Source organism: Ruegeria sp. AD5 (assembly GCF_056542345.1).
Genome location: NZ_JBQFZR010000004.1, coordinates 57,672 through 147,164, shown reverse-complemented (window position 1 = coordinate 147,164; position 89,493 = coordinate 57,672). Strand labels below are relative to the sequence as shown.

At 56.9% G+C, this 89,493-nt stretch carries 75 protein-coding genes and 2 tRNA genes (1 of these 77 cut by a window edge); 33 read left to right on the top strand and 44 right to left on the bottom strand.

All coding sequences use genetic code 11. The features are described from left to right. Positions 1–395: 395 nt before the first annotated feature. The 3 genes from katG to ACR0JG_RS18480 form a co-directional block, all read right to left on the bottom strand. Positions 396–2,597: a catalase/peroxidase HPI gene (gene katG / locus ACR0JG_RS18490; RefSeq protein ID WP_480571757.1), complete on the bottom strand. Its 2,202-nt coding sequence runs from the start codon at positions 2,595–2,597 to the stop codon at positions 396–398. Between the two features lie 423 nt (positions 2,598–3,020). Next, the gene (locus tag ACR0JG_RS18485) at positions 3,021–4,004 is read right to left on the bottom strand and encodes a glycosyltransferase (RefSeq protein WP_170567193.1); all 984 of its coding nucleotides are present in this window, start codon (positions 4,002–4,004) and stop codon (positions 3,021–3,023) included. Between the two features lie 46 nt (positions 4,005–4,050). Beyond that, entirely contained in the window at positions 4,051–4,908 is an 858-nt protein-coding gene (locus ACR0JG_RS18480; protein WP_170515316.1) for an SDR family oxidoreductase, read from the bottom strand. Between the two features lie 88 nt (positions 4,909–4,996). Here ACR0JG_RS18480 and ACR0JG_RS18475 point away from each other — a divergent pair, with 88 nt between their 5' ends. Continuing rightward, on the top strand, positions 4,997–5,629 hold the full coding sequence (locus ACR0JG_RS18475) for a class I SAM-dependent DNA methyltransferase (RefSeq protein ID WP_170408735.1): 633 nt from the start codon (positions 4,997–4,999) through the stop codon (positions 5,627–5,629). A 65-nt stretch (positions 5,630–5,694) separates the two neighbouring features. Here the strand turns inward: ACR0JG_RS18475 and ACR0JG_RS18470 are convergent, their stop codons facing one another. Together ACR0JG_RS18470 and ACR0JG_RS18465 are read right to left on the bottom strand one after the other, a co-directional pair. Beyond that, positions 5,695–6,681, bottom strand: coding sequence for a sterol desaturase family protein (locus ACR0JG_RS18470; RefSeq protein ID WP_170515319.1), 987 nt, complete (start codon positions 6,679–6,681; stop codon positions 5,695–5,697). Positions 6,682–6,705: 24 nt separating this feature from the next. Further along, entirely contained in the window at positions 6,706–7,461 is a 756-nt protein-coding gene (locus ACR0JG_RS18465; protein ID WP_170515321.1) for a class II aldolase and adducin N-terminal domain-containing protein, read from the bottom strand. A gap of 117 nt (positions 7,462–7,578) precedes the next feature. On the opposite strand from ACR0JG_RS18465, the gene ACR0JG_RS18460 reads away from it, so the two are divergent. The 6 genes from ACR0JG_RS18460 (at position 7,579) to ACR0JG_RS18435 (ending at position 15,083) form a co-directional block, all read left to right on the top strand. Continuing rightward, on the top strand, positions 7,579–8,454 hold the full coding sequence (locus tag ACR0JG_RS18460) for a LysR family transcriptional regulator (protein ID WP_480571754.1): 876 nt from the start codon (positions 7,579–7,581) through the stop codon (positions 8,452–8,454). A 157-nt stretch (positions 8,455–8,611) separates the two neighbouring features. Beyond that, positions 8,612–10,414 carry an adenine deaminase gene (gene ade, locus ACR0JG_RS18455; protein ID WP_480571751.1) on the top strand — a complete coding sequence of 601 codons (1,803 nt, stop codon included), beginning with the start codon at positions 8,612–8,614 and terminating at the stop codon, positions 10,412–10,414. Beyond that, a complete protein-coding gene (locus tag ACR0JG_RS18450) occupies positions 10,411–11,874 on the top strand; it encodes an AMP nucleosidase (RefSeq protein WP_480571749.1) in 1,464 nt (487 codons plus the stop codon). Before ade ends, ACR0JG_RS18450 begins: the two co-directional genes overlap by 4 nt. A 130-nt stretch (positions 11,875–12,004) precedes the next feature. Then, a complete protein-coding gene (locus ACR0JG_RS18445; RefSeq protein ID WP_010442901.1) occupies positions 12,005–12,292 on the top strand; it encodes an HU family DNA-binding protein in 288 nt (95 codons plus the stop codon). A 174-nt stretch (positions 12,293–12,466) separates the two neighbouring features. After that, positions 12,467–14,014, top strand: coding sequence for a hypothetical protein (locus ACR0JG_RS18440; protein ID WP_480571746.1), 1,548 nt, complete (start codon positions 12,467–12,469; stop codon positions 14,012–14,014). 181 nt (positions 14,015–14,195) lie between these two features. After that, positions 14,196–15,083, top strand: coding sequence for a DMT family transporter (locus tag ACR0JG_RS18435; protein WP_170737314.1), 888 nt, complete (start codon positions 14,196–14,198; stop codon positions 15,081–15,083). Here ACR0JG_RS18435 and ACR0JG_RS18430 read toward each other — a convergent pair. Next, entirely contained in the window at positions 15,059–15,580 is a 522-nt protein-coding gene (locus ACR0JG_RS18430; RefSeq protein ID WP_480571743.1) for a glutathione peroxidase, read from the bottom strand. The genes ACR0JG_RS18435 and ACR0JG_RS18430 overlap by 25 nt on opposite strands. 143 nt (positions 15,581–15,723) lie before the next feature. On the opposite strand from ACR0JG_RS18430, the gene msrB reads away from it, so the two are divergent. Both msrB and msrA read left to right on the top strand, forming a co-directional pair. Continuing rightward, on the top strand, positions 15,724–16,170 hold the full coding sequence (gene msrB, locus ACR0JG_RS18425) for a peptide-methionine (R)-S-oxide reductase MsrB (protein ID WP_170399151.1): 447 nt from the start codon (positions 15,724–15,726) through the stop codon (positions 16,168–16,170). Continuing rightward, positions 16,170–16,682: a peptide-methionine (S)-S-oxide reductase MsrA gene (msrA, locus tag ACR0JG_RS18420; protein ID WP_170408742.1), complete on the top strand. Its 513-nt coding sequence runs from the start codon at positions 16,170–16,172 to the stop codon at positions 16,680–16,682. Before msrB ends, msrA begins: the two co-directional genes overlap by 1 nt. A 26-nt stretch (positions 16,683–16,708) precedes the next feature. Here msrA and ACR0JG_RS18415 read toward each other — a convergent pair whose 3' ends face one another. The 7 genes from ACR0JG_RS18415 to ACR0JG_RS18385 form a co-directional block, all read right to left on the bottom strand. Then, the gene (locus tag ACR0JG_RS18415) at positions 16,709–18,712 is read right to left on the bottom strand and encodes a hydantoinase/oxoprolinase family protein (RefSeq protein WP_480571740.1); all 2,004 of its coding nucleotides are present in this window, start codon (positions 18,710–18,712) and stop codon (positions 16,709–16,711) included. A gap of 62 nt (positions 18,713–18,774) precedes the next feature. Beyond that, complete coding sequence (gene queG / locus ACR0JG_RS18410) at positions 18,775–19,812, bottom strand: tRNA epoxyqueuosine(34) reductase QueG (RefSeq protein WP_170515246.1); 1,038 nt, start codon at positions 19,810–19,812, stop codon at positions 18,775–18,777. Positions 19,813–19,888: 76 nt separating this feature from the next. Next, positions 19,889–20,554 carry an FtsZ-binding protein FzlA gene (fzlA, locus tag ACR0JG_RS18405; protein WP_170399162.1) on the bottom strand — a complete coding sequence of 222 codons (666 nt, stop codon included), beginning with the start codon at positions 20,552–20,554 and terminating at the stop codon, positions 19,889–19,891. A 60-nt stretch (positions 20,555–20,614) separates the two neighbouring features. Continuing rightward, positions 20,615–21,355 carry a monofunctional biosynthetic peptidoglycan transglycosylase gene (gene mtgA / locus ACR0JG_RS18400; RefSeq protein ID WP_170636748.1) on the bottom strand — a complete coding sequence of 247 codons (741 nt, stop codon included), beginning with the start codon at positions 21,353–21,355 and terminating at the stop codon, positions 20,615–20,617. Positions 21,356–21,393: 38 nt separating this feature from the next. Next, positions 21,394–22,344, bottom strand: coding sequence for a Hint domain-containing protein (locus tag ACR0JG_RS18395; RefSeq protein WP_170819279.1), 951 nt, complete (start codon positions 22,342–22,344; stop codon positions 21,394–21,396). A gap of 185 nt (positions 22,345–22,529) precedes the next feature. Beyond that, entirely contained in the window at positions 22,530–27,062 is a 4,533-nt protein-coding gene (gene gltB / locus ACR0JG_RS18390) for a glutamate synthase large subunit (RefSeq protein WP_480571736.1), read from the bottom strand. A gap of 109 nt (positions 27,063–27,171) precedes the next feature. Then, on the bottom strand, positions 27,172–28,605 hold the full coding sequence (locus ACR0JG_RS18385) for an NAD(P)-dependent oxidoreductase (protein ID WP_170515238.1): 1,434 nt from the start codon (positions 28,603–28,605) through the stop codon (positions 27,172–27,174). A 229-nt stretch (positions 28,606–28,834) separates the two neighbouring features. On the opposite strand from ACR0JG_RS18385, the gene ACR0JG_RS18380 reads away from it, so the two are divergent. Continuing rightward, positions 28,835–29,638, top strand: a complete 804-nt coding sequence (locus ACR0JG_RS18380; RefSeq protein WP_480571733.1) for an undecaprenyl-diphosphate phosphatase — start codon at positions 28,835–28,837, stop codon at positions 29,636–29,638. Here ACR0JG_RS18380 and ACR0JG_RS18375 read toward each other — a convergent pair whose 3' ends face one another. Beyond that, a complete protein-coding gene (locus ACR0JG_RS18375) occupies positions 29,639–30,622 on the bottom strand; it encodes a complex I NDUFA9 subunit family protein (protein WP_170515229.1) in 984 nt (327 codons plus the stop codon). 198 nt (positions 30,623–30,820) lie between these two features. Here ACR0JG_RS18375 and ACR0JG_RS18370 point away from each other — a divergent pair. Beyond that, positions 30,821–30,907, top strand: a tRNA-Leu gene (locus ACR0JG_RS18370). A gap of 310 nt (positions 30,908–31,217) precedes the next feature. Next, a complete protein-coding gene (gene hmgA / locus ACR0JG_RS18365; protein ID WP_480571730.1) occupies positions 31,218–32,579 on the top strand; it encodes a homogentisate 1,2-dioxygenase in 1,362 nt (453 codons plus the stop codon). 88 nt (positions 32,580–32,667) lie between these two features. Here the strand turns inward: hmgA and ACR0JG_RS18360 are convergent. After that, positions 32,668–32,744, bottom strand: a tRNA-Arg gene (locus tag ACR0JG_RS18360). Positions 32,745–32,858: 114 nt separating this feature from the next. Between ACR0JG_RS18360 and ACR0JG_RS18355 the strand changes: the two genes are divergently transcribed. Together ACR0JG_RS18355 and ACR0JG_RS18350 are read left to right on the top strand one after the other, a co-directional pair. Beyond that, entirely contained in the window at positions 32,859–33,884 is a 1,026-nt protein-coding gene (locus ACR0JG_RS18355) for a LacI family DNA-binding transcriptional regulator (protein WP_170399205.1), read from the top strand. A gap of 6 nt (positions 33,885–33,890) precedes the next feature. Continuing rightward, a complete protein-coding gene (locus tag ACR0JG_RS18350; protein ID WP_480571727.1) occupies positions 33,891–35,105 on the top strand; it encodes a winged helix-turn-helix domain-containing protein in 1,215 nt (404 codons plus the stop codon). Here ACR0JG_RS18350 and ACR0JG_RS18345 read toward each other — a convergent pair. Both ACR0JG_RS18345 and hpaR read right to left on the bottom strand, forming a co-directional pair. Further along, on the bottom strand, positions 35,098–36,012 hold the full coding sequence (locus ACR0JG_RS18345) for a helix-turn-helix transcriptional regulator (RefSeq protein WP_170399212.1): 915 nt from the start codon (positions 36,010–36,012) through the stop codon (positions 35,098–35,100). The genes ACR0JG_RS18350 and ACR0JG_RS18345 overlap by 8 nt on opposite strands. 163 nt (positions 36,013–36,175) lie before the next feature. Further along, entirely contained in the window at positions 36,176–36,610 is a 435-nt protein-coding gene (gene hpaR, locus ACR0JG_RS18340) for a homoprotocatechuate degradation operon regulator HpaR (protein WP_170515396.1), read from the bottom strand. Between the two features lie 127 nt (positions 36,611–36,737). On the opposite strand from hpaR, the gene ACR0JG_RS18335 reads away from it, so the two are divergent. Beyond that, positions 36,738–38,147: a pyridoxal phosphate-dependent decarboxylase family protein gene (locus ACR0JG_RS18335; protein WP_480571724.1), complete on the top strand. Its 1,410-nt coding sequence runs from the start codon at positions 36,738–36,740 to the stop codon at positions 38,145–38,147. Here the strand turns inward: ACR0JG_RS18335 and ACR0JG_RS18330 are convergent. Then, complete coding sequence (locus tag ACR0JG_RS18330; protein ID WP_480571721.1) at positions 38,144–39,286, bottom strand: DUF3095 domain-containing protein; 1,143 nt, start codon at positions 39,284–39,286, stop codon at positions 38,144–38,146. The genes ACR0JG_RS18335 and ACR0JG_RS18330 overlap by 4 nt on opposite strands. Before the next feature lie 145 nt (positions 39,287–39,431). Here ACR0JG_RS18330 and ACR0JG_RS18325 point away from each other — a divergent pair, with 145 nt between their 5' ends. From ACR0JG_RS18325 to ACR0JG_RS18315, 3 genes are all read left to right on the top strand, one after another. Next, positions 39,432–40,604, top strand: a complete 1,173-nt coding sequence (locus ACR0JG_RS18325; protein WP_480571718.1) for an MFS transporter — start codon at positions 39,432–39,434, stop codon at positions 40,602–40,604. 15 nt (positions 40,605–40,619) lie between these two features. Then, positions 40,620–41,654, top strand: a complete 1,035-nt coding sequence (locus ACR0JG_RS18320; RefSeq protein ID WP_480571715.1) for a glycosyltransferase family 4 protein — start codon at positions 40,620–40,622, stop codon at positions 41,652–41,654. 113 nt (positions 41,655–41,767) lie between these two features. Further along, on the top strand, positions 41,768–42,790 hold the full coding sequence (locus ACR0JG_RS18315) for an aspartate-semialdehyde dehydrogenase (protein WP_480571712.1): 1,023 nt from the start codon (positions 41,768–41,770) through the stop codon (positions 42,788–42,790). Positions 42,791–42,879: 89 nt separating this feature from the next. On the opposite strand, the gene ACR0JG_RS18310 is transcribed toward ACR0JG_RS18315, so the two are convergent. The 3 genes from ACR0JG_RS18310 to ACR0JG_RS18300 all read right to left on the bottom strand — a co-directional run bounded on the left by ACR0JG_RS18310 (position 42,880) and on the right by ACR0JG_RS18300 (position 45,725). After that, on the bottom strand, positions 42,880–44,454 hold the full coding sequence (locus ACR0JG_RS18310) for a hypothetical protein (protein ID WP_480571709.1): 1,575 nt from the start codon (positions 44,452–44,454) through the stop codon (positions 42,880–42,882). Between the two features lie 168 nt (positions 44,455–44,622). Next, a complete protein-coding gene (locus ACR0JG_RS18305; protein WP_170408759.1) occupies positions 44,623–45,159 on the bottom strand; it encodes an SRPBCC family protein in 537 nt (178 codons plus the stop codon). A gap of 86 nt (positions 45,160–45,245) precedes the next feature. Further along, positions 45,246–45,725, bottom strand: coding sequence for a phosphoribosyl-AMP cyclohydrolase (locus ACR0JG_RS18300; RefSeq protein ID WP_170399250.1), 480 nt, complete (start codon positions 45,723–45,725; stop codon positions 45,246–45,248). A 214-nt stretch (positions 45,726–45,939) separates the two neighbouring features. Here ACR0JG_RS18300 and ACR0JG_RS18295 point away from each other — a divergent pair, with 214 nt between their 5' ends. The 3 genes from ACR0JG_RS18295 (at position 45,940) to ACR0JG_RS18285 (ending at position 48,510) form a co-directional block, all read left to right on the top strand. After that, complete coding sequence (locus ACR0JG_RS18295; RefSeq protein WP_480571706.1) at positions 45,940–46,329, top strand: hypothetical protein; 390 nt, start codon at positions 45,940–45,942, stop codon at positions 46,327–46,329. A 64-nt stretch (positions 46,330–46,393) separates the two neighbouring features. Beyond that, entirely contained in the window at positions 46,394–47,776 is a 1,383-nt protein-coding gene (locus ACR0JG_RS18290) for a leucyl aminopeptidase family protein (protein ID WP_480571703.1), read from the top strand. Beyond that, positions 47,773–48,510 carry a C40 family peptidase gene (locus ACR0JG_RS18285; protein WP_480571701.1) on the top strand — a complete coding sequence of 246 codons (738 nt, stop codon included), beginning with the start codon at positions 47,773–47,775 and terminating at the stop codon, positions 48,508–48,510. The genes ACR0JG_RS18290 and ACR0JG_RS18285 overlap by 4 nt, the downstream gene beginning before the upstream one ends. Here the strand turns inward: ACR0JG_RS18285 and ACR0JG_RS18280 are convergent. The 10 genes from ACR0JG_RS18280 to ACR0JG_RS18235 all read right to left on the bottom strand — a co-directional run bounded on the left by ACR0JG_RS18280 (position 48,507) and on the right by ACR0JG_RS18235 (position 59,401). Beyond that, a complete protein-coding gene (locus tag ACR0JG_RS18280) occupies positions 48,507–48,857 on the bottom strand; it encodes a DUF2794 domain-containing protein (protein ID WP_170399260.1) in 351 nt (116 codons plus the stop codon). The two genes, ACR0JG_RS18285 and ACR0JG_RS18280, sit on opposite strands and share 4 nt — an antisense overlap. A gap of 78 nt (positions 48,858–48,935) precedes the next feature. Continuing rightward, positions 48,936–50,600 carry an ABC transporter permease gene (locus tag ACR0JG_RS18275; protein WP_480571698.1) on the bottom strand — a complete coding sequence of 555 codons (1,665 nt, stop codon included), beginning with the start codon at positions 50,598–50,600 and terminating at the stop codon, positions 48,936–48,938. 106 nt (positions 50,601–50,706) lie between these two features. Continuing rightward, positions 50,707–51,924 carry a phenylacetate--CoA ligase family protein gene (locus ACR0JG_RS18270; protein ID WP_480571695.1) on the bottom strand — a complete coding sequence of 406 codons (1,218 nt, stop codon included), beginning with the start codon at positions 51,922–51,924 and terminating at the stop codon, positions 50,707–50,709. A gap of 19 nt (positions 51,925–51,943) precedes the next feature. Next, positions 51,944–52,777, bottom strand: a complete 834-nt coding sequence (locus ACR0JG_RS18265) for an ABC transporter ATP-binding protein (protein WP_480571692.1) — start codon at positions 52,775–52,777, stop codon at positions 51,944–51,946. A gap of 72 nt (positions 52,778–52,849) precedes the next feature. Next, entirely contained in the window at positions 52,850–54,133 is a 1,284-nt protein-coding gene (locus ACR0JG_RS18260; protein ID WP_170408764.1) for an ABC transporter substrate-binding protein, read from the bottom strand. A gap of 73 nt (positions 54,134–54,206) precedes the next feature. Then, positions 54,207–55,283, bottom strand: coding sequence for a branched-chain amino acid ABC transporter permease (locus ACR0JG_RS18255; protein WP_170408765.1), 1,077 nt, complete (start codon positions 55,281–55,283; stop codon positions 54,207–54,209). A 3-nt stretch (positions 55,284–55,286) separates the two neighbouring features. Continuing rightward, complete coding sequence (locus ACR0JG_RS18250; protein ID WP_170408766.1) at positions 55,287–55,544, bottom strand: hypothetical protein; 258 nt, start codon at positions 55,542–55,544, stop codon at positions 55,287–55,289. 3 nt (positions 55,545–55,547) lie between these two features. Then, the gene (locus tag ACR0JG_RS18245; RefSeq protein WP_170408767.1) at positions 55,548–56,534 is read right to left on the bottom strand and encodes a branched-chain amino acid ABC transporter permease; all 987 of its coding nucleotides are present in this window, start codon (positions 56,532–56,534) and stop codon (positions 55,548–55,550) included. 29 nt (positions 56,535–56,563) lie between these two features. Then, on the bottom strand, positions 56,564–57,382 hold the full coding sequence (locus ACR0JG_RS18240) for an ABC transporter ATP-binding protein (RefSeq protein WP_170426283.1): 819 nt from the start codon (positions 57,380–57,382) through the stop codon (positions 56,564–56,566). 75 nt (positions 57,383–57,457) lie between these two features. Then, positions 57,458–59,401 (bottom strand): AMP-binding protein, encoded by a 1,944-nt coding sequence (locus ACR0JG_RS18235; protein ID WP_480571766.1) that lies wholly within the window; start codon positions 59,399–59,401, stop codon positions 57,458–57,460. A 442-nt stretch (positions 59,402–59,843) separates the two neighbouring features. On the opposite strand from ACR0JG_RS18235, the gene ACR0JG_RS18230 reads away from it, so the two are divergent. Further along, positions 59,844–60,815, top strand: a complete 972-nt coding sequence (locus tag ACR0JG_RS18230) for a sterol desaturase family protein (RefSeq protein WP_480571689.1) — start codon at positions 59,844–59,846, stop codon at positions 60,813–60,815. 68 nt (positions 60,816–60,883) lie between these two features. Here the strand turns inward: ACR0JG_RS18230 and mutT are convergent, their stop codons facing one another. The 3 genes from mutT to ACR0JG_RS18215 are packed head-to-tail and all read right to left on the bottom strand — an operon-like array spanning position 60,884 to position 63,358. After that, entirely contained in the window at positions 60,884–61,282 is a 399-nt protein-coding gene (gene mutT, locus ACR0JG_RS18225; RefSeq protein WP_480571686.1) for an 8-oxo-dGTP diphosphatase MutT, read from the bottom strand. Beyond that, positions 61,279–62,505, bottom strand: coding sequence for a bifunctional glutamate N-acetyltransferase/amino-acid acetyltransferase ArgJ (argJ, locus tag ACR0JG_RS18220; protein WP_480571683.1), 1,227 nt, complete (start codon positions 62,503–62,505; stop codon positions 61,279–61,281). The genes mutT and argJ overlap by 4 nt, the downstream gene beginning before the upstream one ends. Before the next feature lie 4 nt (positions 62,506–62,509). Then, complete coding sequence (locus ACR0JG_RS18215; RefSeq protein WP_170399297.1) at positions 62,510–63,358, bottom strand: peptidylprolyl isomerase; 849 nt, start codon at positions 63,356–63,358, stop codon at positions 62,510–62,512. Positions 63,359–63,534: 176 nt separating this feature from the next. Here ACR0JG_RS18215 and secA point away from each other — a divergent pair, with 176 nt between their 5' ends. The 3 genes from secA to ACR0JG_RS18200 all read left to right on the top strand — a co-directional run bounded on the left by secA (position 63,535) and on the right by ACR0JG_RS18200 (position 68,852). Then, positions 63,535–66,252: a preprotein translocase subunit SecA gene (gene secA, locus ACR0JG_RS18210; RefSeq protein ID WP_170408769.1), complete on the top strand. Its 2,718-nt coding sequence runs from the start codon at positions 63,535–63,537 to the stop codon at positions 66,250–66,252. A gap of 100 nt (positions 66,253–66,352) precedes the next feature. After that, a complete protein-coding gene (locus ACR0JG_RS18205) occupies positions 66,353–67,270 on the top strand; it encodes a hypothetical protein (RefSeq protein WP_480503936.1) in 918 nt (305 codons plus the stop codon). A 25-nt stretch (positions 67,271–67,295) separates the two neighbouring features. After that, positions 67,296–68,852: a phosphate ABC transporter substrate-binding/OmpA family protein gene (locus ACR0JG_RS18200; protein WP_480571679.1), complete on the top strand. Its 1,557-nt coding sequence runs from the start codon at positions 67,296–67,298 to the stop codon at positions 68,850–68,852. Positions 68,853–68,855: 3 nt separating this feature from the next. Here the strand turns inward: ACR0JG_RS18200 and radC are convergent, their stop codons facing one another. The 3 genes from radC to dnaK all read right to left on the bottom strand — a co-directional run bounded on the left by radC (position 68,856) and on the right by dnaK (position 72,904). Beyond that, positions 68,856–69,611, bottom strand: coding sequence for a RadC family protein (gene radC, locus ACR0JG_RS18195; RefSeq protein WP_170515434.1), 756 nt, complete (start codon positions 69,609–69,611; stop codon positions 68,856–68,858). 159 nt (positions 69,612–69,770) lie between these two features. After that, positions 69,771–70,922, bottom strand: coding sequence for a molecular chaperone DnaJ (gene dnaJ / locus ACR0JG_RS18190; RefSeq protein ID WP_170399308.1), 1,152 nt, complete (start codon positions 70,920–70,922; stop codon positions 69,771–69,773). A gap of 74 nt (positions 70,923–70,996) precedes the next feature. Further along, positions 70,997–72,904 carry a molecular chaperone DnaK gene (gene dnaK, locus ACR0JG_RS18185; protein ID WP_170399312.1) on the bottom strand — a complete coding sequence of 636 codons (1,908 nt, stop codon included), beginning with the start codon at positions 72,902–72,904 and terminating at the stop codon, positions 70,997–70,999. Positions 72,905–73,116: 212 nt separating this feature from the next. Between dnaK and ACR0JG_RS18180 the strand changes: the two genes are divergently transcribed. Then, a complete protein-coding gene (locus ACR0JG_RS18180; protein ID WP_480571676.1) occupies positions 73,117–73,719 on the top strand; it encodes an alpha-ketoglutarate-dependent dioxygenase AlkB family protein in 603 nt (200 codons plus the stop codon). A gap of 54 nt (positions 73,720–73,773) precedes the next feature. On the opposite strand, the gene ACR0JG_RS18175 is transcribed toward ACR0JG_RS18180, so the two are convergent. After that, complete coding sequence (locus ACR0JG_RS18175) at positions 73,774–74,601, bottom strand: ABC-2 transporter permease (RefSeq protein ID WP_170408775.1); 828 nt, start codon at positions 74,599–74,601, stop codon at positions 73,774–73,776. Positions 74,602–74,723: 122 nt separating this feature from the next. Between ACR0JG_RS18175 and cysQ the strand changes: the two genes are divergently transcribed. The 7 genes from cysQ to ACR0JG_RS18140 all read left to right on the top strand — a co-directional run bounded on the left by cysQ (position 74,724) and on the right by ACR0JG_RS18140 (position 82,614). Continuing rightward, positions 74,724–75,521 (top strand): 3'(2'),5'-bisphosphate nucleotidase CysQ, encoded by a 798-nt coding sequence (cysQ, locus tag ACR0JG_RS18170; RefSeq protein ID WP_170426301.1) that lies wholly within the window; start codon positions 74,724–74,726, stop codon positions 75,519–75,521. Further along, complete coding sequence (locus ACR0JG_RS18165; protein WP_480571673.1) at positions 75,521–76,321, top strand: 3-deoxy-manno-octulosonate cytidylyltransferase family protein; 801 nt, start codon at positions 75,521–75,523, stop codon at positions 76,319–76,321. Before cysQ ends, ACR0JG_RS18165 begins: the two co-directional genes overlap by 1 nt. After that, positions 76,318–77,301: a UDP-glucose 4-epimerase GalE gene (gene galE / locus ACR0JG_RS18160; protein WP_480571670.1), complete on the top strand. Its 984-nt coding sequence runs from the start codon at positions 76,318–76,320 to the stop codon at positions 77,299–77,301. Before ACR0JG_RS18165 ends, galE begins: the two co-directional genes overlap by 4 nt. Then, complete coding sequence (locus ACR0JG_RS18155; RefSeq protein WP_480571668.1) at positions 77,271–78,344, top strand: glycosyltransferase family 2 protein; 1,074 nt, start codon at positions 77,271–77,273, stop codon at positions 78,342–78,344. Before galE ends, ACR0JG_RS18155 begins: the two co-directional genes overlap by 31 nt. Positions 78,345–78,490: 146 nt before the next feature. After that, positions 78,491–79,477: a glycosyltransferase family 2 protein gene (locus tag ACR0JG_RS18150; RefSeq protein WP_170408823.1), complete on the top strand. Its 987-nt coding sequence runs from the start codon at positions 78,491–78,493 to the stop codon at positions 79,475–79,477. Next, positions 79,474–81,174: a DUF5927 domain-containing protein gene (locus ACR0JG_RS18145; RefSeq protein ID WP_170734077.1), complete on the top strand. Its 1,701-nt coding sequence runs from the start codon at positions 79,474–79,476 to the stop codon at positions 81,172–81,174. The genes ACR0JG_RS18150 and ACR0JG_RS18145 overlap by 4 nt, the downstream gene beginning before the upstream one ends. A 6-nt stretch (positions 81,175–81,180) precedes the next feature. Beyond that, positions 81,181–82,614: a nodulation protein NodH gene (locus ACR0JG_RS18140; protein ID WP_480571664.1), complete on the top strand. Its 1,434-nt coding sequence runs from the start codon at positions 81,181–81,183 to the stop codon at positions 82,612–82,614. A 7-nt stretch (positions 82,615–82,621) separates the two neighbouring features. On the opposite strand, the gene ACR0JG_RS18135 is transcribed toward ACR0JG_RS18140, so the two are convergent. The 6 genes from ACR0JG_RS18135 to ACR0JG_RS18110 form a co-directional block, all read right to left on the bottom strand. Continuing rightward, positions 82,622–83,140, bottom strand: coding sequence for a L,D-transpeptidase family protein (locus ACR0JG_RS18135; protein WP_170399336.1), 519 nt, complete (start codon positions 83,138–83,140; stop codon positions 82,622–82,624). A gap of 62 nt (positions 83,141–83,202) precedes the next feature. Then, positions 83,203–83,988: an ion transporter gene (locus tag ACR0JG_RS18130; protein ID WP_170408783.1), complete on the bottom strand. Its 786-nt coding sequence runs from the start codon at positions 83,986–83,988 to the stop codon at positions 83,203–83,205. Positions 83,989–84,010: 22 nt separating this feature from the next. Beyond that, the gene (locus ACR0JG_RS18125; protein WP_480571660.1) at positions 84,011–85,234 is read right to left on the bottom strand and encodes a class I SAM-dependent RNA methyltransferase; all 1,224 of its coding nucleotides are present in this window, start codon (positions 85,232–85,234) and stop codon (positions 84,011–84,013) included. A 39-nt stretch (positions 85,235–85,273) separates the two neighbouring features. Then, positions 85,274–87,106: an ABC transporter ATP-binding protein gene (locus ACR0JG_RS18120; protein ID WP_480571657.1), complete on the bottom strand. Its 1,833-nt coding sequence runs from the start codon at positions 87,104–87,106 to the stop codon at positions 85,274–85,276. Next, positions 87,103–88,941, bottom strand: coding sequence for an ABC transporter ATP-binding protein (locus ACR0JG_RS18115; protein WP_480571654.1), 1,839 nt, complete (start codon positions 88,939–88,941; stop codon positions 87,103–87,105). The genes ACR0JG_RS18120 and ACR0JG_RS18115 overlap by 4 nt, the downstream gene beginning before the upstream one ends. Before the next feature lie 194 nt (positions 88,942–89,135). Then, positions 89,136–89,493, bottom strand: partial view of a CCA tRNA nucleotidyltransferase gene (locus ACR0JG_RS18110; protein ID WP_480571651.1) — the end only. The gene runs 797 nt beyond the window's last position; the window shows 358 of its 1,155 coding nt (coding positions 798–1,155); its start codon lies beyond the right edge, outside the window; its stop codon occupies positions 89,136–89,138.

The following is an 89,493-nucleotide window of genomic DNA, read 5'->3' as shown; positions in this document are numbered from 1 at the left end:
CAAAAACCAGACCATAACGCCAATCTCTCAGCGCCACCGCCCAATCAAAAACCTCAGATGCCCCCAGTCTCTCCCGAGCGTCTCCGCAGCTCCCACCGCGTCCCAGCACCTCAGCAGCGCCGGTGAAGGGGTATTTACGGATTAGGTCTGGGACCTGCAACCCCCAATTTGAAAAAACTTCACATTTCCGACCACCTTCTTCTTCACCTTAATAAAAACAACAGGTTAGCTTAACAAATCCTCCCGAGAACTCACAAAAAGGAGGTTTGTAGAAAGAGAAAGAACAGTCTCTCGGCGGAATCGCACCCAATGCTTGGTACGCGCCCTGAGTCAGGCGCATGAAAACGCCGCCCGACTCTCCTCGGGCGGCGCAATTTACTGCGATGGTTATAGGGTTACTTCAGATCAAAACGATCCGCGTTCATCACCTTGTTCCAGGCCGAGACGAAATCGCAGACAAATTTGCCACCTGCGTCGTCCTGACCATAGACCTCGGCCAGTGCCCGCAGCTGCGAGTTCGACCCAAAGACCAAATCCACGCGGGTACCTGTCCACTTCACGTCACCACTTGCGCGGTCGCGGCCTTCATAGACGCCGTCACCGGATGGTTTCCATTCGGTGCCCATATCCAGCAGGTTCACGAAGAAATCGGTGCTGAGCGTGCCGACCCGTTCGGTCAGCACACCATGAGAAGTTCCGTCAAAGTTTGTGCCCAGCACACGCATCCCACCTACAAGCGCAGTCATCTCCGGTGCCGACAGCGTCAGCAGTTGCGCTTTGTCTACCAGCAGGGCCTCAGCCGGAACCGAGTATTCCTTGTGCAGGTAGTTGCGGAAACCGTCCGCTATCGGTTCCATCACCGCGAAAGACTCGACATCCGTCTGCTCTTGCGAAGCATCGGTGCGGCCGGGGCTAAAGGGAACATCAACGTCATGACCTGCGGCCTTGGCTGCCTTTTCGATGGCAGCACCACCACCCAAGACAATGAGATCGGCCAATGAGACCTTCTTGTCACCAGACTGTGCGTCATTGAACGCTTTCTGAACGCCTTCCAGCGCATCCAGCGCCTTGGACAGTTTCAACGGTTCGTTGACCTCCCAATCCTTCTGCGGGGCCAGACGAACGCGCGCACCGTTGGCACCGCCACGCATATCCGATCCCCTGAAGGTCGAGGCCGAAGCCCAAGCGGTCGACACCAGATCTGAGACAGACAATCCCGTCGCGAGTATCTTGGCTTTCAGATCGGCTACATCAGCGTCGTCAATAAGCGCGTGATCCACGGCCGGGACGTTGTCTTGCCAAATAAGCTCTTCGCTGGGTGCCTCGGCTCCCAGATAACGCGCACGCGGACCCATGTCGCGGTGGGTCAGTTTGAACCACGCGCGGGCAAAGGCATCGGCAAATTCGTCCGGGTTTTCGTGGAAGCGCTTCGAGATCGGGCCATAGATCGGGTCCATGCGCATCGCCATATCGGCGGTGGTCATCATAGTCTTGACCTTTTTCGATGGATCACCCGCTGCCGGGGCCATGTCCTCTTCCTTGACCCCAACAGGTTCCCAGATCCACGCGCCCGCTGGGCTCTTGGTCAGGTTCCAGTCGTAGCCAAACAGCAGGTCGAAGTAACCGTTGTCCCACTTGGTCGGGTTTGCGGTCCAGGCACCCTCGATGCCGCTGGTGGTGGTATCATCACCCTTGCCGCTGCCAAAGTCGTTGATCCAGCCAAAGCCCATCGCCTCCATCGGGGCGGCCTCGGGTTCGGGACCGACAAGACCGGGATCACCGGCGCCGTGGGCCTTACCAAAGGTGTGACCACCCGCAACCAAAGCAACGGTTTCTTCGTCATTCATCGCCATTCGGCCAAAGGTGTCGCGAATATCGCGACCTGAAGCCAAGGCATCTGGCTGACCATCTGGACCTTCGGGATTCACATAGATCAGACCCATTTGCACAGCGGCCAACGGGTTTTCCAGATCACGTTCGCCCGAATAGCGGCTGTGCGGGTTCTCGGTTGGGGCCAGCCACTCGGTCTCGGCACCCCAATAAATGTCTTCTTCGGGTGCCCAGATGTCTTCACGACCACCGGAGAATCCAAATGTTGTACCGCCCATGGATTCGATCGCGCAGTTGCCCGCCAATATGTAAAGGTCAGCCCACGAGATCTGGTTGCCGTACTTCTGCTTGATCGGCCACAGCAGACGGCGCGCTTTGTCCAGGTTGCCATTGTCCGGCCAGCTGTTCAGAGGCGCGAACCGCTGATTGCCGGTCGATGCGCCGCCGCGGCCATCTGCCGTGCGGTAGGTGCCCGCTGCGTGCCAGGCCATACGAATGAACAAACCGCCATAGTGCCCATAATCTGCGGGCCACCAATCTTGCGAATCCGTCATCAGCGCATAAAGGTCTTCCTTCAGTGCCTTCAGGTCGAGCTTCTTGAACTCTTCGGCATAGTCGAATGTCTCGCCCATCGGGTTCGATGCAGGGCTATGCTGATGCAGAATCGACAGGTTCAGTTGGTTCGGCCACCAATCCCGGTTGGACCGGGCCTCGGCGCCATGCATTACCGGGCATTTGCCCATGTTGGGTGTATCACTTCCGTCCATATCGATCTCCAGTCCTGGCTAGATGTGTGCGTCGCGCGGTTAACTTTGAAACGAGAAACAGGGGTCTTGAGTGTTTTTGCGCTCGTCCTTGGCAAGGGCGTTACGCGGGATCGCGCAGATCGGCCCTGCCTTCATTGTAGGAAATAGCATTAACGACTCGTTCTTTCTGTTTGGATGTAGATTTAGCAAATCCAAGCCATTCATATAAGTTTTGTTTTTTGATGATATTGATAATCCAGAGCTATCACTTGAACATCTACGCGCAGCCTGACCCTGAAGCGCGTGATTGCGACTGCACCACCAAGCTTCACCGTACCTCGCAAGTCGGGCACGAGAGAGAGTGGACGCAAATAAGCTTCCGATGATGGCCGCGCATGAAACGACTGAACTGAGTTAGCGCAAAACGGATTGACCGGCCCAGATTCAGTGGCCACTGACCTTCTTATAAAGGGCCGATTTATAGCCGAAGGGAATTCCCAATACCCCGACAAGCCACCCAACCGTTCGGGCGATCTGGATCAATCGCCGATCTGGTTGGAACGGAAACAGAAGGATTGCCCCTAACAGCGCCAACAAGCGAAAGGGGGTGCTCAAAAACCCCAAGATCGCCTTTGTTGGCTTCTGATCAAGCTTACGGCGCATATGGGTGTTGGACTGGTCCCTTCCCCGGGCGGTCTGATACCAGAATGACAACCTTTCGGGAGGAATGGTCTCGTACACAAAAGCGTCGGGCACCCAGCCGACCGGTAAGCCTGCAGCAACGGTCTCGGCATAAAACTTTGCATCCGTCCCGCCGGTCATCCGCATGGTTTCATCGAACCAAAGGCCGGTTTCGCTGAACAGACGTGTCTCGCCCAGCCAGTTATTTGTCACGATGGTCACGCCACCGGTACCGTTCAACGTGGCTTTCTTTGCAGCCGCGTTTTCCTTGTCGAGGTAACGATTGCTGATATTGCGCAACATCAGCCGCTGAATCGCGGTCTCCTGCCCCGATGGCCCCGCCGCACGAAGCGGAGCGCCCATTAGCACGGCAGAGCTGTTGCGATATCCGGCGACCAACCGTTCAAGCCAATCGACCGCCACCACTTCGTCATCATCGACAAAACAGAGCAGATCCGAGCCATTCTCCAACGCTTCGCGTGCGGCTCGGTTGCGTCCGAACGGGATGCCGAGTTCGGTCTCAAGGACATAGTTCAGACTTGCTCCATTAGGCAGCTTCTCCCCTACTGCCTGCACGGTACCTTCGCTGAGCGCTGCGCTGTCGTTTTCCACCACCAAACATCGCACCGAGCAGTCGGGCGGCAGCTTCATCTCTCCCCAGCTTCGAATCAAAGCGGCCAGCATCTCGGGCCGCTGCCGGGTCAGGGTCGAAACGGTAATGTTCAGCGGGACAGAGCGGTCTTTCATCGAAATCCCATACAATCCGTGCCGGTTTCTTGGCAAGGCGCGGTGATCAAGTGGCATCCTTCTGATGCTGCATCAGTGCTTCCAACCCTACACGGTAGTTCGGATAGAGCAATGAGACGCCCAGTTCATCCTTGATCCGATCATTCCGAACGCGCTTGTTCTCATTATAGAAACTGCGCGCCATCGGAGTCAGATCAGCCTCATCAAACGGAACAGCAGGTGGCATCGGCAGACCTTGCAACTCGGCGGCATAACCGATCACATCCTGCGGTGGCACCGGTTCATCATCACAGACATTGTAGATCGCACCCGGATTGGGTTTGGCCATCGACGCGATCAAAACCTGTGCGATGTCGTCAACATGAATGCGCGAAAACACCTGGCCCGGCTTGATGATCCGCCGCAAACCTCCGCGTTTCAGCTTTGAAAACGGCCCGCGACCCGGCCCGTAAATCCCTGCCAGTCGGAAGATATGCAAGGGCAGGCCCGGAATGCCGCCCCATTGCTCCTCGGCACGCACGCGCCAACGGCCACGTTCAGCCGTCGGTGTGGCGGGCGTCGTCTCATCCACCCAGCCTCCCTGGTGATCCCCGTAAACGGCTGTGGTCGACAGGTAGCCGACCCATTTGAACTGTCCGATCCGCGCGGCGATCTCATCCTTCAATTCCGCCAGCACCGGATCACCATCGGCTGTGGGTGCTGTAGAGACAAGCAGATGCGTCACCCCGTCCAGATCAGGCCGATCCCCTGGCCAGACACGAGGCTCGGCACCCGAATCGCGAATTGTCTCAAGTTGTTGGGAATCACGCGTGGTTCCGATGACCCGCCATGTGGTTGGATCCAGTTGCCTCGATATCGCTCGGGCAGAATAGCCGTGGCCGAAGGAGAATAGTGTCTGTGTCATGGTCCCTTTGATGATCTGCCCGGCACGTGGATGCAAGCGCCGGATGGACGCACTTGATTCGAATCCTCTGATGCGCATTCATTGAGAAATGACCAAAAAGACACCTGACTTGCACGCAGCCTACTCCCTGAAATCGCCCGAGGAGAACAAGCGCCTTTATGCGGAATGGGCAGGGGAATATGACGACAGTTTCGCAGCGCTTGAGGATTATCAACTCCACATCCACACGGCGCGCGCTTTTGTGGGTGCAGGCGGACAAGGCCCGGTATTGGATGTAGGCGCAGGCACTGGGTTATGCGGAGCTATTCTGGCCGGGTTAGGCGTGGGTCCGATCGACGCCACCGATATCAGCGCCGAAATGCTGGACGAGGCGATGCGCAAGGATATCTATCGCGACGCGATCGAAGCCGATCTCAATCAGGGCCTGCCGGTTCCGCGCGGCAGCTATGCCGGTGTCGTCTCGTCCGGAACGTTCACCCATGGCCATCTTGGGCCAGAAGTTTTGCCAGCGCTCTTGCGTGTCGCACGCCACGGTGCGCAGTTCGCCCTGTCGATCAACGCAAAACACTTTGAGGCGCTCGGGTTCGCCGATACCTTCCGCCGCCTCGAGGCGGATCAGATCAGAGACTTATCTTTAACGCAGGTCCGGATTTATGGCGATCTTGCTGCCGGCCCCAACAAAGATGACGTCGCTTTGATCGCATTGTTTGAGAAAACCTGACCAAAGCTCTGCGTAGGTCATATACGGACCTATGCAGAACTCGGCGGGGCAGAACGCCCTCGTGTTTAAGTATACATCTGCTTCTTGAAAGCCCGTGTCCGCGTTGTCGCCTCGGCTGAACCATCGTGATAAGTGCCGAACCACTTGTCGAACGGAATCTCGGATGTGCCGTAGTTACACTCGAAATACCGGTGATGAAGCTGGTGGAAGAAGTCCCCTGCCCGCGCGGCATCCGTTTCACCAGCCTTCAGCTTTTCGAAACCCGAGTGAGACAGTACAGGGCTGATCTGCTGGAAGTAGGCGTGAAACAGCAGATGCAGTGGATGCGATGGTACAATCAGATGGATGAAGTAGGTGGTGAAATAGAGAAGGTTTTCATACCAATGGTTCGATATTCCTGACCATGGTCCGATATTGACGTTGCGATGGTGCACAGCATGAACGTGCTTGTAGAGTTTCGGGTGATGTTCCAATCGGTGCACCCAGTAGAAATGAAGCCCTGACCACATCGGGATGAAAAGCATCCAGATCACGAACCAAACGGGGGCCGTGGCCCAGGTTATCACTGGCGCATAGCCATTCGCCATGGCCCAGTAGATCAGCGACTGATAGACCGTCGCCACAGTCATCGCACTTCCCAGCGTCCACCAGATGTTATCCAAAACCTGATTTCGAAAGGTAAACGACCCATTGTCACGTGTCAGATCACGCCGGTCGAATTTCTTGTACATGCCCTGCCCTTTGCGCATGTAAAGCCACCAATGCAGACCTCCTGCTATCATGATCTGAGGCACCATGTTCAGCAGCCAGATACGGAACATCCAGCCGGGCGCGAAACTCTGCATGGTCTCTAATGGAGGTAAAAACACGAAATAGGCGGCAAAAGCCATCACCATGCAAAGCGTCAGCGACGTAAGGGGAAGCCAAGCCCCTTTGTACCAGTTCAGGATAGCCGCAGGACGCGGCGGCCAGTTGAACAAAGGGTTCAAACCGACGGGCCCTTCGGGGCGGTAATTCCATCGGGCGGCTTCTGCATCATGCATATCGGTCATGGCTGAAACTCCTAACAGTGCGCTTCAGGTTGCGTAATCCGAGCCTTCGGCATCCAGAACAGATTTGATTTCGCGTAGATGTGCTTCGGCCTGACCGGGATATTCATCAAGCTCTTGCGCGGTTTTCTCAGCAATCTCATCGGACAGAACGCGCAAAGGTTGCCTGGTTTGAAGAGCACGAATGTACGTTTCCGCGGCGCGTTCAAAATAATAGAGTCTGTTAAAGGCATCTGCCGGACTGTCGCCGATCACCAAAACCCCGTGGTTGCCCATGATCATGACTTTCTTTTTCGGGTCCGACAGCATCGCGGCACAGCGCTCACCTTCGTTTTCAAAAGCCAGACCTCCGAATTCTTCATCGATTACGTAGCGATTGAAGAAAGTTGCGGTGTTCTGATCGATCGGCGGCAAGCTGCTGTCTGCCAGCGAGGCAAGAACCGTCGCAAAAATCGAATGCACGTGCATCACGCAGCGCGCATGCGGGCAATGGCGGTGGATCGATCCGTGGAGCCCCCAAGCCGTCGGATCCGGTGCGCCGGGCTGGTCCATGACATCTTTGTCATTGGCATCAAGCAGCAGCAGATTTGACGCCTTGATACGCGCGAAATGCATCTGATTGGCATTCATCAGGAACTGCGTGCCGTCTTCGTTCACCGCAAGGCTGAAATGGTTCGCCACCCCTTCATGCATGTTCAACCGTTCGGTCCAGCGGAATGCGGCGGCCATGTCCACGCGTTCGGACCAATGATCGATGTTGGGACGCAGGTTTGTAACGCTCATGCCGGGCTCCTTCGCTGGTCAATTGACTTCTGGGAAATCGTGCCTTCACCGCAAACGTTTGACCAACGAAAAAAACATGCCTGGTTCATTAGTAAAACTACTGGCAGAGTTATAAGTATGCAGAAATCACTTCCTCCGCTCGGCTGGCTGCGCACATTTGAAGCTGCGGCCCGTCATTTGTCATTCACGGGGGCGGCGCGGGATTTGAACATGACGCAAAGCGCAGTCAGCCAGCAAATTAAATCGCTTGAGGGCTATTTGGGTCAGCCCTTATTCCTGCGTCGCCCGCGTGCATTGGAGCTGACCGAAGCTGGTATCACCTATTTGCCGGTCGTGCGTGAAGCCTTTCGAACTCTGGTAAGGGGGACACAAGCCGTCACGGGCGCACAACAAAACGCGGTTCAGGTCCAGAGCAACATCACATTTGCCGTCAACTGGCTGGCTCCGCGCCTGCCCCGGTTTCGGGAACTGCATCCGGATGTACATCTGAACATCTTCACCGAACTATGGGAGCCACGCGAAATGGCCGAAGGCGCGGCGGTGGAAATCCGCTATTCGCTGCGCCCGGCCGATACGGTGCGGACAGAATTGCTGCGGACTGATCACTATTATCCTGTCTGTGCCCCCAACTTCCCGGTGACGCTGGAAACCCTGCAGGAACAGCCTCTATTCGACTGTTCAAATTTGTTGTCGAATTGGGAAAACTGGATCACAGATCAGGGTCTAACTTGGGAAAAACCCAAGGTAACCTATTCGACGACCTATCTGGTCAGCCTGTCCGTTGCGATGGCCAGAGGAGGCTTGTGTCTAGCCCACGACACGATCGCAAAACGGTTGATTGACGAAGGCCACCTGATCGCGCCGTTCAACCATCGCGCCGCAATGCCTGAGGCCTATTATCTATTGCTATCGCCTCAGGCCGAGGAAACGCCCGGCGCGTTGGCGTTTGTCGACTGGCTGCGTGCCGAGATCGAAGCCGATCGTCAAAACTAACTGCGGGTCGCTCCCGCCCATCGTCAATGCCCTTCGGGCATCTCCTCTGGTTGGGCGTGGCAGCGCTGAAGCGCTGCGGTTGGCAGGTATTGTGATGATTTCATGATACCTTAATCGTGGGGGTTGCACCTTGCGTCGCATTCGGGAAAGTTGGGCCATGGAATACACTCCCTTCCCAAGTTGGCCCGATACCGCCCCTCGTCTCATCGCTGTTGCTGCGGGCCGTGAGGCCGCCGATACGGTGATCCGTGGCGGCATTTGGGTCAATGTGCATAGCCGCGAAACCCTGCCTGACCATGACGTGGCGATCGCTGCGGGGCGCGTTGCTTTTGTGGGGCCGGACGCCGCGCATTGTATCGGTCCTGAGACTCAGATCATCGACGCGCACGGTCGCTATTTGGTGCCGGGGTTATGCGACGCACATATGCATATCGAATCAGGTATGTTGACCCCGGCCGAATTTGCCCGTGCGGTCATTCCGCATGGCACAACTTCGATGTTCACCGACCCGCATGAGATCGCCAATGTGATGGGGTTGGAAGGCGTGCGCCTGATGCATGACGAAGCGCTGATGCAGCCGGTGAACATTTTCACTCAGATGCCGTCCTGCGCGCCATCAGCTCCCGGGTTGGAGACGACCGGGTACGAAATCACTGCTGAGGATGTGGCCGAGGCGATGTCTTGGCCCGGTATCATCGGTCTGGGTGAGATGATGAACTTTCCCGGTGTCATTCATGGCGATCCGAAGATGTTGGCAGAGATCGCGGCCACACAGCACGCCGGCAAAACCGTTGGCGGGCACTATGCTTCGCCCGATTTAGGGTCTGATTTCGCCGCTTATGTCGCTGGCGGTCCTGCCGATGACCATGAGGGCACCTGCGAGGCAGACGCGATAGCTCGGGTCCGTCAGGGGATGCGGTCCATGATGCGGCTGGGATCGGCTTGGTATGATGTAGAAAGCCAGATCACCGCAGTGACAGAGAAAGGGCTGGACCCGAGGAACTTCATTCTGTGCACCGACGACTGCCATTCCGGCACTTTGGTCAACAATGGGCATATGAATCGCGTCGTGCGCCATGCGATTGCCTGCGGATGTAATCCTCTGGTCGCGTTGCAAATGGCGACTATCAACACGGCGGCCCATTTTGGGTTGGAGCGCGAGATCGGCTCGATCACTCCCGGACGGCGTGCGGATATCATCCTGAGTTCGGACCTGACAGAGCTGCCGATTGAAACCGTGATTGCGCGGGGACAGATCGTCGCTGAGAACGGGTCAGTGACAATCGATTGCCCGCATCTGAATTGGCCTGCCAAGGCGCGGAATACCGTTCATCTTGGTCACGTGCTGTCCTCAACCGACTTTGAGATCGCAGCCCCTGCCGGAGCGAACCGTGTCATGGCCAACGTGATCGGGGTGGTTGAAAATCAGGCCCCGACGCAAGCGTTGAAATCCGAGCTACCGATTATCGAAGGGCTGGTCGAAGGCGAAGGTGATGTGTGCCAGATCGCATTGGTCGAGCGGCACCGCGCTACCGGGGGTGTGACGAACGCCTTTGTCTCGGGCTTTGGATATCAGGGCAAAATGGCCATGGCCTCGACCGTCGCGCATGACAGCCACCACATGATTGTTGTCGGCACCGACCGTGAACAGATGGCACTGGCCGCGAACCGGCTGGCCGAAGTGGGTGGAGGCATCACGATCTTCCGCGATGGTGAAGAACTGGCCCTGGTGGAACTGCCTATCGCAGGCCTGATGTCTGACAGCCCAGCGGCTGAGGTTGCCGCCAAAGCCGAACAAATGGTCGAGGCGATGAAGGCCTGCGGCTGTCAGCTTAACAACGCATATATGCAGCACTCTCTGCTGGCCTTGGTTGTGATCCCAGAACTGCGGATCTCAGACCTTGGGCTGGTGGACGTGCGTACATTTGAAAAGATCGAACTTCTGGAACCCCTTGCATGACTACTATCCGAACTCCTGACGTTCCTAACCCTGAGAAATTTACTGACCCGCTGGCAGCCGTCGCGCGTTTAGAAGAGCTTTATGAACAGGCGACGAAATTCCTGTGCGACAAGTTTGCAGAGGCGCTCAAGAACGGCGCTCCTACCGAAAGATTTCGAGCGTTCTACCCCGAAATCCGGATCAGGACCTCGTCCTACGCGCAGGTCGACAGCCGGTTGAGTTTTGGGCACGTGTCCGAACCAGGCACGCATGCCACGACAGTGACGCGCCCCGATTTGTTCCGGTCTTATCTGACCCAGCAGATCGCGCTTTTGATCAAGAACCACGATCAGCCGGTCACAATCGGAGCTTCGGAAACGCCGATCCCGGTCCATTTCGCTGTCGCCAATAACCCGGATCTGGTTGTCCCGCATCAGGGTGCAGCTGGGTTCACTCTGCGCGATGCGTTCGATGTACCGGACCTGAATACAACAAACGACGATATCGTGAATGGCGTGCACGAGCTGGAAAACGAAGCCGGGCCCCTTGCGCTGTTCACGGCCCAGCGCGTGGACTATTCGTTGGCAAGGCTTTCGCATTACACCGCGACTGACCCCGGTCATTTCCAGAACCACGTGCTGTTCACCAACTATCAGTTCTATGTCTCGGAATTTGAGAGCTACGCACGGGCGCAACTCGCTGATCCCGACAGCGGCTATACCAGCTTTGTCTCGACCGGGAATGTTGAGATCACGGACGCCGAAGCCGTACTGGAACAGCCCCTTAAACTGCCGCAAATGCCAACCTACCACCTGAAACGCGCGGATGGGTCTGGGATTACGCTGGTCAATATCGGCGTCGGGCCATCGAATGCCAAAACGGCCACCGACCACATTGCGGTTCTGCGCCCGCACGCCTGGTTGATGGTCGGCCACTGCGCCGGTCTGCGCAACACGCAGGCGCTTGGGGATTTCGTACTGGCACATGCCTACCTGCGCGAGGACAAAGTGCTGGACGACGACCTGCCCGTCTGGGTGCCGATCCCACCGCTGGCCGAAGTCCAGGTCGCGCTGGAACAGGCTGTGGCCGAGGTAACCGAGTTGGAAGGCTACGAGCTGAAACGTATCATGCGAACAGGTACAGTCGCCTCGGTCGATAACCGCAATTGGGAGCTTCGCGATCAGTCCGGCCCGGTGCAACGGCTCAGCCAGTCCCGTGCGATTGCGCTGGATATGGAAAGTGCAACAATCGCAGCCAACGGTTATCGGTTCCGGGTTCCTTACGGCACCTTGCTGTGCGTCTCGGATAAGCCCTTGCATGGTGAATTAAAGCTTCCCGGCATGGCTTCGGCGTTCTATACCACTCAGGTCAGTCGTCATTTGGCGATCGGAATCCGGGCGATGGAGCACTTGCGCGGCATGCCGCTGGAACGGTTACACAGCCGGAAATTGCGTTCGTTTGACGAAACGGCCTTTCTCTGAAGCAAAAAAGCAACGAATTTCCCCTATTTTTGGGGTTTTTAGTGCTACTATTCGTTGTGTTCAGCCACAATATCCCGTTACAGTTACGCGGTGAGGCCCTATAGATCGGGCACGTTAAGGAGACCAAGAAATGGCAAAGCCTATGACAAAGACTCAGCTGGTGGCTGCTCTCGCTGAGGAAATGGGAACTGACAAGAAATCCGCAAATGCCGCGCTGGAGGCCATGACCGGCCTGATCACTCGCGAAGTTTCGGCCGGTGGTGCCGTCACCCTGCCCGGCGTTGGCAAAATCTACTGCCGCGAGCGCCCCGAGCGCATGGTGCGCAACCCCGCCACCGGCGAGCAGTTCAAGAAAGAAGCCGACAAAGTGGTCAAAATGACCATCGCGAAAGCTCTGAAAGACAGCGTCAACGGCTAATTCGCCGAAGACAGATCGCAAGATCGAAGGGGTCGCCACCGGGCGGCCCTTTTTTTGTCTGAATAAGTTATGTAAGCATCTGATTAATATCGAGTTTTTGCAGCTATCGCCATAGTTGTGTCATATTCCTCATCCACTCGCTTAATGGGAAGTATTATTGAGGAATCTCGATTTATGGCACGATATCAAACCACTGAATTCGATACAGAAAATCAATTCGACTGGGCAAGCATCCAATACACGATTGAAGACGATGTTGTCGTTGCAACGCGGACGACTTTTGATGCCGGATACGCGGTCTTCGGGACTTACGAAGACGGCGTTTTGCGTCAGGAATTTTATGTCGGAACAGAAGAGGCATTGGGCTTTGATAATCGGTTCATTGACTATGACGCCAATGGCATAATGACCGAACGCGGAACGGTTTATCCAGACAGTATCCGCGTGACCGAGACCTTTCAAAATGGTGTTCCGAATGAGATTCTCATCCAAGATGGGTTTTTCGGAGACGGTGCAAAACCCTGGAACCAGATCGTTCTACGCTATGATGCGTCGGGCAATATCATAGGCCGCACGATAACAAACGATAATGGTACCCGGACGGTTGAAGTCTTCGCGCCCGGTCATTTCAGTACTGTTCAGGACTTTCTACAAACCAAATCCTGGGATCGGATCGACACGTTCTTCGATGTCAACGGAGAGACAACCGGACGGACGACCACCTATGACAATGGAATTATCAGACAGGAAACGTGGAAAGACGGACAGCATAGCAACGTAACGCAGACAGACGGAAGCGACATAAAGTCGTGGGAAACCATTAGCACCTCATTTGATGGCAGTGGAAAGAAATCTGAAAAGACAACGACATATGACAATGGAGTCGTGAAACATGAGATCTGGTCAAATGGCCAGCGCGTCAGCATCAGCCAGACCGATGAGCTGGATGCGAAATCCTGGGATTCGATCACGACCGCCTATCAGGACGGACAAATCTCGGAACGTCGGCTGGAGAAAGATAATGGGGACGTAACCGTTACACTTTATGCGGATGGAAAACGTTCTGACGTGCTGCAACTGGACGGGGACGACAGTGCTTCTTGGGCATTGAAAGTCACCAGCTATCCAGACGCAGCCGGGAAAGAGATTTCTTTGTATGAAAAGGTCGAGGACATCCCTGAATCCTTGTTCCAATACTTCCCGGAACTGACCCCGCCTGACCCGCTTGAAGAGTTCGTGCTGGATTTCAATGACGGAACCCGCATCAAAGACAATGATCAGGTGCTGAATGGTGCATTTATTGCAAGTGTTAGCAAAGGGCAGAGCAACACTGATGGCATTCTAACCCCATACGAATACGGTGGCTCGAATCCCGACCCCGACCTGGAGGCGTTCAATTCCTGGGGGGCAACGGTTGGCTTCTCCAAAAGCGATGGCGAAGAATTCAACTTCAACAGCGTTTCCTTGGCCAATGCTTCCAGATCGGACACCACGTATATTCCTGAATCGAACTGGGCAAACCAAGTCACAATCAATGCCTATAATGGCGATGAGCTGGTGCACTCCGCAGAGGTCGATCTGACATTCGATCACGTCACCCACGAATTTGACTGGCGCGATATTGATCACGTCGAGTTCGTCGCATCGGGAGGTGAAATCACCAACGAGCACGTTGAGAACGCGGGTTGGTTCTCGATGGACGATCTTAGCTTTTTTGCCTGAATCAAGCGACAAGCTGAATCATAATGATGAGCAGTGCTTTTCTACAAAAGCACTGCTCATTCTCATTGCGCGCAAGCTCATTAATGCCATCTATCGGGCGACCCCGCTATTCGACGCAATGGGTCCTTGCAGCTCATGTTAGAATCAGGAACAGTCGCCCGAATTTCATCAGGAGGCCGTAATGGACCTGCGCGCCATCGCCATGGGGCTTGTTTTCGCCCTCATCTGGTCTTCGGCCTTCAGCTCGGCGCGGATCATCGTTGCCGATGCCTCGCCTTTGTTCTCGTTGGCGCTGCGATTTCTGATATCGGGACTAATTGGCGTGGCGATCGCACGCGCCATGGGGCAAAGCTGGCGCCTGACTCGCAACCAATGGCGCGCCACTATTCTGTTCGGAATCTGCCAAAATGCCCTTTATTTGGGTCTAAACTTCTATGCGATGCAGACAGTTGAGGCTTCGGTCGCGGCGATCATCGCCTCGACTATGCCCCTGCTGGTAGCCCTTGCCGGCTGGCTGCTATTGGGTGAGCGGATGCGCCCGCTGGGGATCGTCGGCTTGCTAGCGGGCTTTGTCGGTGTCGCGCTGATCATGGGTAGCCGGATTGACGCTGGTGTCGATCTGTTCGGGGTTCTGCTCTGCGGAATCGGAGCGCTTGCGCTGACCTTTGCCACCTTGGCTGTTCGGGGGGCGACTTCGGGCGGTAACTTCATGATGGTGGTTGGGCTGCAGATGCTTATCGGATCGGCGGTGCTGTTTCTCGCCGCCCCGGTGTTCGAGTCTATTCATATCCACGCCACACTGCCTTTTTTGCTGGCTTTCACCTACACCACGTTATTCCCGGGCCTTCTGGCAACTTTCATCTGGTTCCTGCTACTGGATCGCATCGGCCCGATCCGTGCAGCAACGTTCCATTTCCTCAACCCGGTATTCGGCGTGACCATCGCCGCCATTTTACTGGGTGAGAAGCTGGGCCCATTGGATGCGGTGGGGGTTCTGATCACAACACTGGGTATTCTTGCCGTACAGCTGTCGCGCGAGCCCGGTCAGCGCAGCAACGCCTCGACCTGATCTATCAAATTAGGCGCATTTGGCTTGGTGCTTGACCCATAGGTGGCAACGACCTCACCCTCGGGGCCAATAAGCACTTTGTTAAAGTTCCATTTCGGGACAAAGCCAGTCTGCGCAGCAACAGCTCGGTAAAACGGATGGGCATCCAAACCTTTCACTGGAGTGATATCCGTCATCGGAAGCGTAAGGTCATAATTTAGTTCGCAAAAATTCTTGACCTCTTTCGACGACGCCAGCTCTTGTTTGAACGAATTCGACGGGACCGCCAGTACCACCAGCCCGCGTTCTTCATATGTTTCGTGCAGCTCCTGCAACGCTGCGTATTGTCCGGTAAAGCCGCAAAGCGACGCCGTGTTGACCACAAGCACGGGCTGTCCGCGCCAGTCTTCCAGTGATAATGTCCCGCCATCGATTGATGAAAATTCGCCCGTCAGTGGTGCCGCCTGAAGGGCTTTGCCCAACAAGATCAGAGCAGTCAACAGAGCCATACGGAACATCACTTCACCTCCTGTTATAAATCATACGCGCTGTGCATTCGTTTGGATCAACTGCACAGACCCGCGAGCGCGCTGTAATATGGTTTTGATTCCTGCGCATCTATGCCCAAATAGGACATCATCATTCAAACACCGGAGGATCCATGTCCCGTTATACCAAAGACCCCGAGGTCATTGCGGCCCTCTCACCTGAAGAATTTCACGTCACCCAGCGCAGCGGCACCGAACGCCCGGGCACTGGCAAGCTGTTGAACAACAAGGAACCGGGCATCTACGTGGATATCGTCTCGGGCGAGCCGTTGTTCGCCTCGACCCACAAATACGAATCCGGCTGCGGCTGGCCCAGTTTCACCAAGCCAATCATACATGAACATGTCGAAGAGTTTCGCGACACCACTCATGGCATGATCCGGACCGAGGTCCGCTCGAAACACGGCGACAGCCACCTGGGCCACGTGTTTCCCGATGGCCCCCGCGAACATGGCGGGCTACGCTATTGCATCAATTCCGCCTCGCTGCGGTTCATTCATCGCGACGAGATGGAGGCCGAAGGGTATGGCGAATTTCTGATCCATGTGGAGGATATCTGATGACCGATGAACGCGCCGTTCTGGCCGGAGGCTGCTTTTGGGGCATGCAGGACCTGATCCGCAAATTGCCCGGCGTCTCGCGCACCCGCGTCGGGTACACCGGCGGCGATGTGCCAAACGCAACTTATCGCAACCACGGCACCCATGCTGAAGGGATCGAAATCTGGTTCGACCCGACCCAAATCACCTATCGCGATCTGCTAGAGTTCTTTTTCCAGATCCACGACCCGACCACCCTGAATCGTCAGGGCAATGACCGCGGAATGAGTTATCGCTCGGCGATCTACTATGTGGACGATGCCCAGAAACAGGTGGCCGAAGATACAATTGCCGATGTCAACGCCAGCGGCATTTGGCCCGGCAATGTGGTGACCGAAGTCGAACCCGTCGGCGATTTCTGGGAAGCCGAGCCCGAGCATCAAGATTACCTAGAGCGCATCCCCAACGGATACACCTGCCATTTCCCGCGCCCGGACTGGGTGCTGCCAAAACGCTCCAGTGCGGCAGAATGATATGCGCGGTATAGCCCCTTGCGGGGCTATCCGACCGCCACCCGAGGTCGTCCGCTCGCCTCAACCGTGATCAACGCTTCGACGAATACTTCTTGCGCCTCAATCTTGGCGGTGCGGATATCGCGGTCGACTGTCACGCGTATATCCTCGGCACCTGCTTGGCGCACCGCGCCCTCAGCCTGGTTGCGCAGCACATCTTCAAGCAACTGTAGAGCGGAATTCGAGTCCGAGAAATCCTGCGGCCCCTCTTCCAGATGTACCCGATAGCGGCCTTCGGCCGGGGACGTAACTGAACCGGCCCGCCGAAGGGTCAGCCGCCCGACAACCGCACCGATGGCATTTGCAACACCGGCATGCTCTGGCAGGACCATCTTGCAATGCAACCGCTCTCCGACTGCCGGGTAATAGCTGGGGGCCGAAGCCCCAAGGCCCACTACATCCACATTCAGCGCGGTATCCAATGCCAACAACCCACGGTGTTTCGCCAACCCGCGCTGCGTCAGAACATGCCGGGCCAGATCTCTTGCAGGCTGGTCAAACCCATGGCTTTCCTCGGCAAAAGCAGTCTCTAATAAGGTCAATGAGGTTTGTTCCGTCAACTGATCGACAATGAGCTGAGCCAGCGCTTCAGGCGATACTGCCAGCCTGTCCCCTGATCCAACCCGCTTACGCGCCATCAGTTCCAGCGCCTTGAGCGCTGCCGAGCAGTCCCAATCCGCAAGCCGCCCCAGAGCATGGCTGGCATCCGAAGGGGTGACACCCGAGACCTGTACGATCCCGCGATCCACCAAACGACCCAGTGCCCCATGCTCCATCCGGGTTTGCAACAGACTGCTGAGCGGCACAACACGATCCTCCAACCGGTCCAGTAACACTGATTCACGCGGCCCGACCCCATCGGCGGGGATACCCGGCACACGACGGGCAAACCTCGTGTCATGTTCACCTACAGTCGTCGCCCGCAATTGCTCATCCAATGCCGCATGTACCACATCCGGGGCCTCAGCTGCGATCAGCGACACCGGCAGCACCCGACGCGGCCCAAGGAAGACACCGCCGCCCAAGCCTTCGGTCACCACATGCACCTGACTGTCACCGCCCAAACCATGAGTCCGCATCGCAACCGCTTCAACCATGGTCCTGAAACCGCCAACCTGCGCGCCTGCGGGGTCGATGGCAGGTTTGCCATCTCTGATCAGCGCGACGTCGGTCGTGGTCCCGCCGATATCGGACACCAGCGCGTTCTCAACATCGGTCAGCCAGCGCGCGCCAACGATAGAGGCCGCAGGGCCACTTAGGATCGTTTCAATCGGACGCTCCCGCGCCTGCTCGGCGCTCATCAAAGCGCCATCCCCGCGCACAACCATCATTGGGGCGGTGATGCCCTGCGCGCGCAACTGATCCTGCGCGCGCCCGATCAAGCGGTCGATCATCCCGATCAATCGTGCATTCAGCACGGCGGTCACCGCACGCTTTGGCCCATTCAGCTTGGCCGACAGGTGATGAGAGCACGTGACCGGCGCTCCCGTACGCTCGGAAATCACGCGCGCCACTTCCAGTTCATGCGCCGGATTCCTGGTCGCGAACTGTGCCGCAACCGCATAGCCGGAAATGCCTGAATGTGAGTCTAAAAAGGCCTCTAGCCCTGCAACATCCAATTCGGCGACCTGACCCCCGGCATGGTTGTGCCCCCCGGCCAGAACCAAAGCCGGATCGCCCTTCAACGCCTCTCTTAGACCGTGTTTCTCAAGGTCGCTTTCCCGAAACCCGACATAGATCAACGCCACGCGCCCGCCCTGGCCTTCGACCAACGCATTGGTGGCCAGCGTTGTCGACAACGATGCCATCCCAATCTGATCCGGAGACACATCAGCCGTCTCCAGCACAGCAGAAACCGCGCGGCCCACACCAATCGCCAGATCCGCTCGTGTGGTCAGCGATTTGGCCGATGCGATCACCTCGCGCTCATCCTGGATCAGCACCGCATCCGTATAGGTTCCGCCCGTATCCACCCCCAAAGCCAACGCCATCGGGTCCTCCATCTGTTCGCCAGAACCGGGTGTAGCGTTTTCCTGCGGCGCGTCCAGCCTGTTTACGACAACCGGGATGCCGCCCAGCGCGCTGCATCAGCCACGGTCGGGTCCGGATCATCGGTCAGCGCCTGTGCAACCGGCAGTAACGCCGGCACCGCTGAGTTCCCAATCGCATAAAGCACGTTCCGCACGAACCGATTCCGGCCGATCCGCTTTATCGGCGAGCCCGAGAACATCGCGCGGAATGCTGTATCATCCAGCTGCGCCAGTTCCGCCAACGGAGGCGCCTTTAGCTCCTCCCGCGCCGCATAGCGAAGGTCACTGGCCGCGACCGCAAACTTGTTCCACGGGCAGGCCGCAAGACAATCATCGCAGCCATAGATTCGGTTGCCCAACAGCGCGCGCAACTCTTCCTCCACCGGCCCCTTATGCTCGATGGTCAGATACGAAATACAGCGCCGCGCATCCAACTGATACGGTGCCGGAAACGCGTCGGTCGGACAGGCCGTCAAACACGCGCGGCATGAGCCACAATGGTCGACCTCAGCGCCATCCACAGGCAAATCCAAAGTTGTGAAAACAGACCCTAAAAAGGCCCAATTTCCCCAATCCTGACTGACAAGATTGGTATGCTTGCCCTGCCACCCCAGCCCAGCGGCCTGCCCCAGCGCCTTCTCTGGCACCGGAGCAGTATCGACAAACACCTTCACTTCACCCCCACCCTCGGCAATCAGCCAGCGCGCCAATCGTTTGAGGCGCTTCTTAACCAGATCGTGATAATCCTTGTTCTGCGCATAAACCGAAATGGCGCCCAAGTTGGAATGCGCCAGCACCGCAGTCGGGTCATGCTCGGGCGTATAGCTCTCCGCAAGCATGATCACCGACCGCGCGTCAGGCCACAGCACAGACGGATCACCGCGCCAATGAGCCCGCTCAGCCATCCAGCCCATCTGGCCATGATATCCGGCTTGTAGAAAGGCATCCAACCGTTCGGGAACAAGGGGCACATCCCAAGGACGACAAACCCGACAGGCGACAAACCCCTCAGACAAGGCTTGCTCCACCAACCGCTGTTTCAACTCCGATCCGCTCTTCATCTGGCCAAAAATACCTTCGGGGGTGAATTGGCCCAATGGCCAAGAGGGGGCGGACAGCCCCCTACCCCTCAATCTATCAGAAATCCAGATCCGCGTAATGTGGCGGTGGCCGGAATCCCGGAACCTGATCCGCCAGAATCGAGCGGAACGCCGGGCGGGATTTGATCTTGGCGTACCAGTCCTTCACCGCAGAGCTTCGGTTCCAATCTACGTCCGAAATGTAATCCAGCGCCGACAGATGCGCCGCCGCGGCGAAATCGGCCAATGTCATCTGATCTCCGGCCAGCCAGCGACGGTGATCCAGCAACCAAGCCATATAATCCAGATGATACTTGATCGCGCGCGCGCCTTCCTTGACGTTCTTGCTGTCCGGATAGCCTTGCCCCGTTACTTTCTTGTTCACCCGCTCATACAGTAGCTTTGAGGTCACCTCGTGGTGAAACTTGTCATCAAACCAGCCTACCAACCGCCGCACCTCATAACGTGCTTCGGCTTTTTTAGGCATCAAGGGTGGCTCGGGTCGGGTCTCTTCGATATATTCGCAGATCGCGGCGCTCTCGGCCATGATCTGACCATCCAGTCGCAGCACAGGAACCTTACCCGCCGGGTTGCGGCGCAAAAAATCCGGGTCCTGTTCCCAGTATCGTTCTTCGACCAGCTCAACCTCGATCTTCTTTTCGGCCAGAGACAGGCGAACCTTGCGGCAATAGGGCGAGAGGGGGACGTGAAACAGACGCGCCATGAACTTCCATTCGAACCAGTAGAGTACCCTTCAAGCTTTAGCCGCTGAGGGGTCTGGGTTTCAATCCTCGAAACACGCGGCGCGTCCATCTGCGCGGATGGTGGCCGCTCCATCCAGAATTGACGCGGCACGCCTGCGGGTCCGCACCGATGGATCCGTCACCGACCGGTTGCGCGGGGATGGCAGAATCGCCGCCACACGCGCCGCTTGTGTCGGAGACATTTTTGCCGCACTCACCCCATAATACTTCTGCGCCGCGGCCTCGACGCCAAAGATCCCTTGTCCGGTTTCCGCGACGTTCAGATACACTTCGAGAATGCGCTGCTTGCTCCAGACGATTTCAACAATCGGAGTCATCGAGGTTTCAAGCGCCTTGCGGACCCAGCTGCGCCCCTGCCAGAGAAATACATTCTTGACCACCTGCTGCGTGATGGTCGATGCACCCCGGCTGCCGCCATCTTCCAGCGCATCGCGGATCGCTTCGACATCAAAGCCCCAATGCAGGCAGAAGTTGGCATCCTCGGCTGCTACGACCGACCGCGCCATGATCGGGGCAATCTCTTCGATCGGCACCCACTCGCGATCAACCTTCCCAAGCCGCCGCCACTCGGACCAGATCGTATGCGTGACCGGCGGGTTCACGACTGAATAGATCAGAACCAAAGACACAAAAGCCACGACCATCGCCAGAACAACACGAAGGGTCCAGCGCCGTATCCGAGCGATAAGGCCTGTTGTTTTGTTTGATCTGGACGCCTTCTTTTTCTTACCGCGCGGTTTGCGGACTGCTTTTTTTGCCATGCCTTGCTATACGCCGCGAAGGGCGTATTTGAAACGGATTATTTCGACAACATCTGTCCGTCGCGCGGTCGCACAACCGGGCGTGCAGTTCTGACTGAGGCTGCTCCGCGCGCCGCCAACTCCGGGAACAAGGCCAATACTTCTGCTTGCGTCCGACGCTCGGCCTGGGTCAGTGCATGTCCCGGGTAGTAGCTTTCACTTTTGGCGCCATTGGCGAACACGATCTCATGTCGCCGGAACAGAATGTGGATATAATCCACCTCGCCCCCTTCGACACGCGTGACTGTTGTTCCGTTCACAAGACAATGGGCAGCGATCAGAACTTCTTCATGGCCAAACAGGTAGGGTGCACGCCAATCATCGATCAGCATCCTGTGCTGCGGCGAAACAAGCAGAGGGCGCGTGATTCCGAACATCCCTGTCTCGAACCGAATGGGGGCCAGTTTACCCTCGGCTGCTACCTTGGTCCGACCAATCCAGAGCACAGGTTTAGCGCCGCTATCCGCGGTCGTAACCAGATCTCCAAGTTTCAGGTCCTCGACCGGCCGGGGCCCATCGGGGGTATCAATCAATGTGCCGGGCGTAAAGCAAGGCGGACCGAGATCACCGTTGGCGATATCGACCGAACCAAACGAAGCCCCATCATCGCTAAAATCGGTGACTGAAGAAGAAACAAACGTGCCTTGCTGCAGAACCGAGCCGTCTGTTGGGGTAAAAACCTCGCGCCCGTCAGCAAGGTAGAAGGTAACGCCGGTATATGTAACCTGCGCACCACCCGGCAACTCGATCGTCACCATATCATCGAAGTAAGACGCAGTGATGTCAGATCCGTCAACCGAGTCTCCATTCAGCCGGTTGACCAGATCATCGTCATTCTGATCGATGATATCAAAGAACTCGACGTTCAGCGTGGATCCAACAACGGTTCCGTTCGCACCCGGATTGGCCGGGTCGAGCACAAAAAACTGGTCTGTATACGTCGTGGGCACACCGATATTCCACTTCACTCACATCATTGGGATAGCAGCATGCCTGCATTTCCCGAATAAACTATGACTAAAGCTAGGCGTTATGCACGGCATTACACAAGAATTGGAAACAATATGGCCAGACAAAAGAATACCCGGCGTGTTGGGAACGACACGCCGGGCCAAAGATTTAGATATCTCAAGACCTATTCTGCAGGAACCGCCGCCACTTCGGTGGTCAGAGGATGACTGAGCTTGTTCAACATCTCTTTTGGGCAAACCTGCAGGAAGTTGGTCTTTTCCACATCCCAATGCTGTAAGATATCAATGGCTTTGCGGCTATTGGTTTCCGCAACATGGCGCTCGATCATTGCTTTCAGCTGATCTTCCCAATGGTCCACTGTCACCGGACAGGTGACAAGCGTCTCCATGTTCATCAGCGCTTCGGCCTTGCCTTCGGGGTCGTACAGATAAGCCATACCACCCGTCATCCCCGCACCAAAGTTGGCACCGATATCGCCGAGAATAACCGCAACGCCGCCGGTCATGTATTCACATCCGTTCGAGCCGCAGCCTTCGATCACCACTCTGGCACCTGAATTTCGCACCGCGAACCGCTCACCTGCGCGGCCTGCTGCAAATAGGTGGCCATCGGTGGCACCGTATAGGACGGTGTTGCCAATGATGGTGTTATATTCCGCCTTGAGGGGGCTCACCTGCGGGGGCCGCACAACGATCATGCCGCCCGAAAGCCCCTTGCCGACATAGTCGTTGGCATCACCCGAGACCTCCAGCTTGAGACCTGGAGCGGCAAAAGCCCCCAGTGACTGGCCCGCCGAACCCTGCAGCTTCACATGCAAGTGATCGTCCTGGAACGTGTTCCGCATGCCGAAATTCTGGACGATGTGGCTTGAGACACGTGTACCCACGGTCCGATGCGTGTTCTGCACCGCGTAAGATAGTTGCATCTTCTCACCGTCTTTCAGGAAGCGCGCCGCATCGCGCACAATCTCGGCATCCAGCGTATCCGGCACTGCATTACGATCCTTGTCGCGGTTGTAGACGATATCATGTGCGCCATCGACGGTGATTAACAGCGGGTTGAGGTCCAGATCATCCAGATGCGCCGATCCGCGGCTGACCTGTGCTAGCAGATCAGCACGACCGATGATTTCGTCAATCGAACGTGCGCCGAGGCTAGCCAGCAGTTCTCGCACTTCCTGTGCGTAGAAGGTGATCAGGTTCACCACCTTGTCCGCGTTGCCAGTAAACTTGGCACGCAACGATTCGTCCTGCGTACACACGCCCACCGGACAGGTGTTCGACTGGCACTGACGCACCATAATACAGCCCATTGCGATCAGGGCGGCGGTACCGATGCCGTATTCCTCAGCGCCCATCATCGCGGCCATGACGATGTCACGACCGGTGCGCAGGCCACCATCCGTCCGCAGAGTCACACGGTCGCGCAGGTTGTTCATCGCCAGAACCTGATGGGCTTCGGTCAGGCCCATTTCCCATGGCAGGCCGGCATATTTGATGCTAGTCGCAGGTGAGGCCCCAGTGCCGCCATTGTGACCCGAAATAAGGATAATATCCGCTTTCGCCTTGGCCACACCGGCAGCAATCGTGCCGACGCCCGAGGACGCCACCAGCTTAACCGTCACTTTGCAGCGCGGGTTGATCTGTTTCAGGTCATAGATCAGCTGCGCCAAATCCTCGATCGAGTAGATGTCGTGGTGCGGCGGCGGCGATATCAGCGTCACACCCTTGGTAGAATGCCGCAGACGCGCGATCAGGTCTGTGACTTTCATACCCGGCAGCTGACCGCCCTCACCCGGTTTCGCGCCTTGGGCGACCTTGATCTCAAGCTCTTCGCACTGGTTCAGGTATTCGGCGGTCACGCCGAACCGGCCCGAGGCCACCTGTTTGATCTTGGCCGACGGGTTGTCACCGTTGGGTTCAGGCACAAAATGCGCCGGGTCTTCACCACCTTCGCCGGAATCCGACTTCGCGCCAATCCGGTTCATCGCCACGTTCAGTGTCTTGTGCGCCTCGGGGCTTAGGGCGCCCAGCGACATGCCTGGAGTGACAAAGCGTTTGCGGATTGAAGTGATCGATTCGACCTCTTCGATCGGCACCGGCTTGCCCAGCGGCTTGAAATCCATCAGATCGCGCAAGTGAATCGGAGGATTGGACTGCATCTTGGCCGAATACTGTTTCCACAGCTCATATGAGGCGCGGTTACAGGCCATTTGCATCATGTGCATTGAGGTTGCTTCCCACGCGTGGGTCTCACCCGATTTACGCGCTTTGTAGAAACCTCCGATGGGCAGAACATCCAAACCGCTGTCCCACGCCTTGGCATGAATTTCTTCGACTTTGGTCTGAATGCCGGTGACACCGATGCCGGAGATACGACTGGTCATGCCCGGGAAATACTCGGCCACCATCGCGCGGCTGAGACCCACGGCTTCGAAATTCAGACCACCGCGATAGGACGAGATCACCGAAATACCCATCTTGGCCATGATCTTCAGCAGACCCTGGTCGATGGCTTCGCGATAGCGCGCAACGTTTTCGGTCAGGGTGCCGTCCAGCAGACCACGGTCAATGCGATCAGCCAGTGAATCTTCGGCCAGATAGGCGTTCACAACAGTCGCGCCACAGCCGATCAGAACCGCAAAGTAATGAGGATCAACACATTCAGCAGACCGCACGTTCAGCGAACAAAAGGTCCGCAAACCCTGACGGGTCAAATGCGAATGCACAGCACTGGTGGCCAGGATCATCGGCATCGCCACACGACCTTGCCCTGAATTCATGTCAGACAGAACCAAGTGACCCGCGCCCGAGCGCACGGCTTCCTCTGCTTCGGCTCTAACACGTGCCAAGGCGGCGCTCAGAGCGCCTCGGCCGGGTTCAAAGCTACAATCGATCTCCGCAAGGGGTGAACCCAGTTGATTGACCAGGGTGTCCCATTGTGCATTGCCGACAAAGGGGCTTTCCAGAACGATGATCTCGGTCTGGCTGCTGTCTTCGTCCAGCACGTTCTTAAGGTTGCCGAACCGCGTCTTCAGCGACATCACACGGTATTCACGCAAACTGTCGATCGGAGGGTTCGTCACCTGGCTGAAGTTCTGCCGGAAAAAGTGGCTAAGCGGGCGGTATTGCTTGGACAGAACAGCCGAGGGCGTATCATCCCCCATCGAAGCCAGCGCCTCTTTGCCGTCCTCTGCCATCGGGGCAAGAATCTGTTCTAGGTCTTCTACAGAATACCCGGCCGCGATCTGACGCTTGCGCAGTTCTTCTCCGATGAATTTCGGGTGTTCCGTCACGCCCGCAAGTGACTCGTCCAGATCGTTGATCTTGCCGACCCAGTCGCCAAACGGCAGTGCTCGGGCCAGTTTGTCCTTGATCTGCTTGTCGCGGAACAGCTTGCCCTTTTTCATATCGACAGCCAGCATCTGGCCCGGTCCCAGCGCGCCTTTTTCGGTCACGGTGGCCTCATCAATCGGCACCATACCCGCCTCGGACCCCGCGATGACCAGACCATCGCCGGTTACCACATAGCGCATCGGGCGCAGACCGTTCCGATCCAAACCGGCACATACCCAGCGGCCATCCGTCATTGCCAGCGCAGCAGGGCCATCCCAAGGTTCCATCACTGAATTGCAGTAGGAATACATGTCGCGCCAGCTTTGCGGCAGCTCGATAGCTTGCTTGGACCAGCTTTCCGGAACCAGCATGGTCTTCGCCATCGGCGCAGAGCGCCCCGCACGCACCAAAACCTCGAATACCGAGTCTAATGCGGCAGAATCCGATGATCCGCCCGCAATGATCGGCTTGATGTCCTCGGCATAGACGCCAAAGCTGTCCGAGGTCATGCGGATCTCGTGGCTTTTCATCCAGTTGATGTTGCCTTTCAGCGTGTTGATCTCACCGTTGTGGGCCAACATACGGAAGGGCTGGGCCAGCCACCATTGCGGGAACGTGTTGGTTGAATAGCGCTGGTGGTAAATGGCAAAAGCGGACTCGAACCGCTCATCCAGCAGGTCGGGGTAGAAAACAGCGACCTGCTCGGCCAGCATCATGCCTTTGTAGATGATCGACCGGCAAGAGAGCGACGCCAGATACAGCCCCGAGATTCCTGCGGCCAGCGCCGCTTTTTCAATACGGCGACGAATGACATAGAGCTCACGCTCGAATGTCTCTTCATCCACGCCTTTGGAGTTCGAGATCAGAATTTGCTCGATCTCGGGCCGGGTCGCGTTGGCCTTTTCGCCCAGACAGGTCACATCAACCGGTACATGTCGCCAGCCATAAATATAGTAACCCATGCGCAGAACTTCGGTTTCCACTATAGTCCGGCATTGTTCCTGCGCGCCAAAATCCGTGCGGGGCAGGAAAACCTGACCGACAGCAACCAGTTCATCCAAGTTTGGTTCATGACCCGTGCGACGAATCTGATCATAGAAGAATGGGACCGGGATCTGCACATGGATACCTGCGCCATCCCCGGTTTTACCGTCCGCATCCACCGCGCCGCGATGCCAGATTGCCTTTAGCGCATCGATCCCGGCATCCACCACCTTGCGTGACGGCTTACCATCGACGGACACAACAAGGCCCACACCGCACGAGGAATGTTCTTCTTCCTCTGAATAGAGACCGTTTTCTGCCATCCATTTGCGCTTGGCTTCTTCGGCCCGCACCCAATCGGCATCATATTTGGTCATTGGCTGTCTCCTTCTTCCCAAGGGGGCACACAGGCTTTTGTTCATCTGTCGGCGTTCGCTTTCGAACGCATACCCGCTGGGATTTTTCGAATTGCTTTTGCGTTTTGTTTCACTCGGCTGCGATGGCGGATTTGGCGTTAAAACGCTCAATTATGGCATCTGCGCAATCGCGCCCGTCACGGATCGCCCAGACCACCAGCGAAGCACCGCGCACGATGTCGCCGATGGCATAAACGCCCTCCATCTCGGTCGCACCGGTCTGGAACGCGGCTTTGACGGTACCCCAGCGGGTCACGGGTAGATCGGGTTGACCAAACAGGGTGGGCAGGTCTTCGGGTTCGAATCCAAGCGCCTTGATCACCAGATCGGCCTCTTCGACATAGTCTGCGCCCTCAATCACTTCGGGAGCCTGACGGCCCGAGGCATCGGGCTGGCCCAGACGCATCTTCTGCACCATGACACCGTTTACCTGCTCATCGCCGGTAAAGCCTTTGGGTGCGCTAAGCCATTCGAAGATCACGCCTTCTTCCTCGGCATTCTGGGTCTCACGCTGCGAGCCCGGCATATTGGCGCGGTCCCGACGATAGAGGCATTTGACCGACGTCGCACCCTGACGAATCGACGTGCGCACGCAATCCATTGCGGTATCGCCCCCGCCGATGACGACCACTTTCTTACCTTCCGCGTTCAGGCGGCCATTGTCGAAGTCATCAACCGCATCGCCAAAACTTTTGCGATTCGAGGCTGTCAGAAAATCGATCGCCTTTTCAATCCCACCCAGACCGCTGCCGGGCATGGACAGATCACGGGATTTGTAGACGCCCGTTGCAATAATCACCGCATCATGTTTCGCGTGGATTTCCGCGAATTTCGCGGCGTCCACATCGCAGTTCAGCTCAAATGCAACACCACCATCTGCCAGCAGGTCATTTCGGCGTTGGACGATATCCTTTTCCAGCTTGAAACCGGGAATGCCGTACATCAGCAGCCCCCCCGCACGGTCATAACGATCATAGACCGTGACCTGAATACCCGCCCGGCGCAGCATATCCGCCGCTGCCAATCCTCCGGGACCACCGCCAATGATACCCACGCTTTCGTCGCGCTCGGCACGAGGCTGAACGGGTTTGACCCAGCCTTTGTCCCAGGCTGTATCGGTGATGTATTTCTCGATCGAGCCGATGGTGACCGTACCGTGGCCCGATTGCTCGATCACGCAATTGCCTTCGCACAGACGGTCCTGTGGGCAGATGCGGCCGCAGATTTCAGGGAAAGTGTTGGTAGCCTGGCTTGTTTGATACGCCTCTTCCAACCGCCCGGTTGCCGTCAGGTTCAGCCAATCAGGGATATTGTTGTGCAGCGGACAATGGGACTGGCAATAGGGCACTCCGCACTGGCTGCATCGGCTGGCCTGTTCGGCCGCCTTCTCCGCGGCGTACTCGGCATAGATTTCATCGAAGTCCTCTTTGCGGTCACTGGCGGCACGCTTTTCAGGCATGACACGATCGATCTGCACAAATTTCAGCATCGGTTGCTTGGCCACGGGTCAGACTCCATGAATTGGCTTGGTCAGGGTTCTTTAAGTGATGTCATTCTGGATGAAAAGTCAACAGTACTGACCTATATTGAGAAAACTGCATCGCTCGATGTTTTTTTCAGAGAAATTTGTCGTGTTTTTAGTTCCGATTCGGACCTATCTGAACACTTCACTTTCCCGTTGCCCGCTTATACCCATTGTTCTCAACAAAACGAGCACGGTACCGGCAGAGCAGATGAGCCTTTTTCACTTGATTCTTGTGGCGATCATTCAGGGCGTCACCGAATTCTTGCCTGTATCTTCATCCGGGCACCTGATCCTGTTGCCCCGCCTGACTGGCGCGGATGATCAAGGCCTGGCAATCGATGTCGCCGTCCATGTTGGAACACTTGGCGCGGTTATTCTTTATTTCTGGTCAGATGTGAAACAAGCCCTAGCCGGGATACCACAAATTATCCGAGGACGAATTGAGACGCCTCAGGCGCGGTTGGCACTGGGCTTGGTCATCGCCACGATTCCGACAGTCATTGCGGGTGGGATCGTGTACCTGACGGGGCTTGAGCAGACTCTGCGTTCAGTCGCCGTCATCGGATGGGCGATGCTTGGCTTCGGGTTAGTGCTGTATTGGATGGATCAAAAGGGGGTACAAACCAAACGTAGTTCGGACTGGGGCTTAAAGGACGCAATGATCATGGGGCTGTGGCAGATGTTGGCCTTAATCCCGGGGACTTCACGCTCGGGGATTACGATCACAGGCGCTCGTCAGCTTGGCTATACACGCGAAGATGGTGCGCGGATTGCCATGCTGATGTCGATACCTACGATCATCGCTTCGGGCGTCCTGCTTTCGGTCGACGTCGTCCGTGAGGCGGACACACAGCTGGCCAAGGACGGCGCGATTGCCGCAGCCTTCGCCTTTGTTTCGGCTCTGCTCGCGCTTAACCTGATGATGCGGCTTCTGCGCAGCGTCAGTTTCACGCCCTATGTGATCTACCGGGTCATCCTCGGAGCAATACTGCTAATGATCGCCTATAGCTGATCAGATGCGCAGGTTCTTGGCCGAGTTCTGAATATCGTCATACTGGCCCGCGGGGCGGAATTTCCACAGATATTCTGGCAGAACCGATTCTAACGTCGCGGGCTCGATCCCGAGGTCTGAAAAACCTTTAGCGTCATCCGCCACCACATTATCGCGCCGCAGATTCTTAAGTTGGTCACGAGTCAGGATATTGTTCGGAAACAACTGAAAACTGACGAACTTCGCGATATCCAACACACCCGCCATGATTTTCGCCGCCCAGAAAGGCATCCCGATGATGATCCGGCGGCGATGAATTACGTCGAGCATCTGCTGCATCAAGGCGCGGAAACTCTTTACCTCTGGCCCGCCCAGTTCATAAACACCGGCAGACGCTTTGCCCAGAACGCCTTGAACTGCCGCTTGCGCAACATCATCGACATAGACAGGTTGAAATTTAGTTTCCGCCCCAACAAGCGGCAGGAACGGGCTCATCCGTGTCATTCCTGCGAAGCGGTTGAAAAACTGGTCTTCGGTGCCGAAAATGACTGATGGGCGCAGAATGACGGCACCCGGCATGTGTTGCAAAACGCCCGCCTCGCCCTGCGCTTTGGTGCGCGCATATTCGCTGTCGGATTCGGGATCCGCACCGATGGCCGAGATATGAACCATGCGGTCAATACCCTGAGCGGCCGCCAGCCGGGCGATCCGTTCGGCACCTTCGGCCTGCACTGCGTCGAACGCATTCTTGCCCAGCTCATTCAATACGCCGACGCAATTCACCACGGCGTCCACACCATGCATCGCTGCAGCGACCGAGGCGTCATCACGGATATTGCACAAGATAGGCTCGACCTGACCAACCGCGCCATAGGGTCTGACGAACATCGCTTCATTGGGCCGCCGCACAGCGACGCGGACACGCCAGCCTTCGGCAGCCATACGCCGCGCGATATATCGGCCGACAAAGCCCGATCCACCGTAAATCGTGACGAGTTTCGACATGATGGCGCTCCTGCTGTCTTGGTCTGATTTGATCTAGCGCCCACGAGCCCGTCGAACAAGGCGCAATAACGCCGCGCTTCTCTGAAAGTCCGTCGCATGAACCAGAAGTTGGGGCACGCATCAAAAAACTTTCAAAAACACCCCCGAATCTGGTTGACGCCCACTGCCAGTCAGCTTAAACGCCCCTCCACGACACCTGCCCAGGTGGCGGAATTGGTAGACGCGCTAGCTTCAGGTGCTAGTGTCCGTGTGGACGTGGAGGTTCGAGTCCTCTCCTGGGCACCAAAATCTCCATAAAATTTGAACCCCTGGCACTTCCGGTCACTTGACTGACGTACAATCAGACTGGTTTGGCCTGTCAGGGTCAATTTCTCTGTTTGACCCCGAAAATTGACCCGCAGGTACCGGAATTAACAATCTCTGTTGCACTACCTTTTGCCAGTCGAAGAAGGACATGGTGCAAGGCTATGGCAATTTCCTGCAAATCAAACTCATCTTTTTTGAAGATACCTTCCCGTCGCGCTTGTTAGTTACAAAGTCAACTATTACCACACCCATTAAATTCGATCGTATCTGTCCGGAAGGAACGTGCAAAATGAATGAGCTGACCAAGAATGAACGCATGACAGTTGCCCCATCCTTGAAAGGGCCGCACGAAGGGTACATGCCGGGCTTTGGCAACGATTACGAAACCGAAGCGCTTCCTGATGCTCTGCCCCAGGGTATGAACAGCCCGCAGAAATGCAATTACGGCCTCTATGGAGAGCAGCTTTCAGGCACTGCGTTCACGGCACCCTCGCACCAGAACGAGCGCACCTGGTGCTATCGTATCCGCCCGTCAGTAAAGCATTCACATCGCTATGAAAAAATCGATGTTCCCTATTGGAAATCAGCGCCAAATGTCGATCCTGACGTTGTCAGCTTGGGACAGTACCGCTGGGATCCGGTGCCCCATACCGGTGAACAGACAACCTGGGTCACGGGCATGCACACCATGACCACTGCCGGGGATGTGAACACTCAGGTCGGGATGGCCAGCCATATCTATATGGTGAATACTTCGATGCAGGATGATTACTTCTTCTCGGCTGACTCCGAGCTGCTGGTGGTGCCGCAAGAGGGCGTTCTGCGATTCTACACCGAATTGGGGATCATCGACCTTGAACCCAAGGAAATCGCTATCATTCCACGCGGCCTTGTCTACCGGGTCGAAGTTGTGGAAGGCCCTGCGCGCGGGTTCGTGTGCGAAAACTACGGCCAGAAATTCGAACTGCCTGGCCGCGGCCCGATCGGCGCCAACTGCATGGCCAACCCGCGTGATTTCAAAGCACCGGTCGCGGCGTTTGAGGACCGCGAAGTGCCCTCAACCGTGACCGTCAAATGGTGCGGCCAGTTTCACCAGACTAAAATCGGTCACAGCCCGCTGGACGTGGTGGCGTGGCATGGCAACTATGCACCCGTCAAATACGACCTGCGTACATATTGCCCGGTCGGAGCCATCCTGTTCGATCATCCGGATCCGTCGATCTTCACCGTTCTGACCGCACCTTCAGGCCAGCCCGGCACCGCCAATATCGACTTTGTTCTGTTCCGCGAGCGCTGGATGGTCATGGAAGATACCTTCCGTCCGCCCTGGTACCACAAGAACATCATGTCCGAACTGATGGGCAATATTTACGGCCAATATGATGCGAAACCGCAGGGCTTTATTCCCGGCGGTATGAGCCTGCACAACATGATGCTGCCCCACGGCCCGGATCGCGAAGCCTTTGAAAAAGCATCGAATTCAAACCTGGGGCCAGACAAACTGGAGAACACCATGTCCTTCATGTTCGAAACCCGCTTTCCGCAACATCTCACAGCGTTCGCCGCCAATGAGGCACCACTGCAGGACGACTACATCGACTGTTGGAACGACATCGAAAAGAAATTCGACGGCACACCCGGCAAGAAGTGACGAGGGTATAATTCCTTCGTCTCCCAAAGGGCAGAGAATTAGAACGCTTGATCTGTAACGCATTTAATCGGGTACGTTCAGAAAAGCTTGGCGACCCCGGCAGGATTCGAACCTGCAACCTGCCCCTTAGGAGGGGGCTGCTCTATCCAGTTGAGCCACGGGGCCGCGCGTCGTTTTCTCTAGCGGGGTTTTTTCAGATTGTCATGGGCTTTGCACAACAGTTGAACAATTCGCCCTGTTCACGCTACCATCGGCCAAACAAACAATGCAGGTATCTCGGTGACAACAGAAACAAAACGCCCGCTTACCCTTCGTGATGTCTCGGAAGCGTCCGGAGTATCCGAAATGACCGTTAGCCGGGTGCTACGTAATCGCGGGGATGTGTCGGATGCCACCCGTACCCGTGTTTTGGCCGCCGCAAAAGAGCTGGGATATGTGCCCAACAAGATCGCGGGAGCATTGGCGTCAAGCCGGGTGAATCTGGTCGCTGTGATCATCCCGTCATTGTCAAATATGGTCTTCCCCGAAGTTCTAACCGGTATCAATCAGGTGCTGGAAGATACTGAACTGCAGCCGGTGGTTGGCGTCACGGACTATCTGCCAGAAAAAGAAGAAAAAGTGCTGTACGAGATGCTCTCGTGGCGGCCCTCAGGCGTGATCATTGCCGGGCTGGAGCATACCGAAGCCGCGCGCGCTATGCTGGATTCAGCTGGCATACCGGTGGTCGAGATCATGGATACCGATGGCAAACCGGTGGATGCGATGGTGGGAATCTCTCACCGCCGCGCCGGGCGCGAAATGGCGCAGGCAATCCTGAAAGCGGGCTATGAGCATATCGGGTTTATGGGCACCAAGATGCCGTTAGACCACCGTGCCCGTAAACGGTTCGAAGGGTTCACCGAAGTATTGGGCAAGCACGGGATCGAGATTGAGGACCGTGAATTTTATTCGGGTGGCTCAGCGCTGGCCAAGGGGCGCGAGATGACACAAGCGATGCTGGAACGCTCGCCCGAGTTGGATTTTCTGTATTATTCCAACGATATGATCGGCGCGGGTGGGCTGCTGTATTTGCTGGACCAAGGGATCGATGTGCCCGGTCAAATCGGATTGGCCGGATTCAACAATGTGGAGCTGCTGCAGGGGCTACCACGCAAGCTGGCCACGATGGATGCCTGCCGGACCGAGATTGGGCGCACCGCGGCCGAGATCATTGCGGCGAAGTTGGCCGATCCGGATTCCGAGGTTGAAACCCGCGTTACCCTGACCCCCAAAATCAGCTATGGCGACACGCTGAAACGGCGATAACTCCCGATGGCGCAGCAACGTCTGGACAACCGCGCGGCGCGGGCGCTGTTCATGGATCGGCACGCGCTTTTGGAACAGCCTACTGGAAGTTCCAAAGGCGATGACTTGTTACAGCTGATCCATCGTTTAGGGTTTGTCCAGCTCGACAGTATCAACACCGTCGCCCGCGCGCATGACATGATCCTATATGCGCGTAAGCCCAGCTATCGTTCGCGCTACCTCAAGCAGCTCTACGAACGCGACCGCGCGCTGTTTGAGCATTGGACGCACGATGCGGCGGTGATCCCAATGGAATTCTATCGCCATTGGCATCTGCGGTTCCTGCGCGATGCCGACATGCTGAAAGCCCGCTGGAAGAACTGGCGGCGTGACGGGTTTGAGCAAAAGTTCGAAACCGTCCTACAACATATCCGCGACCATGGTCCGGTTGGCTCGTCCGATGTCGGAAAAGACGAGAAAAAGGGATCTGGCGGTTGGTGGGACTGGCATCCATCCAAGACCGCGCTGGAATATCTCTGGCGATCCGGCGCGCTGACCGTGGTTGGACGCGATGGGTTTCAGAAACGCTATGACCTGACAGAGCGGGTTATAGAAACTCAACTTTGCCCCGGCAATTTGCATTGCGACGCAAATGAAACTGTGGATTGGTTGTGTAACGCCGCACTCGACCGGCTGGGGTTCGCCACATCAGGAGAGCTTGCCGCGTTCTGGGATACGGTAAGCGCTGCCGAGGCAAAATCCTGGTGCCAACAGGCTCTAACACAGGGTGAAATCAAAGAGATCTGCGTCGAATGCGCAGACGGGCGGGAACGAAAAGTGTTCGCCCGCCCCGGTCTATGTGAACACGCTACAGAGCTGCCCGATGCGCCGGGCCGGATCAGAGTTCTCAGCCCTTTTGACCCTATGTTGCGTGACCGGAACCGGGCCGAGCGGTTGTTCGGATTCCACTATCGGATCGAGGTGTTCGTACCCGAACCCAAGCGTACCTACGGCTATTATGTCTTTCCGTTGCTTGAAGGGCACCGGTTGATCGGACGCATCGACATGAAGGCCCAGCGAGACCGTGGACTGTTGCGAATCCGATCCGTATGGCCAGAAAGGTCGGTGCGTTGGTCTGATGCAAGAACCCGCCGCCTGCAGGCCGAATTGGACCGGGTAAGGCGATTTGCGGAACTGGACGGGGTGGAATTTGAAAAGGATTGGCTGAAAGATCCTAAATAGAACCCAATTTTTCGATCAGGAAACCTTGTTCCTCAATCAGTAGGCGCAGCTCGTTCAGCGAAACATGGGGCGCCCTGCCCGATGTATCTAGCTGCGCATTTGCCCGCCCATACAAAGCCTCGCGACTGGCCAATATGTTCTTGAGCTGTTCCATCGCCTTGGGATTTCCGGCCATCGGGCGTTCGTCGCCTTGGGCGCGCACGCGGTCCATATGCTCGGTCGGTGACGCGCGCAGCCAGATGGTGTGAAACCGGCCAAGCAGGGTAGCATAGGTCGAAGGCTCTGATACGATCCCGCCCGCGACTGCCAGCACGACCCGATCATGCTCTGCAATCACCCGATCCAGCGCCTGCGCTTCCAGATTGCGATACCCGTCTTGCCCGTAGAACGCCATCACTTCAGACATGGGCATGCCGGCCATCTCTTCAATCATGGCTGTGAGCTCAACAAACGGCAGTCTTTGTGCAGCGGCCAGCATAGCGCCAAGAGTTGACTTACCCGCTCCGCGTAATCCAATCAGACAAACCCGATGCGCACGTGCATCCTCATCTGGGTGAGGTTGCAATGCACGCCTGACGCTTTCTTTGACGTCGTCGCTGGCTTGTCGGAAAAGCTCAACTATCTGCAAAGCATCCGAATCCCACGGATCATCTTCACCAATCAACCATTCGGCTTTGTAATCCAGTGCCTGTGCGACACGGTGCAACACGCCGATCGAGATGTTGCCCTCACCCGCCTCAAGCTGCGCCAAATAGCGTGGGGAAACGCCCGAGTTCTCAGACAGAATCCGGCGCGGGATGCCTCGCATTTGACGCGCCCGGCGTACTCGCGCGCCCACTCGCTCGCTTAAATCCTGCTTTGCAATATGTGCAGGCAGTGCCGGTTCTGGCGGTTTGGGCCCATCCATCTGCATTGAACCGTTTGTTAAAGGTAAGGATGAGGCTACGACGCGAACCATCTACGGGCAACGAATATTACCTTCTCCGCCCACAATGCTTATCGTTTGGGGCCTTAAACGAGGTCTGAACGACGACAAGCAGTTTGGTTAGAGCCTGTTCTGAGCATTGCGCTCAGCCTTCCAGCTGGTGAAGCTCTACCAGAAGGTCCAGCAACTTCTCGTGCTGCTCTGCCCCGAGCAAAGAGCGGGTGTGTTCCGCCAGCTCCAACATTTCCGCCAGATTTGCGTCGATAATTTGCAACCCATTCTCGCTGATTTCGACAATCTGTCGGCGGCGGTCTTTGGTATCCGGCCGCCTCATGATCAGCTTGCTGTCTTCGAGCTTTTTCAGAATGCGCGTCAGGCTGGGCAACAAGAGGCAGGCGCGCTCGGCGATCTGAGTAGGCTCCTGAGGTCCTTCTTCCTGCAAAACGCGCAGAACGCGCCATTGTTGCTCGGTGACGCCAGCATCCGTTAGCACACCACGAATAGGCCCCATCACCTTTTCCCGAGCGCGCAACAACGCTATCGGCAATGATCGGGACGTCTGTGGTAAGTTCTTTGACATATGGAATTTTCGCGCAATTCCAAATATTTCGCAATAGAACGTTGGTTGTGGTTGAGTTTCGTTTACTGGACTTTACTTAACTTGTTTAGCATATGATACTGACAAAAAGGCTACCGAGGCGGATAAGATGAAATGGAATGAATTCTCCGATTGGGGCAAGAAGGTTGCCGAGTGGACGCAAGACTATCACCTGACGGTGGGCGACAAGCCCGTGCGCGCCCGGACCGAGCCGGGCGATATCCTGAACGCTCTGCCCGCGCATCCCCCTGAGCAGGGCGAGCCGATCGAGGACATCTTTCATGATTTCGAACAAATCGTGATGCCCGGCATTACCCATTGGCAACACCCTCGGTTCTTCGCCTACTTCAATTCGAACGCCTCGGCCCCGTCTGTTCTGGCCGAGTTCCTGGCCAGCGCCATCGCGCCGCAATGTATGCTGTGGCAGACCTCGCCCGCCGCAACCGAGATGGAAACACGAATGATGGACTGGCTGCGCGAAGCGCTGGACCTGCCCAAAGGTTTTGCCGGGGTCATTCAGGATTCGGCGTCATCTGCGACATTGGCGGCTGTGCTGACCATGCGCGAGAAGGCGATGAACTGGCAGGGCAACACGCTGGGGCTGTTCGGTCAAAAGCCACTGCGCATTTATTGCTCTTCCGAGGTTCATACCTCAATCGACCGCGCAATCTGGGTTGCGGGGATTGGACAGGACAATCTGGTGCGCATCCCCGTGCAAGGTGATTGGCGTGGAATGAACCCCGAGGCGCTTGAAGCAGCGATTCAATCAGATTTAGAGACTGGTTTCCACCCGGCGGGCGTGATCCTTTGTGTTGGAGGGACCGGAACCGGGGCAACTGATCCAGTGGATCGCTGCCTTGCGATCGCACAGAAATACGGCCTTTATTCCCATGTCGATGCAGCCTGGGCGGGGTCGGCGATGATCTGCCCCGAATATCGTCACTACTGGCCGGGGATCGATCAGGCCGACAGCATTGTATTCAATCCCCATAAGTGGCTGGGCGTGCAATTCGATTGCTGTGCGCATTTCCTGAAAAACCCCGATGATCTGGTCCGCACGCTTGCGATCAGCCCGGAATATCTGAAAACCCACGGCAAGGACGGGATCATCAATTACTCGGAATGGTCGGTGCCATTGGGACGTCGGTTCCGCGCGCTGAAACTGTGGTTCGTCATCCGCACCTATGGGCTGGAGGGGCTGCGCGAACGGCCGCGGAATCACGTCAATTGGTCGCGCGCGCTGCATGACCGTCTAGCAGCAGAACCGGATTTTCGGATCGTGACGCCTCCAATGTGGTCTCTTTGGACCTTCCGATACGAGCCGGATGGGGCCGACGATCTGGATGATCTGAACCTGCGGCTGGTGAATGCAATCAATGATGATGGGCGGATCTACCTGACACAGACCCGCGTGGATGGCGATATGGTCATCCGCTTTCAGGCAGGTCAGTTTGAAACCAAAGAACAGGACGTGATGATGGCCTATGACGTGATCACTGAAATCGCTCGAGGGCTTTAGGCCCTCATTGACGCTGCAGCCTGCGCGTATCCCCCCGAGGCCCCGTCAACAAAATGCACATGGTCGTCACGCATGGCCGAGGGAACAAAGCAGGTCATCATCGCCTCTTGCTGGGCGTGCATGCCATATCTGATTTTGCCTTTTGTTTGCGCGTCTTCCAGCATCTGAGTGAGCTTTTCCAACGTGCTCGAGTCACAATCCAGCGTCATTTTCAGACCGTCATCAAACTTTCGGAAATCAGCGTTGCGACTGACCATCTCCTTGTAATGCTTGGGTTCGAATTGACCCAGGCGCATCCCGGTTTTGAACAACAAGCCGATCAACATATTCCCGATCATCAAGCGTGTTTTCTGCATCAGAAGATTCCGACCCGCGCGTGAGACATGGGCATCGATATCGACGCCGGGCGGAGGGAAACTCATCGGAGGTCCTTTGGCCGGAACCGGGTGACCGGCGCGTTCTAGCCCTTCGGCGACGGACAGGATGGATTGAGTCAGGGCGGCGAATTCAGCCTCATTAGACTCTGATGTAGGCTGAATAACCAGTGAAACGATCTGACCAACCCTCGCTGGACTGTTGGACCAACGACAAGATAGGCCGGTTAGATCGGGCTGCGCGTCAGGTCCGGCTGGTTGCACAACAAGTTGCCCGGATTTCATCTGAGCCTCGGCCCAGGCCAGTCCCCCGCCGGTAAACATCGCATAGTCAACGCCGGTGGACGGCGCAAAGCGAGCAACACGCAGATCACGTCCAGCGGCGCGGATGTCGGCCACCGAAACCAGCGCTGCACGCAGAGTGATTGAGAATTCCGTTTCGGCCCAGCTTTGCAATGTTGCCAGCGTATCTCGCGCGATCTCGGCATCCTCGTCCGATACGGCGAATCCAGCACCATCACCACCGAAGACATACGGGAATATGCGCCCGCCCAGCGCATTGATCATGCCTGAAATCACGGCCGCCCCCACCATGTTGACGGTCTTGTACCGGCCCCGCGCGATTTCACCGGTCGAATCTACGATATCGGCGACGCCCAGAACCCATGTCTCTGGCAAAGGTGTGAACTGCGCGGGGTCACTGAGGCTGAGGAAATTGTCCGAAATGGGGACGGAGGCATAAAATACAGGGTCTGAGAGGGTCATAACACACTCGGGAAATCCTAAATCTGCAGTGATGATAGCTCAATTGTGAAGAATGTCCGCCCCAATCGATTCAATCATGGCACTTGTGCCGATCAACGCGGCGTGCAAAGCATCGGGGCGGGGCAGCTAGACAATAGGTCAAGAAATGCAGGCAGGTTTGGTGATCTTGTGTCTGGCCTATGTACTCAGCCAGTTTTTCCGAGCTTTTCTGGCAGTTTTGACCACCGATCTGGGACGCGATATCGGCGCAACACCCGAAGACCTCGCCTTTGCTTCAGGTCTTTGGTTTCTAATCTTTGCGGCGATGCAGATTCCGGTGGGCTGGGCACTGGACCGCGTCGGTCCTCGGCGCAGTTCTGCGGTGCTGCTGCTGATCGGCGGGGCTGGCGGGGCTGGCCTGTTCGCGGTCGCAACGACCCCGTTCCATGTGGCGCTCGCCATGGCGTTGATCGGGGTAGGATGCTCGCCGGTTCTGATGGCATCCTACTATATCTTTGCACGAGAGTTTCCACCTGCCAAATTCGCCACGCTCGCCGCCGCGATGCTGGGCGTGGGATCTGTCGGCAATCTGGTCGCCTCATACCCCACGGCGCTGGCGGTCGAGCTGATGGGCTGGCGCGCGACGCTGGCCGGTCTGGCGATTATCTCTGCTGCGGTGGCTGCGGGGATCTGGCTGACGGTGCATGACCCTGAAAAGGTAAAAACCGAGCAAAAAGGATCACTTCTAGACCTGCTGAAAGAACCTGCACTTTGGGCCATTCTGCCTCTCATGCTTGTGTCTTATGCGCCATCGGGTGCGATCCGAGGTCTTTGGGCCGGGCCGTATTTGAATGACGTGTTCGGGCTCAGCACCGCTCAGATCGGGACGGCAACGTTGATCATGGGGGCCGCGATGATCGCGGGAACCTTCGCCTATGGGCCGCTGGACCGTATCCTGGGCACCCGGAAATGGGTGATCCTGGGCGGTAATACCTTGGGAGTCGCAGCACTGGGCCTGCTGTGCCTGTGGATTGACAGCGGCGTTTGGGTCTCGGTGCTGCTGTTGGCAGTGATCGGCTTTCTGGGCGCCAGTTTTCCGGTGATCATGGCCCATGGCCGGGCCTTCGTGCCGCCGCATCTGGTCGGGCGGGGCGTTACCCTGCTGAACCTTTTTGGCGTTGGCGGCGTTGGTCTGGCGCAATTTGCCACCGGGCGCATCCATGCGGCCAGCGCCGGGATCAGCCCTTCCGCACCTTATACGGCGATCTTCGGATTTTTCGCAGTCACCCTTGCCATTGGCTGTGTGATCTATCTATTCAGTCGGGACAGCGTGGACTGAAACCGGAGACCGCCCGTGCAGGACATTGAGGTGATTGCACCCAATCTGAAGCATTCTCTGTCGGGCGTGACAACGACGGTGATCCGACTGCTGCCAATCCAGCAGAAAATGATCGGCATCCGTGCCACCGGTCCCGGCCTGCCGCCAGATTTGCCCCATATCAGACTCTGGAAACTTTTGTTTCTGTCCAATCGAAAACGGGTCTGGCATGCACGCCGGAATACCGAGATGTTGATGGGTCTGGTCTTGCGTTCGGTGCTTCGACGCAACTACAAACTGCTATTCACCTCAGCTGCGCAACGTGATCATTCCGGGTTCACCAAGCGGCTGATTTCGAAAATGGACGCGTTGATCGCGACGACGCCTCAGGCCGCTTCCTTTCTGGAGCATCCCGCTACTGTCATCATGCATGGCGTCAACACCGAGCTGTTTCACCCAGCCGAGGACAAAAGCGCCCAGCGCCAAAAACTTGGCCTGCCAGACGGGCTGCTGATCGGGTGTTTTGGCCGTATCCGCCCTCAGAAAGGAGTCGACTTGTTGGTCGATGCCGCCCTGATGGTGCTGCCTAATCACCCCGATGCGCATGTGATCTTCACCGGGCGTACCACCAACGAATTTGAGGCTTTTCAGGCTGAGCAGGAGCAAAAGCTGCAGGATGCCGGGCTGGGCGACCGCGTTCATTTTCTGGGTGAGCGTCCTTGGGATGAGATTGTCGAGACCTATCGCGCACTCGATCTGTTCGTTGCGTCCGCACGGCACGAAGGGTTCGGCCTTACACCGCTTGAAGCGATGGCCTCGGGCGTGCCCGCCATAGCCAGTCACGGGGTCGGAGCGTTCAGTGCGCAAATCAAGGATGGTGAGACCGGAAGACTGGTCGAGAAAGACAATGCCACTGCACTGGCCGACGCGCTGGAGGATATGCTACAGGACCGCGCTGCGCTGGCCGCTGCGGGACTAGCCGCGCGCGCCCATGTCGAGCAGAATTTTCGAATCGAAGGCGAAGCGAGGGCGATTGTCGAGGTTTATCGATCCTTGCTGAAACAACCCTGAACGGTACTGAACTGTGTCAAATCGGTGTGACGGGGTGAAATAAGCCGAAACCCCTCTTTTTTCTTTGCCGCAACGCGGCTATGAACGCGCGTCCTTAACTTTGGAGACATGAAATGGGCTATCGCGTCGTAGTCGTCGGCGCCACGGGTAACGTGGGCCGCGAAATGCTGAACATCCTGGCGGAACGCCAGTTCCCTGTCGATGAACTTGCTGCTCTGGCAAGCCGTCGTTCGCTGGGTACTGAGGTGACATTTGGCGACAAGACGCTCACTACCAAAGATCTGGACACATTCGATTTCACTGGTTGGGACATGGCGCTGTTTGCCGTGGGTTCCGAGGCCACCAAGGTCTACGCCCCCAAGGCAGCGGCGGCTGGCTGCGTGGTGATCGATAACAGCTCGCTCTATCGCTATGACCCGGAGATTCCGCTGATCGTGCCGGAATGTAACCCCGAGGCGATCCACGACTATAAAAACAAAAACATCATCGCCAATCCCAACTGCTCGACCGCGCAGATGGTCGTCGCGCTGAAGCCGCTGCATGACCGTGCACGCATTAAGCGCGTGGTTGTCTCGACCTATCAATCGGTATCGGGTGCCGGTAAAGAAGGCATGGACGAGCTTTGGGATCAGACCAAGGCCATCTACAACCCGACGACCGAGGTTGAGCCGAAGAAGTTCCAGAAACAGATCGCCTTCAACGTCATCCCTCAAATCGACGTCTTCATGGAAGACGGCTCGACCAAGGAAGAGTGGAAGATGGTTGTCGAGACCAAAAAGATCGTCGATCCGTCGATCAAGGTCACCGCAACCTGCGTTCGCGTTCCGGTATTCGTCGGCCACTCCGAGGCGGTGAATATCGAGTTCGAAGAGTTCCTCGACGAAGACGAAGCCCGCGACATCCTGCGCGAAGCACCGGGCATCATGTTAATCGACAAGCGTGAACCGGGTGGATACGTCTCACCAATCGAATGCGCGGGCGATTTCGCCACGTTCATCAGCCGCATCCGTCAGGATTCGACGGTTGAGAATGGCATCAACCTGTGGTGCGTTTCGGACAACCTGCGCAAAGGCGCGGCATTGAACGCTGTTCAAATTGCAGAATTGCTGGGCCGCGAGGTTCTGAAGAAGGGGTAGATCAGGCTCTTCTGAAAAAAGCAGTTGAAACCCCGCCACCAGTGGTGGGGTTTTTCATAGCCGAATTATTGTTCAACAGACTACCTAGCTCACGAGTCCTGTGCAGTCCCGGAGCATCCGTCTGAAAGCCTTGGACCCGGCTTGCGGTTCACCGGCTCTGGGCCGTACAGGTAACCTGTAACGTAGGTACCCATCCAATCCATTTCGGTCGCAAACATAAGTTCAGCGTCATCGTCTATATCAGGGCGTGACCGGCCAATATCTTCAATGACGGTGCCCATCAAACTAAAGCCGAGCTGCTGTAGATAGTGGGCTGAATAGATGGAATCGTGCAAGTTGTCCAAACACCCGTGACGATAGGTTACAAGTGTCTCATAGACATAAAAATCAGGCAGCCAGTAACCCGTACCGCCGGTGCGCAGGTAGATACGCGGTTGTCCCGACTTACCTGTTTCGCGCCAATGCGCAGAAATCTCGCGCGCATCTTCTCTCAGCATCTCCATGAACTCAGCATATGTATTTGGAGTAATGTACTGATATTCAGCATAAGCACGGTCCAGACCAGGGATCCGGTTTAGTGGCGCCGGGTTTATGCCACCAAAGTAGACAACTGCTATCATTACTGCCTGCCACATCACGATTAATCCCGAAATCAGTGGGCGCGGAGACGGCATTGCCAGAACTATAAGAAGGCCAAGGCCGACCACATAAGGTACAAAAAGCCTAAAACCGAACATCATGTGCTGTCCAGACGCACGGCTCGAATAGATCAGGAACAAAATTACGCTGAAAATCCCGCCTCGAATAATAGCCTTAGATATAGGAGAGTCATGGCCACTGCTTGCGGGCTTCAAAAAGAAGGCGAGTACGGCAAAACCAGAGAGCAGCAAGAAATTCAAAACTGCCGATAGGCTATCGATGGGTGCGCGGCCTCCAAAGGTAAACTTGATGTAGTACGACGTTGGCAGGACGTCTCCATAGTACAGTTTGGCGAAGACCAACCAGCTTGAAGAAATTGCCAAACAAAGAGCCGCCGCAGCCCAGAGTGAAGCACGTCGGAATTCGACCACGGCTACAGTAAGCAAAATTGGGGCGGTAATCAGCACGCTGTCATGTCGTGTCAAAAACATCAGCGCGGCCAAGAAACCAAGCCAGAAAAGGTCTTTTGTATGACTTTCGCCATTTCGATGAACGACGATGAGACGCGATATGAATAGCGTAGCGAAAAAGCTCAGAATTGGTGTTTCAAGCCCACCTACGGTCCACAAAGCCAGAAAAGGCGACATAAGTGCGAACGTATTAAAAAGCAGTAAACGGTAGCCGCTCAGACCAACCTCGCGCTGGGCTAAATACCAAGCTGCCAGAACGATTAGTGGCGATAGAAACCGGTAGCTGTCGACCGGATCCAGGCCGGCATATGCGACAAACGTTTCCAGCAACGCATGAAGTGGTGAAGTGAGTGCAGAAACTTGTTCACCAATATTGTAGACTAGACCATGCCCTGCGGCAGCGTTCATTGCATAACGACCCACTATATAAGCGTCGTCGGCAACAAATCCTCGGTATAGGTAACACACCACAATGAATACGAAAGCACTGACAGCATTTACAGTGCGATCAAAATCGACGGCGTGACGAAGCATGGGTGTTTCGATATTGGTCATGATTTGGACTTTTCAGAGCAATTTGGCAAATTGATGACAAATCTCCGCATCAATCTGAAGTCCGAGGCTTTGTAGTGACTATTCTGCCACCTGGAGGCTGCAAGTATCCCGGATACTTGCCAAGAAACTCAAAACACCTCTGGCATTGTCAGCTTAGTTTCAAAGTGATCACCCCTGTCCCTCAACCAGCGTCTTCAAATTCTCCAACCCGCGCTCGTAATCTCCGCCGACCCAATTGTCCATCATTAGGCCCATCCAGCGGGACATGGGGTTCATACCAAGGTCGGATACGAATCCCCAGGTAACCTGTGTGCCTGATCCTTCTGGCCGCAACTGGAACGAGGCGGTGGCTGTCCCCATCGGGCCAAAATCCAGTGCGGTTTGCACGGACTGATCCGGGGTGCTCTCGGTGATTTCCTGCGAACCGGTTCCCACCTGCGGGTTGTCCGAGGCCCAGTTCAGCGTGTTTCCGACACCCGCTTCCGGGCCACTATAGCTCAGCTTGGTTTCGGGGTCTCGGGACAGCCAGGGGGACCATTTCTCGGTCTCCTGCATCGAATTCACATAGGGAAAGATCGCCGAGGCTGGTGCATCGATTGTGATGCTGCGGGACACCTCGGCCTGACCAGGCAAAAGATATGATACTCCGACAAGCGCCAGAATGATCACCAGTAGGGTGACGAGAATACGTTTAATCAATTTCATGAGCTCGATCCGATTCTGAAAACATCATCGGAAACATATCAAAAAATCGACGTAATTTCAGAGGCCCGATCGTATGGCCCGCAGGATCAGGCCGGTGGCTGGTAAGGCAGCGACGAATGGTGCAGCACGATGCGAAGCACTCCGTCAGCGTCTTTTTTGTAGCCGAAGCTTTTGTCGACTTGCGTGATGTTACCTTGGCTATCCGTCAGAATGACCTTGCCCATCCACATGGCGACATCGCCTTCGACGAAGCTGGCCGATGTCTCACTTGCCATTTCGCGCCAACCCTTGATTCCGAAACCGCCATCAAGCGGAAATTCGGCATCGTGACCGACAAAATAGGCCAGTGCACCGTGGCGAGTCGGGCGAAAGGTTTGATCTCCGGATGCCATAGTTGGTTTGAACAGGACCGGACCCAGATTATAGCCGTATGCCGCATCCAGAACACCCTCGGCAACGGAGCGGGCCGCATCGATCCCACCGTCTTCAAAAGCTTTGGAGATCGCAATCAACCCATCGCCCCAGGCGGTACGGGCAGCGGCCAGCTCGTCAGTGGTAATCGGCATGATCCTGTCCTTCTCTGTCCGGTTTCTATGGTACTGGCAGCAAGTGAGCGTCAACGCAAGAGGTGTGACCGGACTCTCGCCCGGTTTTGCCCACAGAACCGCGTGGAAGCCTGAATTCTCAGAAAATTCGACCCATTCTTCTGAACCGGTGCAAGGTTTTGCAAAGTATTTTGCCGCCAATCTCTGACTGTGCCGTGGGGGCATTTCAATTGGGGTGAATGTGGTGGACAAGATTATCACACTGGAACAGAAGGAACCCGTGCATCTGGACCCGGACCGCCTGAGCAGCCTGTACAATCAGCTCGGCGACACCAACGCGATGGACGTGCTGTGCCGCACGGTTGAAGAACTGGCGTTGCGGCTGTCGAATTGTGAACGGTTTTGGCGGCAACGCGATTGGGCCGGGCTGCGCAAATGCGCAAAATCTCTCGTAGCCATATCCGAGCAAATCGGCATGACAGCACTGGCACGTGTGGCAGGCGATGTAGCCTGTACTGTCGACGCTGGCGATGCGGTCGCGACAGGGGCGACTCTGAGCCGCCTGATCCGGGTGGGCGAGCGATCGCTGACTGCCGTCTGGGACCAGCAAGATCTATCTGTCTGAGAGGGGGTTGCGAGTGCGCCGCAGACAGATAGTCTGGGCGAAAATCCAACCAGCCGAGACACGCATGACCCTGTCCTTCGCCCCTGCCTCCGACCCATCGCTGCCACTACATGTGTTAGAGCAATCAGATTTTGAAAGCTGGCTGACCGATCAGCCGGATCATATCCGAGCTTGGGTTGTGGCCGATGGGTTTTCCGGAGCTCTGGGTCAAACACTTCTGGTGCCCGGCACAGATGGTAATCCGCAGTTTGCCATGGCGGGATATGGCAGCGCGGCAAAACGGGTGCGCAAGCGATTTCCGCTAGCCGCTGCCGCAGAATCGCTGCCCAAGGGCACCTATCATATCGCCTCGGGCGTTCCCGCAGATGTGCTTGAGGCTGAATGCCTGGGCTGGCTGATGACGGGATATGCCTTTGATCGCTATGCGGCGCAAAGCCCGGCCAACGCCACGCTTATTGCGCCCGATGGCATAGATGCCCGGCGGATCGAAATCATGGCCAATGCCGAGGCATTGACACGGGATCTGGTCAACACACCCACTTCGGACATGGGTCCGGCGCAATTACAACACGCGGTTGAGGCACTGGCACGGGAACACGGCGCAGACATCTCGGTCATCACAGGCGATGCGTTGCTGGAACAGAATTTTCCGATGATCCACGCGGTCGGGCGTGCTGCCGAACAGGCCCCGCGTCTGATCGAGATGAGCTGGGGCGATCACGGGCCAAAACTAACATTAGTTGGGAAAGGGGTCTGTTTCGATACCGGCGGCCTGAATCTGAAACCCGGTGCTTCGATGGGGCTGATGAAAAAAGATATGGGCGGAGCGGCCAATGTGCTGGGTCTGGCCCGTATGATCATGGCGCTGGATCTGAAGGTGCAATTACGGGTCCTGATCCCGGCGGTCGAAAACGCAGTAGCGGGCAATGCTTTCCGCCCCGGCGACATCCTGACGGCGCGTAATGGGCTAACGGTTGAGATCAACAACACTGATGCCGAGGGTCGGTTGGTGCTGGCCGATGCCCTTGCTCTGGCGCATGAAGGGGCACCAAACCTGCTCATCTCGATGGCCACTTTGACTGGCGCGGCCCGGGTTGCATTGGGCGCTGATCTGGCCCCGTTTTATACCGATGACGACAAAGCCGCGGACGTGCTGGCGCGTGCTGGCCGGGCTGCCGCTGATCCGGTCTGGCGTATGCCTTTTCATGACCCCTATGAAGCGATGATCGAACCCGGCATCGCTAACCTCGACAATGCGCCTTCTGGTGGATTTGCAGGCTCTATCACCGCGGCACTGTTCCTGCGCCGGTTCGCTGCCGAAAGTCGCTATATGCATTTTGACATCTATTCGTGGCAACGCAGTAAGGAACCCGGTCGCAGCAAGGGTGGTTTGGGCCAAGGCCCGCGTGCCCTCCTGGGGGCTTTGCCAGAGATCCTTGGCCTATGACTCAGGCGCGCATCATTCAACCGGTCATAGACCTGCTGCGCCACCCTGACGGTCCGCGCGACCGGCAATTGTTGTTCGGCGACACGGTCACTGTTTTGGACGACCAAAACGGCTGGAGCAAGATCTCAGCCAGCAAGGACGGCTATACCGGATGGGTGGCGACGGACGATCTGGGACCAATTGAGCCACAGACTCACTGGATCGTCGCCGCTTCGACCCATGCCTATCAGAAGCCCGATATAAAAAGCCGCGATCTGACCTCTCTTAGCTTTGGCAGTAAAATCAGGGCTCTGTCTGAGGAGGGCGGGTTTCTGGAAACGCCAATCGGGTTCATTCCGGGGGTGCATGCCGTGCCCGCTTATTCCCTGCTGACCGATCCCGTTTCCGCGGCCGAACTTTTTCTCGGCACCCCTTATCTTTGGGGTGGTAACAGTCGATTCGGGCTGGATTGCTCGGGCCTCGTACAACTCGCACTGCTCGCCTGCGGCGTTCCTTGTCCCGGAGACAGCGGCGATCAGGAACGCGAAGTTGGTGGATCGGTGCCCGAGGGCGATCCCGCACGGCGCGGAGACTTGCTGTTCTGGAAAGGCCATGTGGCCTGGGTTGCCGCCGAAAACCTTCTACTTCACGCCAACGCCTATCACATGGCCGTCGCGCTCGAACCGATGGATCAAGCGATTGCCCGGATCGCTGCCCAGGGTGACGGGCCGGTTACAGCGCACAAAAGGCTCTAATCCAGGTCAACCGCACGGATAAGCTTGCGTTCCAGAACCCTCAGAACCGCGCGCAGATCGTGCCCGCGCTTCAAAATACGCCCATCCATGCCGACCACGGAATACATGCCCTGACGTAGCCGCAGACGCGGGTGCTTCTCGACCCTGTAAATGGGATGTTCCGCCGTGCGCCGAAAGATCGAAAACACCGCCATATCCCGCAGGTTCGAGATTCCGTAGTCGCGCCATTCACCGGCAGCAACCATTCGGCCATAAACAGACAGGATTTGAGACATCTCGCGCCGGTCAAACGCGACCGGCATCTGGGCAGAGCCGGACCCGAACCGGCTGGGAGGCTGCATGTTCATATGACAAGCCTTGCCGGAAATCGCCGTCGAATCAAGCCCACTGGCATCAAGGTGTTGTATTTTTGGATCGCCCGCCCGCTATCTGCGCCCAACCTGACGGCAAATCAAGATCACCGGCAGCAACCCGACAGCCAGAATAACCAGCGACGGAACCGCTGCACCTTCAAGCCTCTCATCCGAGGCCAGACGATAGGCCTGCACTGCTAGCGTGTCGAAGTTAAAAGGCCGCATGATCAGGGTCGCGGGCAGCTCTTTCATCACATCCACAAAGACAATCAACAGTGCCGTCAGCAATGAAGGCGTAAGGATCGGCAGATGTACCCGGCGCAGCGTTCCTAACGGGGTTTGACCCAGTGACCGCGCGGCGGCATCCATATTGGCGTGAACGGTACTCTGCCCGCCCTCATAGGCGCTGAGCGCGGCGGCCAGAAAGCGCACCATATAGGCCGCGATCAGCAACCAGATGGATCCCGTGACCAGCAATCCGGTCGAGATATCAAAGGTCTGGCGCATCCACGCATCCAGTGCGTTGTCGAATCCCGCAAAGGGGACGATCAGCCCCACGGCAATCACGCCACCCGGCACCGCATAGCCCAACCGCGCCACATAAGCCGCCATGGCGGACCCGCGCCCGGGGCGCAGGCGTTGGAAGAATCCTATCGAAATCGCCGCGCTGACGGTGATAACCGCCGCAGTCCCCGCCAGTGTCAGCGAGTTCTGTATGAACCCGATATATCGGCGCGACAGCAGGTTCTGCTCGGATTCCAACCCCATCTGCACCAGGATAACCACAGGCAGAAGGAATCCGAACAGGACGGGAATTGCGCATAGCAGAAATGCCGCAAGTGATTGCCATCCCTTGAGTTGCGCCGCTGGCAGACCTGCGTGGCGCTTGCCTGCCTGATAGTATTTGGCTTTGCCGCGCTGTGTCCGCTCGGCCACGGCCATGACAAGCGCAAAACCCAACAGACAAAGGGCGAGTTGCGCCGCAGCAGCGCGATCAGCCATGGAAAACCAGCTTGTGTAGATGCCAGTGGCAAAAGTCTGCACTCCGAAATAGGCGACTGTGCCGAAATCGGCGATGGTTTCCATAACCGCCAGCAAGACGCCCCCCGCAATCGCCGGTCGTGCCATCGGCAGGGATACGCGCCAAAAGGCATGCCAGGGGCCATTGCCCAGCGCCCGGGCCGCCAGAAAGGCCGTGGCGCTTTGCTGCAGAAATGCCGCGCGCGCCAGCAAATAGACATAGGGATACAACACCAGGATCAACATCACCGCCGCTCCCTCGGTCGAGCGAATCTCGGGGAACCAATAGTCGCGCGGGCCCCAGCCGGTCACATCCCGCAGCGTGGTCTGAACGATTCCGGGGTGATCCAGAATGAAGGTATAGGCATAGGCCAGCACATAAGCCGGAAAGGCCAGCGGCAGGACCAGAGCGATTTCCAGCCACCGCACTCCGGGAAAGCGGGTCATCGTGACCAGCCAGGCAGCGCCGACACCAATCGAAAACGTCCCTGCTGCGACCAGCACCACCAGGATCACCGTGGTCAGCACATAGCCAGGCAAAACAGTCTCTAACAAATGGGAAATTGTGTCGGTGCCACCGGTCACCGCCGCCAGAACAACCGCCACCATTGGCAACAGACAAGCGGCCGCCACGACATAGGCAATGCCGCCCACAAAACGTGTACCTAAGGCGCCGCGATTATGTGTTCCGTGTTCTGAATATTCGACTTCGGCCATGGCGTCTGACTGAGAATCCCATAGGGTCTGCCTTTAATCGACTAAAACTCTAAGAAACACCAGTGGGCCGACTAACAAAAACTGCGGCAATGTTTGCCGCAGATCCCTATTCATAAGCGCGCTGATCCTCGATCACCAAGCCATCTTTGGGCAAAGAGCCCGGCGCCACAACTTCAATCGCGCCTTTCAGTTTCAGGACTTCGACCACCGATTTTGCATAGGCACCATCGTTCTCGCAGGGGCTTTCGATCTGAACGGTCATGGTATCCATCTCGCCCTGTCGCGCCGCAATGACACGCGCCTTGACGATTTCATCATGCTTGTCGACCAGCGCGGCCACCTGTTCGGGGCGGACGAACATGCCCTTGATCTTGGTGGTCTGATCGGCGCGACCCATCCAGCCTTTGATACGCATATTTGTGCGCCCGCACGGAGACTCTCCGGGCATGATCGCCGACAGATCACCGGTGGCAAATCGGATCAACGGGTAATCGGGGTTCAGCGTGGTCACAACCACCTCACCTACTTCACCAGGTGCAACCGGGGTTCCTGTGCCGGGGGTGACGATCTCAACGATCACGTGTTCGTCGATGATCATACCCTCCATCGCAGGGCTTTCATAAGCTATGTTGCCCAGATCAGCGGTCGCGTAGCATTGCAGGCAGACGATGCCCCGATCGGCGTAATCCTGTCGTAGGCTTGGAAACAGCGCCCCGCCACCCACAACGGCCTTGGAAAATTTCAGCGCGACGCCCATGGCTTCGGCTTTATCCAGAATGACTTTCAGATAGTCGGGCGTACCTGCATATGCGGTGCAACCCACATCGCGCGCAGCGGTCACCTGCAACTCGGTCTGACCTGTACCTGCAGGCAGGACCGACGCGCCAACGGCCTGTGCGCCGCTTTCAAAGATCATGCCCGCGGGGGTGAGGTGATAGCCAAAACAGTTCTGAACGATATCGCCCGGACCAACCCCAGCAGCATTCAGGAACCGGCCCATGCGCCACCAGTCGTGATCAGTGCTGCCGGGCTCGTAAATCGGACCCGGAGATTGAAAGACGTGTTGGAAATTCCGCGCCGGTTTGACGGTGAACCCTCCAAACGGAGGTCGGGTGCCCTGCGCCTTTGTCAGATCGGATTTTCGCAGAACCGGCAGTTGTGCCAGCGCCTGCATGTCTGTCACTGTGCCGGCGTCCACGTTGGACAGAATGCCGGCATATCCGGGCGCTTTTTGCGCGCGGGCAATCTGTTCTGGCAAGGCGCGCGCGTGATCAGCGGTGCGCTCGTCAGCGGATCGGGTTTCAAGCTTATCAAAATAGGTCATTGAAATATCCTCCACCCGCTTACAGCCATCTCTTGCGGCGGCGGTATGAGCGCACGTCTCGAAAGCTCTTGCGGCCTTCGTCAGACATGCCGAGATAAAATTCCTTTACGTCCGGGTTTTCGCGCAATTCAGCGGCGGGGCCGTCCATCACCACGCGGCCAGATTCCAGAATATAACCGTAATGAGCAAACCTTAGAGCCACATTTGTGTTCTGCTCAGCCAGCAGGAAGGACACGCCTTCCTTCTCGTTCAGGTCCCTTACGATGCCAAAAATCTCTTCGACAAGTTGCGGAGCCAGACCCATTGAGGGTTCATCAAGAAGGATGGTCTCGGGGCGCGACATCAGAGCCCTGCCCATCGCAACCATCTGCTGCTCACCGCCCGAAGTATAACCGGCCTGACTACGACGGCGTTCCTTCAAGCGTGGGAAGTAATTGTAAACCAATTCAAGGTCCTGCTGGATCGCGGCAGACCCGTCCTTCCGGGTATAGGCACCGGTCAGCAGATTTTCCTCGACTGTGAGGTGTTCGAAACAGTGGCGGCCTTCCATGACTTGAATGACGCCCTTCTCCACCAAGGCAGCCGGGTCGCTTTCATGCACGCCCTCGCCGCGATATCTAATCGAGCCTTTGGTGACCTCGCCCCGTTCCGAATGCAGCAGGTTCGACACGGCCTTCAATGTGGTTGTCTTGCCCGCACCATTGCCACCCAGTAGGGCTGTGATGCCGCCCTTGGGCACAGTCAGGCTGACGCCTTTCAGAACAAGGATCACATGGTTGTAGATCACCTCGATATTGTTGACCTCAAGCAGGGTTTCCGCCTGCACGTCAGTGGTTTGTGCCGCATCCAACATCAGCGCGTGTCCTTGTGCGAGTGTGGGGTTCGGGGCGGCAGTGATCCGCCGCCCCGTTTGGTTCAGAGCACCTTATTCGCAGCGCTGAGAAATATTGTTCTCAGCAGCATATGCGCCCGAGTCTTCGTCGATCAGTGCGTTGATGACCTCAGCGTCAGTCGGTTCGAAGCCCTGAATCGAGTTCCAGGTACCCGCCGCTGCATCCCACTGAACAACACCGACAAGGCCGGGGCCGCCATGGTTTTCGCATGAGACCGCGAATTCAGGTCCGAAACCGGCCATACCCAGCGCTTCCATCTTGGCATTGGTGATCTCCAGCGCCTCCATGCCATCGCGCATCATCGATGCGTCGATTTCGGCAGTGCCGTGCATCTCTTGCGCGGTCTTCACTGCTTCTGCGGCCAGCATCGCAGCATAGAGGCCGCGGTTGTACTGTACCGTACCCAGTTGATCACCGGCGCCTGCAGCTTTGCCCGCATCTACGACATATTTCTTCAGGTCGTCATAGACAGGATAGTCGTCGCCCAGACCGGTGAAGGTCAACGCTTTGTAACCGGTGGCCTTATCACCCGCAGGCTCAACATCAAACTCGGCCCCGGACCACCAGACACCGATGAAGTTCTCCATTGGGAAGCGGATATTGGCGGCTTCTTGCACGGCGACCTGGTTCATCACGCCCCAGCCCCACATGATCACATAGTCGGGCTTTTCCCGGCGGATTTGCAGCCACTGCGACTTCTGCTCCTGACCGGGGTGGTCGACCGGCAGCAGGGTCAGGTCATAGCCATGTTTTTCAGCCAGTGTTTCCAGCGTACGGATCGGTTCCTTGCCATAGGCCGAGTTGTGATAGACCAGCGCGATCTTCTTGCCGCTCAAGTCGCCACCGTTTTCGTCCAGCAGATAGTTGATCGCGCCCGACGCCCCGTTCCAGTAATTGGCAGGATAGTTGAACACGTTGCTGAACACCTTACCGTTCGCCGCCGAGGTGCGGCCATAACCCATTGTGTGCAGCGGAATGCCGTCTGCGGTCACTTTAGGGATCAACTGATAGGTGATGCCGGTGGACAGGGGCTGATAGACCAAAGCACCTTCGCCCTTGGTCGATTCATAACATTCCACGCCTTTTTCCGTGTTATATCCGGTCTCGCATTCGATCACGTTGGCCGCAACACCGCCGATACCGCCATCGCGTTCGTTCAGCAGTGTGAAGTAGTCGGCATATCCGTCCGCAAATGGGATACCGCCGGCCGCATAAGGCCCGGTCCGGTAACTGAGCGACGGGAATACGAGGTCGGCCATGACCGGACCTGCGGCCATCACGGCGCCCAGCGCCAGGGTTGCCAGTTTCTTTTTCATCGGGTGTCTCCTCCCTTGGTTGATCCGATGTTGGGTTTCGGGTTTCACACCCGTCTTTTCGTTGGGCCGGTCCTTAGTGCGGGAACGGCCAGAGTCTGAGTTTCTCTTTCGCCACACGCCAGAGCTGCGCCAGACCGTGCGGTTCGAGAATCAGGAACATGATGATCAGAGCACCGACGATGACGAGGTTCAGGTGCGCCACGATATCTGTGGGCCAGCCCAGCAGATCGACGCCAAGCAGTTTCAAAACGACTGGCAGTAGCACGAGGAAGGCGGCACCGGCAAAGGACCCAAAAATAGACCCTAACCCGCCGATAATCACCATGAACAGCACCAGGAACGATTTTTGAATGCCGAACACTTCTCCAACCTCGACCGCGCCCAGATAGACCGCAAAGAACAGCGCGCCGGCCACGCCCACGAAGAACGAACTGACAGCAAAGGCGGTCAGCTTGGCCTTGAGCGGGTTCACCCCGATGATCTCGGCCGCGATGTCCATGTCGCGGATTGCCATCCAGGTACGACCAGTGGTGCCGCGGGTCAGGTTACGCGCGATGATTGCGCAGACGGTCAAGAAGATCAGGCAGAACAAATAAGTCGCCCATGCCGGAGCATTCGGGCCAGTGATAATGATACCGAACACATCGCGTTCCGGCGCATTGATCTGTCCCGAGGCCGAGTAGTTGTAGAACCACGGCACCCGGTTAAACAGCCACACAAGGAAGAACTGCGCCGCCAGCGTGGCCACCGCCAGATAGAATCCTTTGATCCGCAGAGAAGGTAAGCCGAAGAGGACACCCACGATCGCGGTGATGCCGCCTGCAAGGATCACATGGATGAACATGCTGACATCCGGAAAAGCCGTCATCAACTTGTAACAGGCATAGGCCCCCACAGCCATGAACCCGCCGGTGCCCAGCGACACCTGTCCGCAATAGCCCACCAGAATGTTCAGCCCGATCGCCGCAATCGCATAGATCAGGAATGGCAGCAGCAGCGCGTTGGCCCAATAGTCGTTGATGATGAACGGAATGATCCCGAACGCCACCGCCAGCACGACATAATACCGATACCGGTCAAACTTGATCGGGAAAGTCTGGCTGTCGGCGATATATGAGGTTTTGAAATCCCCGGCCTCACGATAGAACATATCTTACTTTCCCCATTCTTCCTGCGCCCGATTGCGGGCAGCGGCGTCCAGTTGATTGGACCCTTTGGCATATCCGGTGGCCTCGGAAGCGCGCACCAGTTTCATGTAAGCCAGGATGCCCATGACCAGCCCGGCAAAGGCCAGAATTACAGCGATCACAAGTTGGCCCTCGGTCAGATCGCTTGATGTCAGGGCGATGTAGCCGAAAGCCCAAAACCCCGCCCATGCGATCACGTTGATGATGGCAATCAGCTTGGTCACGCCCTACACCCTCTCGATGATCTTCTCGCCGAACAGGCCCTGAGGTCGGAACACGAGGAAGATCAGCGCCAATACATAGGCAAACCAGTTCTCGGTTGCGCCGCCAACCATCGGACCGATCGCGAATTCGAATAGTTTCTCGCCTACACCGATGATCAGACCGCCGACGATGGCCCCGGGGATCGAGGTAAACCCGCCCAGCATCAATACCGGCAGAGCCTTAAGCGCGATCAGCGACAGCGAGAACTGAACGCCCGATTTGGTGCCCCACATGATGCCCGCAACCAGCGCTACAAACCCGGCGACCGACCAGACCATGATCCAAATGAAGTTCAGCGAAATCCCGACCGATAGCGCCGCCTGATGGTCATCCGCCACCGCACGCATCGCCCGACCCTGCTTGGTGTACTGGCTGAACGCCACCAGAGCCGCCACCAGAAGTGCTGCGATGATCGTAGCCACGATGTCCAGATTGTCGATGAAGAAACCGTAGTCGAAGATATTAAAGGTCGTCTCGTCAATCCACAGGTTGATACCCTGCGGCAGACCCACATCCAGCGTCTTGATCTCGGACCCCCACATCAGGTCGGCGACGCCCTCAAGAAAATAGGCCAGACCAATGGTCGCCATGAACAGGATGATCGGCTCTTGCCCGACCAGATGGCGCATGACGAACCGTTGCACGCACCAGGCCAGCAACACCATCACGGCCATGGTCAGAATAATCGCAAGCAACGCGGGCACATTCCAACCAAAATTATAGACGTGCGTGCCGAAAGTCGCGTTGATCAGGTGCGCAAAAGGCACCTGCCCGTTCATGATTCCGACCAGCGTCATCGCGGCAAACAGGGCCATAACCCCTTGGGCATAATTGAAAATCCCCGACGCCTTGTAGATCAACACAAAGCCGAGCGCGACCAGCGCATACAGCACCCCAGCCATCAGACCGTTGAGGATGACCTCCATCGCGAAGATTAATTGTTCAGGCATGCCAGCCCCTCCCCAATTCTGCCCGGACCTCAGTCATGGCTGACCCCCAAATAGGCATCAATGACTTCTTGGTTGTTGCGCACCTCATCCGGGGTGCCGTCACCAATCTTTTTGCCGTAATCCATCACAACCACACGGTCGCTCAGATCCATTACCACGCCCATATCGTGCTCGATCAGCGCAATCGTGGTGCCAAACTCGTCATTCACGTCGAGGATAAAGCGGCTCATGTCCTCTTTCTCTTCGACGTTCATCCCGGCCATCGGCTCATCCAGCAGCAGCAGTTTCGGTTCCGCCGCCAGCGCGCGCGCCAGTTCGACGCGTTTCTTCAACCCGTAAGGCAGGCGGGACACCGGCGTTTTGCGGATGTGCTGAATCTCAAGGAAATCAATGATCTTCTCGACCGCCTCGCGGTTCTCGGTCTCTTCTGCCTCGGCCTTGCCCTTCCACAGCGCCTGCTGAAGAATATTGGTCTTCATAAAACCCAGACGCCCGGTCATGACGTTGTCCAGAACGCTCATCCCTTCAAACAAGGCAATGTTCTGGAACGTCCGAGCGATCCCTTGCTGGGCCACTTCAAAGGGCCGCATCGGCGGGCGTTTGGCACCGTGAAACCAAACCTCACCCTCTTGCGGAACATAAAAGCCCGAGATCACGTTCAACATCGAGGACTTACCCGCCCCGTTTGGCCCGATGATCGCACGGATCTCACCCTCACGGATGTCGAACGAGATATCCTTGATCGCCACCACGCCGCCAAAGCGCAGGGTGATGTTCTTCATCTCCATCACCACACCGCCGATCTTGCGGCCGTCTTCGGTGACATATCCTTCGGAGTTATCCAGCATCAGAACCTCCCTGACACAAAAACGGGATGGCGGGCGGGGCGATTACCGCAGGTCGAGCGGCGCGCGTCAGCCCACTCATTCCGCCGCCACCTTGTGCTGCGCGACCGGAACCACTGGCGCATCGACAATTTCCAATGTCGCAGAAATCGATCCCTTACGACCATCTTCATAGGTCACTTCAGTCGTGGTCGAAACGCTCGACGACCCGTCGTACAACGCCGCTATAATGTCGCTGAATTTGTCCTCGACAAACCCACGCCGCACCTTGCGGGTCCGGGTCATCTCGCCATCATCGGCATCCAGTTCCTTGTGCAACACCACGAAGCGATGCACCTGACAACCCGATAGCATTTCATCGGCGGCAACCGACTTGTTTACCTCTTCCACATGCGTCTTAATCGTCTCTAACACACGCGGATGTCCCGCCAGTTCTTGGTAAGATGCATAAGCAACGTTGTTGCGTTCCGCCCAGTTTCCAACCGCTGTCAAATCGATATTGATGAAAGCCACACATCGATCCTTGCCATTCCCGAACAGCACGACTTCAAGAATATCGGGATAGAATTTCAGCTTGTTCTCGACATATTTCGGCGCAAACATCGAACCATCAGCCATCTTGCCCACGTCTTTGGCACGATCAATGATCCGCAGATGGCCTGAATTCTCCTCGATGAACCCGGCATCCCCCGTCGCCACCCAACCTTCGGCATCCTTGGTCGAAGCCGTCGAATCCGGATTGTTGTAATACTCGACGAACACGCCGGGTGAGCGGTAATGAATCTCGCCCTTATCATCGATCTTCAGCTCGACATCCGGCGCCGGAACACCAACCGTATCCGCCCGTACCTCGCCATCCGGCTGCACGGTGATGAACACGGTCGCTTCGGTCTGACCGTAAAGCTGCTTCAGGTTGATGCCCAAAGAGCGGTAGAAATCAAAGATTTCCGGCCCGATCGCTTCACCCGCCGTATAGCCCACACGGAACCGGCCATAGCCAAGCGTATCCTTGAGTGGCCCATAGACCAGCAGACTGCCCAACGCATATTTCAACTTGTCGCCAAAGCCCACCGGCTTGCCGTCCAGCAGCAATCCACCAACCCTCTTGGCATGGGCCATGAAATAATGGAACATGCGCTGCTTCAGCTTGCCCGCATCCTCCATCCGGATCATCACGTTGGTCAGCTGGGTTTCGAACACCCGCGGTGGAGCAAAGAAATAGGTCGGTCCGATTTCACGCAGGTCTGTCATCATCGTGTCGGCGCTTTCGGGGCAGTTCACGCAGAAGCCGCACCAATAAGCCTGACCAATCGAGAATATGAAATCGCCAACCCAAGCCATCGGCAGGTAAGACAGGATGTCCTCGTTCCGGGTCAGATGATCGAATTCCGCCGAGTTCTTAGCGCTTTCGATAACATTGCGGTTCGACAGCACCACGCCCTTGGGCTTGCCCGTGGTGCCCGAGGTATAAAGCATCACGCAGGTATCATCGTAAGTGATCGCCGCAATGCGCTTGTCCAGTTCCGCATCAAACCGCGCGTGCCCCGCACTGCCCTCGGCCATGATGTCCTCAAGCGCGTTCATCTGCGAGTGGTCGTATTTCCGCATCCCCCGCTTGTCGGTGTAGAGTATGTGCTTGACCTGATGCAGGTTTTCCTGAATTTCAATGACCTTGTCGACCTGCTCCTGATCACCGCAGACGACATATTTCGCACCGCAATGTTCCAGCACATAGGCCATCTCTTCGGCGACCGAATCCTGATACAGAGGCACCGGCACCGCGCCTACCATTTGAGCGGCAACCATCGACCAGTAATGGGCGGGACGGTTCCGACCAATCACAGCAATATGGTCACCCTTTTCAACGCCAAGTTCTAGAAACCCAAGCGCGATGGCACGGATTTCTTTGGCGGCTTCCGCCCAGGTCCAGCATTGCCAGATCCCGAATTCCTTTTCCCGATAGGCCGGGGCATCCCCGAACTGGGTCACATTGCGGTGTAATAGCGCCGGAAGAGAGTCCATCCCTTCAGCGCCCGACTGCGTCTGAGCCAATCTTTCTCTCCTCCCCATCCGACCCCTCCCCGGGCCGAAAATGGCGGGTTCGGGATGGTGCCCGAACGCCAATGCCCCGATTAGGGACAGGCGGAGGATTAGCGTCAAGTTTTGCCTGATGTTTTCTCAATTCTTACGAATTGTAACAAGGAGGCTGGGTCAACCTTTCGAGTTGTACAAAACTTACATCCCTTTGAGTTGGGCGGTCCCGTCATAAAGCAGATCGCGACGGACCTATTGTCTTGTTGCCCGTGTTTAGCGGAATGAACAAATCAAGATCACGAGTGGAGATTATGGGAACAGCAGCAGGGTTCGCTAAACGCAAAATTTAGCGATCTGTGAGGCGGGGTAGACGACTGGCAGAACGAAACAAAGCGTCATAATTCCGCCGGTTTTTTATGTGACTGGACTCATGTCGGAAAATACACGCGGGCGCGGTGCAATGGATCCATCAGAACTGGCTCAGATAGCCGTATCCAAGATCTCAGGCATTGTTGATAATGCAAACCTGCGGCATTTTTGGGTGTATATTCTGTGCGGAATGCTCATTGCTATCTATGCTCATAGGATTGGGGGAGATGACCGAAGGTTCCTTTCCGTCTTTTTCAGGAAAGAGGTTTGGCGATCCCGTTCGGCGTTTATCGACTACGTAATTCTCGTGCTTAATCCGGTCCTCTATGTGTTCGTACTCGATTGGATTGTGAGGACGCTTTGGAAACTGACGCCTGTAATCGCAGATGAGATCAGAACTCTGGGCGTAAATCTTCAAAATGATGAAGGTTCGGTTTGGGCCGCAATCGCACTGACCATTACGTTGTATCTGGTCAACGATTTCATGCGCTGGTGGTTGCACTATCTGCAACATAAGGTTCCGTTGCTCTGGGAATTCCACAAAATCCATCACTCAGCAGAACATTTGAACTTTGCAACAGCTGAACGGCACCACCCGTTCGATACTGTATTTTTCGTGTTCTGCACGGTAGGCGCAGCCGCGATAGTAAATGGTGTGTTTTGGGGCCTGTTTGGAGATCATCTGACGGTCTATCAAATTGGTGGGGCGAACGTCATTTTCTTTGCCTCCAACATTATCGGCGGTGTCCTGCGTCACAGTCCAGCATGGGTCAGCTTTGGCCCGCATGTCGAAAAATGGCTGATTTCGCCAGCCATGCATCAGATCCATCACTCAAGTGATCCCAAGCACTGGGATAAAAACATGGGTGGCGGGTTGGCAATCTGGGACAGGCTGGGCGGGACGCTCTATGTGCCTCAAGGCCGCGAAGACCTGCAGTTCGGTATCGGGCCGGAAACCAAAGATTATCGATCACTTTATGGCGTTTACGTTGAACCGGTGATGAAGGCAGCCCGGATTTTTCAGCGCAGCTGACCATTTTCGTGAAAGATAATCTGCCTGTCAGCCAGCCAGAGCTTTTGACAGTTTGCGCTGCTCCTGAACTACAACCAATCCCTCAGAACCGGGATCAACGGCACATCTGCCGCAGGCATCGGGTAGTTCTTCAGATCATTCGCACGCACCCATTTCAGCGCCTGACCTTCTTTCGATTGCGGTATCCCCTCCCATTTGCGGCAGGCAAATAGCGGCATAAGAAGATGGAAATCGTCATAGCTGTGGCTGGCGAAGGTCAGCGGGGCGAGGCATGAGGCCCAGGTGTCGATGCCCAGTTCCTCGTGCAACTCGCGGATCAGGGCGGCCTCGGGGGTTTCGCCGGGTTCGATTTTGCCGCCAGGGAATTCCCACAGACCGGCCATGGATTTGCCCTCGGGACGTTGGGCCAGCAGGACGCGGCCCTCGATGTCGATCAGAGCGACAGCAGACACCAATACTGTCTTCACGAGCGATAATCCGCGTTGATCTCGATATATCCGTGGGTCAGATCGCAGGTCCAGACGGTGGAAGCGCCCTGACCCAGTCCCAGATCGACTGCGATCACCAAATCCTGACCTTTCATATAGGCCGCAGCGTCTTCCTCGCGGTAGTCGGGGCTGACCCAGCCTTTTTCAGCCACAAGGATGTCTCCGAACGATATGCTCAAAAGGTCGCGGTCTGCAGCAGCACCGGATTTGCCGATGGCCATGACGATGCGGCCCCAATTCGGGTCCTCGCCCGCGATGGCGGTTTTGACCAGCGGGGAGTTGGCGATAGCCAGCCCGTGGGTTTTGGCATCAGCATCCGTGGCGGCGCCGGTCACACGAATTTCTACGAATTTCGTGGCCCCTTCGCCGTCGCGGACCACTTGCTGCGCAAGGTCCAACATCACTGTTTCCAGTGCTTGCGCGAAGGCGGCATTGCCGGTGGCATCGACGCCCGATGCCCCGGTGGCGCAAAGCAAGAGGCTGTCGGATGTCGAGGTATCGCTATCCACGGTGATGCAGTTGAAGGTCCGGTCAGTCTGCGCGCTCAGCATCGCCTGCAGCGCTGATTGCTCGATCTGAGCATCGGTGAAGATATAGACCAGCATCGTCGCCATATCGGGCGCGATCATGCCGGAACCCTTCGCAATCCCCGCAATAGAGACTGTTTGGCCGCCAATATCGACCTGCGCCGACGACCCCTTCGGGAAGGTGTCGGTGGTCATGATCGCGCGCGCCGCGTCCTCAATCGCGTGACGGCTGAGGCCCGCCTTCAACGCCTCAAGCTGTGCAACGATGCGGTCATGGGGCAGCGGCTCGCCGATGACACCGGTCGACGAGGTAAAAACCCGATCTACCGCGACTCCGGTAGCTTTGGAGACGGCTTGCGTCACCTCGGCCACTGAGGTCTGCCCGTAATGGCCGGTAAACGCATTGGCGTTGCCCGAATTCACAAGGATCGCTGCAGGCCCGTCGCCGGGCCCGCCGATCTTGTCCTGACAATCCAGAACGGGGGCCGCACGGGTGGCCGAGCGGGTGAACACCCCCGCCACCGAAGTGCCCGGATCAAGAACGGCCAGCATCACATCGGTGCGGCCTTGATATCGGACACCAGCCTCGACAGTGGCGAAGCGCACACCGTCGATCGCGGGCAATTCGGGGAAGGCCGCCGGGGCCAGCGGTGAAACCTTGGTTATCGTGGCCACGGGGTTACTCCTGCAGCAGCTCCAGCTGGCGCATGACCTCGGGGCCGGCGCCCTCGAGCGCGGGACGCTCGATCTGCGCTTGCTGCGTCAACTCGTCAATCTTGGCCTGAATTGCTTCTTGCCGAATGGTCTGAGCCAATTCATCGCGCACGACCGCCAATTCGGGGGCCTCGGTCTTGCGCTTGTCGTTCAGCGTGACCACGTGCCAACCGAACTGGGTTTGCACCGGATCCGAGACCTGACCCTTTTCAAGGCCAAGCACGGCACCTTCAAACTCGGGCACCATCTGGCCTTTGCCGAACCAGCCCAGCGCACCGCCATTGGGGCCAGAGGGTCCTGTGGATTTTTCTTTCGCTAGCTCAGCGAAATCTGCGCCTTCTTCAAGTTGGGCTTTGACAGCTTTGGCTTCGTCCTCGGATTCGACCAGAATGTGGCTGGCATTGAACTCGTCTTCGCCCTGAAACTCGGCGAATTGCGTGTCATAGGCGGCCTGTATGGCCTCATCAGTGACACTGGCGGCTGTCAGCGCTTCGACGGTTTGCACGGCGCGCAGGGACCGGGTTTCGTTTTCCAGTCGAAGGGCGTTGAGTGTATTCAGCTCTTCCTGTTCAAGGCTCAGCAGGTGCTGCTGGACCAGTTGCTCGAGGATGAAATCATATAGCACCTCATCTTCAAGCTGCTGATACTGCGCCGGCAGCGCCGAGGCGGTGGCGATGACGTGACCCAACGTGATCTCGTCGCCGTTCACGCGGGCAACCACGGTGTTGGCATCCGGTGCGTCCTGGGCGGCCAGCGGCAACGCCATCACGGCAGCAAGCGCAAGCGATGGCAGAAAAGTGAGGCCTTTGGGCATGGAATTATCCTATTTCTTTGCCGCGACAGGGCGCAGCGTTGACACTGTGGAACCTGCCCCTTACATCGCTTTGAAGCCTTGGACAGGGCCGCCTTTCACCCCCCGTATCTAGGGGCTGCGCGCAAGGTGGGCAAGCCTGTCGCAACCAAGAAAAAAACAGATCCGCTGGAGTGAACATGCTGGGACTCGGAACGCTCGCCAAAAAGGTGTTCGGAACACCGAACGACCGCAAGATCAAGGCGGCCCGCCCGCTGGTCGAAAAGATCAATGCGCTGGAGCCGGAGTTCGAGATCCTGACCGACGATGGCCTGATCGAGAAAACCGCTGAGCTGCGCAAACGAGCGCTGGACGGTGAAAAGCTGGATGACTTGCTGCCGGAAGCATTTGCCAACGTCCGCGAAGGGGCCAAGCGCGCCCTAGGTCTTCGGGCCTTTGATGTGCAGTTGATGGGTGGTTTGTTCCTGCACCAGGGCAACATCTCGGAAATGAAAACGGGTGAAGGCAAAACCCTGGTCGCCACCTTCCCCGCCTATCTGAATGCACTGACCGGCAAGGGCGTGCATGTGGTCACGGTGAACGAATACCTGGCCAAGCGCGACTCGGAATGGATGGGCAAGGTGTTTGCGTCCGTTGGCATGACGACCGGTGTGATCTGGTCGGGCCAACCGGATGCCGAGAAGATGGCGGCGTACAAGTGTGACATCACCTATGCCACAAATAATGAGTTGGGCTTTGACTATCTGCGCGACAACATGAAGGCCGATCTGGAACAGGTCTATCAGAAGCACCACAATTTCGCGATCGTCGACGAAGTCGACTCGATCCTGATTGATGAGGCGCGGACACCGCTGATCATCTCGGGGCCGGCACAAGACCGATCGGACCTTTATACTGCCATCGATACCGTGATCCCGACGCTGCAGGACGATCATTACTCGCTCGATGAAAAAAGCCGCAGCGTGACGTTCACCGATGAAGGCAACGAGTTTTTGGAGCAGCAACTGCTTTCAGCGGGTCTGCTGCCCGAGGGGCATTCGCTGTACGACCCCGAAAGCACCACTGTAGTGCATCACGTCAATCAGGGCCTGCGCGCGCATAAACTGTTCCAACGCGACAAGGACTATATCGTTCGGGATGGCAATGTGGTGCTAATCGACGAATTCACCGGTCGGATGATGCCGGGCCGCCGCTTGTCGGAGGGTCTGCACCAAGCCATCGAAGCCAAGGAAGGCGTACAGATTCAGCCCGAGAATGTGACTCTGGCCAGCGTGACATTCCAGAACTATTTCCGCCTCTATGACAAGCTGTCCGGCATGACCGGCACTGCGCTGACCGAGGCGGAAGAATTTCAGGAAATCTATGGTCTGGGTGTGGTCGAGGTTCCGACCAATAAACCAATCGCGCGTGAGGACAAAGACGACCAGGTCTATCGCACGACAGCCGAAAAATACGGTGCCATTATTGAACAGGTCAAAAAGGCCGGTGAAAAAGGTCAGCCGGTTCTTGTCGGCACCACGTCGATCGAAAAGTCCGAAGTGATCAGCCAGATGCTGACTAAGGAGGGTATCGAGCACAATGTTTTGAACGCCCGTCAGCACGAACAGGAAGCCCAGATCGTGGCAGATGCCGGCCGTCTGGGTGCGGTGACCATCGCCACCAACATGGCGGGTCGCGGTACTGACATCCAGCTGGGCGGTAACGTTGAGATGAAGGTGCTACAGGCGCTGGCCGAAAACCCCGAGGCTGACCCGGCCGAGTTGCGTGCGGCAGAAGAAGCCAAGCACGCGGAAGAAAAGGAAAAGGTGCTGCAGGCCGGTGGTCTTTACGTAATGGCGTCCGAACGTCATGAAAGCCGCCGGATCGACAACCAGCTGCGCGGGCGTTCGGGACGCCAGGGTGACCCGGGCCGCACCGTGTTCTACCTGAGCCTGGAAGATGACCTGATGCGCATCTTCGGTTCGGAACGTCTGGACAAGGTCCTGACCACGCTGGGCATGAAAGAGGGCGAGGCAATCATTCACCCCTGGGTGAACAAATCGCTGGAACGGGCGCAATCCAAAGTCGAAGGTCGCAACTTTGACATGCGCAAAAACGTTCTGAAATTCGACGACGTGATGAACGATCAGCGGAAAGTCGTGTTCAGCCAGCGGCGTGAAATCATGTCAGCGGATGATCTGTCGGATGTCGTGTCCGATATGCGCGAGCAGGTGATCGACGATATGATCGACGAATTCATGCCGCCAAAATCATATGCAGATCAATGGGATACAGAAGGTCTGCACGAAGCGGTCAAAGACAAGCTAACCATCGATGCGCCGGTTCAGGACTGGGCCGCCGAGGAAGGCGTGGATGACGAGCAAATCCGCGAACGTCTGATCAAGGCCGCCGATGAAATGATGGCGCAGAAGGCCGTGGCCTTTGGCCCGGAAAACATGCGCAACATCGAAAAGCAGGTTCTGCTGCAGACTATCGATGGCAAATGGCGCGAACATCTTTTGACGCTGGAACATCTGCGCTCGGTCGTGGGTTTCCGTGGCTATGCACAGCGCGATCCGCTGAACGAGTACAAGAACGAAAGCTTCCAGCTTTTCGAAGGGATGCTAGATTCCTTGCGCGAAACCGTCACTCAGCAATTGTCGCGCGTGCGCCCGCTGAGCGAAGAAGAACAGAAGGAAATGCTCGCGCAGATGGCGGCGCAACAGGCACAGGCGCAGAAAGCTGTGGATCAAGCTGCCGGGAATGCTGAGGCGATCGCCGAAGCCGAAGCGTCTGGTGACAGTCGTCCGGGTTTTGTCGAGGATGATCCTTCGACTTGGGGTAACCCGTCACGCAATGATCCTTGCCCCTGTGGCTCGGGGAAAAAATTCAAACATTGCCACGGCAGGTTGACTTGACGTCACCTGCTTTCCACCACAATGAGTCCGCCTCACGGCCACATATTGGCCTTGATTGGGAAGCAAATTGCGACTCGCTCCTTCAACTGGGGAGGGTGTCTTGTTTGTCATTAAGAACTACGTGACCACGGGCGGAACCGTTGCCTGCGCTCTGGCCATTGGATATTTGATGCAAAGCGGATCGGCGCAGCAACCCAATGCTGAGCCGAGCGGTGAACGCGTCGCTTCGATCTCGGAGCAGGACTCGGACCTGACCGGACTGGAAAGCGTTGTCCTGACCTCTTCTTCCCCGACAGAAGCGCGTCCCAAGGATCTATCTCAATCCACGCGCCCGGCGCAAGAAACCAGCCGTTTGCCTTCGAATTGCGATATGAGCGCGCGCGCCATGGCTGTGCCCGGCGCCAACGTACGGCTGCGGGTCAAGGCCCCCTGCCACGCCAATGAGATCATTGAGGTTCATCACAACGGGCTGGTTTTCAGCACCGAGACCGATGCGCTTGGCGGCTTGAACCTGACCATCCCGGCGCTGTCGGAATACGCTATTTTCCTGATCTCGCTGCCGGATGAGAAAGGCACCGTTGCGACGACGCATGTGCCCGAGATCAACAGCTTCAACCGGGTTGCCTTGCAGTGGCAGGGCGAAACCGATCTGCAGCTTCATGCGCTGGAATTCGGCGCAGGTTACGGGGAAGAAGGCCACGTGTGGTCCGGGTCCCAGACCGGCGGCGCGGGCTCGGTGATCCATCTGGGTCAGGGTGGTTCGGACGTCGCGCGCAATATCGAGGTTTATTCATACCCCATCGAGACCGCAACCGAGGCCGGAAGTATCACTCTGTCGGTTGAAACTGAGGTCACCGAAGCAAATTGCGGCAAGCCCCTAAGCGTGCAATCGTTGGAATGGCGCGCGGAACGGCTACGCTCACGCGACCTGTCGCTGGATATGCCCGGTTGTGAGGCAGCTGGCGATTTTCTGGTGTTGAATAATCTGTTCTCAGACCTGACAATCGCTGCCAAATAAGCAGCAGGCAAATCTACGGTTTCCAATGAACATTCTTCGTGCGGCGTTCGCCGCGCTTTTTGCCTTATCCTTGGCACAAAGCGTATTCGCGCAGGACATCACTTTGACCTCGCATGACGGCAAGGTAGAAGTGGTCGGCACCCTTCTTGGTTACGACGGTGAATTCTACCGTGTCGATACGCAATTCGGAGAGCTGACGGTCGATGGATCGGGGGTCACCTGCGACGGCCCAGCCTGCCCCAACCTGACGGATTTTGTGGCCGAAGTTCGTTTCTCTGGCTCATCAGTGATCGCCGAGACACTGCTGCCCGCCCTTGCACAGGGCTTTGCCATCGAGGAAGGGTTAACCCTGTCACAGCCCGAGGGCACCGGAGACCTGCGGATCTACGCTCTGAATCACCCTGATCGGCAGGCGCCTTTGGCGAGGTTCATATTTCGTACAACGGATACGGCTGACGGCTTTATCGATCTAGTTGATAACACCACAGATGTCGTGTTGGCGCAGCGGGAAATTCGATCAGACGAACTGGAGTTGACCAAAGCCGCTGGGCTCGGAGATCTGACGCAAACCCGCCGGTCGCGCGTCTTGGCTCTGGATGCAATCGTGCCAATCGTGTCGGCCGACAATCCCGTGCGCCAGATATCGCTTGCTGATCTGGTGAAGGTTTTCACCGCCGAGGTCGCAAATTGGGGCGATCTCGGTGGGCCTGATGCGCCGATCTCTCTGCATCTGCCAAAGGTCGGTTCCGGGCTGGATCAGGCGGTCGAGGATTTGCTGTTAGCACCTGCCAACGCACATATGACCGCTCAGGTCACGCGCCACGATCGAAACAGCAATCTGGTGCGCACGGTCTCGAACGACCCGTTCGCGCTCGGCGTCGCCAGTCTTGCCGAGGCCGGGACTGTGCGCGCCCTGCCTCTGACCGGTGGGTGCGGACATGCCCTGTCGGCAACACGGCAATCGGTCAAGACCGAAGATTATCCGCTGACCTCACCCATGTTTTTCTATTTGCCGCAACGACGATTGCCCAAAGTCGCGCGACAGTTTTTGGCCTATACCCAAAGCAGCGCCGCACAGATGGTCATCCGGCAAGCCGGATTTGTCGATCAATCCCTTGAAACAATCCAGGTTGGGCTGCAAGGCGATCGGCTGGCCAATGCGATCAGCACCGGTGGAGCTGAGGTCGGGTTGGAAGAGTTGCAGCGCATGATCGAAACCCTCCGTCCACTTTCGCGGCTATCTTTGTCCTTTCGGTTCGAACCGGGGTCTTCGCGGCCCGATGCTCAGTCCCGGTCAAACATCTTGAACCTTGCGCAAGCTTTGGAAAGCGGAACGTTGGAGGCGCGTCAATTGATCTTTGTTGGGTTTAGTGACGGCGAGGGCGCGGCGGTCGCCAATTCACGTATTGCCCTGCAGCGAGCCAAAACCGTCCGAAACGCAGTGCTGGCATCGGTCGAAACCAGCCTCCCCGACAGCATCGAAATCAGTGTCGAGGGCTTTGGCGAGGCCATGCCGATGGCCTGCGACGACACCGAATGGGGCCGTAAGGTGAATCGTCGGGTCGAAGTTTGGATCCGATAACCCTTACAAATAGCCTTGCGAGCGGAAACTCAGTTCAGCCGATTTCCCGATGATCAGGTGATCATGCAAAGTCAGCCCAAGGGCGGAACACGCATCCTGAATCCGGTTGGTCATATCGATATCCGACTGCGACGGCGTCGGATCACCGGATGGATGATTGTGGACCAGGATCAGAGCCGAGGCATTGAGTTCCAACGCCCGCTTCGCGACCTCTCGCGGATAGACCGGCACATGATCCACCGTGCCTTTGGCCTGCTCTTCATCCGCAATCAGCACATTCTTGCGATCTAGGTAAAACACACGAAACTGCTCGATCTCGCGGTGCGCCATCGTGGTGTGACAATAGTCCAGAAGCGCATCCCATCCCGAGATCACATGCCGTTGCATCACCCGGGCACGCGCCATGCGATGGGCACAGGCCTCAAGGATTTTCAGATCGGTAATCACCGTGTCCCCAACGCCTTTGATCTGACGCAGCCGTTCCTCGGGTGCCGTCAACACACGATTGAAATCACCAAACGCATCCATCAGCGCGCGCGCCAGCGGTTTCACATCCTGACGCGGGATGGATCGGAACAGAGCAAGTTCCAGCAGTTCATAATCCGGCATCGCTGCTGATCCGCCAGACATGAACCTTTCGCGCAGCCGCTTGCGATGGTCTTTGATGTAGGAGGGTAACCGACCAACGGGCAGCGGCTGCGCCGGTGCTTCATCCGTATCGAACAGCATGGGGGCTTCGGCAAAGGCGTCTTGGGTCATAACACCACTCTGACGCAGAATCGGTTTCCGAAAAGTTAACGCGCCTTATCCCTGCCTGCCGCATCGGCAACACACGGATCCCCTGCTTCATCTGGCCATAAATATCTCGGGGGGGTCGCCCAAAGGGCGATGGGGGGCAGAGCCCCCCTGCTTAACCGTTTAACCCTTCATGCCATCCCAGAAGGACTTTACAGAAGAAAAAAAGCTTTTAGATTCCGGATGGTTATCCTCACCCAAATCGTCAAACTCACGCAGAAGTTCTTTCTGACGACTGGTCAGATTGACCGGAGTTTCCACGGCAAGTTCGATGAACATATCCCCGATGCCTCCGCCGCGCAGGGCGGGCATGCCTTTGCTACGCAGACGCATCTGGCGTCCCGACTGGCTGCCAGCAGGAATCTGAACACGACCGCGACCACCGTCGATGGTCGGCACCTCGATCGAACCGCCAAGTGCTGCCTTGGCCATGCTGACTGGCACACGGCAATAGAGGTTCACGCTGTCACGTTCGAACAGCTTGTGCTCGGAAACTTCGACAAAAATATAGAGGTCACCGGGAGGACCACCACGCATTCCAGCCTCACCCTCACCGGCCAGACGAATCCGGGTGCCGGTCTCGACACCGGCAGGGATGTTCACGGACAATGCGCGATCTTTTTCAACGCGTCCCGCACCTTGGCACGACTTACAAGGGTTCTTAATGATCTGACCCAAACCAGAGCAGGTCGGGCAGGTGCGCTCAACCGTGAAAAAGCCCTGTTGCGCGCGAACCTTGCCCATGCCGGAACAAGTCGGACATGCAGTAGGTTCAACACCACCTTCGGCACCAGTTCCCTCGCAAGAGGAACAGGCCACAGCCGTAGGAACGTTTATGGTTTTCTGCAGGCCTGCATAAGCCTCTTCCAGCGTGACCCGCAGGTTATAGCGCAGGTCTGAACCGCGTGCAGCGCGACGGCCCCCGCCTGCCCCACGCTGGCCACCCATGAAGTCGCCGAACAGGTCGTCGAACACGTCAGAGAACGCGCTGGAGAAATCGCCCTGACCGAAGCCGCCACCGGGACGGCCGCCGCCACCGCCCATGCCGTTTTCAAACGCGGCGTGACCAAAGCGGTCATAAGCGGCTTTCTTGTCAGCATCGCGCAGAACATCGTAAGCCTCGTTGGCCTCTTTGAACTGCGCTTCGGCATCGGGGTTGTCCTTGTTGCGATCGGGATGCAGCTGTTTGGCTTTCGAGCGAAAGCCTTTTTTGATCTCATCCGCAGAAGCGCCCTTGGACACGCCGAGCACTTCGTAATAGTCGCGTTTGGACATCAGTATTTCCTTCTGCCTCAACGTAATCGGGCCGGCCCGGCAACCGGACCGGCCCAAATTGGCCCGGTTACCCGTTAGTTACGCTTGTCGTCGTCCAGATCTTCGAACTCGGCGTCGACAATGTCATCGTCACCCGGCGCGGCATCTGCGGCTGCGGGCTCATCTTCGCCCTCTTCCGCCTGCGCCTTATAGATCGCCTCACCCAGTTTCATGGCCGCTTCGGTCACGTTCTGGATGCCCGACTTGATCTTGTCGGCATTGTCCGTTTCCAGCTCATCCTTGAGCGCGGCAACAGCCAGTTCGATCGCTTCGACGGTCGACGGGTCGACCTTGTCGCCATGTTCCTCGATCGATTTCTCGGTCGCGTGGACAAGGCTTTCGGCCTGGTTCTTGGCTTCGACCAGCTCTTTGCGGGCCTTGTCCGCCTCGGCGTTCTCCTCGGCATCCTTGACCATCTTGTCGATATCTTCGTCCGACAGACCGCCCGAGGCCTGGATGGTGATCTTCTGCTCTTTGCCAGTGCCTTTGTCCTTGGCCGAAACCGAGACAATGCCGTTGGCGTCGATGTCAAAAGTCACCTCGATCTGAGGCATGCCGCGCGGTGCGGGCGGGATCTCTTCCAGATTGAACTGACCCAGGATCTTGTTGTCCGCAGCCATTTCGCGCTCACCCTGGAAACAGCGGATGGTCACGGCGTTCTGGTTGTCCTCGGCGGTCGAGAAGACCTGAGACTTCTTGGTCGGAATGGTCGTGTTGCGGTCGATCAGACGGGTGAACACGCCACCCAGCGTCTCGATGCCCAAGCTGAGCGGGGTCACGTCCAGCAGAACCACGTCTTTGACGTCGCCCTGCAGAACGCCGGCCTGAATGGCGGCGCCCATGGCAACAACTTCGTCCGGGTTCACACCTTTGTGCGGCTCCTTACCGAAGAACTTGGTGACCTCTTCGATCACTTTCGGCATCCGGGTCATACCACCGACCAGAACAACCTCATCCACGTCGCCAGCCGACAGGCCCGCGTCTTTCAGGGCAGCCTGGCAAGGCTTCATCGACTTCTTGATCAGGTCGCCAACCAGCGATTCCAGCTTGGCGCGGGTCAGTTTCATGACCATGTGCAGCGGCTGACCGTTCGAACCCATCGAGATGAACGGCTGGTTGATTTCGGTCTGCGAGGTCGAGGATAGCTCGATCTTGGCTTTTTCAGCGGCTTCTTTCAGACGCTGCAGGGCCATCTTGTCGGCAGACAGGTCGACACCGTGTTCCTTTTTGAACTCATCCGCCAGGTAGTTGACGATGCGCATGTCAAAGTCTTCACCACCCAGGAAGGTATCGCCGTTGGTCGACTTCACCTCGAACAGGCCGTCGTCGATTTCCAGAATGGTTACGTCGAAAGTACCACCACCAAGGTCATAAACCGCGATGGTTTGGGTTTCTTCCTTGTCCAGACCATAGGCCAGAGCAGCCGCTGTCGGCTCGTTGATGATCCGCAGCACTTCCAGACCGGCAATTTTACCGGCGTCTTTGGTGGCCTGACGCTGAGCATCGTTGAAGTATGCCGGAACGGTGATGACTGCTTGCGTGACTTCCTCACCCAGATAGCTTTCTGCGGTTTCCTTCATCTTGCCCAGAGTGAAGGCCGAGATCTGGCTTGGGGAGTACTTTTCACCGCGGGCTTCAACCCACGCGTCGCCATTGCCGCCATCAACGATGGCGTAGGGCACCATTTTCTTGTCTTTTTCGACTTCTGCATCATCCACACGACGACCGATCAGACGCTTGACGCCAAAGATCGTGTTGTCGGGGTTGGTGACCGCCTGACGTTTTGCAGGCTGACCGACCAGACGCTCATCTTCTGTAAAAGCGACGATCGAGGGCGTGGTCCGCGCCCCTTCGGCGTTTTCGATGACCTTCGGCTGCGAGCCGTCCATGATGGCCACACACGAGTTGGTGGTACCGAGGTCAATCCCGATTACTTTTCCCATATTTTCAATCCCTTTCCATTCAAGGCGATGTCCCGAGGGTTGGACCCGTTGCGGCATCCTGCCCCCGATTGATGTGCGCGACAGCACTACACCATCGCGCGTCGAGGCGTATATAAGGGCGAGAACAGGGGCCTGCAAGCGTTCAGAAACGCAGGTTTTCGGGAATCTGTGGCCTTTTTGGCAAGGTTTTGGCAAGGTTTGGGGATTCTGGAATGGCGCGGCTGTTATTGCGCGGATTTGATATTCGGAAAGGCTATTTGGATGCGGCGGCGCAGTCGCATCTAGTTGACCTGCTAAGGCCGATTCTGAAAGTGGCACCGCTTTATCGGCCCGTGACGCCTTCGGGCAAGGAAATGTCAGTGCGCATGACCTCGGCCGGGGCGCTGGGATGGGTCACTGACCGGGCGGGCTATCGGTATCAGGGCACGCACCCAAAGGGCATGACATGGCCCGCGATTCCAGATGAGATTTTGACCATCTGGCAGGACCTGACCGGCGCGGATCGCCAGCCCGATTGCTGTCTGATCAACTATTACGGTGAAGGCGCCAAGATGGGCCTGCATCAGGACAAGGATGAGGCCGATTTCTCGTGGCCCGTGCTGTCGATTTCATTGGGCGATGACGCGCTGTTCCGTATCGGTAACACCACGCGGGGCGGCAAGACCGAGTCGATCTGGCTGAGCTCGGGCGATGTGGTGATCATGGACGGCCCGGCACGCTTGACCTATCACGGGGTTGATCGCATCCGGTTTGGATCATCCAAACTTTTGCCAAAGGGCGGACGCATCAACCTGACTTTGAGAGTCGCAACGTGAAACACAATCCAAATTCGGGATCAGCTTTTCAGGATAAAGTGTGCACCGCCAAGATCAGCGTCGCGCATCCCAGCTTTTCGAGACCTGCTTACGGGTATAGAACTCGCCCAGCAGGCCGATCATCGTCAGGATTATCCCGACCCAAAGCGCGTATTCCCAACTGGAGTTGCGGGGAAAGTAGTTTCGGAACACAAAACCACGGCATTGATCTATGATGTGAAACAGCGGGTTCCACGCAAACATAGTCAGCATGAACCCACCCAATGCGTTGCCGACGAACATCTTGCCAGAAAATATCATGTTCAGACGACGGTACATACTTGTCAGGATGCTTACTGTATTTGGAAACCAGGGCTTTAGCGCCAGAAACACAAGACCGACCGAGCATCCTACAAACCATGCCAGCAAAAGCATCCCAAAAGCACCGCCGGGCTCCTGAATTACAAGGGGCGAGACGGCTACGCTGTAGACGAACAGGATGACCAGGATCGAGACAAGCTGCGTGTACAGAATACCGAAGGCAGATGCTGACAACATCACCATCATGGTCATCGGCGAATGCAGTGTCATCGGATTGTTGCCGGATCCAACCCCGGCGATAGCAGCGACAGACTTGATATGCGTCAGGAACAGAAAAACTCCGGAGAGCAGGAACAAAACCATCTCGCCCCGGATTTTGGCCATGCCGGTCATTCGACCAATTAGCGTCATAAGTATATAAAACGCCGTCACCAGAAGAACGACCTGAACAATGTTTATCAGGATTGCGATCACCGCATTTGAATGCTGCGAGCGGATATTGCGGACCACCGCATGGAATATAAGCTCGGCGGTGGTGAAAACCCCGCCCAGCAACGACTGATTTCGCTTGTAGTGAAACACTCGAATACTCTTTCCTGCTGTGTCAGCCACAAATTGGCACGAAATTCTTGCTGTTCCGTATCCATCGCATCATAAGTCCGTGAGATGCCCTGATCAACAAACCACAGGAACGGAGCTTTTTTGTGACTTATGACGCGCTTATTCCCGTCATCCGGCGGCTGGCCTTGCAGGCAGGCGACAAGATCATGCAGATCTATGAAGCAGATGATTTCGACGTCAAGGTCAAGTCAGACTCAAGCCCGGTAACCGAGGCGGACGAGGCGGCGGATGCTTTGATCTCGGCCGGATTGCGCGAGGCTTTTCCAGATATCCTGCTGGTGACCGAGGAACAGGCGGCTTCGCATTCCGAAAAGGGTGAGACCTTTCTGATTGTTGATCCACTTGACGGCACCAAGGAATTCATAAATCGGCGCGGCGATTTTACCGTAAATATCGCTTTGGTCGAAAACGGCGTACCGACGCGTGGCGTGGTCTACGCCCCTGCACGCGGCCGGATGTTCTATACGCAAGCTGACGGGCAATCGGTTGAAGAAATCGGGGATCTGGACAAAGATCAGCCGGGTGCGTCAACGCCAATATCAGTCTCTAAACCGAACAATTCGGCGCTGATGATCGTTGCATCCAAGTCGCATCGGGATCAGGCGACCGAGGATTACATCAACAAATATCAGGTGCGCGACAGCAAAAGTGCCGGGTCGTCGCTGAAGTTCTGTCTGGTGGCGACTGGAGAGGCCGACCTCTACCCCCGTGTCGGACGCACCATGGAGTGGGACACCGCTGCGGGCCACGCGGTTCTGGCCGGTGCGGGCGGACATGTGGTGCGCTTTGACGACCATTCGCCGCTGACCTATGGCAAAGACGGCTATGCCAATCCATTTTTCATCGCCTATGCTCCGGGCGTTGAGCTGAAGGAAGCCTGATGTCAGTATTGATTGCCATTCCCGCGCGTTACGCTTCGACCCGCTATCCAGGCAAACCTCTGGTTCCGCTGACCGGGGCAAACGGAACCAGCATGACTTTGATCGAACGATCCTGGCGCGCTGCGATTTCCGTGTCAGGCGTAGATCGCGTGGTTGTAGCAACCGACGATGACCGTATCCGCGAAGCCTCAGAGGGGTTCGGTGCCGAGGTGGTGATGACTTCAGACACCTGCCGCAACGGTACCGAACGCTGCGCCGAGGCGCACTCGGCTCTGGGTGGCGGTTATGACATCGTCGTCAACCTGCAAGGGGATGCGCCTTTGACCCCGCATTGGTTTGTTGAAGACCTGATCTCGGGTCTGCGCAACGCGCCAGATGCGGGTGTGGCCACCCCCGTGCTGCGCTGTGACGGGGACGCACTGAACGGATTACTGAACGATCGCAAGCAAGGCCGGGTCGGGGGCACTACAGCGGTGTTCGGCAATGACCACAGCGCGCTTTACTTCTCGAAAGAAGTGATCCCTTTCACTGCCGAGACCTATGCCAGCAGTGACCCGACACCGGTATTCCACCATGTCGGAGTTTATGCCTATCGGCCTGACGCTCTGACTGCTTATCCGGGCTGGACCAGCGGTCCGCTGGAGACACTAGAAGGGTTGGAACAGCTGCGCTTCATGGAAAACGGCCGCAAGGTTCTGTGTGTCGAAGTTGAAGCCAAAGGTCGCCAGTTCTGGGAGCTGAACAACCCGCAGGACGTGGCCAAGATCGAAGAAATGATGGCCGCTATGGGGCTTGAATGACAAATATTCTGGTTACAGGTGGCGCAGGTTATGTCGGCTCTCATGCCTGCAAGGCACTGACAAGGGCAGGGTATACGCCCGTAACCTATGACAATCTTGTCACCGGATGGCAGGACGCGGTGAAATTCGGCCCTTTCGAGCAGGGCGACCTGCTGGACCGCGCCCGGCTGGACGAAGTGTTCGCCAAATACCAACCCGCCGCCGTGATACATTTCGCCGCCCTCAGTCAGGTCGGCGAAGCGATGGCTGAGCCCGGAACGTATTGGTCGAACAATGTCACCGGTTCGCTGACACTGATACAAGCGGCTGTGGATGCGGGATGTTTGAACTTTGTGTTCTCATCGACCTGCGCCACCTATGGCGAACATGACAACGTTGTGCTGGACGAGAGCACGCAACAGCAGCCATTGAATGCCTATGGTGCCTCGAAACGAGCGATCGAGGACATCTTACGTGATTTCCAAGCCGCATATGGCCTGAAGCACGTGATCTTCCGCTATTTCAACGTGGCCGGGGCCGACCCGGATGCCGAAGTTGGAGAGTTTCACCAACCAGAAACCCATCTGGTGCCGCTGATGCTGGACGCCATCGATGGCAAGCGGGGTGGCTTGACTGTATTCGGCACCGATTACGACACACCCGACGGCACCTGCATCCGCGATTATGTACACGTCTGTGATCTGGTCGATGCACATGTACTGGGGCTAAAGTGGCTAGAACAGGGCAAAGAAAGCCGCGTGTTCAATCTGGGCACCGGGTCGGGGTTTTCGGTGATGGAAGTCATCGAGCATTCCAAGGCCGTCACCAACCGCGCGGTGCCGTATAGCATCGGCCCGCGCCGGGCCGGGGATTGTACGCGTCTAGTTTCAGGCTCGGTCCGAGCCAAGGAAGAGCTGGGCTGGACACCAAAAAGATCAACGTTAGAGACGATGATCACGGATGCCTGGCGTTGGCATCAGAATGGCGGCTACACCAAGTGAGGCTTGAGGATCAGCCGCTAAGCTGGGTGCAGCGCTACAAGCTGCGCCTGAAACGCAAGCGGCTGTTGTGGCAATCCTTTCGCAGCCGCCATCAACTGAAGTCGTTGACTGACAACACGCAAAAGATCACACCCGGCGCCATTCTGGCCTTTACCACGCTGCGGAATGAGATCACCCGTCTGCCGTGGTTCTTTCACCATTATCGCACGCTGGGCATAGATCATTTTCTGATGGTGGATAATGGCAGCGATGACGGCTCAGTCCCGTATTTGCTCGAACAGCCGGATGTGTCGCTGTGGCGGACTACGGCAAGCTATCGCGCGTCCCGGTTCGGGTTGGATTGGCTGACTTGGCTGCAGTGGAAATTTGGGCACGACCACTGGACGTTGATGGTCGACGCCGATGAGTTGCTGATCTACGCCCATCACAACACCCATACGATGCGCGATTTAACTGCATGGCTGGACGCGCGCGGTCAAACCACGTTTGGGGCGATGATGCTGGATCTCTATCCCAAAGGTCGGCTGGGCAAGCAAAGTTATGATCCGCATTCCGATCCAACCGATTGCCTGAACTGGTTTGACCCCGGCCCCTATCGTGCCCAGCGCCAGAGGCCGATGGGCAACCTTTGGGTTCAGGGAGGCGTACGCGAGCGGGTGTTTTTTGCAGATCAGCCCCAAAAATCACCGACCCTGAACAAAATCCCTCTGACCCGGTGGTCACGGCATATGGCCTATGTGAATTCGTGCCATTCCGCGCTGCCCCGGTTCCTGAATTTTGAATATGACGGTCCGGGTGGGCAGACCGCCTCGGGCGTGTTGTTACACACGAAATTCCTGCCCGAGGTTGTCGACAAATCGCGGATCGAAAAACAGAGGCGGCAACATTTTCATGACCCCGATCGGTTCGACGCCTATTATGACGGGATCATCAGCGGGCCTGATCTTTGGACTTCTGACTCGGTCAAACTAGGTGATTGGCAACAGTTACAAGACCTTGGGCTCATAAACGCGGGCGGATTTCCTGCCACAGGGGGGAAGTAAACCGGATTTAAACCCGTTGCCTCACAAGGTGCAGAGATGTCATAAAACGTTAATGTCCGGCACCACTCAGGCCTCAGGCGGCCCCGGGCAGACGCGCGTATCAAAAAAGGTTGGGCAGCCGCGTGAGCCTTTTGGATTCCTATCGCATGAGATTGCGGCGCAAGCGCCGCCTGCTGCGTTGCCTACGTCGGCGTCGGGATCTGAAAGCGGTGCAAGATAACACCAACAAGATCAAAGAAAACGACATCTTGTTGATGAGCGTGATGCGGAACGAAAAGATCCGCCTTCCCTATTTCTTAGACTACTATCGAAAGCTTGGCATCAATCACTTCCTGTGCGTGGACAACAACAGCGATGACGGCACCCACGAATACCTGAGCAGCCAGCCGGACGTTTCGCTGTGGTGGACGGATGTAGGTTACAAGAATGCGACCTTTGGTCTGGATTGGTCCAACTACCTGCTGCGCCGCTATGCGCATAAGCACTGGGTTCTGACGGTCGATCCGGATGAATTCTTTATCTATCCTTTTTGCGATACCCGCCCGATCCGCGCCCTGACCGACTGGCTGGACGATACTGGTGTGCGCAGTTTCGGCACCATGCTGATCGACATGTATCCCGAAACCGGAATCATGGATGCGCCCTATCATGAGGGCCAGAACCCCTTTGAAGTCGCGCCTTGGTTCGATTCAGGCAACTTCATGATTACCCGCAACCCGACCTATGGGAATCTGTGGATTCAAGGCGGTGCACGCGCACGGGTTTTCTTTCAGAACAATCCCCTGAAGGCTCCGGCCCTGAACAAGATACCTCTTGTGAAATGGCACCGGCGCTACGCCTATGTCAGCTCAACCCACGCCTTGCTGCCGCGCGGGCTCAATCAGGTCTATGAAGAGCAGGGCGGTGAAAAAACCAGCGGAGCGCTGCTGCATGCAAAGCTGATCAATACGCTTGGGGAAAAAGCTAAAGAAGAGTTGCTGCGCGGACAGCACTATGCTGCGTCGGGCGAGTACAAGGCTTATGCCAAGCAGTTAGAGGATAATCCGGTTTTCTGGAACAAATGGTCCGAGAAATACATCAACTGGCGACAGATTGAGATCCTCGGCCTGATGTCCAAGGGGAACTGGGCATGAGCAGCTTGGGCATCGTAATGCTGGTGCACACCGCGCTGGATCGGGTTGAGCAGGTGGCGCGCCATTGGGCCGCCTCGGGCTGTCCTGTGGTCATTCATGTAGATCAGAAAGTCGGCGATCCGGCTTATTCCGATTTTGTCTCCGCTTGTTCGGATGAACCGCTTATTCTGTTTTCCGAACGCCATGTTTGTGAATGGGGCGGCTGGGGTATTGTCGCCGCATCACAATCCGCCGCATCGCTGATGTTGGAGAGGTTTCCGAACGTCCGGCATGTATATCTGTCCTCGGGCGCGTGTCTGCCGCTGCGCCCGGTCGCTGATCTGATCGACTATCTGGCCGACCGACCCCGTGTCGATTTCATCGAAAGCGCCACCACGCGCGACGTCAGCTGGACGATCGGCGGCCTGGACCTGGAGCGTTTCACCCTGCGGTTCCCCTTCTCATGGCGCAGGCAACGAAAACTGTTTGACAACTACGTGCGGTTGCAACGCGCCCTCGGTCTGCGCCGCAGAATTCCAGACGGTCTGGTGCCCCATATGGGCAGCCAGTGGTGGTGTCTGACCCGCCAAACCTTGTCGGCCATCCTTCAGGATCCAAAACGCGCCGAATATGATCGCTATTTCCGCCAGGTCTGGATTCCCGATGAAAGCTATTTTCAGACACTGGCACGGCTCTATTCCACCCATATCGAAAGCCGATCGCTGACCCTGTCGAAGTTCGACTATCAAGGTCGGCCGCACATGTTCTACGACGATCACCTACAATTGCTGCGCCGGTCCGACTGTTTCGTGGCGCGCAAAGTCTGGCACAGCGCTAGCCGGTTGTATCAGACCTTCCTGACCGACCAGGACAGCGCACTGACCCCGGCCGAGCCCAACCCCGGCAAGATCGACCGGGTGTTTTCCAAAGCGGTCGAGCGGCGCGTTCGCGGACGGGATGGTCTTTATATGCAAAGCCGTTTCCCCCGCGCGGCTACGGAACGCAGCCTGACAGCCTTTCCCTATTCGGTGTTTCAAGGCTTTACCGAGTTGTTCGAGGATTTCGAACCTTGGCTGACAAACGCCATCGGCGGGCGGGTGCATGGGCACCTGTTCGGTCCCGAACGGGCGCAATTTGCCGAAGATGAGACGATCATCAACGGTGCGCTCAGCGATTGCGCCACGCTACGCGACTATAACCCCTCGGCCTTTCTGTCGAACCTCATCTGGAATACACGAGGCGAGCGTCAGTGCTTTCAATTCGGGCCAACGGATATTCAGAAAATCAATGAATTCCTGACGCAAGACCAGAATGCACATATTGCGGTCATCTCGGGGGCCTGGGCGGTTCCATTGTTCCGTTCGAACCTGAATTTTGCCGATATCCGGTGCGAAGCTGCCCGCCTACAACAGATCGAAAGCAAACAGCTCAAGCTGCTGGATGCCGCTCGGGCAAAGACGCGCATTCGAATATGGACAATGGCAGAGTTTGTGGAATCCCCCATGGAACAACTGCAGACCGTTCTGGAGGACATGGGCGCGCCCAAACCCACGCATCTGACCGAGGCACCGACGATGGTCGATCTGACCGGGTTCGGAAAGTTCCTGCAAAACCTCAAGAACCAAGGGATGCATCCCTATCTGATGGGGGATTTCCCTGTGAATGACGTGTTTGGCGCACAGTCCAAATCGTTCAAGAAGCCCTATTTGGTGCAGTAACATAAAATGACCCGCCGCTTCGATTATTTCATCGTTCTGGCCGATATGCGGACCGGTTCGAACCTGCTTGAATTGCAGCTGAACACGCTGGATGGCGTCACGTGTCACGGAGAAGCGTTTAACCCCTATTTCGTCGGCCTGCCAAAACTGGACAGCGTTCTGGGCTTTACCCTGGAAGATCGTGAACGCGACCCGATGGCGCTGATCGACGCCATCCGAAACGCGCCGGGCGAGATGAACGGCTTTCGCTTTTTCAGCGACCACGATGCGCGGGCGCTGCCACCGGCGCTGGATGATCCGCGCTGCGCCAAAATCATTCTGATGCGCAACCCTCTGGATAGCTACATATCGTGGAAAATCGCCTTGGAAACAAAGCAGTGGCGGTTGGTGAACATCAAGCAACGTCGGGAGGCGCAAATCACCTTCGATGCCGAAGAATTCGCCGAACAGCTCGACCAGCGGCAAGCATTTCAACAAACAGTGCTCAAACATCTGCAGACCACCGGGCAAACACCGTTCTATATCGACTATGACGATCTAACAGATTTGGACGTTCTGAACGGCCTTGCCGCGTGGCTTAGCGTCAGCGCACGTCTTAAGGAGCTGAACCAGCATCTCAAACGTCAAAACCCGGCGCCTGCCCTGTCGAAAGTGACCAATCCGGATGATATGGAGCTGGCCCTGTCGCAACGTGACCGCTTCAAGCTACACCATATCCCAAGTTACGAGCCGCACCGCGGGCCGGCTGTTTCGCGCTATGTGGGTGCTGCGCAAACTTCGCTGATGTACCTTCCGGTGCGCGGCGGCCCCGAGGCTGAAGTGGTGCAGTGGATTGCCGATCTGGACGGGGTGTCACAAGCCGACCTGATCACCGGCCGCAATCAAAAACAGACCCGTCAATGGATGCAGGATCATCCCGGTCACCGCAAATTCACGGTGCTGCGCCATCCGCTGGCGCGCGCGCATGCTGTGTTCTGCGACCGTATTCTGCACACAGGCCCCGGCGCATATGTCAGCATTCGCAATATGCTGAGCCGACGGTACAAGGTGCCGCTGCCTGCCAAGGGAGATCTAAGCAACTATACGCGCGATCAGCATTCCGAGGCGTTCGCGGCCTTTCTGGGCATGCTGCGCAGTATTCTGGCGGGCCAGACCCCGATCCGCGTGGATGGGGAATGGTGTGGACAAGCGCAAACGCTAGAGGGCATGGCCGGTTTCACCATGCCCGACCTGATCCTGCGCGAGGATGAGATGGCAACCGCCCTGCCCGATCTTGCCCACAAAGTAGGGCACACAGCCGCGCCAACCCCGAACAAGGCCAAGCCGGACGCGCCGTTTTCACTGGATCAGATTTACGACGCACAGCTTGAAGCGCTGGCGCAAGAAGCCTACCAGCGCGACTATACAGTTTTTGGATTTGGTGATTGGAAACCGCTTTGAACCTTGCTTAGGGACGCAGAGTAATCACGGTTCCTTCATTCACCATGGCGTAGATCTCTTCGATCTCATCATTCTTGACCGCAATACAACCTGCCGTCCAATCCGGGGTCTTCTTCGCCCGCTTGAACTCGGATCGCAGATTGGGTTGTCCGTGAATGAAGATGTCGCCGCCCGGATCAACACCTGCGGCCTTGGCTTTAGCCAAGTCTTCCGAATTGGGATACGATATACCCAACGATAGATGATACCTGCTGCGCGGATTGCGGCGGTCGATCAGATAGGTACCCTCGGGCGTACGGCCATCGCCTTTTTTGTTTTTCGTGCCGGTGGGCGCAAATCCTAGATCGATATCATACTCCCGCAAAATCTGCTCGTTATGGAGCAAATACAGCTTGCGTGCACCTTTGTTGATGACCATCGAGGTCACCTCGGGCCCGCGATAAGAAAGAAATCTGGGTTTGGCTGAGGCACACGCTGAAAGGCTCAGCGTTGCCATTGCGCCCATTCCGAATGCTCGACGATCCATTATTTTCACTGCCTGATGCTCTTTTTTGTCGATTATTATGCCAGATTTTCGCGAAACTTAAATCACTTTTTGCTGTTCGACTGTTCCGTCAGGCGGCGTTCGATCGATTCCAGCCTTTCAAGAACCTCATCACGATATGCATCGGTCTTGACCTCATCCTCGGCATGGTGGGCATCCTGCATCGAGTTCACGATGAGACCGACCAGCAAGTTCACCACCGCAAAGGTGGTCACCATGATGAAGGGAACAAAGAAAAGCCAAGCGTAGGGATACACCTCCATCACAGGGCGGACAATGCCCATGGACCAGCTTTCCAGCGTCATGATCTGGAACAGCGTATAGGCCGACAGACCCAGATCGCCGAACCAATCGGGGAACGTGCCCGAGAAAAGTTTGGTTGAGATCACAGCGCCGATGTAAAACAGGATCGCCATCAGCAGGAACACGCTGGCCATGCCCGGCAGGGCTGAGATGAAGCCTTCGACCACTCGGCGCAGGCGCGGCGCGACCGAGATGACGCGCAGCACCCGGAGGATACGCAGTGCCCGCAGAACTGAAAGCGCCCCTGCACTGGGAACTAGGGCGACGCCCACGATCACGAAATCAAACACATTCCAGCCGCTGGTGAAGAACCGGCGCCCTGTGGCGATCAGTTTCATGACGATTTCGATGACGAATATGGAAAGGCACAGCTTGTCCAGCGTCACGATCAGCGGGCCCGCTGCGTCCATCAGCGTAGGCGATGTCTCCATCCCCAGCAGTACCGCGTTGAACAGGATCACACCGGTGATGAATTTCCCGAAAGCCGGTGCTTCGATGATGGGCAGCAGTCGTTGGGCGATCACCATGCGGGCGGTCCTTATCTCAGGGTTATTTGTTCAAAATGAACCGAGCAGCAAGTTCGGTGTGTGACGACCATCGAAATTGGTCAACCACCTGTACCCATTCAAGGGCATATCCGGCGTTAACCAGCATTTTTGCGTCACGGGCAAAGGTGATCGGGTTGCACGAGACATAAGCAACCACCGGGCGCATGGCCTGCGCCAGCTCGGCCACCTGCGCCTCGGCCCCAGCACGCGGCGGGTCAAGCACAACGGCGTCGAATTTCTTGAGTTCATCGGGCATGAGCGGGCGGCGGAACAGGTCTCGGGCCTCGGCTGTGACCTGTTTCAAGCCTTGCGCCTTGCGCCAGCCCTGATCCAAGGCCTTCGTCATCTCGGCCTCACCTTCGACTGCATGAACTTCAGCTGTCTGTGCCAGCGACAGCGAGAATGTCCCGCATCCGGCGAACAGATCGACAATCCGCTTTGCCCCCGACGTAGCATCTGAAACAGCCTGTAATAGAGCCTGTTCTCCGTCTTTTGTGGCTTGTAAAAACGCTCCGGGCGGTGGGGTGACGCCAGCGGTTCCAAAGCGTTGGATCGGAGGCTCACGCATGGCGATAACCTCATCATCCCAACTAAGCCGGGCAAGGCCGTGATGCTCGGTCGCTTGCGCGAGCGCCAGCTCCAACGGTCCATCAAGCGGTTTGCCGCCCTTGACCGCAACATCCAAACCGCCTTCGGACAGGGTCAGCGTTACTGCCAACACACCTTTCCGACTGCCACCCAACAACGCCAAGGCTTCGGCCACCGGGATGGCAGCAATCAAGGTTGGGTGCAGCAAATGGCAATCCGGGATTTCGGTAATCGTGTCAGAAGCGCGACCATGAAACCCGGCCAGCGTACCCTTCTTGGTGCGCCGCACGGCGATGGTGGCCCGACGGCGGGATCGATCAGGCGAAGTGTGAATGGGCCGCATCGGGGCATCGAGCCCCTGCGCGGCCAACGCGTTGCGCACAACCTCAATTTTCCACTCGGCGACAAAATTATCGGTCGCATGTTGCAACTGGCAGCCGCCGCAGGCCTTGTAATGACGGCATGGTGCCTTGACCCGCTGATCCGAGGGTGTTTCGACGCGAATATCGTTCAGAAACTGACCCAGCAACGTACCGCTGACCACTTCACCCGGCAGAGTGCGTGGCGCATAGATCGGACCATCGGCGATTCCGTCGCCCTGATGTCCAAGGCGGATTATTGTGTATTGCTGCGTCATGGAGGCCTGATAACTGGGGTTTGAGCGCAACAAAACCCTTTATTCTGCAGCCTCGGCCTGAATGAAGCCGCCCGATTGGCGATGCCAGAACCGGGCGTACAACCCGCCACGCTCCAGCAGAGCCTCGTGCGTCCCGCTTTCAACGATGTGACCGTGGTCCAGAACAATAATCCGATCCATCTCGCTAAGCGTGGACAGGCGGTGGGCAATAGCCAGCACGGTCTTGCCCTGCATCACCCGGTGCAGTGCCATCTGAATCGCTGCCTCGACCTCGGAATCCAATGCCGACGTCGCCTCGTCCAGAACCAATATCGGTGCGTCTTTCAGGATAGCGCGAGCCAGGGCGATCCGCTGTCGTTGCCCGCCGCTCAGCTTCACGCCGCGTTCGCCCAGATGCGCGTCATAGCCCTTGCGTCCTTGCGCATCCTCTAGACCGAGTATGAATTCATGCGCCTCGGCTTTGGTCGCGGCCTCTATCAGCTCATCTTCAGTCGCGTCAGGACGACCATAGAGGATGTTCTCGCGCGCCGAACGATTGAACATCGCGGTTTCCTGCGTGACCATCCCAATCTGTTGCCGCAGGCTGTCCTGAGTCACGTGAGAGACATTCTGCCCGTCGATGGCAATAACGCCATGTTCCCCGTCATAGAGCCTTAGCAAAAGTGAAACCAAAGTGGATTTCCCCGCACCTGAGGCCCCGACTATGCCCAGCTTTTCACCCGGTGCGGCAGTGAAATTAAGATTAGCAACACCACCGATATCGCGGCCATAGGCAAAGCTGACGCTGTCAAAGGCAATCTCGCCCTCTGAGACCACAAGTGTCGATGCGTTCGGAGCATCCTCGACCCGAACGCGCTTGGTCAGAGTATGCATACCGTTTTCAATCTCACCGACATTTGCGTAAAGACCCATCAGTGTGAAACTGACCCAGCCGGTCATTTGCGAGATGCGTATCGCCACAGCCCCGGCCGCCACGATGTCCCCGGCCGTCGCGATGCCCGCCTGCCACAACCACAGTGTCGCGCCGATCAACAGGACCGGCAGCACCCCCGCCAGAGTCATTAGGATGAACCGGAAACTGGCCGATAGCTTGCCGAATTCCAGCGACCGTTCACGCAGGTCGACCATGGAATTTCGGGCGGTATGATCTTCGAACTCGGAATGGGCAAACAGCTTGACGGTTTTGATGTTGGTGATCGTATCGACCACCTGCCCCGATACCATCGCCCGCGCCCCCGCCCGCGCGGCAGAGCGTACGCGGATGCGTGGAAGATACCAGCGCACTAGCAGGAAATAGACAACAAGCCAGGCAACAAATGGCAGCATCACAAGCGGGTGAATAGACCCTAATAAAAGCAATGAGCCTGCAAGTGAGGCAATAGCGAAGACAATAGCGCTGATTGTTTCGGACACCACTTGCGTCATGGCGTTCGATGTCTGCATCTGTTTTTGGGCGATACGTCCGGCGAAATCGTCATCGAAATAGGTCACCGACTGGCCCAGCGTCCAGCGGTTCAGTTTTGCCAAAACCAATGGCGCGATGTTGGGCATGACGATGTAGTTATTTGCCACCGACGACAGGCCGAACAGTGCGGGGCGTAGAAGCATGAAGAATGCGACAGCACCCAAAATGATCGCGAGATTGCCGCCGGTCAGAAACGCCTCGGGGCTGCTGTTGGTGGTCAGATCAATGACGCGGCCCAAGACCCAGGCGGTGCCAGCTTCCATCGCACCCGCGATCGCCGAGAAGGCTGCTGCGACGAACAGCATCGGCCAGGCGCCGGACAAGCTCCAACGGATGAACGCCCCCAGCGTTTGCGGCGGGGGCGTTTCTGTATCTTTGAACGGTTGGATGAGGTCGGCAATCCTCATTCAGCGGCCTCCGGGTTCAGGAAGCCTCCAGATTGCCGCGCCCAGAACTGGGCGTAAAGCCCTCCTTGCGCCAATAGATCGGAATGGCCGCCTTGTTCAACGATCCGGCCGCCATCCATCACCAGGATGCGATCCATCTGTGCAATCGTGCTGAGCCGGTGCGCGATGGCGATCACGGTCTTGCCTTGCATCATGCCGTAGAGTGTTTCCTGTATCGAGGCTTCGACTTCGGAATCTAGGGCAGATGTCGCCTCGTCCAATAGCAAAATCGGCGCGTCTTTCAGGATCACCCGCGCCAGCGTTACACGCTGCCGCTGACCGCCCGACAGTTTCACGCCCCGCTCGCCCACATGCGCATCATAGCCAGTGCGGCCCTCCGGGTCTTGCAGATCGAGGATGAACTCATGCGCTTCGGCCTGTTTCGCAGCGGCAATCATCTGTTCTTCGGTCGCATCAGGCCGACCATAGAGGATATTGGCCCGAACCGAGCGGTGCAACAGAGCACTGTCCTGCTGAACCATGCCAATATGGCTGCGCAAACTGTCCTGCGTGACCTTCGAGATATCCTGGCCATCGATCAGGATCGCACCCTTCTCGACGTCGTAAAACCGCAAAAGCAGCTTTACTAGGGTCGATTTTCCGGCACCTGAGCGACCGATCAGGCCGATCTTTTCGCCTGGCCGGATGGTCAAGTTGACGTGATCCAAACCACCGGTTTCCCGTCCATAGTGATGAGACAGATCGCGTATTTCGATCTGGCCATTACCCAGCCGCAAAGGTTTCGCATTAGGTTCGTCCAACAGATCGATGGGCTGCGCGATGGTCTGCATACCCTCGGCAACGATACCCAATTCGCGAAAGAAGCTGGTCAGCGCCCACATGATCCACCCGGTCATGGCATTCAGCCGCAGCGTCAAGGCTGTGGCGGCGGCCACCACACCGACCGTTGCGCTACCTTGCGTCCAAAGCAAGATCGCCCAACCAACGACTCCCACGATCAGCACACCGTTCAATGCAACCAGCGCGGCATCCATAATGGTGAAAATCCGCATCTCGATCTGGAAAGTGCGGCGGGTTTCCGCAATCGCCTCGCGCGCATAGTCCTGTTCCTGAGTGTCATGGGCAAACATCTTGATGGAGTGGATGTTGGTATAGCTATCCACCACCCGGCCCGTCACGGTCGAGCGTGCATCCGACGCCGCCTGCGACGCCGGGCCGACCCGCTTAACGGTCCAGCGCACCAACGCACCGTAAAACACCAGCCAGATCAGCAATGGCAGCAACAGCCGTGGATCAGCCGCCATAAGCAGAATGGCCGCACCGATCATGTAGGCGATCGAGAACGAGATCGCGTCAAAGACTTGAAAGACCACCTCACCCGCGGCGGGCGGGGTCTGAACAACCCGGTTTGCGATGCGCCCGGCAAAGTCATTCTCGAACCAGCCAACCGATTGACGCAGAACATGTTTATGCGCCCGCCAACGGATCAGAGTGCCAAAGTTCGGCAGGATTGTGTTGTTGAGCAGCAAGACGTCAACAAGCTGAAGGATGGGACGAATAAACAGGATCAAGGCGGCAACCACGACCAATTCAGTCCCGTGCGCCTGCCAGAATTCAGCAGGAGAACTGCCCAACAGGTCCACAACGCGACCCATATAAAAGATCAGCCCGACCTCGACAGCAGCAACGACCACGGACATCAGCGCGGCCAATACAAAAACGCGTTTGAAAGGCTGCGAGTATCCCAGCATGAAAGGCCACAGCCGCGTCGGTGGCTTGTCAACCTGTTCATAGGCAACAAAAGGGTCAATGAGATTTTCGAAGTAGCGAAACATGGAGAGTGCTCCGATTGAGCAGAAAATAGGTCATGCGAAGAAAGATGGCGCCAGAACACCACCCCTACGGGTCAAAGTGTTCCGGGCTTTAGCCGAACCAGATCCCGTAATACATTCGCATTCCTCCCTCCATATGAGTCAGGCGCACCCTGCCAAATCAAATCGGGTTTGTCATCCCTTTTTGAGACTTCAAATCAGTCGGCCAGCAATTCTTCGCGGCTAAGCGCGAAATCCGACGCGATCCAACGCGTCTCAAGCTCGGCCAGTTTTGCGCCCAGCGCGGGGCCCGAGAAGGCGGGGATCAAATCCGCCGCCTTGATCGGGAAACTGGCCGCGGACCCTTTTTGCAAAGCTCGGTTCAGGTCATCGGACCAAGGCTGTTCAAGAAATGCATGACGCAAAAGTGTCTCGTGCAATCCGCCTTCCGACCCATAGCGATAACCCAATTCTGCGACACTGGTCGTCGCCATCGCTTCGTCGCGCATCCGAGCCAGACGCTGCAGTTGCGCGCGGCTGAGACGCAGGGTTTTGGCCACTTCGGGCGACGCAATC

Bases quoted from the DNA above. Each gene is read 5' to 3' on its own strand.
- katG (WP_480571757.1), bottom strand. From the start codon at position 2,597: ATGGACGGAAGTGATACACCCAACATGGGCAAATGCCCGGTAATGCAT.
- ACR0JG_RS18485 (WP_170567193.1), bottom strand. From the start codon at position 4,004: ATGAAAGACCGCTCTGTCCCGCTGAACATTACCGTTTCGACCCTGACC.
- ACR0JG_RS18480 (WP_170515316.1), bottom strand. From the start codon at position 4,908: ATGACACAGACACTATTCTCCTTCGGCCACGGCTATTCTGCCCGAGCG.
- ACR0JG_RS18475 (WP_170408735.1), top strand. From the start codon at position 4,997: ATGACCAAAAAGACACCTGACTTGCACGCAGCCTACTCCCTGAAATCG.
- ACR0JG_RS18470 (WP_170515319.1), bottom strand. From the start codon at position 6,681: ATGACCGATATGCATGATGCAGAAGCCGCCCGATGGAATTACCGCCCC.
- ACR0JG_RS18465 (WP_170515321.1), bottom strand. From the start codon at position 7,461: ATGAGCGTTACAAACCTGCGTCCCAACATCGATCATTGGTCCGAACGC.
- ACR0JG_RS18460 (WP_480571754.1), top strand. From the start codon at position 7,579: ATGCAGAAATCACTTCCTCCGCTCGGCTGGCTGCGCACATTTGAAGCT.
- ade (WP_480571751.1), top strand. From the start codon at position 8,612: ATGGAATACACTCCCTTCCCAAGTTGGCCCGATACCGCCCCTCGTCTC.
- ACR0JG_RS18450 (WP_480571749.1), top strand. From the start codon at position 10,411: ATGACTACTATCCGAACTCCTGACGTTCCTAACCCTGAGAAATTTACT.
- ACR0JG_RS18445 (WP_010442901.1), top strand. From the start codon at position 12,005: ATGGCAAAGCCTATGACAAAGACTCAGCTGGTGGCTGCTCTCGCTGAG.
- ACR0JG_RS18440 (WP_480571746.1), top strand. From the start codon at position 12,467: ATGGCACGATATCAAACCACTGAATTCGATACAGAAAATCAATTCGAC.
- ACR0JG_RS18435 (WP_170737314.1), top strand. From the start codon at position 14,196: ATGGACCTGCGCGCCATCGCCATGGGGCTTGTTTTCGCCCTCATCTGG.
- ACR0JG_RS18430 (WP_480571743.1), bottom strand. From the start codon at position 15,580: ATGTTCCGTATGGCTCTGTTGACTGCTCTGATCTTGTTGGGCAAAGCC.
- msrB (WP_170399151.1), top strand. From the start codon at position 15,724: ATGTCCCGTTATACCAAAGACCCCGAGGTCATTGCGGCCCTCTCACCT.
- msrA (WP_170408742.1), top strand. From the start codon at position 16,170: ATGACCGATGAACGCGCCGTTCTGGCCGGAGGCTGCTTTTGGGGCATG.
- ACR0JG_RS18415 (WP_480571740.1), bottom strand. From the start codon at position 18,712: ATGGCGTTGGCTTTGGGGGTGGATACGGGCGGAACCTATACGGATGCG.
- queG (WP_170515246.1), bottom strand. From the start codon at position 19,812: ATGAAGAGCGGATCGGAGTTGAAACAGCGGTTGGTGGAGCAAGCCTTG.
- fzlA (WP_170399162.1), bottom strand. From the start codon at position 20,554: ATGGCGCGTCTGTTTCACGTCCCCCTCTCGCCCTATTGCCGCAAGGTT.
- mtgA (WP_170636748.1), bottom strand. From the start codon at position 21,355: ATGGCAAAAAAAGCAGTCCGCAAACCGCGCGGTAAGAAAAAGAAGGCG.
- gltB (WP_480571736.1), bottom strand. From the start codon at position 27,062: ATGACCAAATATGATGCCGATTGGGTGCGGGCCGAAGAAGCCAAGCGC.
- ACR0JG_RS18380 (WP_480571733.1), top strand. From the start codon at position 28,835: ATGAGCCTTTTTCACTTGATTCTTGTGGCGATCATTCAGGGCGTCACC.
- ACR0JG_RS18375 (WP_170515229.1), bottom strand. From the start codon at position 30,622: ATGTCGAAACTCGTCACGATTTACGGTGGATCGGGCTTTGTCGGCCGA.
- hmgA (WP_480571730.1), top strand. From the start codon at position 31,218: ATGAATGAGCTGACCAAGAATGAACGCATGACAGTTGCCCCATCCTTG.
- ACR0JG_RS18350 (WP_480571727.1), top strand. From the start codon at position 33,891: ATGGCGCAGCAACGTCTGGACAACCGCGCGGCGCGGGCGCTGTTCATG.
- ACR0JG_RS18345 (WP_170399212.1), bottom strand. From the start codon at position 36,012: ATGGATGGGCCCAAACCGCCAGAACCGGCACTGCCTGCACATATTGCA.
- hpaR (WP_170515396.1), bottom strand. From the start codon at position 36,610: ATGTCAAAGAACTTACCACAGACGTCCCGATCATTGCCGATAGCGTTG.
- ACR0JG_RS18335 (WP_480571724.1), top strand. From the start codon at position 36,738: ATGAAATGGAATGAATTCTCCGATTGGGGCAAGAAGGTTGCCGAGTGG.
- ACR0JG_RS18330 (WP_480571721.1), bottom strand. From the start codon at position 39,286: ATGACCCTCTCAGACCCTGTATTTTATGCCTCCGTCCCCATTTCGGAC.
- ACR0JG_RS18325 (WP_480571718.1), top strand. From the start codon at position 39,432: ATGCAGGCAGGTTTGGTGATCTTGTGTCTGGCCTATGTACTCAGCCAG.
- ACR0JG_RS18315 (WP_480571712.1), top strand. From the start codon at position 41,768: ATGGGCTATCGCGTCGTAGTCGTCGGCGCCACGGGTAACGTGGGCCGC.
- ACR0JG_RS18310 (WP_480571709.1), bottom strand. From the start codon at position 44,454: ATGACCAATATCGAAACACCCATGCTTCGTCACGCCGTCGATTTTGAT.
- ACR0JG_RS18305 (WP_170408759.1), bottom strand. From the start codon at position 45,159: ATGAAATTGATTAAACGTATTCTCGTCACCCTACTGGTGATCATTCTG.
- ACR0JG_RS18300 (WP_170399250.1), bottom strand. From the start codon at position 45,725: ATGCCGATTACCACTGACGAGCTGGCCGCTGCCCGTACCGCCTGGGGC.
- ACR0JG_RS18290 (WP_480571703.1), top strand. From the start codon at position 46,394: ATGACCCTGTCCTTCGCCCCTGCCTCCGACCCATCGCTGCCACTACAT.
- ACR0JG_RS18285 (WP_480571701.1), top strand. From the start codon at position 47,773: ATGACTCAGGCGCGCATCATTCAACCGGTCATAGACCTGCTGCGCCAC.
- ACR0JG_RS18280 (WP_170399260.1), bottom strand. From the start codon at position 48,857: ATGAACATGCAGCCTCCCAGCCGGTTCGGGTCCGGCTCTGCCCAGATG.
- ACR0JG_RS18275 (WP_480571698.1), bottom strand. From the start codon at position 50,600: ATGGCCGAAGTCGAATATTCAGAACACGGAACACATAATCGCGGCGCC.
- ACR0JG_RS18270 (WP_480571695.1), bottom strand. From the start codon at position 51,924: ATGACCTATTTTGATAAGCTTGAAACCCGATCCGCTGACGAGCGCACC.
- ACR0JG_RS18265 (WP_480571692.1), bottom strand. From the start codon at position 52,777: ATGTTGGATGCGGCACAAACCACTGACGTGCAGGCGGAAACCCTGCTT.
- ACR0JG_RS18260 (WP_170408764.1), bottom strand. From the start codon at position 54,133: ATGAAAAAGAAACTGGCAACCCTGGCGCTGGGCGCCGTGATGGCCGCA.
- ACR0JG_RS18255 (WP_170408765.1), bottom strand. From the start codon at position 55,283: ATGTTCTATCGTGAGGCCGGGGATTTCAAAACCTCATATATCGCCGAC.
- ACR0JG_RS18245 (WP_170408767.1), bottom strand. From the start codon at position 56,534: ATGCCTGAACAATTAATCTTCGCGATGGAGGTCATCCTCAACGGTCTG.
- ACR0JG_RS18240 (WP_170426283.1), bottom strand. From the start codon at position 57,382: ATGCTGGATAACTCCGAAGGATATGTCACCGAAGACGGCCGCAAGATC.
- ACR0JG_RS18235 (WP_480571766.1), bottom strand. From the start codon at position 59,401: ATGGACTCTCTTCCGGCGCTATTACACCGCAATGTGACCCAGTTCGGG.
- ACR0JG_RS18230 (WP_480571689.1), top strand. From the start codon at position 59,844: ATGTCGGAAAATACACGCGGGCGCGGTGCAATGGATCCATCAGAACTG.
- ACR0JG_RS18215 (WP_170399297.1), bottom strand. From the start codon at position 63,358: ATGCCCAAAGGCCTCACTTTTCTGCCATCGCTTGCGCTTGCTGCCGTG.
- secA (WP_170408769.1), top strand. From the start codon at position 63,535: ATGCTGGGACTCGGAACGCTCGCCAAAAAGGTGTTCGGAACACCGAAC.
- ACR0JG_RS18200 (WP_480571679.1), top strand. From the start codon at position 67,296: ATGAACATTCTTCGTGCGGCGTTCGCCGCGCTTTTTGCCTTATCCTTG.
- radC (WP_170515434.1), bottom strand. From the start codon at position 69,611: ATGACCCAAGACGCCTTTGCCGAAGCCCCCATGCTGTTCGATACGGAT.
- dnaJ (WP_170399308.1), bottom strand. From the start codon at position 70,922: ATGTCCAAACGCGACTATTACGAAGTGCTCGGCGTGTCCAAGGGCGCT.
- dnaK (WP_170399312.1), bottom strand. From the start codon at position 72,904: ATGGGAAAAGTAATCGGGATTGACCTCGGTACCACCAACTCGTGTGTG.
- ACR0JG_RS18180 (WP_480571676.1), top strand. From the start codon at position 73,117: ATGGCGCGGCTGTTATTGCGCGGATTTGATATTCGGAAAGGCTATTTG.
- ACR0JG_RS18165 (WP_480571673.1), top strand. From the start codon at position 75,521: ATGTCAGTATTGATTGCCATTCCCGCGCGTTACGCTTCGACCCGCTAT.
- galE (WP_480571670.1), top strand. From the start codon at position 76,318: ATGACAAATATTCTGGTTACAGGTGGCGCAGGTTATGTCGGCTCTCAT.
- ACR0JG_RS18150 (WP_170408823.1), top strand. From the start codon at position 78,491: ATGAGATTGCGGCGCAAGCGCCGCCTGCTGCGTTGCCTACGTCGGCGT.
- ACR0JG_RS18145 (WP_170734077.1), top strand. From the start codon at position 79,474: ATGAGCAGCTTGGGCATCGTAATGCTGGTGCACACCGCGCTGGATCGG.
- ACR0JG_RS18140 (WP_480571664.1), top strand. From the start codon at position 81,181: ATGACCCGCCGCTTCGATTATTTCATCGTTCTGGCCGATATGCGGACC.
- ACR0JG_RS18135 (WP_170399336.1), bottom strand. From the start codon at position 83,140: ATGGATCGTCGAGCATTCGGAATGGGCGCAATGGCAACGCTGAGCCTT.
- ACR0JG_RS18130 (WP_170408783.1), bottom strand. From the start codon at position 83,988: ATGGTGATCGCCCAACGACTGCTGCCCATCATCGAAGCACCGGCTTTC.
- ACR0JG_RS18125 (WP_480571660.1), bottom strand. From the start codon at position 85,234: ATGACGCAGCAATACACAATAATCCGCCTTGGACATCAGGGCGACGGA.
- ACR0JG_RS18120 (WP_480571657.1), bottom strand. From the start codon at position 87,106: ATGAGGATTGCCGACCTCATCCAACCGTTCAAAGATACAGAAACGCCC.
- ACR0JG_RS18115 (WP_480571654.1), bottom strand. From the start codon at position 88,941: ATGTTTCGCTACTTCGAAAATCTCATTGACCCTTTTGTTGCCTATGAA.